This is a genomic window from Anabaena sp. FACHB-1391 (genome assembly GCF_014696755.1).
Classification (GTDB): Bacteria; Cyanobacteriota; Cyanobacteriia; order Cyanobacteriales; family Nostocaceae; genus Dolichospermum; species Dolichospermum planctonicum.
Map to the genome: position 1 here is coordinate 1 of NZ_JACJQS010000013.1, position 111,594 is coordinate 111,594.

General features: G+C 38.2%; 104 protein-coding genes and 1 tRNA gene. 41 read left to right on the forward strand and 64 right to left on the reverse strand.

Annotated elements, in window-relative coordinates:
* Positions 1-592 precede the first annotated feature (592 nt).
* The gene (locus H6F62_RS08130) at positions 593-1,585 is read left to right on the forward strand and encodes a folate-binding protein YgfZ (RefSeq protein ID WP_137906939.1); all 993 of its coding nucleotides are present in this window, start codon (positions 593-595) and stop codon (positions 1,583-1,585) included.
* A gap of 79 nt (positions 1,586-1,664) precedes the next feature.
* On the opposite strand, the gene H6F62_RS08135 is transcribed toward H6F62_RS08130, so the two are convergent.
* From H6F62_RS08135 to speY, 8 genes are all read right to left on the reverse strand, one after another.
* Positions 1,665-2,249: a DUF5331 domain-containing protein gene (locus tag H6F62_RS08135; RefSeq protein ID WP_190371782.1), complete on the reverse strand. Its 585-nt coding sequence runs from the start codon at positions 2,247-2,249 to the stop codon at positions 1,665-1,667.
* Between the two features lie 318 nt (positions 2,250-2,567).
* The gene (locus H6F62_RS08140; RefSeq protein WP_137906941.1) at positions 2,568-3,542 is read right to left on the reverse strand and encodes a cysteine synthase A; all 975 of its coding nucleotides are present in this window, start codon (positions 3,540-3,542) and stop codon (positions 2,568-2,570) included.
* 253 nt (positions 3,543-3,795) lie between these two features.
* Positions 3,796-4,383 (reverse strand): Crp/Fnr family transcriptional regulator, encoded by a 588-nt coding sequence (locus tag H6F62_RS08145; protein ID WP_137906942.1) that lies wholly within the window; start codon positions 4,381-4,383, stop codon positions 3,796-3,798.
* 107 nt (positions 4,384-4,490) lie between these two features.
* Positions 4,491-6,347, reverse strand: a complete 1,857-nt coding sequence (locus H6F62_RS08150) for an ABC transporter ATP-binding protein (protein ID WP_190371783.1) — start codon at positions 6,345-6,347, stop codon at positions 4,491-4,493.
* 20 nt (positions 6,348-6,367) lie between these two features.
* Entirely contained in the window at positions 6,368-8,548 is a 2,181-nt protein-coding gene (locus H6F62_RS08155; RefSeq protein ID WP_137906944.1) for a tetratricopeptide repeat protein, read from the reverse strand.
* Between the two features lie 477 nt (positions 8,549-9,025).
* Complete coding sequence (locus H6F62_RS08160) at positions 9,026-9,205, reverse strand: ssl1498 family light-harvesting-like protein (protein WP_137906945.1); 180 nt, start codon at positions 9,203-9,205, stop codon at positions 9,026-9,028.
* 98 nt (positions 9,206-9,303) lie between these two features.
* Positions 9,304-10,500 (reverse strand): RNA-guided endonuclease TnpB family protein, encoded by a 1,197-nt coding sequence (locus H6F62_RS08165; protein WP_190371784.1) that lies wholly within the window; start codon positions 10,498-10,500, stop codon positions 9,304-9,306.
* 454 nt (positions 10,501-10,954) lie between these two features.
* On the reverse strand, positions 10,955-12,103 hold the full coding sequence (gene speY / locus H6F62_RS08170) for a deoxyhypusine synthase (protein WP_190371785.1): 1,149 nt from the start codon (positions 12,101-12,103) through the stop codon (positions 10,955-10,957).
* A gap of 182 nt (positions 12,104-12,285) precedes the next feature.
* Here speY and H6F62_RS08175 point away from each other — a divergent pair, with 182 nt between their 5' ends.
* The 3 genes from H6F62_RS08175 (at position 12,286) to cobO (ending at position 13,781) form a co-directional block, all read left to right on the forward strand.
* Complete coding sequence (locus H6F62_RS08175) at positions 12,286-12,645, forward strand: DUF433 domain-containing protein (protein WP_190371786.1); 360 nt, start codon at positions 12,286-12,288, stop codon at positions 12,643-12,645.
* On the forward strand, positions 12,639-12,995 hold the full coding sequence (locus H6F62_RS08180; RefSeq protein WP_236097062.1) for a DUF433 domain-containing protein: 357 nt from the start codon (positions 12,639-12,641) through the stop codon (positions 12,993-12,995). Before H6F62_RS08175 ends, H6F62_RS08180 begins: the two co-directional genes overlap by 7 nt.
* A gap of 108 nt (positions 12,996-13,103) precedes the next feature.
* A complete protein-coding gene (gene cobO / locus H6F62_RS08185) occupies positions 13,104-13,781 on the forward strand; it encodes a cob(I)yrinic acid a,c-diamide adenosyltransferase (RefSeq protein WP_137906948.1) in 678 nt (225 codons plus the stop codon).
* 83 nt (positions 13,782-13,864) lie between these two features.
* On the opposite strand, the gene H6F62_RS08190 is transcribed toward cobO, so the two are convergent.
* The 4 genes from H6F62_RS08190 to H6F62_RS08205 all read right to left on the reverse strand — a co-directional run bounded on the left by H6F62_RS08190 (position 13,865) and on the right by H6F62_RS08205 (position 19,223).
* Complete coding sequence (locus H6F62_RS08190) at positions 13,865-14,572, reverse strand: hypothetical protein (RefSeq protein WP_190371787.1); 708 nt, start codon at positions 14,570-14,572, stop codon at positions 13,865-13,867.
* A gap of 487 nt (positions 14,573-15,059) precedes the next feature.
* A complete protein-coding gene (locus H6F62_RS08195) occupies positions 15,060-16,043 on the reverse strand; it encodes an RNA polymerase sigma factor, RpoD/SigA family (RefSeq protein ID WP_137906950.1) in 984 nt (327 codons plus the stop codon).
* A gap of 574 nt (positions 16,044-16,617) precedes the next feature.
* Complete coding sequence (locus tag H6F62_RS08200) at positions 16,618-18,348, reverse strand: ATP-binding protein (protein WP_190371813.1); 1,731 nt, start codon at positions 18,346-18,348, stop codon at positions 16,618-16,620.
* An 80-nt stretch (positions 18,349-18,428) separates the two neighbouring features.
* Positions 18,429-19,223 carry a glutathione S-transferase family protein gene (locus tag H6F62_RS08205; protein WP_137906951.1) on the reverse strand — a complete coding sequence of 265 codons (795 nt, stop codon included), beginning with the start codon at positions 19,221-19,223 and terminating at the stop codon, positions 18,429-18,431.
* A gap of 494 nt (positions 19,224-19,717) precedes the next feature.
* Between H6F62_RS08205 and H6F62_RS08210 the strand changes: the two genes are divergently transcribed.
* Positions 19,718-20,377, forward strand: a complete 660-nt coding sequence (locus tag H6F62_RS08210) for a fasciclin domain-containing protein (protein WP_228036507.1) — start codon at positions 19,718-19,720, stop codon at positions 20,375-20,377.
* A 271-nt stretch (positions 20,378-20,648) separates the two neighbouring features.
* On the opposite strand, the gene H6F62_RS08215 is transcribed toward H6F62_RS08210, so the two are convergent.
* Positions 20,649-21,200 (reverse strand): DUF892 family protein, encoded by a 552-nt coding sequence (locus H6F62_RS08215; RefSeq protein ID WP_137906953.1) that lies wholly within the window; start codon positions 21,198-21,200, stop codon positions 20,649-20,651.
* A 353-nt stretch (positions 21,201-21,553) separates the two neighbouring features.
* Between H6F62_RS08215 and H6F62_RS08220 the strand changes: the two genes are divergently transcribed.
* A complete protein-coding gene (locus H6F62_RS08220; RefSeq protein WP_137906954.1) occupies positions 21,554-22,234 on the forward strand; it encodes a HEAT repeat domain-containing protein in 681 nt (226 codons plus the stop codon).
* Between the two features lie 71 nt (positions 22,235-22,305).
* Positions 22,306-22,872 carry a phycobiliprotein lyase gene (locus H6F62_RS08225; RefSeq protein ID WP_137906955.1) on the forward strand — a complete coding sequence of 189 codons (567 nt, stop codon included), beginning with the start codon at positions 22,306-22,308 and terminating at the stop codon, positions 22,870-22,872.
* Positions 22,873-23,009: 137 nt separating this feature from the next.
* Here the strand turns inward: H6F62_RS08225 and H6F62_RS08230 are convergent, their stop codons facing one another.
* Together H6F62_RS08230 and ctpA are read right to left on the reverse strand one after the other, a co-directional pair.
* Complete coding sequence (locus tag H6F62_RS08230) at positions 23,010-24,521, reverse strand: site-2 protease family protein (RefSeq protein WP_190371789.1); 1,512 nt, start codon at positions 24,519-24,521, stop codon at positions 23,010-23,012.
* 624 nt (positions 24,522-25,145) lie between these two features.
* Positions 25,146-26,378 carry a carboxyl-terminal processing protease CtpA gene (gene ctpA / locus H6F62_RS08235; protein WP_137907033.1) on the reverse strand — a complete coding sequence of 411 codons (1,233 nt, stop codon included), beginning with the start codon at positions 26,376-26,378 and terminating at the stop codon, positions 25,146-25,148.
* Between the two features lie 128 nt (positions 26,379-26,506).
* Between ctpA and H6F62_RS08240 the strand changes: the two genes are divergently transcribed.
* The 5 genes from H6F62_RS08240 (at position 26,507) to H6F62_RS08260 (ending at position 29,329) form a co-directional block, all read left to right on the forward strand.
* Positions 26,507-26,662, forward strand: a complete 156-nt coding sequence (locus H6F62_RS08240; RefSeq protein ID WP_162501171.1) for a hypothetical protein — start codon at positions 26,507-26,509, stop codon at positions 26,660-26,662.
* A 109-nt stretch (positions 26,663-26,771) separates the two neighbouring features.
* The gene (gene petB / locus H6F62_RS08245; RefSeq protein WP_028083689.1) at positions 26,772-27,419 is read left to right on the forward strand and encodes a cytochrome b6; all 648 of its coding nucleotides are present in this window, start codon (positions 26,772-26,774) and stop codon (positions 27,417-27,419) included.
* 173 nt (positions 27,420-27,592) lie between these two features.
* On the forward strand, positions 27,593-28,075 hold the full coding sequence (gene petD, locus H6F62_RS08250; protein ID WP_028083690.1) for a cytochrome b6-f complex subunit IV: 483 nt from the start codon (positions 27,593-27,595) through the stop codon (positions 28,073-28,075).
* A gap of 300 nt (positions 28,076-28,375) precedes the next feature.
* Positions 28,376-28,819, forward strand: coding sequence for an anti-sigma regulatory factor (locus H6F62_RS08255; protein ID WP_137906957.1), 444 nt, complete (start codon positions 28,376-28,378; stop codon positions 28,817-28,819).
* Positions 28,820-28,957: 138 nt separating this feature from the next.
* Positions 28,958-29,329 (forward strand): hypothetical protein, encoded by a 372-nt coding sequence (locus tag H6F62_RS08260; RefSeq protein ID WP_137906958.1) that lies wholly within the window; start codon positions 28,958-28,960, stop codon positions 29,327-29,329.
* 25 nt (positions 29,330-29,354) lie between these two features.
* Here H6F62_RS08260 and rimI read toward each other — a convergent pair whose 3' ends face one another.
* Positions 29,355-29,876 carry a ribosomal protein S18-alanine N-acetyltransferase gene (gene rimI, locus H6F62_RS08265; RefSeq protein ID WP_137906959.1) on the reverse strand — a complete coding sequence of 174 codons (522 nt, stop codon included), beginning with the start codon at positions 29,874-29,876 and terminating at the stop codon, positions 29,355-29,357.
* A gap of 139 nt (positions 29,877-30,015) precedes the next feature.
* Here rimI and lysA point away from each other — a divergent pair, with 139 nt between their 5' ends.
* The 3 genes from lysA to H6F62_RS08280 all read left to right on the forward strand — a co-directional run bounded on the left by lysA (position 30,016) and on the right by H6F62_RS08280 (position 33,257).
* A complete protein-coding gene (gene lysA, locus H6F62_RS08270; protein ID WP_137906960.1) occupies positions 30,016-31,428 on the forward strand; it encodes a diaminopimelate decarboxylase in 1,413 nt (470 codons plus the stop codon).
* Positions 31,429-31,521: 93 nt separating this feature from the next.
* A complete protein-coding gene (cdaA, locus tag H6F62_RS08275) occupies positions 31,522-32,511 on the forward strand; it encodes a diadenylate cyclase CdaA (protein WP_168359988.1) in 990 nt (329 codons plus the stop codon).
* Complete coding sequence (locus tag H6F62_RS08280; protein ID WP_137906961.1) at positions 32,508-33,257, forward strand: isoprenyl transferase; 750 nt, start codon at positions 32,508-32,510, stop codon at positions 33,255-33,257. The genes cdaA and H6F62_RS08280 overlap by 4 nt, the downstream gene beginning before the upstream one ends.
* Before the next feature lie 178 nt (positions 33,258-33,435).
* On the opposite strand, the gene H6F62_RS08285 is transcribed toward H6F62_RS08280, so the two are convergent.
* From H6F62_RS08285 to dnaK, 9 genes are all read right to left on the reverse strand, one after another.
* Positions 33,436-33,708 carry a DUF3143 domain-containing protein gene (locus H6F62_RS08285; RefSeq protein ID WP_174782793.1) on the reverse strand — a complete coding sequence of 91 codons (273 nt, stop codon included), beginning with the start codon at positions 33,706-33,708 and terminating at the stop codon, positions 33,436-33,438.
* A gap of 51 nt (positions 33,709-33,759) precedes the next feature.
* Positions 33,760-34,206, reverse strand: coding sequence for a J domain-containing protein (locus tag H6F62_RS08290; protein WP_137906963.1), 447 nt, complete (start codon positions 34,204-34,206; stop codon positions 33,760-33,762).
* A gap of 133 nt (positions 34,207-34,339) precedes the next feature.
* Positions 34,340-34,975, reverse strand: a complete 636-nt coding sequence (locus tag H6F62_RS08295) for a flagellar motor protein (RefSeq protein ID WP_190371790.1) — start codon at positions 34,973-34,975, stop codon at positions 34,340-34,342.
* A gap of 92 nt (positions 34,976-35,067) precedes the next feature.
* Positions 35,068-36,903 carry a hypothetical protein gene (locus H6F62_RS08300; RefSeq protein WP_190371791.1) on the reverse strand — a complete coding sequence of 612 codons (1,836 nt, stop codon included), beginning with the start codon at positions 36,901-36,903 and terminating at the stop codon, positions 35,068-35,070.
* A 143-nt stretch (positions 36,904-37,046) separates the two neighbouring features.
* Positions 37,047-40,121: a tubulin-like doman-containing protein gene (locus H6F62_RS08305; protein ID WP_137906966.1), complete on the reverse strand. Its 3,075-nt coding sequence runs from the start codon at positions 40,119-40,121 to the stop codon at positions 37,047-37,049.
* 17 nt (positions 40,122-40,138) lie between these two features.
* Positions 40,139-41,287, reverse strand: a complete 1,149-nt coding sequence (locus tag H6F62_RS08310) for a VWA domain-containing protein (protein ID WP_190371792.1) — start codon at positions 41,285-41,287, stop codon at positions 40,139-40,141.
* Between the two features lie 360 nt (positions 41,288-41,647).
* The gene (locus H6F62_RS08315) at positions 41,648-42,472 is read right to left on the reverse strand and encodes a Uma2 family endonuclease (RefSeq protein ID WP_137906968.1); all 825 of its coding nucleotides are present in this window, start codon (positions 42,470-42,472) and stop codon (positions 41,648-41,650) included.
* A gap of 138 nt (positions 42,473-42,610) precedes the next feature.
* The gene (locus tag H6F62_RS08320) at positions 42,611-43,603 is read right to left on the reverse strand and encodes a J domain-containing protein (protein WP_137906969.1); all 993 of its coding nucleotides are present in this window, start codon (positions 43,601-43,603) and stop codon (positions 42,611-42,613) included.
* A gap of 134 nt (positions 43,604-43,737) precedes the next feature.
* On the reverse strand, positions 43,738-45,798 hold the full coding sequence (dnaK, locus tag H6F62_RS08325; protein ID WP_190371793.1) for a molecular chaperone DnaK: 2,061 nt from the start codon (positions 45,796-45,798) through the stop codon (positions 43,738-43,740).
* Positions 45,799-46,147: 349 nt separating this feature from the next.
* Between dnaK and H6F62_RS08330 the strand changes: the two genes are divergently transcribed.
* Positions 46,148-46,525, forward strand: coding sequence for a hypothetical protein (locus tag H6F62_RS08330; protein ID WP_190371794.1), 378 nt, complete (start codon positions 46,148-46,150; stop codon positions 46,523-46,525).
* Between the two features lie 626 nt (positions 46,526-47,151).
* Here the strand turns inward: H6F62_RS08330 and H6F62_RS08335 are convergent.
* The 9 genes from H6F62_RS08335 to recQ all read right to left on the reverse strand — a co-directional run bounded on the left by H6F62_RS08335 (position 47,152) and on the right by recQ (position 58,527).
* The gene (locus tag H6F62_RS08335; protein WP_137906972.1) at positions 47,152-47,376 is read right to left on the reverse strand and encodes a type II toxin-antitoxin system HicA family toxin; all 225 of its coding nucleotides are present in this window, start codon (positions 47,374-47,376) and stop codon (positions 47,152-47,154) included.
* A 2-nt stretch (positions 47,377-47,378) separates the two neighbouring features.
* Positions 47,379-47,585, reverse strand: a complete 207-nt coding sequence (locus H6F62_RS08340; protein ID WP_137906973.1) for a type II toxin-antitoxin system HicB family antitoxin — start codon at positions 47,583-47,585, stop codon at positions 47,379-47,381.
* A 347-nt stretch (positions 47,586-47,932) separates the two neighbouring features.
* Positions 47,933-48,250 (reverse strand): thioredoxin, encoded by a 318-nt coding sequence (gene trxA / locus H6F62_RS08345; RefSeq protein WP_137906974.1) that lies wholly within the window; start codon positions 48,248-48,250, stop codon positions 47,933-47,935.
* A 170-nt stretch (positions 48,251-48,420) separates the two neighbouring features.
* Complete coding sequence (locus tag H6F62_RS08350) at positions 48,421-49,719, reverse strand: dihydrolipoamide acetyltransferase family protein (RefSeq protein WP_190371795.1); 1,299 nt, start codon at positions 49,717-49,719, stop codon at positions 48,421-48,423.
* 237 nt (positions 49,720-49,956) lie between these two features.
* Positions 49,957-51,540, reverse strand: a complete 1,584-nt coding sequence (locus tag H6F62_RS08355; protein ID WP_162501172.1) for a cyanoexosortase A system-associated protein — start codon at positions 51,538-51,540, stop codon at positions 49,957-49,959.
* Positions 51,541-51,550: 10 nt separating this feature from the next.
* On the reverse strand, positions 51,551-52,321 hold the full coding sequence (locus H6F62_RS08360) for an HpsJ family protein (protein WP_190371796.1): 771 nt from the start codon (positions 52,319-52,321) through the stop codon (positions 51,551-51,553).
* Between the two features lie 561 nt (positions 52,322-52,882).
* Positions 52,883-53,332: a YlqD family protein gene (locus H6F62_RS08365; protein WP_137906978.1), complete on the reverse strand. Its 450-nt coding sequence runs from the start codon at positions 53,330-53,332 to the stop codon at positions 52,883-52,885.
* Positions 53,333-53,499: 167 nt separating this feature from the next.
* Complete coding sequence (locus H6F62_RS08370) at positions 53,500-55,485, reverse strand: AMP-binding protein (protein WP_190371797.1); 1,986 nt, start codon at positions 55,483-55,485, stop codon at positions 53,500-53,502.
* 852 nt (positions 55,486-56,337) lie between these two features.
* Entirely contained in the window at positions 56,338-58,527 is a 2,190-nt protein-coding gene (recQ, locus tag H6F62_RS08375) for a DNA helicase RecQ (RefSeq protein ID WP_137906980.1), read from the reverse strand.
* A gap of 271 nt (positions 58,528-58,798) precedes the next feature.
* Here recQ and H6F62_RS08380 point away from each other — a divergent pair, with 271 nt between their 5' ends.
* A complete protein-coding gene (locus H6F62_RS08380; RefSeq protein ID WP_190371798.1) occupies positions 58,799-59,308 on the forward strand; it encodes a DUF29 family protein in 510 nt (169 codons plus the stop codon).
* Between the two features lie 30 nt (positions 59,309-59,338).
* On the opposite strand, the gene H6F62_RS08385 is transcribed toward H6F62_RS08380, so the two are convergent.
* Positions 59,339-62,047, reverse strand: a complete 2,709-nt coding sequence (locus tag H6F62_RS08385; protein WP_242025935.1) for a HEAT repeat domain-containing protein — start codon at positions 62,045-62,047, stop codon at positions 59,339-59,341.
* A 135-nt stretch (positions 62,048-62,182) separates the two neighbouring features.
* The gene (locus H6F62_RS08390; protein WP_190371799.1) at positions 62,183-62,635 is read right to left on the reverse strand and encodes a hypothetical protein; all 453 of its coding nucleotides are present in this window, start codon (positions 62,633-62,635) and stop codon (positions 62,183-62,185) included.
* Positions 62,636-62,788: 153 nt separating this feature from the next.
* Between H6F62_RS08390 and H6F62_RS08395 the strand changes: the two genes are divergently transcribed.
* The gene (locus tag H6F62_RS08395) at positions 62,789-63,073 is read left to right on the forward strand and encodes a DUF427 domain-containing protein (protein ID WP_137906983.1); all 285 of its coding nucleotides are present in this window, start codon (positions 62,789-62,791) and stop codon (positions 63,071-63,073) included.
* Between the two features lie 62 nt (positions 63,074-63,135).
* Here the strand turns inward: H6F62_RS08395 and H6F62_RS08400 are convergent, their stop codons facing one another.
* A complete protein-coding gene (locus H6F62_RS08400; RefSeq protein WP_137906984.1) occupies positions 63,136-63,567 on the reverse strand; it encodes a molybdopterin-binding protein in 432 nt (143 codons plus the stop codon).
* 110 nt (positions 63,568-63,677) lie between these two features.
* Positions 63,678-64,451 (reverse strand): 1-(5-phosphoribosyl)-5-[(5-phosphoribosylamino)methylideneamino]imidazole-4-carboxamide isomerase, encoded by a 774-nt coding sequence (gene hisA, locus H6F62_RS08405; RefSeq protein ID WP_137906985.1) that lies wholly within the window; start codon positions 64,449-64,451, stop codon positions 63,678-63,680.
* A gap of 3 nt (positions 64,452-64,454) precedes the next feature.
* Between hisA and H6F62_RS08410 the strand changes: the two genes are divergently transcribed.
* Positions 64,455-64,796, forward strand: coding sequence for a hypothetical protein (locus H6F62_RS08410; RefSeq protein WP_190371800.1), 342 nt, complete (start codon positions 64,455-64,457; stop codon positions 64,794-64,796).
* Here H6F62_RS08410 and H6F62_RS08415 read toward each other — a convergent pair.
* Positions 64,782-65,072 carry a DUF3593 domain-containing protein gene (locus H6F62_RS08415; RefSeq protein WP_137906986.1) on the reverse strand — a complete coding sequence of 97 codons (291 nt, stop codon included), beginning with the start codon at positions 65,070-65,072 and terminating at the stop codon, positions 64,782-64,784. The genes H6F62_RS08410 and H6F62_RS08415 overlap by 15 nt on opposite strands.
* Positions 65,069-65,404 carry a DUF2499 domain-containing protein gene (locus H6F62_RS08420; protein WP_137906987.1) on the reverse strand — a complete coding sequence of 112 codons (336 nt, stop codon included), beginning with the start codon at positions 65,402-65,404 and terminating at the stop codon, positions 65,069-65,071. The genes H6F62_RS08415 and H6F62_RS08420 overlap by 4 nt, the downstream gene beginning before the upstream one ends.
* Before the next feature lie 26 nt (positions 65,405-65,430).
* Here H6F62_RS08420 and csaB point away from each other — a divergent pair, with 26 nt between their 5' ends.
* Entirely contained in the window at positions 65,431-66,477 is a 1,047-nt protein-coding gene (csaB, locus tag H6F62_RS08425) for a polysaccharide pyruvyl transferase CsaB (RefSeq protein WP_137906988.1), read from the forward strand.
* A 52-nt stretch (positions 66,478-66,529) separates the two neighbouring features.
* Positions 66,530-67,108 carry a Uma2 family endonuclease gene (locus H6F62_RS08430; protein ID WP_137906989.1) on the forward strand — a complete coding sequence of 193 codons (579 nt, stop codon included), beginning with the start codon at positions 66,530-66,532 and terminating at the stop codon, positions 67,106-67,108.
* Here H6F62_RS08430 and H6F62_RS08435 read toward each other — a convergent pair.
* Both H6F62_RS08435 and H6F62_RS08440 read right to left on the reverse strand, forming a co-directional pair.
* Positions 67,082-67,240 (reverse strand): hypothetical protein, encoded by a 159-nt coding sequence (locus H6F62_RS08435; RefSeq protein WP_162501173.1) that lies wholly within the window; start codon positions 67,238-67,240, stop codon positions 67,082-67,084. The genes H6F62_RS08430 and H6F62_RS08435 overlap by 27 nt on opposite strands.
* 15 nt (positions 67,241-67,255) lie before the next feature.
* Complete coding sequence (locus H6F62_RS08440) at positions 67,256-67,465, reverse strand: hypothetical protein (protein ID WP_137906990.1); 210 nt, start codon at positions 67,463-67,465, stop codon at positions 67,256-67,258.
* Positions 67,466-67,617: 152 nt separating this feature from the next.
* Here H6F62_RS08440 and H6F62_RS08445 point away from each other — a divergent pair, with 152 nt between their 5' ends.
* On the forward strand, positions 67,618-67,851 hold the full coding sequence (locus H6F62_RS08445) for a hypothetical protein (RefSeq protein WP_137906991.1): 234 nt from the start codon (positions 67,618-67,620) through the stop codon (positions 67,849-67,851).
* 219 nt (positions 67,852-68,070) lie between these two features.
* On the opposite strand, the gene H6F62_RS08450 is transcribed toward H6F62_RS08445, so the two are convergent.
* The 9 genes from H6F62_RS08450 to purC all read right to left on the reverse strand — a co-directional run bounded on the left by H6F62_RS08450 (position 68,071) and on the right by purC (position 77,674).
* Complete coding sequence (locus tag H6F62_RS08450) at positions 68,071-68,532, reverse strand: hypothetical protein (protein ID WP_242025937.1); 462 nt, start codon at positions 68,530-68,532, stop codon at positions 68,071-68,073.
* A gap of 98 nt (positions 68,533-68,630) precedes the next feature.
* Positions 68,631-69,422, reverse strand: a complete 792-nt coding sequence (locus H6F62_RS08455; protein WP_190371801.1) for an endonuclease — start codon at positions 69,420-69,422, stop codon at positions 68,631-68,633.
* Positions 69,423-69,473: 51 nt separating this feature from the next.
* Positions 69,474-70,721, reverse strand: coding sequence for a DNA cytosine methyltransferase (locus H6F62_RS08460; RefSeq protein WP_190371802.1), 1,248 nt, complete (start codon positions 70,719-70,721; stop codon positions 69,474-69,476).
* Positions 70,722-70,733: 12 nt separating this feature from the next.
* Complete coding sequence (lpxB, locus tag H6F62_RS08465) at positions 70,734-71,891, reverse strand: lipid-A-disaccharide synthase (RefSeq protein WP_190371803.1); 1,158 nt, start codon at positions 71,889-71,891, stop codon at positions 70,734-70,736.
* A gap of 180 nt (positions 71,892-72,071) precedes the next feature.
* Entirely contained in the window at positions 72,072-72,887 is an 816-nt protein-coding gene (gene lpxA / locus H6F62_RS08470; protein WP_137906994.1) for an acyl-ACP--UDP-N-acetylglucosamine O-acyltransferase, read from the reverse strand.
* A 194-nt stretch (positions 72,888-73,081) separates the two neighbouring features.
* Complete coding sequence (gene fabZ, locus H6F62_RS08475; protein WP_137906995.1) at positions 73,082-73,567, reverse strand: 3-hydroxyacyl-ACP dehydratase FabZ; 486 nt, start codon at positions 73,565-73,567, stop codon at positions 73,082-73,084.
* A 61-nt stretch (positions 73,568-73,628) separates the two neighbouring features.
* Entirely contained in the window at positions 73,629-74,477 is an 849-nt protein-coding gene (gene lpxC, locus H6F62_RS08480; RefSeq protein WP_137906996.1) for a UDP-3-O-acyl-N-acetylglucosamine deacetylase, read from the reverse strand.
* Positions 74,478-74,572: 95 nt separating this feature from the next.
* Positions 74,573-76,888 carry a BamA/TamA family outer membrane protein gene (locus H6F62_RS08485; RefSeq protein ID WP_137906997.1) on the reverse strand — a complete coding sequence of 772 codons (2,316 nt, stop codon included), beginning with the start codon at positions 76,886-76,888 and terminating at the stop codon, positions 74,573-74,575.
* A gap of 60 nt (positions 76,889-76,948) precedes the next feature.
* Complete coding sequence (purC, locus tag H6F62_RS08490) at positions 76,949-77,674, reverse strand: phosphoribosylaminoimidazolesuccinocarboxamide synthase (protein WP_137906998.1); 726 nt, start codon at positions 77,672-77,674, stop codon at positions 76,949-76,951.
* 713 nt (positions 77,675-78,387) lie between these two features.
* On the opposite strand from purC, the gene H6F62_RS08495 reads away from it, so the two are divergent.
* Positions 78,388-78,648 carry a hypothetical protein gene (locus H6F62_RS08495; protein ID WP_137907037.1) on the forward strand — a complete coding sequence of 87 codons (261 nt, stop codon included), beginning with the start codon at positions 78,388-78,390 and terminating at the stop codon, positions 78,646-78,648.
* Between the two features lie 85 nt (positions 78,649-78,733).
* Here H6F62_RS08495 and H6F62_RS08500 read toward each other — a convergent pair whose 3' ends face one another.
* From H6F62_RS08500 to H6F62_RS08510, 3 genes are all read right to left on the reverse strand, one after another.
* Positions 78,734-79,867: a glycosyltransferase family 1 protein gene (locus H6F62_RS08500; protein ID WP_190371804.1), complete on the reverse strand. Its 1,134-nt coding sequence runs from the start codon at positions 79,865-79,867 to the stop codon at positions 78,734-78,736.
* Between the two features lie 192 nt (positions 79,868-80,059).
* Entirely contained in the window at positions 80,060-81,214 is a 1,155-nt protein-coding gene (locus H6F62_RS08505) for an NAD-dependent epimerase/dehydratase family protein (protein WP_190371805.1), read from the reverse strand.
* Positions 81,215-81,378: 164 nt separating this feature from the next.
* Positions 81,379-81,879 carry a hypothetical protein gene (locus H6F62_RS08510; protein WP_242025939.1) on the reverse strand — a complete coding sequence of 167 codons (501 nt, stop codon included), beginning with the start codon at positions 81,877-81,879 and terminating at the stop codon, positions 81,379-81,381.
* A gap of 416 nt (positions 81,880-82,295) precedes the next feature.
* Here H6F62_RS08510 and H6F62_RS08515 point away from each other — a divergent pair, with 416 nt between their 5' ends.
* The 5 genes from H6F62_RS08515 (at position 82,296) to H6F62_RS08535 (ending at position 85,347) form a co-directional block, all read left to right on the forward strand.
* A complete protein-coding gene (locus H6F62_RS08515; protein WP_137907001.1) occupies positions 82,296-82,643 on the forward strand; it encodes a hypothetical protein in 348 nt (115 codons plus the stop codon).
* 93 nt (positions 82,644-82,736) lie between these two features.
* Positions 82,737-84,248: an AAA family ATPase gene (locus H6F62_RS08520; RefSeq protein ID WP_137907002.1), complete on the forward strand. Its 1,512-nt coding sequence runs from the start codon at positions 82,737-82,739 to the stop codon at positions 84,246-84,248.
* Between the two features lie 145 nt (positions 84,249-84,393).
* Complete coding sequence (locus tag H6F62_RS08525) at positions 84,394-84,744, forward strand: DUF1257 domain-containing protein (protein WP_015081375.1); 351 nt, start codon at positions 84,394-84,396, stop codon at positions 84,742-84,744.
* A gap of 136 nt (positions 84,745-84,880) precedes the next feature.
* A complete protein-coding gene (locus H6F62_RS08530; RefSeq protein WP_137907003.1) occupies positions 84,881-85,120 on the forward strand; it encodes a type II toxin-antitoxin system HicA family toxin in 240 nt (79 codons plus the stop codon).
* Positions 85,117-85,347: a type II toxin-antitoxin system HicB family antitoxin gene (locus H6F62_RS08535; RefSeq protein ID WP_028091050.1), complete on the forward strand. Its 231-nt coding sequence runs from the start codon at positions 85,117-85,119 to the stop codon at positions 85,345-85,347. The genes H6F62_RS08530 and H6F62_RS08535 overlap by 4 nt, the downstream gene beginning before the upstream one ends.
* 15 nt (positions 85,348-85,362) lie before the next feature.
* On the opposite strand, the gene H6F62_RS08540 is transcribed toward H6F62_RS08535, so the two are convergent.
* The gene (locus H6F62_RS08540) at positions 85,363-85,551 is read right to left on the reverse strand and encodes a hypothetical protein (RefSeq protein WP_228036633.1); all 189 of its coding nucleotides are present in this window, start codon (positions 85,549-85,551) and stop codon (positions 85,363-85,365) included.
* 434 nt (positions 85,552-85,985) lie between these two features.
* On the opposite strand from H6F62_RS08540, the gene H6F62_RS08545 reads away from it, so the two are divergent.
* Complete coding sequence (locus H6F62_RS08545; protein WP_137907004.1) at positions 85,986-86,591, forward strand: hypothetical protein; 606 nt, start codon at positions 85,986-85,988, stop codon at positions 86,589-86,591.
* A gap of 151 nt (positions 86,592-86,742) precedes the next feature.
* Here the strand turns inward: H6F62_RS08545 and H6F62_RS08550 are convergent, their stop codons facing one another.
* Entirely contained in the window at positions 86,743-87,789 is a 1,047-nt protein-coding gene (locus H6F62_RS08550) for an ABC transporter permease (protein ID WP_190371806.1), read from the reverse strand.
* A gap of 50 nt (positions 87,790-87,839) precedes the next feature.
* Positions 87,840-88,358, reverse strand: coding sequence for an adenine phosphoribosyltransferase (locus tag H6F62_RS08555; RefSeq protein ID WP_137907006.1), 519 nt, complete (start codon positions 88,356-88,358; stop codon positions 87,840-87,842).
* A gap of 228 nt (positions 88,359-88,586) precedes the next feature.
* Here H6F62_RS08555 and H6F62_RS08560 point away from each other — a divergent pair, with 228 nt between their 5' ends.
* Positions 88,587-89,222, forward strand: a complete 636-nt coding sequence (locus tag H6F62_RS08560; protein WP_137907007.1) for a DUF3038 domain-containing protein — start codon at positions 88,587-88,589, stop codon at positions 89,220-89,222.
* A 202-nt stretch (positions 89,223-89,424) separates the two neighbouring features.
* Positions 89,425-90,891 (forward strand): DUF4335 domain-containing protein, encoded by a 1,467-nt coding sequence (locus tag H6F62_RS08565; protein ID WP_137907008.1) that lies wholly within the window; start codon positions 89,425-89,427, stop codon positions 90,889-90,891.
* A gap of 308 nt (positions 90,892-91,199) precedes the next feature.
* Here the strand turns inward: H6F62_RS08565 and H6F62_RS08570 are convergent, their stop codons facing one another.
* From H6F62_RS08570 to H6F62_RS08580, 3 genes are all read right to left on the reverse strand, one after another.
* Positions 91,200-93,470: a transglycosylase domain-containing protein gene (locus H6F62_RS08570; protein ID WP_137907009.1), complete on the reverse strand. Its 2,271-nt coding sequence runs from the start codon at positions 93,468-93,470 to the stop codon at positions 91,200-91,202.
* A gap of 8 nt (positions 93,471-93,478) precedes the next feature.
* A complete protein-coding gene (lspA, locus tag H6F62_RS08575) occupies positions 93,479-93,940 on the reverse strand; it encodes a signal peptidase II (RefSeq protein ID WP_137907010.1) in 462 nt (153 codons plus the stop codon).
* A 76-nt stretch (positions 93,941-94,016) separates the two neighbouring features.
* Positions 94,017-94,604, reverse strand: a complete 588-nt coding sequence (locus tag H6F62_RS08580; protein WP_137907011.1) for a biotin transporter BioY — start codon at positions 94,602-94,604, stop codon at positions 94,017-94,019.
* A gap of 125 nt (positions 94,605-94,729) precedes the next feature.
* Between H6F62_RS08580 and pstS the strand changes: the two genes are divergently transcribed.
* The 4 genes from pstS to pstB all read left to right on the forward strand — a co-directional run bounded on the left by pstS (position 94,730) and on the right by pstB (position 98,781).
* On the forward strand, positions 94,730-95,869 hold the full coding sequence (gene pstS, locus H6F62_RS08585) for a phosphate ABC transporter substrate-binding protein PstS (RefSeq protein ID WP_190371807.1): 1,140 nt from the start codon (positions 94,730-94,732) through the stop codon (positions 95,867-95,869).
* Between the two features lie 147 nt (positions 95,870-96,016).
* Positions 96,017-96,967 (forward strand): phosphate ABC transporter permease subunit PstC, encoded by a 951-nt coding sequence (pstC, locus tag H6F62_RS08590; protein ID WP_137907013.1) that lies wholly within the window; start codon positions 96,017-96,019, stop codon positions 96,965-96,967.
* 92 nt (positions 96,968-97,059) lie between these two features.
* The gene (pstA, locus tag H6F62_RS08595) at positions 97,060-97,941 is read left to right on the forward strand and encodes a phosphate ABC transporter permease PstA (protein WP_190371808.1); all 882 of its coding nucleotides are present in this window, start codon (positions 97,060-97,062) and stop codon (positions 97,939-97,941) included.
* Between the two features lie 33 nt (positions 97,942-97,974).
* Positions 97,975-98,781, forward strand: a complete 807-nt coding sequence (gene pstB, locus H6F62_RS08600) for a phosphate ABC transporter ATP-binding protein PstB (RefSeq protein ID WP_137907015.1) — start codon at positions 97,975-97,977, stop codon at positions 98,779-98,781.
* A gap of 95 nt (positions 98,782-98,876) precedes the next feature.
* Here the strand turns inward: pstB and H6F62_RS08605 are convergent.
* The 3 genes from H6F62_RS08605 to H6F62_RS08615 form a co-directional block, all read right to left on the reverse strand.
* A tRNA-Lys gene (locus tag H6F62_RS08605) sits at positions 98,877-98,948 on the reverse strand.
* Between the two features lie 139 nt (positions 98,949-99,087).
* Positions 99,088-99,600 carry a L,D-transpeptidase gene (locus H6F62_RS08610; protein WP_190371809.1) on the reverse strand — a complete coding sequence of 171 codons (513 nt, stop codon included), beginning with the start codon at positions 99,598-99,600 and terminating at the stop codon, positions 99,088-99,090.
* Positions 99,601-99,687: 87 nt separating this feature from the next.
* Entirely contained in the window at positions 99,688-100,326 is a 639-nt protein-coding gene (locus tag H6F62_RS08615) for a bifunctional 4-hydroxy-2-oxoglutarate aldolase/2-dehydro-3-deoxy-phosphogluconate aldolase (protein ID WP_137907017.1), read from the reverse strand.
* A gap of 139 nt (positions 100,327-100,465) precedes the next feature.
* On the opposite strand from H6F62_RS08615, the gene H6F62_RS08620 reads away from it, so the two are divergent.
* From H6F62_RS08620 to panD, 5 genes are all read left to right on the forward strand, one after another.
* Positions 100,466-101,644, forward strand: coding sequence for an MFS transporter (locus H6F62_RS08620; RefSeq protein WP_190371810.1), 1,179 nt, complete (start codon positions 100,466-100,468; stop codon positions 101,642-101,644).
* 287 nt (positions 101,645-101,931) lie between these two features.
* A complete protein-coding gene (locus H6F62_RS08625) occupies positions 101,932-102,714 on the forward strand; it encodes a DUF4231 domain-containing protein (RefSeq protein ID WP_137907019.1) in 783 nt (260 codons plus the stop codon).
* Between the two features lie 153 nt (positions 102,715-102,867).
* Positions 102,868-103,056 carry a hypothetical protein gene (locus H6F62_RS08630; protein WP_137907020.1) on the forward strand — a complete coding sequence of 63 codons (189 nt, stop codon included), beginning with the start codon at positions 102,868-102,870 and terminating at the stop codon, positions 103,054-103,056.
* A gap of 195 nt (positions 103,057-103,251) precedes the next feature.
* Positions 103,252-103,764 carry an inorganic diphosphatase gene (locus H6F62_RS08635; RefSeq protein ID WP_168359066.1) on the forward strand — a complete coding sequence of 171 codons (513 nt, stop codon included), beginning with the start codon at positions 103,252-103,254 and terminating at the stop codon, positions 103,762-103,764.
* Between the two features lie 168 nt (positions 103,765-103,932).
* On the forward strand, positions 103,933-104,322 hold the full coding sequence (gene panD, locus H6F62_RS08640; protein WP_168359065.1) for an aspartate 1-decarboxylase: 390 nt from the start codon (positions 103,933-103,935) through the stop codon (positions 104,320-104,322).
* Between the two features lie 9 nt (positions 104,323-104,331).
* Here panD and H6F62_RS08645 read toward each other — a convergent pair whose 3' ends face one another.
* The gene (locus H6F62_RS08645) at positions 104,332-105,000 is read right to left on the reverse strand and encodes a dienelactone hydrolase family protein (RefSeq protein ID WP_190371811.1); all 669 of its coding nucleotides are present in this window, start codon (positions 104,998-105,000) and stop codon (positions 104,332-104,334) included.
* A 1,684-nt stretch (positions 105,001-106,684) separates the two neighbouring features.
* Here H6F62_RS08645 and H6F62_RS08650 point away from each other — a divergent pair.
* The coding region (locus H6F62_RS08650) for a DUF4347 domain-containing protein (RefSeq protein WP_190371812.1) at positions 106,685-111,594 on the forward strand (4,910 nt) is incomplete at its 3' end.

Here is a 111,594-nt window from a genome sequence, read left to right on the forward strand (position 1 = left end):
TAATATCTAATTGCCATTCTGGAAGTTCTTGAAGGCGATAATCTAAATAATGTTGAGAAAATAAGGGTTTATTTGTGTTTTTTGTATTTGTCATGATTGGAAATCGAAAAAATATATAGATGGGGATATTTTATCCTAGATATAACCCGCCCAAAAATAAACTTCCGGGCTAATAACCAAAGTCCGTTAAAAAGGACTAGAAATTTCTTTTATTCGTCTAAATACGACTATCGCTATTAGAGTCAGAATTAAATTAATTTTGATAGCGCAGTTATTTTAATTAAGTCCTATACTCAATTATATCGCCTCCAATTCTAACACAAATTAACACAAATTAACACAAATTAACACAAATCCATGCTGGGCAACAAACAGGAAAAAAATCAAAGATATTTACAGCAATTTTCATTTATTTATGCCACAATCTAAATTAATCTACTTATTTGCGCCTTTGTGTCTTAGCGCGAAATTTTGATTAAAACGTGGTTCATTAACCTAAAAATGGCCGTAACTGCAACTTCTCTTGTTTGCGTCTGGATCATCTCTGGCTGAGACCAATTCATTTTTTTAACCAAACTAGACTGAGAAAATTATGTTAACATCTGCAATTAACAATCAAAATGCAAATCCTATCCAATTAATCAAAGAAGGTGTAGCTATAAGCGATCGCTCTCACTGGGGTCGTATCCGTGTTTCTGATGATGACAGATTACGCTTTTTACACAATCAAAGCACAAATAATTTTCAAGTCCTCAAACCCGGTCAGGGCTGCGATACTGTCATGGTGACATCTACAGCCCGGACGATTGATTTAGTCACTAGTTATGTATTAGATGATGCTGTTTTGCTCCTAGTTTCCCCTAACCGTCGTCAGCTAATCATGCAATGGTTAGATCGTTATATCTTCTTTGCAGATCAGGTCAAATTAACTGATATTACCGCAGAAACGGCAACTTTTACCCTGATGGGACCCCAAAGCCATGGTATTGTCGAAAAATTGGGAGCTGGTGATTTAATTGGTCAACCAGATGGTAATTTCATATCAATAGATGGAGTAATAGTTGCTGTTGGTAGCGGCTTGGCTACACCGGGATATACTCTAATTTTACCAGTCACAAAAAAAGAAATATTGTGGAATAAAATCCTGAGTTATGGTGCTGGAGAAGTAAGCGATCGCGCATGGGAAATGTTACGAATAGTACAAGGTCGTCCCGCTCCAGATGCCGAACTTACGGATGATTATAACCCCTTAGAAGTTGGTTTATGGCAGACAATTTCCTTTAACAAAGGTTGTTATATCGGCCAAGAAACCATTGCCAGATTGAATACATACAAAGGTGTAAAACAATACCTTTGGGGTATTCATCTCCATGGTGCGGCTGAACCAGAAACAATCATCACCATTGGTGATGAAAAAGTAGGTAAACTCACCAGCTATACAACCACCCCGGATGGTCATTTTGGACTAGGTTACATCAGAAGTAAAGCTGGTGGAGTCGGTTTAAAAGTGCAAATTGGGGAAACAGAGGGAGAAATAGTGGCTATTCCCTTTGTTTCTCACGAATATCCCTTGAATAACGGGTAATTAACCAACTTAATCCTAAATTCTCCATAGCAAGCTACACAGAATCATCAATGAATTAATCCTGATATTTTATACAGCTTCATCCATTTCCTCTACCCCGACAAAATTCATCTATCCAAGAAGGTAAACTACTGCTAGGATGAGACGTAGTAAAGAGAATATTTTGGCTGGGAATTTTGGAGATTTCAGTAGCTATTTGTTCCCTTTCCACGGGAACAGGTAGCCTAACTAAAGAATGATCATAAACTGGCGTGGCCACTGCAACCACTGAAACACCCGTATTCATTTTCAATAACACTTGTTTGCGTTCTTTAGCTACAGATAAATCTGTCAATGGGATACGAATAGGAGAGGTACTAACAATCTCATTTTTCGCTGTAGAACGCTGAGATTTCAAGCTATTTAATTCCTGTTCAGGATTGAAGTGTAAACCTAAAGCCGCAATTATTTGATCAGGATTATTATTTAAATCCAAAATAAAAGGCAGGATTTTTTTTAACTCTGATTCTAAAATAGATAAAGTGGCGATTATGTAACCCGAAGAAGGACGACGTATACCATCATAATCTTTCCAAATTCGCATTTTAACTAGCCAAGAACGATTTTGTTCATAATAACTCAGCCACTTAATTTTTAATGATTGACGTAGATGCTCAATATCCATTTATTCCCTCCTTTCTAATTTGCACCTGACAGAATTTATATATTTTCAGTAATTTTTATCCGTTCTATAAAACTTACCCAAAATTACCAGAGTCTATAGGACTTAGCCCTGAAGAATGTTCCCATAGCCTCTCAAACATAAGACTAAAATCCTGACTACGATCTCATATATTAAGCTGTTATGCAGCTAAATTGTACAATCCTAATCTGGCTAAATCTTCTGGTGCGGGCATCCTGCCCGCTATAATTATACAAGTTAAATGCAGTACAGATGATGCCAGTTGCGTAGTAATTCCGCCATTATGCAGCGCTAAAAATCTTAATTAATCATCAGTCCTTTACTTGCTAACCATTCACTATTAAATATGCGTGATTGATAGCGAGAACCACTATCACACAAGATAGTAACAATAGTATGTCCAGGTCCTAATTGTTTGGCTAAAGCCACAGCCGCAGCCACATTAATCCCTGTTGAACCACCCATTAATAAACCATCTTTTTTTAATAGTTGATAAACGACACGCAAGGCCTCTAAATCATCAATTTGGATAGCATCATCAATAGGCGCGCCTTCCATATTAGCTGTAATTCTGCTATTACCAATACCTTCAGTAATGGAATTACCTTCTATTTTGATTTCCCCGGTTTTGATATAACTGTATAGTCCACTACCCAAAGGGTCAGCAACCACACATTTAACGCCGGGATTTTGCTCTTTTAAGTACATAGCCACACCTGCATAAGTACCACCCGTACCAGTCGCCGCTACCCAGCCGTCTATTTTACCATCTGTCTGTTGCCAAATCTCTCTACCTGTGGTTTGATAATGGGCAAGACGATTAGCTAAATTGTCAAACTGATTAGCCCATAAGGCGTTTTCCATTTCTGCTGCAATTCTCCCAGATAGTTTGACGTAATTATGAGGATCTTTGTAAGGTACAGCAGGAACAGGACGAACTTCCGCACCCAAGGTAGTTAAAGCATCTATTTTTTCTTGAGATTGGGTGTTGGGAATAATAATCAAACATTTGTAACCCTTGACATTGCAGATATGCGCCAGTCCAATTCCCGTATTTCCCGCAGTCCCTTCGACTACTGTACCACCAGGTTTGAGCAGTCCTTTTTTTTCCGCATCTTCGATGATGTAAAGCGCAGCCCGATCTTTTACAGAACCACCAGGGTTTAGAAATTCCGCTTTGGCTAAGATATCACAACCTGTTTCTTCACTAAAACTGTTTAAGCGAATTAGTGGTGTGTTCCCAATTGTACCGACAAATCCATTTTTGGTATCCATATTGAATTTACTTGATTTCTTCCCAATTAAATTTTGACATTGATTGAGTGAGAGTTGGGGAAATAGAGTTTTTGATTTTATATAGGACTTCAGCAGGTGTCACAAAAAACTATATTTTTATATTTTTTTGTCTGTAGTCCGGGCTTTAACCCTGAGCATATTCCCCAAGTTACCCGCAAACACTTAGGAGATCATCCTATTTGTGTAAGTCCTTTCATACTGCAATCTCTAGTATTTGGGTAGATTCATCATTTTATATTTCATAATACCAAATATCTTCTTGTTTCACTATAATCCGGTGCTGAGAAAGTCTATTAATTAGTCCTTCCTGTTCTAATTGTCCTAATATACGAGTGATGGTTACACGAGTGGAATTGATCAGTATTGCTAAGTCTTCATGAGTTAAAGGCATATCAATTAATCTTCCTGCTTGTACTTCTGAACCAAATTTTTTTGATAACCATGCTAATAATCGTATCAACATGGTTTCTACTTTTTTGTGACTGCGAATTACCATTAATTCTTCCGCTTTTTGAATGTGATTAAGCAAAGTATTTGTCAGTTGCGTCCAATCCTCTACAGGTATAATAATCGCTTCTACCTTGCTTAAACACTCTATCTGATAAGGTTTCATTGTTGATAGCATTTCCCCAACTAGATCCCCCGGCCCCCATAATCCTAAAGCTACTGTCGTTCCATCTTCTAAATAAGTATAAGTTATGACAAATCCTGCTTCTATTTGCCATAAAGCATTCTTTTTACTCGGCAATAAAGATCGCCTGGTAAAATGTTGTTGGCTATTGTGAGTAGCTGTTTGCGCTAGACTTGTGTATAATGACATCAGTATCTATATTACTTTTCTCCGATACAGTAACCGTATTATAGATAGATCTGGTAATAAAAAGCTATTGTCTAGAAATTTCTATAATTTCTATTTAATTGTTCCATTTAATTGTGCCGGTTTCTCACCCGTGCAGGACTACCTGTAGGAATTGCAGCAATTAATTTTTGCGTGTATTCTTCTTTTGGTTCAAGATAAATACTTTCAGATGTACCTGATTCTACAATTTTCCCTTGATTCATGACTAAAATGCGATCGCTCAAAAATTTCACTACACTTAAATCATGGGAAATAAAGATATAAGTGAGTTGAAAATCTTCTTGTAATTCTTTCAATAAGTTTAAAACCTGCGCTTGTACAGAAACGTCTAAAGCTGAAACTGACTCATCACAAATAATAAACTTAGGATTCAAAGCTAAAGCGCGGGCAATACAAACCCGTTGACGTTGACCACCGGAAAATTGATGAGGATATTTTTTCATATCATCCGCACTTAAACCCACCCTTACCAAAAGTTCCACTACCCTAGCTTGTTGCTGTTGTTTTGACTTACCCACACCATGAATTAACAGCGGTTCTATAATCGCTTCCCCAATTTTTATCCGGGGGTTGAGGGAACTAAAAGGATTTTGGAAAATAATTTGCATTTCCCGTCGTAAGTGCTGCAAAGTTTTCCCAGTTGAATGGGTAATATCTTGTCCATCAAATAATATTTTACCGCTCATGGGTTCGATTAGTCGCAGCAAGGTTCTACCCAAAGTAGTTTTACCACAACCCGATTCTCCCACCAATCCCAAGGTTTCTCCAGGAAAAACATCAAAGGAAACCCCATTTACAGCTTTATGGTAGCGTTTTGTTTCTCCAAATACTCCCCGCACAGGGAAACCTACCTCTAAGTTCCGCACGGTTAATAGCGGTTGTTTGGCACTAATATTTGCCAGTCTTTCCTGAAATTCTTTCTTAGTAATTTCCGCTGGTTTAACTGGTTCTTTAGCCTTAATTGTGACTTCTCCCCACTCATTTTTGACTACACTCATGTAGTCAGAAACAGTTAGGAGTTTGCGGGGACGATGGTTAAGGCTGGGACGACAAGCTACAAGTCCTTTAGTATAAGGATGTTGGGGGTGATTAAAAATTTGTGCGGCTGCTCCATATTCGACTATTTTACCTTGATACATTACCGCTACTTGGTCAGTAATTTCCGAAATTAATCCCAAGTCATGACTAATAAAAATCATAGCCATATTGCGACTTTTTTGTAATTCAGACAACAATTCTAAAATTGTTGCTTGTACAGTCACATCTAAAGCTGTAGTTGGTTCATCCGCAACTAACACAGAAGGATTACAAGAAATTGCCATAGCAATCATAACCCGTTGTAACTGCCCCCCTGACAATTGATGAGGGTAGCGATCTAGCATTGCTTCTTTATGCTGCTTTATTAATTGTGCTAATTTAAAACTGTCCAGTGCAGATAAATCATAATTAAGATACTGTTGTTGAATTTGCTCATCACTAGGTAAGAGTTTAACCTCTTGTAAACCAGCGATCGCAATTGCTTTGGCTTGAATTGCATTCACATTTTGATGACGCATAATTGCCTCTTGCAATTGAAACCCAATAGTATAAACTGGATTTAAAGAACTCATTGGTTCTTGAAAAATCATAGCAATATCACCACCTCGATAAAGCTGCATTTCTTGAGGTGGTAAAGCTAATAAATCCAGCGGTTGGCCATTGGTTGGAGAAAACCAAATTTCCCCCCCACTAGCTTTACCCGGATATGACAACAAACCCATAATTGCTAAAGCTGTCACTGACTTTCCACTTCCCGACTCTCCCACTATACCTAGAGTCTCACCCTGATGTAACCGAAAGCTAATACCATCTACGGCTTTAACCTTCCTGCTATCACTAATAAATTCAACTTGTAGATTACGAACCTCTAGCACTATTTCTTTCATATTATCAATTACCAAAAAATTTACAATTTACCTAAAATATCAGCTAATAAATATCCCGGAAGTTTAGACAAAGCTAAATTTTGTCCTTGAATGCCTAACTCATTATGGAAAGTCCGAATTATTTTAATAATGTGGTTGATGGTTATTTGATAATTTTCTGTTTGTTTACTAAATCCATTTAGGGCTTGTAAATGATTTTCTAAAGCAACTTCTAAATGTCGAGAAAGCATTTTTTTATCTCCATTAAAACCCACATTGGTAACTAAATAATAATTAGCTATTCCCAAAGTATTATGTGTCAACCACAAATCAAAACTTAAATTTATATTAGTTAATGAGTGAGCAGTATTCACAGCTTCTTCATAAGAATTAATACATAACTTAATAAATTTTTGTTGATCTTCCTTTGTTGTTGTCCGCTGATTTGCTAGATGCCAGTAAGCGATACCGAGATTATTTTGAGTAGCAGCATAAGCATGGGGTGAATTTGTTGATGTTCGATATTTTAGCACTTCAGTGTAAATCTGAATCGCTAATTGGAGATTTTCCGTTGGTTGTTCATATTGAGAAAGATTCCAATAAGCCGTACCAATGTTATTTTGAATCATCCCATATTTTAGGGGTTCATCTGTCGGTTGATAGTGAACAACGGCTAATTTATAAGCAGCGATCGCTTTTTTAATATGTTCTACAGGCCGATTATACTGCCCTAAATGCCAGTAAGCTGTACCTAAGTTATTCTGACAAGCAGCATATTTTAAAGGTTCTATTTCCTCCTGTCGGTAACGAAGTGCTTCATGGTAAGCCATAACCGCCAAATTCCAGTTTTCCACTGGTTCAGAAAACCTGGCCAAATCACCATAAGCCGCTCCCAAGTTATTTTGGATACGAGCATAAGTTTCTGGTTGAGTATCACCCGTAATTAGCTTCAGTGCTAATTTATAAAAATCTATACCTTGCTGAATATAAATTTTCGCTTCTTCTGAATTATCACGGATGCGGTGCAACATCCAATAAAGTGTCCCCAAATCATTCAAAATATCTGGAATTTGTGGAGAACTTTCATCATAGGTAACCGCTTCCTGATAAGCGAGAATTGCTATCATTAAGTTTTGGAGAGTTGCTTGTCCTTGCTCAATGCGCGAGCGATATAAATTACCCAAACTTTGATAAGCAATAGCGAAGCACTCACCAGGAATTGCTAACTCATTTCCCCTGGCATTTTCAATGTGTAATTGCTCAATTTCCCATAATATTTGTTGTGTTTGTCCGCTATCATCAGTATTTAGTGTTTCTTTGATTAATCCATGTAATTCCTGATTAATATGAGATAAAGAAGCAAAACTTTGCTCAGTGGTTATTTCAGAAGCTTGAGCAGGAGATTTTTCAGGTATTTGTGTTAGTAAATTTTCGTTTTTAGTTGCAGATAAATCTGGTTGATTTGTTTGTCTGATGTCTTTATAAATTTCCTCTTCATCAACAAATAAATCCTGCAAATTTTCCCCATCTAAACGGACAGAATCTGCGAAATCCTCTGCATAAACTCTATTATCTACAGTTGGTGTCGGTTCTCCGGCAAATATAAATACACCAGTTCGACAATGCCAAAATTTGGGTGCTGATTGCTGAATTGCCGATAACCAAGGACGAGAAACCCAAAATAACAAACTGGATTCTAAAAAACTACTCGATTCCTGACCCGATAGATATGCTTCACTTAGTCTGAGATAATTCAAGAATAACCGTTGTACTGCTACTGGTTCTTTAGTCAGCATTTCTACCCCCACAATCTGAAATCCTGGGGTTGGTAAAGGACGGCCAGAATTATTTTTTGAACCTCCCACAATGGGGGGTGGATAATTAACTAACCATTGATTTATTTGCGCTATGGGATTGGGATCACTGACATTTAATCGCCAAGTGACTAATCTTGGATAAGCTTGAGTGCTAAACTCTTCTCTATTCTCTTGCTGATAGAGGATATTTCCCACTGGATAAGCTAAGAGTGAGTGTAAACGCGCTGCTATGCGATTTCTTAACTTTAAATCGTCACATATAGCAAATAGAATTTGTCTACGCAAACCCAGGCTCAGGGACAGCTTTAGGCGTTGATAGACTTGCTGATTCTTAATATTTTTTGTGTGTAGAGTTTCATTCACGCTTCTATGTATTTGGCTTTGAGCCCTTTTTTCTGTATACATCCTGACTGAATAAATTCATTGAATATTAATGTCACATCTGACGATGTTGATTTTCACCAAGGACAGCAAGTATCTTCTTGCGGGTAATGTTAGCTAATGCCTCCGGCACGCTACCGGGAATGTCAATGTTTAAGATCCGTAAATATGCAAAGGATACCGATTTAACCCTAACAAGCCTGTCTAATCGTCTGGTTCTAGAGTAGAGAACCAGCTTCTTATCCTACTCCCTCGTAGGTCTTTAACTCTGGTCTTTAACCTAGTCAGTCAATCAGATGTGGGCGATTTTCCCCGCCTTTAGGTCTGGGGTTTCTAACTGAGATATTTTCTTTTTCAGGATTAATTAAGGTTTTCCGGCTAGATCGAAGTTTAAAAAATATAACTATACTTGCTATCGTTCCATCTTAACAAAAAATCAGGCTCTTTGTGAAAGCAAGAACCTGAGATCAAGAAAAGTTAAAATTTATAAAAGTTCTACAATCAACCGACATTGGAAACAGTAAAGGCCACAAAAACTACTCCCCCAACTAAAAGCGCCGCCGCAATTCCTAAGATAATATAATTACGCTTTTGAGCGTTCGTTGGCGGTTCCGCTTGATAAACCTTGGGTTCTTTGGGGAAATTATTAAGACGGCCGCCTTCTTCCGTTGTATAGGGCATAAAGTTATTCCTTGTTATCTTCTTTTACTTAATGTTACACAAATTTGACATTACTCTCTTGACGCTCCCTGCCCTATAGAGGGACGGGGATTCTTGTTTCAACGAGCAACCTTACCCAAACTTGTTACCAAGTCTGGGTAGAGGGTCGTCTCTCCACAAGCGTTAAAAGTTCCGGTGCGCCCCACCGTACTTAGATCATAGCCAGTTTGTTTTAGTGCTTTTGCTAGTATATTTATTGCAGCATTGTGGTCACGGTCAAGAATACACCCACATTTACAAACATGAGTTCTAACTGAAAGTGATTTTTTAACTATTTCTCCACAACTAGAACAATTTTGAGAAGTATATTGAGGTGCAACTGGTACAACCACACGCCCATAAACTTTACCAAAATATTCTAACCATTGAGTAAACAATGACCAACCAGCATCACTAATTGACTTGGCTAATTTGCTATTTTTAACCATATTTTTCACTTGCAGTTTTTCAAACGCCACTAAATCGTTAGATCTAACTACGCACAATGCTGTTTTCACAGCAAAGTCTTGACGTTGACGTGATACTTGCAAGTGTTTTCTACCAAGACGGTTAATAGCTTTTTTACGATTATTAGAACCTTTATTTTTACGACTAACTTTTTTTTGTAATCGTTTTAAAGATTTTTCTGATTTCCGCAAATATCTAGGATTATCAATTTTATCCCCTTGAGAATCAGTGTAGAAACTGTTAAGACCAACATCTAAACCAACGATTTTACCTGTGGCATTGATGTCAATATTCCGTTCTGCATCTACACAAAACTGGATATAGTAACCGTCAGAACGTTTAACTATTCTGATTCTTTTGATTTGCTTAATCTGGTAAAAATGTAAATCCCAAGTTCCAATTAATTTCAACTGACCAATACCACATTTGTCTATGAAAGTAATGTGCTTACAGTCATCTAAAAGTTTCCATCCACCGGTTTTATATTCAACTGAACGGTTATTTTTTTGAAATCTGGGATAACCCTTTTTACCTGGAACTTTTGCCTTACAATTATCAAAAAATCTTTTAATTGCAAAAGCAGTTCTCTCGGCTGCACTCTGTCTAGCCATTGAGTTTAATTTATCAGCAAAATCAAATTCATTAGCTAGTACCGCAGTGTATTTATTTAGGTCGTAGGGTTTAACATTTTGATTGTCCATCCAAAAGCGCAAACACTTATTACGGATGAACTGAGTTATCCGTATAGCCTCATCAATTTTTTGATATTGCTGCTTTGTGCCTTTGGCTTTAAATTCAAAAACAATCATCTTTTATTCCCAATCCCGACCTATTTTGAGTATAATATACTTTAGGGAATTAGTCAATACCTAATGGTAAAAATGAAACTACCCTCTCTCACGATTAAGCTGCGATATCCCTTGGAGGGTGTTTAATTTTTACCCGCCTTACATCCCCACCCTGTAGAGGGATGGGGTATTACGGCGTTTTCTGATAAAAGTAGATAAATAGTTAAATAAGTTAAATGATTTAAAATTTCTGTCTCAGGACTTACGCAAAAAGAACTGAAAGTAGGGGTAATTCATGAATTACCCCTACGCAAGAATAAGGTGTTCAGCCACATCTTACGTAAGTTCTATGTCTATGATTTTCGATATTTGACCCACTAATAGACATCTGGAGGTAAAGGGACAATTCATAAATTTCCCCCGCCGGGTTTTTATGTCCCGGACATTTAATTTTCCCCAGATGTCTAGTAAAACTTTAACCTTTAATTAGTGTACCGCACGGATAAGTAGCCGTTTTTTGCTGACTAATCTCACTCACAGGCTGATCCTTAGCCGCTAAATAATCTTTTTGCAATGTATCTAATAAAGTTTGACGTTCATCATACAACCGCTTCAAGGAACGAGGTAGACATTGATTTAAGACATAAGCTGTCACCAAAGGTAAAGCAATTGTACTATCAGTATAACAAACAATGGCACTAGGTAATTCATCGGGATCAATTTTACCCCAACTCACAGCTTCAGCAGGAGTCGCCCCAGATAAACCACCAGTATCAGGACGTGCATCAGTAAACTGAACAAAGAAATCATGTCCCCGTTCTTCCAAACCTAACACCTCGTGTATTTGCGGTTGTGTTTGTAATAAAAAGTTTTTAGGACTACCACCACCAATAATTACCGCCGCACTTGTACCATCATTTTCTCGCGCTCCATAAACAATTGCTGCGGTTTCATTGACATCAATAGCCGGATCTATTACTAGCTTTGAACCTTCTAAAGCCAAAGCGGCCACATTCATACCGATAGAACTATCACCGGGAGAAGAAGTATAAATAGGTACACTATACTCATAAGCCGTCGCCAATAAACAGGAATTTTTCACCCCCAATTGCTGTTCTATTTCCCACACGCACTTACCCAGTAAATAATGAAATTCCGCCGTTCCCATCCGCTTTTGGAAAGGTTCGGCTTGGAGAACTTTACGGATAAAAGCGTCAGTTTCTAGCAGTACATCGTAACCAAAAATTATATCATAAATTCTGATTGTCCCTTCTTCCCGCAATTTGACATCATCTAAAAAAGGACTACCAGCAAATAGTTCAAAACCCAAACCATAATGCATATCATGATAAAGATTCGCACCCGTGCAAATCATCCAGTCAATAAAACCATTGCGAATTAAGGGCGCAAGAGCAGAAACCCCAAAACCTGCCGGTGTCATAGCCCCAGACAGGCTAACTCCTACGGTGACACCCTCTTGAAACACTTCCTTAGTCAGCAGTTGACAGGCTTCCCGCAACCGGGCTGAGTTGTAGGCGGTAAAATAGGTATCAATCAAGTCAACCACGCTAACATTGTTAGATATGGGAGTAGGTGCAATTTTCTTACCTTGTTTTTGTGACATTTTTGAGGAATCCTGAATACTAAATATGCCGAATATAATGTTATCGTATTTGTACGGAAGTTCCTAAAATGTTATTTAGCGATATGAGTTAGGGACAATCCTTAATGGTATACCGAAGGATTAATGCAGTTTTGTATTTCTATTATTTGCTATTATTAAAGACAACTAACTGGTTATTAATTATGGCACAAGCTTTAGTGAGTCTCTCTGAGGAAATTCCATCCCAACCCCCACCATTGGAATTTACCACTGATGGTGTGATTAGGATAGGTAAAACTCGTATAACACTCGATACGGTAATTGCTGTTTTTAAACAAGGAACAACAGCAGAAGAAATTGCTTATCGTTATCCATCCCTTAAACTTGCTGATATTTATGCTACCATTGCCTTCTATCTCAATCATCAACAAGAAGTGGAAGTCTATTTACAACAAAGACAGCAACAAGCACAGGAAATTCGTAAAATAAATGAGGCCAGATTTGACCCCCAAGGGTTGCGTGATAGATTGCTGACGCGGAAAGCAGAACAAGAAGTATGTTGAAACTGCTTGCTGATGAGAATTTTGATAATACTATTGTGAGCGGATTGTTACGACGTAACCCAAATATTGATATTTCTACTTTAATTGTTAGCACACCAGATACTTGTGGTGGTTGTCCGCGAATTGCTGATACTCGCATTACTGTTCAGTATATTGTCAATGAAATTAAATCTGGTATGACCCCAGAAGAAATTATTGAAGATAAGCCTTATTTGACAATTGCAGGTATTTACACGGCGTTGGCTTATTATTATGCTAATAAGGAATCACTAAATATTGAATTTACTCAATATCAAGAAGAATGTCAACGACTCGAAGCAGAATATAAAACAAATTATTTCAGATCGTAGCTAACAGAATTTATGTGATTTCTAGTCTATCATAACTAATGAATTTGTCAAAACACAAAAATTATACTTCATGCTCTTAGTCTTAACAGTTATTTATCAACAGGGTTTATGAAAAGCGACACACCAGAAGAATTAAATCCAGATCCAGAAATTTCCCGTTTAATTGATGAGGTAATATCATCCTCACAAACTGATGAAAAATACCGTCAAAAAATGCAGCGACGGAAAGAAATTCAAGACCAAAGAATAGCTAAAGCCATACCCGAAAAAGGCTTAATTATCGTCAATACTGGTCATGGAAAAGGTAAAACTACAGCGGCTTTAGGAATGGTTTTGAGATCCCTTGGTCATGGACATAAAGTAGCCATAGTTCAATTTATTAAAGGGGCGTGGGAACCAGCAGAAAAACGCGCTTTTAGCCATTGGGAAAACCAACTAGAATTTCATGCAATGGGAGAAGGCTTTACATGGGAAACTCAAGATCGTGATCGGGATTTGGATAAAGCGGCTGCTGCTTGGGAAAAATCCTTAGAATTTATCAAAAATCCCGATTTTAAATTAGTGCTTTTAGATGAAATTAATATTGCTTTGAAAATGGGTTATTTACAAGTTGAACAAGTATTAGCAGGTTTAGCTCAAAAACCACCGGAAAAGCACGTAATTCTCACGGGAAGAGGCGCACCACCCGCATTAATTGAAAAGGCTGACTTAGTCACTGAAATGACATTAATTAAACATCCTTTTAAGGATCAAGGTGTAAAGGCACAAGCAGGAATTGAGTATTAAGAATTAATACCGTAATTTGTATTGGTGATAGATATTTGATGATATTAAATAATTAAATAATATATCTATCACCGATTTATTAATTACCTAAAACCATCGCTTCCCTGTTGACATATCTGTAAAATTTCCCTATCATTAGAACTTACATAACTCAACCGATGATAGTCTTTTAAAGTTACTGAATAAGGATAAGTTGTGAACTCATTTTCATTAATTTTAGGGATTGTACCTGTTGTCGCTACCCCTATTGTCCCGACTTCCCCAGGTAAAGTTCTCACCATCATAGCTAATTTTCCTGACTTAGCCAAACTACCCTGAAAACAAGTAAATTCAGATTGGGGAACATACAAAGCACCAATGATTTGATTTTGGCGTTTTTGAAAAACAATGTAACCCTCTTCTGATTTTCCATACAGATAAATACCATCTTGTTCTGGAAATTGGAGTTTTTCTTTTCTCCCTGATTTTATTGTATTTGTGGATAATTTTGTCGTATTTTTCCTGAATTTATTAGCAGATAATTGATAGGAATTAGCAGAATTATAAACTTGAGATTTTTCGGCTTTCTCCTGTTTTATTTCCCCAAGTCGTGATCTAATCAAATGTCCAGAATTAATCTCATTTTGATGATTATGTGATATATAATTAGTAGACAAAGTTACTGATGATAGTAGTTTTTGATGTTGTTGACTAGAATAAACAATACCTAAAACACCAACGGAAATAATCAAGCCAGTCAGGGGAAATTTTAGTTGGCTGGAAGTAATGAGTTTGGAAATATGATTAAGCATACGATTTCTCCTGTAACAAACTTAACCGTTGTTTTTTCGCCTCTTGGAATAATAACTAAATACTAATGATTAAAGATTCCCTCGAAAGTTTCATCTATATATTTTGACTTTAAATCATCAAAAAATCGCTATTTATAGAATTTTCGGGGATAATCTCAAATAATCATTATTTAATGAATTTACGCTTACTTTCATTAATTCATCCACTAGGGGGATGTAAAATTGAGCGAGATTTGAGACCTTTTTACTTTGTCATTGTCATTGTCTGTTTTTCAGTGATCAATAATACGTTTTATTTTTTTTATGACCATTTGAGAACAAATTATCCAAACATCTTGTGATCAAACCTTCTTCATTCCTTAACTTCTCAATAAATACAAGGACTAATTCACATATTGCCCGCAATACAAAAAAAATTACCCCCTGAGTTCAGGAGGCATATATCCAATTAGGATGATTGAAAACACGCTCTTGCGCGTTCATATTTCTAACTAGCAACGTATTCCTTAACATTAGCGCGGCGACGACGTAAATGTGCGAGGGCTTGATGCTCCAATTGACGCACTCGTTCCCGACTGAGGTTTAACCGTTCTCCAACTTTCGCTAAAGACATTTCATTTCCGTCTTCTAAACCAAAGCGTAAAGCTACAACTTGACGCTGTTGGAGTGTGAGTTCAGCCAGCAGGTTATTCAAGTCCTGACGGAGAAATTCCTGGGTGGTATAATACTCAGGGGAAGGACCATCATCTTCCAACATTTCTTGTAACTCAGTATCTTGGTTATCACCAACACGCACATCTAAAGAAACTGGTTGACGCGCCATATTCAGATATTCACGAATTTGAGCGGGTTCTAACTCCAATTCTTGAGCAATTTCGACTGGTGTTGGCGACCTTCCTAGTTTTTGCGCCAATTCCCGCTGAACTTTTTTAATTTTGTTCAATTTCTCAGTAATATGAATTGGTAAACGGATAGTCCGACCTTGTTGGGCGATCGCCCTGGTAATTGCTTGACGAATCCACCAGTAAGCATAGGTTGAGAACTTATAACCTCGTGTAGGATCAAATTTTTCTACACCTCGTTCTAACCCCAAAGTCCCTTCCTGAATTAAATCCAGAAATTCCATATTTCGCTTTTGATATTTTTTCGCAATAGCTACAACCAAGCGCAAATTGGCTTCAATCATTTTTTGCTTGGCTCGTCTACCTTGTACCATGAGATGATTTAATTCTGTTTCTGAATGGTTAACATGGGCAGCCCATTCTGCTAAACTGGGTTCATGATCAATTTCCTTGCGTAAAGCTTCCTTAGCTTCTAGTATTACCATCATTTGCTGTACTTGCTTACCGTAAACAATTTCCTGTTCACGGCTTAACAAAGGTACACGGCCAATTTCCCGTAGATAAGTCCGCACCATATCAGCCGTAAATTTAGCATTGATATTTTCTGTATGATTTTTAACGGTAGACATTGTTGTTTTTATCCTCTACTTTTTAAACATAATCAATATTTTTTTCAACCAAGGTAATTCCGGTAATTTTTAAGCTGACAACCTCACAATCTGATAATATATTCTGACAATATATATTACTGCTGATGGCAAGTTACCATTATTCATTACATTGATCAAGATATTACCAGGGCGTTACTATTGCAAGTAAGATTACAGATATTCCCACCTCCCCTTAATTTTGGACTCTTAGCAAGACATTTGTTTGGTCAGTTTCAAAAATTCTTCTTTTTTTATCTAGTATTTGTCTGAAAAAACAGAATCACTATGTGTCTACTTTCGTATCATATTCCCACCAAGAGCGTCAATGGTAAAGTTCACGAATAATAAATTTTGCAGTTACTCTAAGTCAAAATGTTGATGACAATTTTACCTTAACTTTCAAAAATTATGTGGCATATCCATGGTGACGCAAAAACCTCCCTTCAAGTTGCTTTCAAGTGGCCGGATAACCGAACTTGATTTATTTAGATTATGCAGGGATTTTATGAAGTTATCCGTTGTCCGTTGTCCGTTGTCCGCTGTTAATTTAACACTAAAAGCCTAAATCTGCTTTAGCTAATTCAGCAGCAGTGAATACTTCTTCATCTGACTTTTCTTCCCAAGCCATATCCCCAATTTCAGCGTAAAATGTGGTATCATAGGGACGGGTACGCACAACCACCGGCATAGGAACAGCGTGACCTAAAATCAAAGCCTGTTGTTTAGAGTCTAACTTAGCTAAGACCGAACGTAAACCCCCCCCACCGGATACACCCGTAAAAATAGCATCAATATCTTTCTCATCATTGAGCAAAGCCGTAATGCGAGTACCTATCTGGGACATAACTTCATTATCTATCCCTGATGGACGTTGATCAACTACCAAAAGTGTGACAAAATACTTCCGCAGTTCTCTAGCAATAGTTCCAAAAATCGTACTTTGGACAACTCCTGGGTCAAGAAAGCGGTGTGCTTCCTCTATTGTAATCATTAATGGTGTCGGCCGATCTAAAGGATTTTTACTTTGGAGAAATTTATCAGCTTTTCTGACATAATGCTCATGTATCCGTCTAGTGATCATATTTGTCACTAACATATATGAAAGCATATTTGACTGCGAACCAAATTCAATAACTACGTTTTTTCCCGCTTCTAAAGATTGAACTATATTTTTAACATAATTTTGCGGACAAGCACTACGCATATATTTTAAACTATCTAAACGTAATAGTTTACGCTGTAACGCCATAATTGAGCCTTTGTGTCCTCTTTTTTCTTCACAAAACATCTCAATATCTTCATTACTCATATTCAGCAATTGAATAATCCAAGATTTACCCAACTCGCTAAATAGAATATTAGCATTATCCAATGCCGCTTCTGAAAGTCCTAACTCACGATTACATAATTTAATATCTTCAACTTCTACCTGTTCATAACTAAGGTAGAGTTCTTGAGCGTCCCTAACACCTCGGCGTTTAGTCGAGTCTGGATCAAGGGTGTAAACTTCCACTTTTCCAGGAAATAACTGTTTTAAACCCTTCACAGTATTAACGTTTTTCCCTTCTGCGACTGCTTCCCAACCATATTCCGAGTGCATATCAAAAATCAAATTAACAGCCGCATTTTTACGAATCACACCAGCTAAAATTAAACGAGTGAGAAAAGATTTACCAGTACCAGATTTACCAAAAATACCATTACTCCGTTCCACAAAGCGATTCAAATCAATACAAATCGGCACATCCATATCTAATGGTTTACCGATAGAAAAGTTTTTACGTTGAGGATCATCTTCCCAACCAAAGACCTTACGAAAGTCGTCTTCGGTTGCTTCGTAAACTTGGCTAAAGTGACTAGGAATAGTTTTAACAGGTAATAATTCCATCGTCGTACTGGTTTGAGGTTGAAAGGATGCTAAACCCGTAAGCGATGGTATAAAAGAATTAGGGGATTTACCATTGGTGGAAAAAAAAGGTTCTTGAGATTCGGGGGTAAACATCAACATTGGTGCTAAGTTGATCATTCCATAAGTACCGCTACCGGCTAATACCTCGCGCAAAAAACTATCTTCCCAATTGGGAGGACTAGCAATAATGCGGTCATTTGCAGTTCCTAAAGATACATCTGTTAGGAGACAGAAAAAACGAGAGCGCACCCCCTCTACCACGAGAAATTTACCTACCCGCATATCTTCTACGGAAATATCTGGGTGTAATCTTACTTCTAACCCTCCGGTCAGAGAACCTTCAATAACTGAACCTAATGGCTGTCCCCAATTCATGTTAATTTTATTACTTATCCGTTTTGACATACCTCCTCTTCCTTTCATGAGAGAGGATTCCCTAACGCTTTACCAATTCCTTAATCAATGTTAATGTTTGTAGGTGCATTTCCCCCCGGTGGTGTAATTCCTGGTAATGGCTTTCTAAATTGTGAGTAAATGCGATCGCGCCAGGCGAAAAATGCTTCATAATCGGGATTATCAGCTATACTAGACAATCCTTTCCCTCTGAGAGATACTGGTAAATCTAAGTAAGCACCTTCAGGAAACTTTAAAAGCATTGACAAACTAGCTACTGCTAAATCTGCTAAAGTTGGCTCATCACCTGTTAAATAGGGACTATCTGCCAATAATTGGGTAATAATTTCCAAATCTTGTTTTAACCCAATAATAGCCGCATTTACCGCATCCGTTGTCAAACCCACCCCAAAACCTAGTACAGATAGAAAATCACCAGGAACACCTTCGACCAAATTTCTGAGAATATCTGGGGTTGAAACTGGTAACAAGGCCTTACGGAAATTTTGGTCTTGACTAATAGCTGCAAAAAATGCCTTTCTCCCCTTAACACCTATTGACTCATCTGCCCAATCCTCCAATAATAAAGTCAAAGCCCGTTTTTTGGGTTCTGTTGGTATCAGCGGACTATCTGGGTATGTTGAGTCTAAATACTTAGCGATTTCCGTAGAATCGAAAATATATCTATTGCCATCTTTTAACACTGGTAATTGTTTTTGTCCAGTCAGTCTAAATAATTCCAGTTGTCCAATTCCCGGTGCAACTTCGATTTTGCGGTACTCTAACCCCTTATAATCAAGGATGAGACGGACTTTTTCGGAAAATTGAGATAGTTCCCACTGATATAGTTCTAGCATACCGTATATTTTCCAACTCGTTTGGTTATCAACTTGATAATTATATCTTGAGTTTTGAGAATTTTTCCTATTAATTAATATTTTTTTGCTTGATTCGCTGTCACTAAAGTTGAAAAATATTCAGCTTTTTCTGTGAACAGCTACCGCTAATTATATCATATCTTCTTGATTAATGAGATATTTTTCAGAAAAATACCCTTCAATTACAAATACAGGACTTATCTCTACATCTTGATAAGTCCCAAAATATTCAGAAATTGACTATGATCAATCCCAAAGGCTGGGTTTTTTTTATAACATAAGTTGATCGAATTTTTTAAAATCACATTTGCAGATAAATTGTATTTTCTAGTTGGCAAAACATTATAAGTCTTGATATAACTTGTAAGCAGTCAAGACAAAAAAAATTTATGAAGAGCAATTACGGCAAATTCGGCAAATTCAGCAAATTCAGCAAATTCAAATTATTAGCATTAGCCAAAATCCTTGGTATCATGGGATTAACCAGCACTAGTCTTTTGATGAGTATAGCATCTGAAGCAAAAGAAGTGCGTAATACCAAACCAAGTATTTTCAATGAACCGCTTTATAACCGTGGTAAACAACCAAGTGTTACCATACCTGTCACAAAACCCACCCAGCCAGCAACTGAAATTCCCACTGTTAAACCCACCCAGCCAGCAACTGAAATTCCCACTGTTAAACCCACCCCAACAACACCCATAACAGAAATCAAAGAAACCAGGAACTTAATAGTGTTAGCGAACGCCAATGGCTCATTTAAAACCCTCATTAAAGCCTTAACAGCAGCGGGACTCACTGACACTTTACAAGGAGATGGTCCTTTTACTATTTTTGCTCCTACAGATGCAGCATTTGCGAAACTACCACAAGATGCAGTACGAGATTTGTTAAAGCCAGAAAATAAAGAAATATTGCTACAGGTTTTAACCTATCACGTAGTATCCGGTAAAGTACTCTCCAGTGATTTGAAATCTGGAGAATTGAAGAGCTTACAAGGAGATCCTATTACTGTTAAAGTTGATACTAATGGAGTACAGGTAAATGACGCAAAGGTAACTAAAGCAGATATCCAAGGTAGCAACGGCGTTATTCATCAAATTGATACTTTGATTCTCCCTCCCAGTATATAGATTTTTGGATTTTTGGCGTTGCTGATTTGATGTATGAAAATGATTTTTGATCATACCTAAACCCTTGCAGAAACGTTCCATGGAACATATCTACACTTAAATTCATACTTGCTTTGAGAAACGCCAGATTTTTGTTATTTAATTTGTGAAAATCTCAAGGTTAAAATTCCCAATTGATCTAAAAAAAAGAGGATTTTACTTAACAGCAAAACCCAGGTTAAATATTATATATAATATCTAACCTGGGTTGTTTCAAAACCTAGTAATCAGACTAACGAGCTTTAGCGTTAGACTTTACTTCCGGTGTTTTTACTTCTTGAAGTAACTGCATTATCAATTGATCAAGCTTTTGCGCTACCTGTTCCTCTTGGTGTAAGTTTTGCTCTAACAATTCGACAACTTGATTTTGTCCCATTTGTTCCGCAACTTTAATCAAACGACGATAACAAGAAATTTCCATTTGTTCAATCTTGCTATGCCATTCTGCCAGTCCTAAGTCTACAATTTTGGGATTATCGGCTGCTAAAAGTGTAAATTTCTGACATTCACTAATTAAACCAGACGCAACATCACAGGTAATTCGTTGTGGTTTTTCTCCTAAAATATTTAACACCTGTTCTAAGTTTTTAATGTGCTGTTCAGTTTCTTGAATATGTGGCTCAATTACCGTCTTCAACTTATTATTTTGACAACATTGCCACATCATTTGCTGGGCTTCTAAGAAGCGATTTTCAGCATCAAACATGGTGTTTATCTCATAGATAAACTTCTGTTGCAAATTGGTGATTTTATTTGTAATTGGACGCTCGCTAAGTTGAACCATGATTATTCTCCTGATGAGATGAAACTAAACTGCATTTACCAGCCGTTTGATTAACTCTACTTCTACTTTCATTTATTCTCTTCTAACTAAAGACACAGTATAGGTCTGAAATATAATTTGGTTATTTAAATTATTTAAACTATCAGATCAAACTTGGGGAATAGGTCTATAATTTGTGTGATTAATTTGATCATTATTAATCAAGTTTTGCAAATATTTCCATATTTTAAAATACAAAGTAGAGTGCAAAAAGTAAGTGTAATCACTAAAATCACCAAAATCACCAAAATCACGGTTTAAACTTCCCCAATTGCGTTAAAGTAAAGATAAATTAAGAAAATGCTGTCAAAAAAATGGCTACTCTAAGTTTAGAATTAATTTCGACTCAGTTAGAAAGTCCCAATTTGCGCGATCGCATGATAGCTCTCGCTAGTTTACGTCATGTATCCGCTGATGATGCTGTACCTTTGATTAAAAAGGTTTTAGATGATGATTCCCTGCAAATGCGTTCCATGGCCATTTTTGCTCTAGGTATCAAAAAAACACCAGAGTGTTATTCTATTCTGGTGAAAATCCTGGAAACAGATCCAGATTATGGTATCCGTGCTGATGCGGCTGGAGCTTTAGGATATCTTGAAGATAACAGAGCCGTGGAGGTCTTATCACGAGCATTTTATGAAGATACAGATTGGTTAGTTAGGTTTAGTGCGGCTGTAGCTTTAGGTAATATTAAAGACCCCCGCGCCCATGATATTCTCATCCAGGCTCTAAATAGTACAGAAATAGTCATTCAACAAGCTGCTATTTCTGCTTTGGGAGAAATCCGAGATGTAGATTCTGTAACACATATTCTCCGTTTTGCTCAATCAGAAGATTGGTTAGTGCGTCAACGTCTCGCTGAAGCTTTAGGAAATTTACCCACACCTCAAAGTGTCTCAGCTTTAAAATATCTAGCAAAAGATAGTCATCACAACGTTGCTGAAGCGGCCAGGATTTCTCTGCAACAACTTGAGAAAACCAACAACCTGAGTTGAAATTAAAGTCTCTTCCTAGTTTTTAATAATAAAAGAGATTGTTAAAATTATGATGCGGGGTAACTTTATTTATGAACGTTGAAGAATTTTTTGAATTAAGTGCTGGAAAATGGTTTTCTCACCGCACTAGTCACCATTTAGCGTTTAAACAGTCAGAAGACGGTAAATCAGACATCCTCATTGAGATGTTAGCCGCTGATCATCCTGAAGTGATTAAACTGTGTCAACAGTATGAAATTGAGCCGCATACAGCCTCCTGTGGAGCCCGTGTCACCTGGAATGGGACAATGGAATGGGACGAGGAAAAACACGAGGGTTCGACGGTTTTAGCCACGGTTCCCAATGCAGATAACCCAAATGAAGGTAAATTACTGCGAGAAATGGGTTATGCGGAAAAAGCCCCCGTTGCTGGTAGCTATAAAATCGGTGATGATGGTGCTTTGACGCTGATTACTGAGTATGAAACTATGTGGTCTGAAGAGAGACTATGGTTTGCTAGTCCTAATTTGCGGATGCGAGTAAGTGTATTAAAGCGTTTTGGTGGTTTCAGTATGGCTTCCTTTACTTCTGAAATCCGTATGGGTAGTACAGATGCTTCTAAAAAGGCTACAGAAGCCGCTAATTCGCTAAAATCCTAAACTACAATATTGAGGCTGGTAATTGGTAATTGGTAATTGGTAATTGGTAATTGGTAATTGGTAATTGGTAATTGGTAATTGGTAATTGCCTTTTGCCTTTTGCTTTTTACCTTTTGATACTTTAAGTTTAATTTTTGTTAAATCTGCAATAAATTAGCCAAGAATTGGGGTAATGGTAACACAATCAACAACAATAAAACCATTGACATTAATCCCATAAAATCCCGTTTATTATCTAATTCAGTAACATCATTTAAAGCAGGTTCATCAGTTAAGGGAATGAATAATAAAATAATTGCCCACAATAAAAATTCCTCTCTAAGGAGCGAAAGTATTAGTAATGATAATCTGGCAACTTGGCCAATAATAACAGCAGTACGTTGTCCAAACATGGCATGAACAATGTGACCTCCATCTAATTGTCCGACCGGCATTAAATTTAAAGCCGTGACAATTAATCCTAAAAAACCTGCTACTGCAACTGGATGTAAATCAATAGCTGATTTTACAGTTAACTCACTTCCTAAAGCTAATTTGGAGAGTAAAGCTAATAAAATCGAATATTTAGGATTAAGTGCATTGGGGTTTAACATTCCGGTTTTTTCCGGTAAATCTACTATTTCTGAATTAGCTAAACCCCAGATTAATAAAGGTATAGTTACAATAAATCCTGCCAAAGGTCCAGCAATACTCACATCAAATAAAGCCTTACGGTGAGGTATGGGACTTCGCATTGTGATAAAAGCACCGAATGTTCCCAAGAAAAAAGGTACAGGAATAAAATAAGGTAATGTAGCGCGAATTTTATAGAATCTCGCTGTTAAATAATGTCCTAATTCATGAGTAGCTAAAATAGTCATTAAACCTAAAGCATAAGGTAAACCCTGAAAAAATAATGTGAAATCAGATTCTATTTGTGTGACTTGAAAACCCGCAATTTTCAAACCGACAAAAGTAGTACTAACTAAGGTTGCTATTAACAATACCAATGCTAACCCCGGTTGAGTAATATTTTCTGAATCTCGTTGGTTATTTTGTTTAGCTGCTTGAGAATTAGGAACTAAAACAAAGAAGGGTTTACCATTCATTCCTTCTTGAAATATAACTAAAAAGCGATCGCCAAATTCCTTTTCAATATTAGCCTTAATTTGTGCGTAAGCTGCACTAGCCATAGTTCGCAACTGTCCTCGACAAATAATTGCTTGGGGACGATATTCGATTTTTTGGATAAAATATACAGACCAGGGAAAACAAGTTCGCAATTGCGCTTCTTCTGCTAAGTCAATAGGACGAACTGGTGGTTTTTCTATTGTAGAATTAGGATAATTATTAGGATAATTATTAAGATAATTATTATTTGCTTGTTCTTGATTTTCTTGAGATTGATTTTCTCGATTTATAGGTAATTGTCTCCCTGAATTAAACAATACCCAGTACAACAATAAACAAATCACTGAGACCGAAATAATTAGGGCTGAGGGAGGTGCTTGTTTGACACCATATATCAGAGTCCAAGCAGTAGATATAAATGCTGGTGTCATTAAAACCAGCCACAATAACCACACAGGGGTTCTTGTAGCCCGTGCGACACTGTGTTGCATTAATAGATAAGTTAACAACCCCAGAACGAGGAAAAACCAGAATGTCATATTATGTTCACTATGTTTGATAGAATACCTTACCTGTAATTTCTATTAAAGATTCTGATGCTTAATTCCAGAACAAAAAGCTTATTTATTCCCCTTAACCGTCACCAATCTTACTGATAGATTCACTCTCAATGTCACAACACAAATAATTTAAACACTGGACTATTCTCCAGGGTCTTCTTATTTATACTATCGTAAATTTGACAGTATTTTATTTTTTGGATTATTTTTTGGATTATTTTTTGGAGAGGATTTATTTGCTAACCAATAAGACAAACCTTTATCAGCAAGCACTTCTAAAACTTTTCATTTTTTTATGCGAGACTGTACAGAATCATCAAATCCATTAATTCACATTAATTCATTAGTATTTATTTGTGTTCATCTGCGTTCATCTGCGTTCAATTATTCTTGAAGACTTATCTGATCGAGTTTCATCATAATTTAGTATGACGTGAATTAACAGATGAGGACTAAAGTCTGATCAGTATTCAGAACCTTAGTCCTCTCTTGCAGAAGCTACCCGAATAAAATATCGCCTCTCATCCCAACCATAAACAAAAAAGGATAATAAGGATAATAAGGATAATTTTGCGTCACATTTGGGTAAGTTTTGGAAAAATATCAATTACTTAAAAGTGCCATAGCTGCTTGATATTGAGCGTCTTTCACTGTACCAATTTGTTCGCGGTTGATAGGTTCTTGGGGAATAATTTGATCAGGCTTAATTCCCAATTTGTTAATATCTCGATGGTTAGGAGTTTCATATTTAGCAATTGTCACCGCTAAACCAGAACCGTCGGATAATTCAAACAGAGATTGAATTAAACCCTTACCAAAAGTCCTTTCCCCGACCAATTGAGCGCGATGATTGTCTTGTAATGCACCAGCTAAAATTTCGCTGGCGCTGGCCGTTCCCTGATTGACTAGAATGACTAAAGGATCTTCTGTCAAGGCCGGACCCCAGGCTTCATAACTTCCTTGAATGCCTTGGCGGTTGGCAGTATAAACGATTGTACCAGAATCCAACCATAAACGAGCGACTTCAATTCCAGCCTGTAAAAGTCCACCGGGATTATTTCTTAAATCAAGAATATAGGCGGAGGCGCCTTTTTCTTCTAAAATAGAAATAGCCTGTGCCAACTCCCTAACAGCATTAGCACTAAATTGACTTAAACGGACATAGCCAATCTTGCTTCCTGTAGGGGAAAATCGTAAATCAAATATAACAGGATTAAGAGCAATGCGATCGCGTACCAATACAACTTCCTGATCCCTTTCTCCTTCTCTACCAATTAAAAGCGTGATAACGCTTCCCAATGGTCCACGCATTCGCGCTGCCGCTTCATCAAGAGAGAGATTCTCTGTAGATAAACCTTCAATTTTCAAAATGCGATCGCGCGGTCTTAAACCTGCTTTATCGGCTGGAGAATTTTCAATAGGTGTAATAACTTCCAAAATACCAGTTTGGGGATTGAGAGCGATTTGTAATCCCACACCTGTAAGCTCTCCAGAAGTGCTAACCTTTAAACTGCGATACTTTTCAGGTTCAAGAAAACGGGTAAAAGGATCATCCAGACTTTGGAGCATATCCTGAATTGTGGCATAAGCGGCTTCATGGTTGAAAAAATGATTTTTTAGTGCTTTTTGTCGGACATCGAGCCAGCTTTGATGATTAAAAGTGCCATCTAAATAAGAGCGGTTAACAATTCGCCATACTTCATAAACTAACTTCTGTTCTGGAGTCAAAGCCGAAGCCGGGGGAATATAGCCACCAAACACCAAAGCAAAAAGCAATAATAGTAAACATCCTAGCCGCCAAACCCGTTTGTGAATGAATCCTAATTTCAGTTCCATGTCAGACTCAAATTCCCTAAAACTTTCTGTAATGCTCACTTGTTGATGAAATCTATCTCTCGACTATGTTACTTTTTTTATAGAAGAAGTGCATTATTCTCATAAAGTTGCTAGTCCAACTGAATGAGATGTCCATTCTTCCTGAACTAACGATAAAATCTTTTTTGGGGTCAACATTGTCATTGTCAGCCCATAAAGACGAGAGACAGGAAGAAACACTCAAACATAGGGTGAGTTACACCCTTGACGCTCGTGGACAAGTAGAAGCCAATTCTCTTGAGTAAAACGAGAAGCGAACCCTCTAACTCAGGTTAGTTGAATAGTCGCTCATGACTAAGCTTCGCATAACAAAACTTATCAACCGCAATCTATTTTTTAGGAACTTAGGATTGTATGGCCAACGTTTATGACTGGTTTGAGGAACGCTTGGATCTCCAAGAGATTGCTGATGATATTACCACCAAATACGTTCCTCCCCACGTTAACATTTTTTACTGTTTAGGTGGAATTACCTTAGTTTGTTTCCTGATCCAGTTTGCGACTGGATTTGCGATGACATTCTACTACAAACCTACAGTTACCGAAGCTTTTTCCTCTGTAGAGTACATCATGAATGAAGTCAACTTCGGTTGGTTAATTCGCTCCATTCACCGCTGGTCAGCCAGTATGATGGTATTGATGATGATTCTCCACACATTCCGCGTTTATTTAACCGGTGGCTTCAAAAAGCCCCGGGAATTGACCTGGGTAAGTGGTGTCATTCTTGCAGTTATCACCGTTTCCTTCGGTGTAACAGGCTACTCTTTACCTTGGGATCAAGTTGGTTACTGGGCTGTAAAAATTGTTAGCGGTGTACCAGAAGCAATTCCCGTAGTCGGCGTTTTTATCTCCGATTTATTACGTGGTGGTTCTAGTGTTGGTCAAGCTACACTCACCCGCTACTATAGCGCCCACACCTTCATTCTTCCTTGGCTAATTGCTGTCTTCATGTTGTTCCACTTCTTGATGATTCGCAAACAAGGTATTTCAGGACCATTGTAATCACTTTGTCATCAAAGTTATTAGCCAACAGCTATAACTTGTGTTTCCAGATCATCGGAGTTTGTTTTAAACTAAAAGAAAACAACTTGATATCGGAAATCACAAGCTAGTTCTATAGCTAATAGCTTTCGCTAATGCTTTAACTTCACTTCAGCCGGAGAGCGCATTTAAAAATGTCAACGCAAAAAAAACCGGATCTGAGCGATCCTAAATTGAGAGCCAAACTTGCCCAAGGCATGGGTCATAATTATTATGGTGAACCCGCTTGGCCTAATGATCTGCTGTATATATTTCCTGTCGTCATTATGGGTTCTTTTGCCTGTATTGTCTCTTTAGCTGTTTTAGATCCAGCTATGACGGGTGAACCAGCTAATCCTTTTGCTACTCCTTTGGAAATTTTACCAGAGTGGTACTTATATCCTGTATTCCAAATTTTACGCTCATTACCTAGTAAACTATTAGGTGTATTAGCAATGGCTTCTGTACCCTTGGGACTAATTCTTGTTCCTTTCTTGGAAAATGTGAACAAGTTCCAAAACCCCTTCCGTCGTCCTGTAGCAACAACTGTATTTCTGTTTGGTACTCTTGTGACTCTGTGGCTAGGTATTGGCGCTGCACTCCCATTAGATAAATCCTTAACTTTAGGATTGTTCTAAGGTAGTTACAGTCAAACATAAACCTGATCACGTCTGTGGTTTTCAAGGGTGTATAAAAGACAATATCTGAAAAACAAATAACAATAGGTCATCAAAGACCTAGTGTTATTGTTATTGATATTTCAAAATATATGCTCTTGAAGACCAACAGGCGTTAACTAATATAGAATTGGAGCGGGGGAATCTTGAGATTAGTGATCACGAGGGAGTCAAAACCAAAATATCCCCAATCTCAAATCACCCGCCAATTTTCCCCAGTCTAAAGTATTATCCACTTATTTTTTATTCAAATTAGGGTCAATGCTTGGCATAGTGCAGCAGGACCATCGGACTGTGAGGAGCGATCTTAAACTCCTAAACGAAGTGCAACAATGGTTTGAAGAATTTTGTCACCAATATTTACCGAAATATGGCTGGTCAGACAGTCAAATTTATCGTCTTAACCTAGCTTTAGCAGAAGGTTTTACCAACGCTGTTCGTCATGCTCATCATTCTTTACCACCGGAAACAGCTATAGAAATTCAAGTCAGTCTATGGATTAATAGACTGGAAATGAGAATTTGGGATTATGGAAAACCATTTAATCCTGATGTGATCACTGAACCAGTACCGGGTACTCTACAAGTAGGTGGGTATGGATGGTTTTTACTCCGACGTTTGGCTGATAAAGTCGTCTATGAGCGTGATAAAGATACAAGAAATTGTTTGTTAATTGTCAAATATTGTTTGGATGAATCACACTAATATGGTCTGATCGGAATTAAAAAGTTAAAATGAACGGGTACACTAAGTATTTAGTTTATGAATAAATCCTATTTTTGCCATTTTCCATCAGCAAAAAATAAACTCGCTATCCTAGAGTCAGCAGCACAAATTTGAGACATGAGCTTTAAAAACTTGCAATTCAACTTTGAAAAAATCCGCCCCTGGCTGACCCTGTTAGCAATTACCTGGTTATTAGCATCATTGGGTTTGGGCTGGTTAGTTAATTCTTTAGTAATTATTTTTGGCTTATTGTTATTTTTACCCGTAGCAGCATTTTTCGGATTTCGCTGGTGGTTACAAAAGAATCTAGTTAGTGGTCAGTGTCCTGTATGTGGACATGAATTAACAGGTTTAAATAATAGTCAAACACAGTGTACTAACTGTGGAGAGCGATTATCAGTTAAAAACAGTCAATTTCAACGTTTTACACCAGAAGGGACAATTGATGTGACAGCGGTGGAAGTCCAAGCCCAATCATTGGAAGATTAGTCAGTGGTCAGTGGTCTGGTGGCATCTAAAACGGTGAATTAATTAGACTGGTCCATTGATCCAGCCTTTTGAGAAAATGTGGCTGCTGTAGTTCAGAAAGCCAAAGAATTAAAGCATCTTCATTGTTGTCCTTGTAATAACCCCGTCGTCGTCCCGCAGTTTTGAACCCAAACTTTTGATACATGGAAATAGCGACGTGGTTAGAATCACGAACTTCGAGGGTGGCTCGCTCTAAACCAAGATCAGCAGCAGTCCGCAGTAGAGAATATAATATAGCTTTTCCCAGCCCTTGACCATGATACAGGGGATGAACCGCCAAAATTGTAATGTGTGCTTCCTCTAAAATTGACCAAAAACAGCCCATTCCCAAGAGTTCAGAGTCATTAAAAGGTGAAAATAAACCCAGAAAATGACTGTTAGGACTTTCTAATTCGCGCAGGTAGCCTTCCATAGTCCACAAACCTTGGAAACAGGCTTGATCCAGTTCTAGTAACGCAGTTAAATTGTCTCTAGTCAAAGGTTGAATTTTTAAGTCTGATGAAATCACGATTTTTGAGGATTAAGGAAGTTTAATTACCAATTATCAATGATCAATTACCTATTAACCATTGCCAAGGAGAGGGTAAACTGGGAAGGAGAACTTATGCTCATTCTCTGAATTTTCACAAACACGATTTTAATTAATTATGGTATTGACTTACCCCGTCGAGGTTCAACTTTCTGGCCGTCAATATTTACAGCCAATAAGTAGCAATGGTGCTGACATTTCCCCTAACCAACAACTTTTACCCTTGACAGCCAGAGTTAATCATGATGATAACCTGGAAATCGGTGGCTGTGACGTAACAACCCTAGTGGAGCAATATGGTTCACCTTTATATATTTTAGATGAGGAAACTCTGCGGACGGCTTGTAGACAATATCGGAATACCTTTAAAGAATACTATAAAGGAGAATCTCAGGTACTTTATGCTTCTAAGGCCTGGAATTGTTTAGCGGTTTGTGCCATTGTGGCCTCAGAAGGGTTAGGAATTGATGTAGTATCCGGTGGGGAACTTTATACTGCGCTGAATGCGGGTATGAATCCCGATAAAATATACTTACATGGCAATAATAAGTCTGATGATGAGTTAGTTTTAGCAATTGAGTCTGGTTGTACTATTGTTGCAGATAACTGGCATGAATTATATAGGTTGGTGAAGATAGGAGGGGAGCAAACAGAAAATTCTACCGCCGCGCCGATTCGGATTATGCTACGCTTGACTCCGGGGATAGAATGCCATACTCACGAATATATTCGTACCGGACACTTAGATAGTAAATTTGGTTTTGATCCCAGTGATTTACAGGAAGTGTTTGCTTTTGTGAGTAAACAAGCTAGTTTAAACTGTGTTGGTTTACACGCTCATATTGGTTCACAAATCTTTGAACGTCAACCACATAGAGATTTAGCGGCTGTGATGGTGCAGTGGTTAAGGGATGCAGCTAAACACGGCTTGACAATTACAGAATTAAATGTTGGTGGTGGTTTAGGGATTAAATATATAGAATCTGATGATCCACCAAGCATTGAAGAATGGTCAAAAGCGATTTGTGAGGTAGTGCAAACGGCTTGTATATCGGAAAATCTGCCTTTGCCAAAATTACTCTGTGAACCTGGGCGATCGCTTATTGCCACGGCTTGTGTTACTGCTTATACTGTTGGGTCTAGTAAGATTATTCCCGAAATTCGCACTTATGTAGCGATTGATGGCGGAATGTCAGATAATCCTCGTCCTATCACCTATCAATCAGTTTATCGGGCGGTAGTTGCCAATAAAATGTCTGTTCCCTGCACCGAAACAGTCACATTAGCGGGTAAACATTGCGAATCAGGGGATATTCTGATTAAAAATGCCCAACTGCCAAAAACTGAAGCAAATGATATTCTGGTCGTTATGGGAACAGGTGCATACAATTACAGTATGGCATCTAATTACAATCGTCTTCCCCGACCGGCAGCGGTGGTGGTGGCCAATGGCGAAGCAAATTTAATTTTGCAGCGCGAAACTTATCAAGACTTGATTCGACAAGATTGCCTACCAGAACGACTGAAATAGCCCGTAGTCAGTGGTCAGTGGTCAGTGGTTTAAAAATCACAACTGATAACTGACTACGGACAAATGACAAATGACTATAAGAATCCAGATGTCATGAGAGATTGGTGGAAGCAATGGCTGATAAACCTGGGAGATTGGTCACAGTCCTTGCTCCTTGGGACTCTGGATATGATGTTAGTGCTGGCACTGACATACATGATCCTAGTGATTATTAGTGAACGGCGCACGTTATGGATGGTACGAGGATTTATAATTTTAATGCTCTGTTCGGCACTGAGTAGTAAATTAGGATTACCCCTGCTAAATTTTGTCCTAGAAAAATTGGTGATTGGCTGTGCTGTGGCTATGGCTGTAGCGCTACAATCAGAGTTTCGCCGTTTTTTAGAACAATTGGGACGTGGTGAATTTTGGCAGTGTTTTGTGAATAACACCAGTGCAATTCCTAAGTCAGATAGTGTAATTGATGAAATTGTGGATGCGGTTAAAGAATTGTCGAAAAATCGAATTGGCGCCTTACTAATTTTAGAAACTACAGGACCTATTGAAGAACAAGATTTTTCTGTTCCGGGAGTAAAGCTAAATGCTGAGGTTTCTAAAGAACTGATCCAAACTATTTTCCAACCCAAAACCCTGCTACACGATGGAGCGACGTTAATTCGTGGTTCACGTATTGTATCATCAGGAATAATTTTACCACTTTCAGGACGCACCGCCTCGCGCCAGTTGGGAACACGCCACCGGGCAGCAATGGGAATTACCGAAAGAGTTGAAAACTGTATTTGTGTCGTTGTATCTGAAGAAACGGGTTCTATTTCCTTAGCGGAAAGAGGAACTCTATATAGACCACTAACTATTAAAAAGCTCAAAGAGTCTTTAGAGGCTCGATTTTCCCCAACTGTAGATCGGGAAGCTCATGCACCTGGTATTTTAAGTTTAGTTCGTCAGCTTGGTGGTCAGTCACTACAATTAATTTCTCGATTAGTTAGATTACCTTGTCTGATCTATGAGGGGCTACACCAACGACACGCTACGCGTAGTTCACTTCCCGGCAGGGATACGACCGCTTCTGAAGATAAAAAATGATAACACAACAAACTGAATTGCAATATTTACCCCCTGATTTAAAACAAGAATTACTACCCCGGCACGTTGCGGTAATTATGGATGGTAATGGACGATGGGCAAAACGCCAAGGTTTACCCCGAATTGTCGGTCATAAAGCTGGTGTCAATGCTCTTAAGGATTTGCTGCACTGTTGTAAGGATTGGGGGATTAAAGCACTAACGGCCTATGCTTTTTCGACGGAGAACTGGAAAAGACCACAGGAAGAGGTGGAATTTTTAATGACTCTATTCCAGCGGGTTTTACGTCAAGAATTGCGGGAAATGGTAGAGGAAAATGTGCAAATTCAGTTTGTGGGTGATTTATCGGCTTTACCAAAGGCACTTCAGATGGAAATTTCCCGTTCTATGGCAGAAACTAAGGATAATCGTAGTATTCTGTTGACAATAGCTACTAATTATGGCGGTAGACAGGAAATTTTACAAGCTTGTGTGGCGATCGCTCAAAAGGTGAAAGAAGGTTTATTAAAGCCTGAAGAAATTTCTGAAGAAGTATTTGAAAGTCACTTATATACAGCAGGAATAGGAGATCCAGATTTATTAATTCGTACCAGTGGGGAAATGCGACTGTCAAATTTCTTACTTTGGCAAATGGCTTATGGAGAAATTTATATTAGTGATGCTCTCTGGCCGGATTTTAACCGCAGTGAGTTTCATCGGGCTTTATCTGCTTACCAACAGCGGGAGCGACGGTTTGGGAAAGTCTGACAATTTTGGATTGTAAATTGGTGATTTTAGATTGACAATAAATCCTCAAATCCCGAAATCCCAAAATCCTCAAATCCTCAAATCCCGAAATCCCAAAATCCCGAAATCCCGAAATCCCGAAATCCCAAAATCCTAAAATCTAAAATCTAAAATCTAAAATCTAAAATCTAAAATTAGATTACGGACCAGAAAAAACCGCTGCTTCGATATCTTCCCGACTCAGAGAATACTTAAAGGAACGTTGAATATCTTGATTATTTTCTCCAGATTGGAGATACCGGACTGTAATTTGTTCAGTGTCTAACCAAATTTCCGCTTCCCAACTAGATCGTTGTATATGCCAACAATGTAGCTGAGTTTCATCTTGATGACAACCTTGGTTTTTTAACCACTGTTCAATTTGTGGTAAAGGATGACTATATAAGGGTGTATTGGAGGGAAGCATAAGCAATTTAAAATTATGGAAAAATTATTGTTTAGTCGAGGAGCGGGAGGTGGTTGTTCAGAGGATTACTTCTCCACGAAGAACAGCAATAGCGATCGCTAATAGCATACAACCAACAATGGTCAATCCCAAAATAAATAATACAAATATTTCCCCAGAAGACAGGGGACGATCTGTGGCATCTAAATAACCTGATTTTGACCAATCATAGCCACGAGACACAGGACGGTTTAAATCAGTTGGGGTTTGAATGACACCAAAACGCGAATAGCCAATTTTTAAATCATAGCTTAAGCGTCGTTCGGGATTACTGAGGGTAGCGTAGGCCTCATTAATTTGCTGAAATTTAGTAGTAGCAAGATTAGCAGGTAATTCCGTCGTATCAGGGTGATAAATTTTGCTTAATTCTCTATAAGCGCGACGAATATCAATTACTGATGCTGAGGGATGTAGCCCTAGCAGGGAGTAATAAGTAGTATTGCTAAAAAAGTGGGACTTCCCCATTTTGGTTTACGGTTTTTTGAGTCAGTTTGCTCAAATTCAGTTTTTTATATTCTAAATCTTTTGTCAATTGAGGAAGACAGAGGAAGAAAGAATAATATATAACAAAACTAGTATTTGTTATGTATCATCTAAATTATCTAACCTCTTGTACTTCTCCCAAGCGGGTAAAACGGATTTCAATTCGTCGTCGGGTAACATCATCTTGACGCGCTATTGCTGCAAATTGTCCATTTGGTAATATTAATTGTGCCGCAGAATAGGCCCGAAACGATAATCCAGATAGTCTATTTTCTTTTGTTTGGATATCACGCAGCGCCTTGACAACCGATAAAGCCCGCATTAATCCTAAATCAGCATTAGAACCTGCTCGTAAGTTTCCTACCGGTATATTACCACTAACTACATTTTCTAAATTGACATCCAAATTACTAGTTATTTGAGCATTAGCTTGTCCGTCTGTGTGTCCGATTATTTCTACTACATTAATCCCATATTCTTTAGTTCTAGCTTCTATTTCTGGTACTATTTGCTTCAAGATATAATTCGACATTTGTTGAGAAATTTCAGCGCTACCAGAAGCAAATCTATAAGCACCTTCATCTTTTATAACTATGATTGGTGGTGTATCTATATTATTAATTTCTGATATGATAATGGTTAAAAACAAAAATAAAACCAATATCATAAACGCATTAGACATTAAATCAGTAAATGCTGTCCAAACGTTTAGGTCTTCATTATATTCTGTGTAGCGTGAACGACGAGCCATAATTGCAATGTTTTTTTTGTAAATTTGTTAGTCAACTTAAACAGTAGGGTGTGTTAGCGCCAGCGTAACGCACCTCATGTATCAGTATTTGTCTAATCAAGTTTTTGTTGATATTCCTCAAGATTCCTGATTAATAGTTCCAAACCTTTAATATTAGCCTCAAAACCCTTCTTGTTGATATTAGTTTGTCTGTCAATTCCTTCAATAATGGTATTACTGACATTTTGATATTCAGAAATTAGTTGATAATTATTATTCTCTAATAATTTCATCAGTTTTTGATTATTAGCATCTATTTGATTAGATGCTACACTAATAGTAGTATTTACATTATTTGTATATGTTTTCACACTTTTTAATAACTGAGTCATAGCTGTGATTAATTGATCAAAATTATTGAATTTATCGCTCACTCTTTGATCTAAATCATCCAGTTTACTAACCGCTTTTTCATAACTATTAGCTCCTTGCTGAAGTCCGGGAATAATTTCAGTTAAAAGATTTTGGTTATTTTGATGTAAATCTAATACCTGAATTGAAGTTTGGTTCATAGCTTTTATCTCTTCAGCTAAACTAATTAAACTCTGACTAGAATTTTCAGTTTCCGTTGCAACTTTGCTAATTAATTCCGTTGTATAGGTTTTCACATTTTCTAATAACTGAGTCATAGCTGTGATTAATTGATCAAAATTATTGAATTTATCTCCCACTCTTTGATCTAAATCATCTAATTTACTAGTTGCTTTTTCGTAACTATTAGCTCCTGCATGAAGTTGGGGGATAATTTCACTAAGAAGATTTTGGTTATTTTGATGTAAATCTAATACCTCAATTGAAGTTTGGTTCATAGATTTTATTTCTTCTCCTAAATTAATTAAACTCTGACTAGAATTTTCTATTTCAATTAAGGCATTTATAATCAATTCCGTTGTTGCTGCTAAACTTGTAGCTGACTCAGAAAATTTTTGTTGTGTATTACTCAAATCTACAACAGCTAATGATAATTTGAGAGGAAACTCACTTTTATTAAAAGTTTCAGCAGACTGTTTAAATATTTGAGATGTTGTATTTAATTCTGTCATGGAATGTTTAAATTCATTAGCAGCACTAGATATAGTTCCAGCAGCAGCATCAAATTTTTCATAAACTTGTGTAGCTAACTCCATAGTTTTTTGATTCCCGTCAGCAATTTGTTTTGCGACTTTTCCCATAGATTGTTCTACAGCTTCGCGGACTATTTTACCAAAATTTGTTAAAAATTCATCCTGCTGGGATACCATTCTATTAACTATTTTATCAAGACGGGTATCACCCTGTACCTCAGGAAAATATACATTATCTAGATAATCTTCTAAAGAACTAATTAAGCGATATTTAGCAAGTCCACTATTAAAGATGAAATTGACTATTGTTAACAAAGCACTAAAAAATAGTCCTGTTAAACTCGTAGTAAACGCAATACTCATTCCCTCCAATGGTTTTTGTAATTCAGAGACTAAATTATTAATATCACTAGGATTAGTTTGATTAATTGTTTGACTGAGAGTAGATAAATTAATAGTGATACCTAAAAAAGTTCCCAGTAACCCAAAAGCTAAGAGTAAATTTGGCAAAATGCGACATAAATAATCTATTTGTTCACAGGTAAATCTAAATCCCTTAATTGTTTCCTGACTATAAATCTGGTCTATTAATGCTGCTGTATTTACCTGTTCTAATTGTTTACTAGCTTCTTCAAATCTAGCTTCTAATGTTTGGATAATTTTCGGTTGTCCTTCCGCTGATCCTGTTTTGATTAATCTTTGAACTTTGTTCGTCAAATCTATTAAATAGCGGTAAAGATATCTGCGAAGAATAATAGTAACCACAGATGGAATAACAACCAGAAAAACAGTGATGACAATTAAGTAAAGTGGTATTGGTGGCATAAAAATGACCCTTGGTAGTTGTAGAAAGATTGTTAAAACTGGTATAATAATCCAGACTTCTAATATTAATTTATCACTGATTGAACTCATCAAAAAAGAAGTCCGGGATCTGGCTTATTTAGCTGAATACTTACATATAAATCTTATTCTCGTCTCACAATTTTTGTAATTTTGCTAATGCTGAGTTTTTGTTCTATTCTCTTCCAAAAACGATTTATGACTCCCTCTCTGACTTTAGGCTGCTTATTGTCTGGTGAGGTATATACAGTTTGAATATAGGGAAAATTGGGAGCATTTTCGGGAATTTTTTTCAGCTTCTCAGGAAATTGGCGCAGTTTGGGTAAATATTCATTTTCCCATAAGTTTGGATTATTTTCCATTTCTAAAATTGTATTATCTAAAATTTGCTCCAAGGTATCAGTCATGTTGTGGTTATTGGCTAAATCTTCCAAAGCTTCCATCCAATTTGTACTCAAAATAGCAGTATAATAAATATCTTGGAAAGAGTCATAATATTGAAACTCTAACTTTTGAGTATTATGATTTTCTGCTAATAATTCCATCGCTAGACAAGGATAAAAAATATCTTCTATTTTTTCAATTGTTTTAGCATCAGGTGGAATAATATCAGGAAAGGGTATGTGAGAATCATTATGCAAAAAGGATGTACCAGAATTTTGTTCTCGCAAATATGGGTTTCTCATTTTTTCTAAAGTAATAATTAATCTCAAGGGAAACCCAGCATACTCATTCACAATTAGGATTTCATCATCTGCTTGTATTGCTTTTAAAACATTTGTGGTAACTCCTAAATCCTGTATTAATAACTCTTTAAAATCTCTCACTTCTGATTCATCTGTATCTTTATATCCTATTAATTTGCTACTCTTAGCATCTTCGTCTCGGAAATAAGGATCATTCAAATTCAAACGCAAAAGTGGTTGAGCTTCCTGTATAATTTGCGCTAAACGAGTTGAACGCGCACCTAATGAGTATTTTTGCATGAAGCGTTTAATTACGGAATTGACGATATTTCTACCACGAAAAGCAAATAAACTATCAACTTTCAAGTCAATTTCTTGTTTTAGTTGAGAGTGGGTAGTCCGTTCCATATTTAGGAAAAATGCTAAAGATTCTCCTTTACCTGTTGTTTCAGTGAGTGTTGAACTTGCTAATACTAATTGGGGACGACTATCATTTTCTGGTATCATTATTTGATAGCAAAGTTCTATATCTTCAGTATCAAAAATTGCCTCTCCACTCATTTCATCAAAATTTAACTGTTTTAATTCTCTTTCCTCTTTTTCATAAGCACTTTGTAAATCTTCTACCAAACTACTGAAAGCTGCGACTTGTTTTTCTTTTTCTTGAACTTGCTTTTGTAATTGACTGACAATTTTCAAAGTTTCTTGCAACACGGTTAAGTCAAAATTATGTCTGAAAATTTTGCAAACTTCTTGTATAAATTTTTTACATTCGTCTTGAAACTGTATGTTTTTGAAATTAAGAAAGGGAATAGCTAGTTTATTTTGTAATTCTTCAATTGTTTGTTCTGCATTATCCCATTTTTTTTCTACATCTTCTAATCGCTTCATTCCTCCAAAATCAGTAATTGATTCTTGTAAATCTCGTTGATATTTATGTAATTCATGTCGCAGAGAATCTAACCAATTGTGTGTATTTTTAATAGAGAAATTAGGATCTACTGGTGTGAGTAATTGCATCACATAATCATCAATATTCCCATTAAGTTCTTTGGTAATCTTGGGAGTAGTTTGCATTAATTTTGTCAACCAATAACCGCGACTGCTTTCTGTTTCTCCTGGTTGCACTGTGCGAAATTGTTTATAAAATTCTGTTGCTAATTGCTGACGGATATTAGTGCGGTCATCTTTGTTTTTACATTCATCAATTAACCGGGATAATTTATTTTGCCAAGTTTTGAGACTATTACTAAAGGTCTTATTAGATTCTTCTACAGACTCCGCTAATTTATTAGTTAAACCATCTCGTTTGCCTAAGTCATTATGCCAATTATATTGAATCAAAAATTGCTCAAGTAAGTTAATAGGATCTGGACTTTGACCCTTGCCATTTAACCAAAATTTGACCAAATTTGAACTAACTTTTGTTAAGGCAATCTGGATAATAGTATCACGAGGAAAATAAATGGCAGAAAGTCCAAATGTTAAGTATCTTTGGCTATTAGGACGTGGATGTATATCAGACTTAATCATTTGTTGAAGAAAATTATCTCGATTACCTTTAATGGCTGAAGATAATTCACCAGAAAATTCTAGACCAATTTTATGGGCAATTACATTACATAACTTACCTTGAGTAAGAATTTCATATTCACTCCCTGTTTTATGAGATAGCAAATAAGTATAATCAAAAGGTGGACGTTTTTCTCGAATTATTGATAAATTTTCAGTATCATAACAAGCAGTAAATTCCGTACCAGGGTTGCTATAATAATTTAATTCTTTTAATGCAGCATAAGTATTAGCACTCATGCTAGGAGTATTGCCATACAATTCTGGACTAATCACTAAATAACCCAAAATTTGAGCACCGTCTTCACCATAAAGACTTCTAAGACTATAAGCAACATCTAAAAACATCCCGCTTCCCGTGCCACCACAAAGAGAACCGACAACGAAAATACTTACTCCTGGCTCTATTTTTAAACCTGATTTCAACATTTTTGATTCATATCCTCTCGTCCGTCTCTCTGCGGTTTCAATGGCTGTTTTAATTGTTTGGTAGTTGTGGAAAAAAGCCAATCTTCCCACAGGTCTAATCCCTTTTGCCCCTTCTTCCACTGCTTTAATATTTCGCAATAGTTGGGGAGGAAACCAGATCCCAATATGGTCATAAGGTCCGTAATTACTATATTCCGAACGCCGTTCTAGTCCTTCTACAAACATGGTGACATCTCTTGATGACATGGTAGCACTGACTTTTTCAGATTGTTTAAAACTTAAGTCAACACCATGATAGGTACTCCCTGTTCTAATCCCTGTGACTTGGGTGGCTGCTTTATCTGTGTCAATGTGAACAAAACTGACAACTGGTAAATTATTTAAGTCTCCATAACGGTCAACAATTAACCGTCTAATTCGCATTAATACATCTCTACCAGTTCCCCCTAAACCGATGCAAATTGTGCGATTAATGCCTCTATATTGGGTTTCTTTTGCAGATGCTTGAGTCATAGTTTTTCCCCTGAATACTATTTTTCAATTTTAACATTTATTTGGTAATCACGCTGGCGTGAATCTGGACAATTTAGCGTAAATCTAGAATTAGTTATGAGAGTCTTTGATGTAATTTTTTTGTTGTTTAGTTGAATGTTTCCCTCTGGTGTTGGGACTACATATAGTTTTTCTCCTTGACGTTGTAAATGGCCTCTAATTTCTCCTCCTGGACAGTCAATGGAATCGTCACAGCTAGGATCATCTTCACCTATGGCGATTTTTTTCTTATTTGGTAGTATACATAATTTTTCTTCATCTTCTGTATTATCTTCAAAGGTGATTCGCAATTTCCATTTTTTTTGTAATCTGGCAAATTTGCATAGACTCCAAACACTAGCAGCTATTAATAATAATAAAATTAAACTGGGAAACCATAGCTGTTTGAGTAAATAAGGATTAACTAAACAGGTTTCTTGACCTCCGGGGGCTGGTGTACAAAATTCTTGAATTGTCGGGTTAATGTCTACTACAGATAGTTGATAATCTTTACTGGATTGTGTTACAATTGTGAGCGATCGCTGTTTTAAAGGTAAAGTCTCAATCCATTTTTGTCTTTCTTGGCTTTCCGGTGATGTTGCTATTCTCAAAGGACTATCAGCAGGGGTTTCTGTCCAAATCTGAGAATTAATTCCCGGTTGAGTAAACAAAGGTGCGTCAGTAATCCAAACAACGGACTGGGGTTTAATTAATTGATTTTTAGAAACTCGATTTTGATTAATTTGTGCGATACCTTGATAAATAGTTAATTCTGCTTTTTGAATATCTGTACCATAGCGGTTAGGGTCGGAACTAAAAGGTATTTTTGCTAATACTTTATCAATATTTTCTGTATTTTTCTGTCCAAAATATATAGGTGTTCCCAAGGGATTTTCTACAGATATGACATCATCAAAAACCAAATTTTGAGCGAAGGGAACAACATAAACAGAATCACCGGTTTTCAGACTGTCTGTAATTATTTGACGTAAACGAATCCGGCCTTGATCATTAAAACCGACACTTTCAGTGACATCAATAGCTAAAATAACATCACGTTTACCCCCAGTCAACAGGGATACCAACTGTAAGCCATTTTTCTGTATATCAGTCAGTGGTTGTCCGGGGCTAATTTTTGTCAAAGTCACAAACCCTATAGCCTATTTAAATAGTGTATATGTCAATATTATTGCACAACTAGTCAAGAAGTTTAGTCAACTATATAAAAGGATGTTTTAAAAATTGTCAGTATTTAAGTTGTTTTTGATTTTGTTATCAATAGACCTATTGCACAATTGTTTCTGTGGTAGGATAGGAGGCTTTAGGTTTTATGTATCTTTGGTGTTCTTTGCGATCGTAAAGAACACTATAGCCGTGTAACTCTAACTTTTATCTAAAATTAACACAAACCTCAATCGTAACATAAAATTAATTTTGCACTCTTGTCTAATATGTGTTGAAATGTTGGGTTTCCTTGGGTCAACCCAACCTACACAAACTGTATTATCTCATAAAATGTCAGGGTCAATATTCAATTCTCTGAGTTTGGCTGCTAAACGTTCTGCACGTTGAGTTTGTTGTTCTGCGAGTTGGCTTGCTTGTTCTGCGAGTTGAGTTTGTTGTTCTGCGAGTTGAGTTTGTTGTTCTGCGAGTTGAGTTTGTTGTTCTGCGAGTTGGGTTGCTTCTTCTGCGAGTTGAGTTTGTTGTTCTGCGAGTTGAGTTTGTTGTACTCCATACTCTTCGGGTGTTAGCATTAACTCTCCTTCTGGCATAAAATAACGCAATTTACCGTCATGGACACCCAAATATAAATTTAGCTGCTGACTCCATAATAAACCTTGAGGATTGGGTTCTATAGGTTGATATGTTCCACCAAACAAGATAAAACCAGCAAATTCTAAACTTTGCGGATTAAACCAAAAATATTCAGGTGTGCGGAAAATATCTTGATAAATTTGTTTTTTTAACCCTTTATCAGTGGAAGCAGTAGAGGGAGAAAGCAATTCTATAATTAGATTAGGATATTTACCACCTTCCTCCCAGACTACCCAACTATTGCGATCGCAGTTTTCTGTGTCCAGCACTAGGAAAAAATCTGGACCACGAAAATCTTTGGTTTTAATTTGCCGAGGACTGTAATAAATAGTCATGTTCCCGGCAACAAAATAATTATTAATTTTATTAATATCTCGCCACCACCAATTGAGACATTGGATTAGCAGTAGCATTTGTTGTAGATGTAAAGATGATTCCAATGGGGGTTCGTCACTTTCTAGATTACTGGGAGGAAATATTACATCTAAACCGGGTTCAATCTTTTGGGTGACGGTCATAGCTGCAAGTTAGTTAGGAATGGGATCTATATCCAGGATAACAGATCCAGGAGTCTAACATTCTCTACCCACTCTGCATCTGAGCCATTTGTGGAGAAATTGATTTCTTTTGTTTTGTGGTAGTTTGTTTTGTTTTATTTAAATTAAATCAGCGCGAGGTTTAAAAGTTTCTATTTCTCTTAATTTCTCATACAGTTCCCGTTCTTGAGGACTAATATTTTTGGGAGTTAATATCTGAATTTCCACTAATTGATCACCACGTTGTCCATTTTCAACAGGGTAGCCTTTATTACCAAGACGGAATCTTTGTCCAGACCTCACACCTGGGGGAATAGTCATTTTCACTGGACCATCAAGGGTAGGTGCTTCAACTTGTCCGCCCAATGTCGCCTCACTGGGAGTTACAGGTACTTGGCAGAAGATATTAGCACCTTCTAGCTTAAACAAAGGATGAGGATCTACGGTAATTTTTAAGTATAAATCACCACCACTAATTCCTTGATTTCGCAAGCGGATAGTTTGACCCGTCACCATAGCTGGGGGCATAGTCACTTCGAGCGATCGCCCATCTTCTAAACGTATTCTTTCATTACCACCTTGATAAGCTTTTTCCAGAGGTAAGGTTAATCTAGCTTCAATATCTCGACGGTTAGCACGAGGGGGAGTATTAACCGTATATGCAACTTTAGTTCTAGGACTGCGAAAGGGGTCGCTAGTGGTGGTATTTTCCGAACTGCTTTTCGGTTCTTTACGGTTGCTAACACCAATTACCTGATTCACAAAACTTTCAAAATCGCTAAATTGGCTGGGGTCTACATCTTGACTAGAACGGTCATTAGTGCGGTTATTCCAACCTTTGGACTTGGGAGTTTGTTTATTACCAGCAAAACCGTTTTGTTGCCAATAGCGGCTAAATTGATCATATTGCGATCGCCTGCTAGAATCGGAAAGGATTTCATAAGCCTCACCAATGGTTTTAAATTTTTCCTCTGCTTCCTTATTGCCAGGATTGAGGTCGGGGTGATATTGTCTAGCTAAACGACGATAAACCTTTTTAATTTCTTCGCTGGAAGCATCTTTAGAAACTCCTAAAATCTCGTAATAATCCCGAAAATTTTGCAAATTTTGCATAATCTGTTATTTAAATGTTAGTTGTCAGTGGTCAGTGGTCAGTGGTCAGATGTGCTTATACTTGTTACTGTCCCTACAAATATGAAAAATTAGATTTTAGATCAAAGATACCGAGTCCAAAATCCAAAATCAGCTTATAGCCAATCATCATCATCATCCCAATTATCTTGGTAACTGGGGCGTTTAGTGCGGGTGGGACGACTTTCATAATTGGGAGAACGATTTTCTCTCCCATTATCTCTGTTAACACCTCGGTTAGATGAATTTCTTTCCCGATAATTATCTCTATAATTATCTCTGTAAACATCTCGTTCCGGTTCTTTTTCACCAGCAAAGATGTCACGGATAGCACCGAATAGATCATCATCTTCATCTTCAGCATAATACTGACGGACTTCTCTATTCAGTTCATAAAGAGCATCTTGTAAATCAGCATAAGCCTGATCAATACCCCGATCTTCATCAGCTTGTAAACTTTCCCGTAAATTGCGACAAATATTATCAATGCGTTGACGACGGTTACGAGCGAATTGCATTCCCATTTCTAACGCTAGTTCGCGTAATTGCCGTTCTGCTTGTAATATTAAAGCTTCAGACCGGGTACGTTTTTCAACTCGTTCTTTCCGTTGTCTATCAACATTGGCGTATTTTTGAGCATCCTGAATCATTCTATTAACTTCGGACTCGCTTAAAGTAGAAGCGCCTTGAATGGTGATGCTTTGTTCCCTGCCCGTAGTACGATCTAAGGCTGTTACCTGCAAAATACCATTAGCATCAATATCAAAAGATACTTGAACTTGGGGAATACCTCTTGGTGCTGGGGGGATACCATAAAGTTTAAACCGTCCCAAAGACTTGTTATCTGTGGCCATGTCCCTTTCACCCTGAACCACGTTAATTTCTACGCTGTTTTGATTATTTTCCGAAGTAGAAAAGATGTCAGAACGACGAACTGGGATCGTTGTATTCCTCGGTATAAGTTTTTTCATCACACCGCCAATGGTTTCCAAACCCAAAGATAGGGGTGTAACATCTAACAGCAAAACATCCTTAGTTTCACCAGCGAGAATACTGCCCTGAATAGCCGCACCGACAGCGACAACTTCATCAGGATTGACGTTTTCGCTCGGTTCGATGCCAATTAAGTCTTGAACTAGCTGTTTTACCATAGGCATCCTAGTAGAACCACCGACCAAAACAACTTCCTCAATATCTACCGGAGAGAGTCCGGCATCCTTTAATGCCCGCTTTACTGGTGTTCTTAATCTACCTAACAAGTCTACACATAAACCCTCAAATTGCGATCGCGTCAAGCGGCTTTCTAGGTGTTTTGGACCATCCTCCGTGGCAGTAATAAAAGGTAAATTAATATCAGTGACGCTGACTGCGGAAAGTTCTATTTTAGCCTTTTCTGCGGCTTCCATTAGTCTTTGCAACGCTTGGCGATCGCGTCTTAGGTCTACCCCTTCTGCTTCTAAAAACTGTTCCGCCAACCAATCAACCACTTTTCTATCAAAATCATTACCACCGAGTTGAGTATCTCCACTAGTAGCCTTAACCTCAAATACGCCGTCTCCCACTTCCAGAATGGATACATCAAAAGTTCCCCCACCCAAATCAAAAACGAGGATAGTTTCCATATCACCTCGATCTAATCCGTAAGCCAAAGCTGCGGCTGTGGGTTCATTGAGAATGCGTAAAACATCTAAACCTGCAATTCTACCCGCGTCACGGGTAGCTTGACGCTGAGAATCATTAAAATAAGCAGGAACAGTAATCACAGCCCCAGTAACAGGTTCACCCAAATAACGACTAGCATCATCAGCTAATTTTTTCAACACCATGGCCGAAATTTCTTCCGGGGAAAATTCCTTATTCAGCCGAGGACAAGCAACTTTAATATTGCCAATTTCATCTTTACGGATAGTGTAAGGAACACGCTTAGAATCCGGGTTTAATTCCCCATATTTGCGCCCAATAAAGCGTTTTACCGCAAAAAAGGTATTTTGGGGATTAAGGACGGTTTGCCGTCTAGCCATTTGCCCTACAACCCTTTCACCTTCTTTACTAAAGCCAACGACGGAGGGGGTTGTTCGCATTCCTTCTGCATTGGCAATCACCACCGGCTTGCCACCCTCCATGACGGCGACTACTGAGTTGGTTGTCCCCAAGTCGATGCCAACTACCTTGCCCATGCGTTACTCGTCTCCCGTTGCGTGTTTTGTAGATTTATTATGATATAATAAGGCTGATTTTGGTTTAGTGCTAAATCAAGTCAACAATCCAATAATATAATAGTCATCATTAAATCAGGAATTAGAGGCATTTTAGCAACAGCATTGCTACTTGCTAAACTAGGATAGCATTTAGAAAGAGGCAAGAGGTAAGAGGCAAGAGGTAATTACACTTATTGCGATTACGATTATGGCTTATGATGGACTGGTATCTCGTAATTATCTCGCAAACTGTCATTGATTTTCACCCAAGTTCCGTCTGTGCGCCCGCAAAAACTATGAATAATAAATAGTTAAAATATGGGTGCATGTGTGTGATATAAAATTAGTAGTAGAAGATTTCATCATAGATAGTTGTATGGGAAAATTTACTCTATCTCGTCTTTTGCCTTTAGTTGTTGGTAGTGCTGCTGCTGGTGTCCTTGCTTTAATGTCTCCTGCTAAGGCGGTGGTATTAACTGTAAATGGAACTCCATACGATGTGACAACCATTCAAGGAACTTATCTTGACAATCAAGACAGGATCAAGAGTACTCCTTGGTGGGACGATCAAAACGCAGCCTACCAGGTTGTTACTGATTACTTATATTTGTTTCTACCACAACCAGAGTTCCCCACACAACAACTACCTGTTTCTACCAAATTCGCCTATTCCGCCTTCTATGACGACTATAACTATTCAAACTAACCCTATTATCCTTTTCCTTAGGGGCGTACTGGGCGTACGTTTATTTTATGATCTTAGACCTAAGATGCGCCCCCCCACCCCCGTCCCTCCGTCCCTTTTGACTTCAACGGGGGTAGTATCATTCCCGCAGTGGCACTTTCGTCTTGGCCGCAAGATGGAAAGCTAGAAAAAGCATAGCATCAAAAACCCGCACTGCCAACCCTGATGTAGCGGTTCCCTAGGATAAATTTTTCCACATCCTCGGACAGCGATTTTGGATACCTGGCACTCCACCAAAAACGGCAGGGACAATTGTTGAGGTGACGTTTTGTGTTTAGTCCCGACCTTGGGCGTTGCTAATTGTTGATGCCTAAACTCGTCAAAAACCGACTCCCCTGTTGCTACATTTTTCTTGTTTATTTTTTGGTGGTTTATATCGCTGGCAAAAACCTTTGTAGCGTTTGGCACAATCATCTAAAGAGTTACCTAACTCCAAAAAAGCTGTATAAATTAAACTCACGATTATTACAACGAGTCGTAACGTGGTAACAAAAACCATCCACTAATTGACGAAGAGAACGAGACAACATATAAATTAATTCCCATAAAATCAATAGTCAATGCTACAAGCAATCTATACCATATATTTAAACAGCGGCAATAAATTCTTCTACTGTTAACCCAGCAGTTCGTATCAGTCCACGTAAAGTCCCTTTTGCCACCTCATGATGATCAGGAACAGACAAAGTTACCATTTCACCTTCTTTGACCAAAATTATATGACTTGCACTTTGGCGTGCAAATCGCCAGCCCAGCTTTTCAAAAGTACGAACTACTTCTTGTCCACTCAGAACAGGTAATTTTGATGCCATAACTATACTAAGACTTCTACTTGTTTAGTTTCAATAGTCAATGGCAAGCCAATCTCTGCCCTAACCTGTAAGCAAGCAGAAATCGCATCTTGAATATTCTCTAAAGCCTCTTCTTTTGTTGCTCCCTGACTAATGCAACCAGGAATACTAGGACATTCAATAATCCAGACACCATCTTCATCTCGATCAATCGTGACATTGAATTTCATACTAAGTTGTAGTTAAGTAATACCTGTATTTTAGCTTTGAAAATTTCGATCGATTATTAGTCTTAATGGAAGATTACCGCATTAGGTCAACAATTCAAAATCAGGAATTATAACTATCTAAATTAGAATAGCATTTGCAAGGAGGCAAGATGCTTCGCACCAAGAGGCAAAGGAAGAAATAGAGTGAAAACTGCTGTAATAAGCTGTTACGCAGCTAAATTGATTGTACAATTATAATCTGGCTAAATCTTGTGGTGCGGGCATCTTGCCCGCTATAACTATACAAATTAAATGCAGTACAGCTTAGAGAGACGCAGAATTTCCCATCTCTAATTTGGGAAACTATACTAAAGCCGTGATTTCAGGTGTTCTACTAGCTGTTGTGCTTCCATAACACCTTCAATTCTGCCCACGGGTTGACCTTGTTTAAATAGTACCAAGGTTGGTAAAGCTGAAATTTGATACTGACTTGCTAGATTTCCATACTTTTCTGTGTCAATCTTGACAATCCGTAATCTGTCTTTTAATTGGTTGTTGACCTGTTCTAAAATTGGTACCATCATTTGACAAGGGCCACACCATTCAGCATAAAAGTCTACTAAGACGGGTAAATCTGAACCGGATAGCATTTCTTCAAAGCTATTGAATTGTTTTTTGGTTGTCATAACACACGCTAATTTTTAATTAATAGTTTGTTTTTATGTTAGTTCTTAGAATCTGGAATTTGTATATGTTTATATTTTTTATAGATCCCCGGTGTAGTCACGAAAACCCAGCCCTAGCCCCTCCCCGCAAAGGAAGGGAACTGGATTACCAATAATACCAATAATAAGTATTACATCGTCAAAGATTGGGGATTGGTTTCAATCAACTTCGCTAAGTCTTGCAAGAATCCAGCAGCATCAGCACCGTAAATAATGCGATGATCACAGGTAATAGTAACTTGCATTTGTTGACGCACAGCAAATAACCCGTCGGCTGTGGCTACTACTTGGGGACGTGATGCACCAATGGCTAAAATAGAACCTTGTCCAGGAGGTAAAATCGCATCAAAGGTATCTACACCAAACATTCCCAAGTTAGAAAGGGTGAAAGTACCGCTGTTATATTCTGCTGGTTGTAACTGTTTTGTTCTCGCGCGTTCCACTAAAGATTTCCAATTGCGAGATAAAGAATAGATGTCAATTGCATCTGCATTCTGTAAAACCGGTGTAATTAATCCGCCGTCATCCATGGCGACTGCTACGGAAATATTAATATGAGAGTGATTAACAACGCCCTGGTCTGAATAACTGGCATTAAGAATGGGGTGTTTTTGTAATGTTACGGCTACAGCTTTGGCTAGTAGTGCCGTCATTGTCACACCTTTGGATTTAATTTGCTTGTAAAGTTTATCTAATCCATCGGTGCTGATTGTGTAACTAACACGGAATACAGGTACAGATAGACTGGCTACCATGCCGCGAACTACGGCATTTTGCAAGGTAGTGAATGGTACTACTTGACCAGGAACAGAACTAGTAACCACCTGTGTGGGTACAGGTGTGACTACTGGGGCTGGGGCAGTTACAGGGGCAGGGGTGACAACGGGGGGAGTAACAACAAGGGTGGTAGCGGGCTGCACTTTACCGACAACAACCTCTATATCTTCAGCGACAATGCGACCGTAAGGACCACTACCTTTAAGGGTATTTAAATCAACTTTCAGTTCTTTGGCTAGTTTACGGGCGCGAGGTGAAACTACTACCCGACCTGGTTGATGGTTAGAACCATTTTGAGATGTGGTGACAGGAGTGGCAATTGCAGCAGCGGCTACAGGTGTGGGGGCGGGTGCGGAAGATGCAGCAGCGCCGCCTGCGTTAGCTAAGGACTTGGCTGTAGGTATTTCTGCTTCTGTTTCGGCAATATAAGCGATCGCTGCGCCCACTGGGGCGGTTTCACCAGCGGCAACGATGATATGGGCTAGATATCCTTCATAAAAGGTTTCTACGTCCATATCAGCCTTATCTGACTCGACAACCACCACCGTTTCGCCTTTTTCCACTTTATCCCCCGGCGATTTGACCCAGGAGACAATTTTGCCCTCGGTCATGGTGGAACTCAGCGCCGGCATAAATACTTCGTTAATGCTCATAATGGTGGTTTCAGAATCAATAAATAATATATGGACTTTAATTTATGGATTCTAACAGTTTTGTGGTCAAGTTGGTGATTTTTTGCCAAAGATAAAAATCCGTTTTTTACATCAAACTTAACCAACTATGTCATAGTCAGCGATTCTGAAATCCTTAATTTTTTATGATAGTTCTTCCTTGTCTTTTCTACTCTAACATATTTAAAATCAATTGTCAACCCCCTCCCATCTTTTGGTCTAGGTTTTCAACTTAGGGAAATTATCCTGCCAATAGGATAATAAAGCCTGCCAAACAGCCTCCAATTCAGCCCCACTACCATCAGATTTAGCCAAGGAAAGTTGCCCCCAGACACAGCGTCTGTCACGGGGAGTCTGTTTACCGTTGAGGAGATTCAACCATTGAGAGGGATTGAGGTAAGGACGATAAAAATAGGCAGTGAATTGAGATATTGTGACTGTACTTTTTCCCATGGAATTAATGCAGGCTGTTAAATAGTGGTTTTCCCCAGAGGAGAACTGTAAATGATGTCCCTTAGGGTTAACCTTTTCCAGAGGCTTTATTAGCTTAGGTAAATCAGGTAGATAACTAAATTGCTCATAGTAGGATTGGATATCCCCTAAACTAGAAGGTATGTAGTATAAATTGACAGTTAAACTCTGTCCAGAGCTTTGGTAATGATAAATTTGTCCTGATAATATTTCTTGCTTGTTATCAGCTTCAATACCTGTAGTCTGTTGCGGGAGATTATTCTGTTTTTGAGATCCAGAAACAGGTTCACTAGTGGTTAATTGCCAACCGGGGAGAGGAATTTGCTGGGGAAAATGATAGACAGTGGCTTTACTCAAGCCAGCACTGGTATGGAGAGAAAAATTAGATAAAATGATGCTCAAACTAATACCTATGATTAAATTTGAATAAGATAATGGTTGGGATTTATGAGATGTAACTTTTGACAGTGATGATGGAATTTGATGATTAGGTGATAGCAAGAGAATAATAAGCCCAAACAATAGGAACGAGAGTAAAGCAAAGATATCACCACCTTGAGAACCATGCCAATAATTAAATGCAGGTTTATCTGTAACTACAAGGGCGATAATAGCCAACCGGATAACGGAACAAACCCCACTAATAACCACTGAGAGGATAAAGGGCAAATAAATATTTTTCAGGAAAGAGGGAAAAAGAATGATTAACAGAAAAGAAGCTTTTAATAGCAAGATTAGAAGTGGTATTGCTGTACATTCTGACAAAACATCAATTGTCCCATTATTAACAGAAACAAGAGCGCCTTGAGTAGTGGAATCAAAGCCCAAGTACCATAAAAGAAAAGAGGTGAATTTAGCAGAAATGACTGTAATCTTAATTAGCATTCCCAATAATTTTACCAAGATTTCAACCAAGGGAAATATGGCAGTAATTACTAAATATCGGCGAAATTGTTTAATTCCCTGAAATCCCGATGCCAATAAAGCGAAACCTACGGAAGTGATTAACGGCAGAAAATACCAGAAAATAGAGATTTCTTGGACTGAAAAATTTGCATTGAGGTAGGGAATGATGATCAAACAACAACCAATAAAATTAGCTGGAAATACACTAACCAAGGTGAGATCATAGCGTTTCTGGTAAAGATGCCATAGGATACTTCCATATAGTGTTAGTTCCAAGAACCATTGATTGAAATTTTGTTCAACTCGCCAATAAAGTGTGAGGTTAATTGCAGAAATCAATCCAAAGATGAATAGGAGTAGGAAAGTATGATTTGATAAGTTAACTTTCCTGAATCTTTCTATTTTACGTTTGATTGTTAACATCATCTGTAACATTTTAAAAAACCTGTCCTATTTTGAACCAAACAATCACAAAGGTAAAACTAAGAATGAGAAGAGCAATAATTGTTCTAGAACTATTTTTCCATCTGCTCCTAAATTGTTGTCTCTTGGCTTCATTTGCCGCTTCGGTAATTCTTGTTTTACCAATGAGTAAGTTTCGTTTAATTGAATCTTTGATCTGAGGCTCTGGTAACTTTAATTCCTCTGGGGTCAGGTTGATATTCCTACCAAGAATTTGGATTTGTGCTTTGGTAAGACCAGAATTGAGACCCTTTTCGATTTGAGCTATTTGTTCAAGATTGCCCTTTTGCTGTTCAATTATTTGCTCATTTACTGATTTTAATAAACGTCCTGTATTTACAAAAACCAGGGGAATTGCTATGAAAAATGCGACTCCCATCAATAGGATTACCCAGCGAATAATTCTTTGAAAAATAATTTCTGGATAGCGGATATCATATTGATTTTCGCTAAAATAGCGAGTAAAAATCAACCCCAAACCAATCAGAAAAATCCAACTGTGTTCAGTGAACGCGCTAATGGAATTAAGTTCACTTTCAAAGTTTTGCAGTTTAAGCTCCGCAGCAACAGAGATAAAGTCTATGAATGACATAATTACAAGACCATAACCGATGATTGGTAATAGACCAGTTACATCACTGCTATTTAAGGATTTCCCACTCAACTTAACTCGACTGAAAAATTTGATAAAATTTCTGACTAAAGAGAAAAAGAAGAAATTAATACTTTCTCTGATATTATTCATTTAGGTTAATGTTCCTTTTCTAGAATAGGTTAGTTACAGGTGTTGATCTGGTGTAAAAAAGGTGATAACCCATGGGATTGCTGAGAAGGTGTTTGAAAAGTCATGATTGATGTATCAAATATTTTTGACACCTCCCTAACCCCCCTTAACGGGCAGTAAAAATGTGATTAAAATTACAGGATACGACTTTTAAAACATCCTCTTACGCAAGTGTTACACCAAAAATGTATTGTAGGGTGCATCAGACTGCAAAAATCTGGCAAATAAACGGATTGTTGATATCTGATGCACTTTACCAATGTGCCAGTTACATAAGTTCTGGTATTGTTTACTCACTGATAATAACTATATAGTTATGTACCGCTGATGAACATTCCAAAATTACCACTTTTTCGTATCTAAAAAAAAGCCATTATTGGTGGTATAATTAAGTTTCTCTGCTTTATACCCACTCAAACTACATCTCACGTTAAATTACTCAGCATTAATCCCCTAATCTATCATCCTCTTGAACAAAAATACCCTACTTCTTAGGGAGGTGGGGTATTTTTAGTATCATGTTTAGATGTCTCCGCGAATTTCTTCGACAATGCCGTCACGAAGGACAACTTCAACCTGCATTTTACTAATTAAGTTATCACCAATTTCAATGCGGAAAAAGCTTTCCAATTGAAATTGATTGACTTCTTCATCTAATTCCAACAATTGTACTTGCTGGAGGTTTTGCAGCATTTGATTTTTCTGTTCTAGAAGTTCACTTTTCTTTTGATTAACTTGGAGTTGAACGTTGTCAATTTGTTGGAGTGTCTGAGGTCCTGGTGGTTGAAGACTCTGTTTTTGAATAGCGGTAATTGCTCTTTGCCCTTCAATATCTAATTGTTGCAGTTGTTGGTCAATTTGATTAATTTGAACTTGTAATTGCTGGTGTACTTCCTCTTTCCAGAGAGGGGTAACTATCGCTTTCACATTAATCGGGCGTTTTAAAAGCAATTGAGGGTTGGAAACATCCATAAAAATTGTCCGTTCACTCTTCAATAGTTTGTAGTATGGAGATGAGTTCAGTTAGGAGACTGATACTATGTTTTCAGGAATGGAAAAAATATTTTTTTTCTGTTTCCTGTTTCTCCAATGGTTTCTGAAATCTGAAAGTTGGTAAAAACAATTTGCGATTTCGGGAATTATTTGGCAAACATTCCGTTAATAGTATCGCCATATCGTTCCATCACAATGTGACGACGAATTTTCAAAGTTTGTGTCATCATGCCATTTTCAATTGAAAACTGTTCCGAAATTAGTTTAAATGGTCCAATACGATCATCGGTTCGATAACCGGGACGGTTTTGAACTTCACGATTTAATTCTTGACGAAACAGATCCTGAACTATTTTACTCTCTAAGTCAATTTTTTGACTATCATTTATTTGATTTTGGATCTGATTTTGAGTTTCTGCCCATTTTGCTAAGGCTTCTGAGTTAGGGACAATTAAGGCACCAATACTTTTTTGATCTTGTCCTACTAACATAATTTGGTCAATATAGGGCGATCGCAAACAAGCGTCTTCTATGGGCTGAGGTTCGATATTTTCGCCGTTGCTTAAAACAATCGTGTCTTTTGCCCTCCCTGTTAATACTAGGTCATTTTGGGGCGTTACCCAGCCTAAATCACCGCTATCAAACCAACCTTGGGGGTCTATGGCTTTATTGGTGGCTTGAGGATTTTGATAATAGCCTTGCATGATTTGTGGTCCTTTGAGAAGGACTAAACCCCGTTCCCCTGCTGGTAGAGGTTGACGAGTTTCCGGGTTGACAATTTTCACTTCTGTACCAGCAATTGGTTGTCCCGAAGAACCACGTAAATTACGCCAAGGACGACGAGCATTAGTTACTGGTGATGTTTCTGTTAACCCATAACCCTGTAATATCTCAACACCAACAATTTCAAAGAAGTTATCTATATGTTTGGGAAGCGCCCCACCTCCACTAATAACGTGCTTGATTTTACCGCCTGTTGCTTCTCGTACTTTGTGATAAACTAATTTTTCCCCTAGTATATGAATCGCTAATAATGCCAATTCGACTATTTTGGCTTGAAAACGCTCTATCATTCCAGCATTAATGTGATTTAAACTCAATCCCTGGGAAATACGCCGTGATTCAATATATTTCTGGCTGATTTCTAGCAAAAACTTCACCAAGCTTTGTTTTTTGGCTGGTTGTTCTCGGAATTGCTTTTGCACGCCTTCATAAATTGATTCCCATAGTCTTGGGACAGCAATCATATAATTGGGTTTAAATTTCTTTAAATCTCCTTTAACAGAACGCAAATTAGTGTAAATTTGGCTACAACCTTGAGAAAGCAAGAAATATTCACCGCTGCGTTCATAACTATGCCATGTGGGCAAAATACTCAGGACTGTATCCCCTTTTTCTGGTTGCACAATCGTTCCCAAGGTTGTAACTTGATGTAGTAAATTTTTATGGGAGAGCATTACACCTTTGGGTTTTCCCGTAGTACCAGAAGTGTAAATTAATGTTGCTAAGGTTTCTGCACTATACTTATTTGCTACTAATGTATGATTGCTACCAATTTCTAGTAACTGGGAAAAGTTGACTACTGGAAATTTTAGTTCTGCGGGTGGTATTTCGTCAGAAAGTATAACTACCAGTTTAATCGCTAATTCGTTCAGGCGTTCCCCTAATTTATTTAAAGTTTTGAGATCCTCAACTACTAAAGATGTACTGCCACTATGGGAAATAATATAAAGTAACTCTTCTCGTTCCGCTTGAGAACTACGAACTGCATTTACAGCCCCAGCAGTCATGATACCTTGGTCCGCAATAAACCAACGCGGACTATTATCCGCAATCAAGGAAACTCGTTCTCCGTAGGGAAGATTTTCGCTATTATTTGTATTTACGCCTAATGCTTGTAAACCCGCTGCAAATTGGTTAATTTGTTCTGTAAGCTGACTATAAGTAATTTTTACTTCTGGTTGAGAATGGGGGTTATACAAGGCGATAATATCACCAAATCGCTTGGCAGCCAAAGGCCAAATTTCCGGTAATAACTCTACATTTGTGTAATCTACTAAACTCTGTAATGCAAGACGTTCTCGTTCAGAAATGTTGGTTAAGAAAGAAGTTGCAGGTTGATTATTTGTCATAAATGCTATTGTTAAATGCAATTAATCATGGTAGTTCAGATTCAGTTTACATATTAATTGATAAAAGTTTCTGTTGGTTTCTATCTACAAAATTCTATGCTAAACTGATTTTATATAGACTAAATACTATGGTTAAGTCTTCGTGCATTGCCTAATGTTGCCATATATTTTAGTATTTTTAACTAAAACGTTCTGATGTCGTTTCGCCTGGGGGTGATTCCCTATAGATGTGATGGATGTATTATTGCTGACAATCATTAACGCTGGGGCTTGTTTAACTTTGCCTAAGCTATTATCTATGGTTTCGGTTCGTAAACCTAAACAGTCTCAACCATTGTCCGTCGCCTCCACTTGTAAACCCGCCAAAGAAATAACTAGTTTCCCTTATTGTACAACCTACACCTTAACGGGTAGTCAGTTCTGTAAGTTCAGACCGCGTTTTTGTTCTCAGTGTTCTCTTAGCTAAAGGGAATATTGGTGAGTAGTAGCAGTCCTTGTGTTATTTGTGAATATCTTTCTTTTTTCTCTGCGCTCTTCATAATTTTAGATCAAAACATAAACTTTCACAAATTATACAGGATTGCTATTCATAAGCAACAAGGGAATGGGGAACTTGCGGGTAAAAAGTATTTGATTTACTTATGTAATATAAAAGATATTTAAAAACTAGAAGTTGCTCAAAGCTAGTGTTTGTAAGGCAAAATAGAGATGTAGTTATCAAAGATAGTTATAAGGGAAGGTTATCTATGACTTTAATTCAGGGTATATTGCTCACGTTAATGAATGCTGCTATTTGTTTGTTTTTGCCTAAACTGCTATCTCTAGTTTTCTCTACAAGAAATAGCGGAGAAACTAAAAGTCAATATCATCTTGAGTAGATTTATGTTTTTCTCGTCGCCACTTCGCCCTAACTAAACGAATTTCGTCAAAACTGTAGCTTGCTCCTAAATTTTCTCGAAGGGGTGTGAGGGAAATATCACCAACAATTTCTAAAATTTGCCAGATTTTTTTCTGACGTTCTAAAGGTACTAATTGACTGATATCTAAAGATTGTTTTTTCTCAATTAAATTGGAGAGATGATTGATAATTGTACCAGTTTTAACATTGCGTTTTTGGGCGATTTCTTCAATACTAAAACCCTGATTATATAACTCTAATGTAGTTAATTCTGTATCAGATGGTGAGTCAGAATAGAATGAAGAATTAACTCGATTAATGGGATTTTGTTGTAAGCCTTGTTCTTGACGATAGGCCTGAATTTCTGCTAAGAATTTTTCGCCATATTGAGATAGTTTATAACTAACAACACCGGAAATTTTACCAAATTCATCTAATGTTTTAGGTTGAATTTGTGCCATTAATTTGAGGGTAGAATCTTGAAAGATCATGTAGGGTGGGATAGCTTGTTCATCTGCGAGTTGTTTACGAAGCGATCGCAATTTTTGAGTTAAAATTTCCACATCTACAGGTTTATTATTTCCATCTTCCCAAGTCATTTTTTGCGCTATGGGAACAGCAATAGAAACTGGTCGTTGTTTTCGCATCACTTCCCAACTTAAAGCATTGAGTTTTAAAATTGAATAACCGTCGCTAGTTTGTTCTAATAAACCTTGATGTAATAGTGATCTTCCTAGCATTCTCCATTCGTCTAATGTTCTATCTTTACCAATTCCATAGGTAGAAAGTTGATCATGTTTATTAACGACAATTTTCTGATTTTTCGCACCTCTTAATACATCAATGATATGTAACATTCCAAATCTTTCCTTACATCTAGCTACACAAGATAAAAATTTCATGGCTTCAATTGTCCAATCTTGTACAGGTTTAGGATAACGACAATTATCACAATTACCACAATTTCCCGGAAATCTTTCCCCAAAATAACTTAATTGAATTGTGCGTCTACAGTCTGTCCCCTCTGCATAATCTATAACTTGTCTTAATTGCTGTTTAGCTATTAATTGTTCTTGAGGATCGGTTTTTTGATTAATACTCCATTCTATAGTTTTAATATCACCATAATTAAAAAATAATGTACATTTAGAAGGTTCATTATCTCTACCAGCGCGGCCAGATTCTTGATAGTAACTTTCTAAATTTCGAGGTAAATCCGAATGAATCACAAACCGGACATCAGGCTTATTAATACCCATTCCAAAAGCAATTGTCGCTACCATGACCCGCACATCATCCCGAATAAATCGAGTTTGATTTTTCGTTCTTTCTTCATCACTTAAACCAGCATGATAAGGTAAAACTGAAACTTGATCATTTTGTAATTTTAAAGTTAGTTCATCAACTTTTTTGCGAGTTAAACAATAGATAATTCCTGAACCTTCATTTTCTTTAACAATTTCTAATATTTCAGCGTAAGCACGGTTACTTTTAGAACGGACTTCATAATAAAGATTTTGGCGGTTAAAACTGGCAATATGAATACTTGGTTGTTTTAATCCTAATTGTTCAATAATATCGGCTTTAACCCTATCTGTAGCGGTAGCAGTTAGTGCAACCGTCGGTACATCTGGATAACGTTTTCTCAGTAGTCTTAATTGCCGATATTCTGGACGGAAATCATGCCCCCATTCTGACACACAATGGGCTTCATCTATGGCAAAGGTAGAAATTCCCACTTTTTCCTTAACTACGTCTAAAAGCGGCAAAAATCGCTCGCTAATCAAACGTTCAGGAGCAACATAAAGTAATTTTATTTTACCATTCATGATCGCTTCTTCACGAGAGCGAACCTTATAAGCATTCAGGCTACTATTGAGAAATGTGGCAGAAATGTTATTAGTTCTCAGTGCTTCTACTTGATCTTGCATTAAGGCTATTAATGGTGACACTACCACTGTTAAACCTGGTTTTAAAAGTGCAGGTAGTTGAAAGCACAGAGATTTACCCCCACCGGTGGGCATAATTACCATTAAATCACGATTTTGTAGGGCATCTTCAATAATTTGCCTTTGTCCAGGACGAAATTGATCGTAACCAAAATGATGTTTTAGGGCTTGTTCTAAGTGGGGGTACTGAAGCATGGTAGATGGTTGTCGCGTGTCTGAGTTGTGATGAAGATATTAAAATTTTAACGCACCTTGGGGAATGGGGAACGCTAGAATTTATAGATAGGAAAATGTCAGAATCAGGATATCCAGGATAAAAGGATTAACAGGATGAAAATAGGGATTTGATAACCAATTACTGATTACCCATTAGCAGCCTTAACTAGATATGTACCAATATGGGTTATTATAGAACATCAAAAGTACAAAATCAACTAATAACTGCTACCAAGTAAGGTCAATAAACATGACGCAAGAATTAATGGAATTAAGACAAAGTATCTTAGAAGGGCGTTATGATGATGCCTTGGAAATTATTGATGATTTGGAGGATATGAGCAAACAGGGAACTTTGCGAAAAATAGAAGCTTTTTTAGTGAGGTTGGTTATTCATCTGATTAAAAATCAAATTGAACAGCGTTTAACTAATTCTTGGATTGCTTCAATTTCTGATTCTGTGATTCAAATTGCCAAATTGAATATTAAAGATCATCAAAAATCCTATTATATTAAATCTGATCAATGGGGTGAATATTTAGCAGAAGCTCTAGAAATGGCAATTCGTCCCGCTAGTGCGGAGATTTTTGGTGGGACTTTAAAACCGAGTCAAGTTTCTCAAAGATTACAAGAAAAAGAATTAATTGATTTTGCAGAAAATCTTTTGTTGTTAACTTATGAACATCAACCTAAAGAGTTAGCAAAGATGATTGATAATTATTTAGCACAATTACCAGGAGGTGAAGATTGGTTTGAGTAATTTTGGTAAAACTAAGAAGTTTTTCTATCTCTAGAAAATACTATAGAAAATGTAGAAAATGTTTTTGACAGTGCGGAATAAACGAGTAAAAGAGGAAGGTTGATGCCAAGTCTGATAAAATTCTGGATAAAGCATATTTTGAGCGATTTTCCCAATGAGTTGATAATGTTCATCAGTTAGCTGATAAGCACTCATGGCTTTAATTACCATAGGTTGATCACCAACGCCTATTTTCCCTAAGCTATCAGCCGCCCGCCTACGGGTATATTTATCCTGTGATGTGTTGATTAATTTTACCAAAGCTGCGATCGCATCTGCATTACCAACGCCTATTTCCCCTAAGCTATCAGCCGCCCGCCTACGGGTATATTCATCCTGTGATGTGTTGATTAATTCTACCAAAGCTGCGATCTCATCTGCATTACCAACGCCTATTTTCCCTAAGCTATCAGCCGCCTGCCAACGGGTAGATTCATCCTCTGATGTCTTGATTAATTCTACCAAAGCTGCGATCGCATCTGCATTACCAACGCCTATTTCCCCTAAGCTATTAGCCGCCCGCCTACGGGTATATTCATCCTCTGATGTGTTGATTAATTCTACCAAAGCTGCGATCTCATCTGCATTACCAACGCCTATTTCCCCTAAGCTATCAGCCGCCCGCCTACGGGTATATTCATCCTGTGATGTGTTGATTAATTCTACCAAAGCTGCGATCTCATCTGCATTACCAACGCCTATTTCCCCTAAGCTATCAGCCGCCTGCCAACGGGTAGATTCATCCTCTGATGTCTTGATTAATTCTACCAAAGCTGCGATCTCATCTGCATTACCAACGCCTATTTCCCCTAAGCTATCAGCCGCCTGCCAACGGGTAGATTCATCCTCTGATGTCTTGATTAATTCTACCAAAGCTGCGATCTCATCTGCATTACCAACGCCTATTTCCCCTAAGCTATCAGCCGCCTGCCAACGGGTAGATTCATCCTCTGATGTCTTGATTAATTCTACCAAAGCTGCGATCTCATCTGCATTACCAACGCCTATTTCCCCTAAGCTATCAGCCGCCTGCCAACGGGTAGATTCATCCTCTGATGTCTTGATTAATTCTACCAAAGCTGCGATCGCATCTGCATTACCAGGGTCTATTTTCCCTAAGCTTTCAGCCGCCGACCTACGGGTATCTTCATACTGTGATGTGTTGATTAATTTTACCAAAGCTGCGATCGCTTTTTGCCGGTCTGTTTCTTGTAGGGCTACATCTGCTTGATCATGAATATTACTAACACTCTTATCGAATTTCCAATTAATAATCTGCTTGACTATTTTATCTGCTTGAGAACAATGTTTAAATTCGGCTATGCCCCCAGCAGCTAAAAAATAGGCTCGATATCCATAAAAACCTTTACCCTGATATTTTACACAGCCATCTTGAAAATTTATCAAAGCTTGAATAAACGACTCTTTTTCACTTTCATCTACATCTTCACGGCCCAGCCATAACAATATGGTTTGTTTCCACTGAGGTTCAAAAATGCGGTATTTTTGTGCCTCTATGGGTTTATTTTTATGGGTTTTCGGTAAGAAGAAATCCCAATCATTAATTGCTGTTGCTGCCAAATATTCTTGAAATGAGGTATGGAAAAAAGCATAAACAGGTTTTTCTTTTATATCTGTGCCAATCCGATTAAGCCAACCTAATTTTAGGGCTAATGTTAGTTTATCATCACCTAAAAACTTTTTAACGAACCCATCCAGCAAGCGGAAACGAGAGGTTGCTTGATCTATTGCTTCCCTTGCTAATTTACCTAAATCAGTAATCAGTTTTTGACGTTGTGTTTCGCTTATTTGCGCGAATTCATCTTGTTTCCATCCGTTAAAATTATCAACTAATTGCTGATAAAATTCTGCTTGTGTATCTGGTAACTTTGCCTCTCTTCCTTGCCAATTTAAACAAAGTAGTGTTAACCGCAGAGGATTTTTAACTAAATCTTGAATCCGTTCTCTACCAGCTTCTTTTAAAGTCTTACATAACATTCCACCCGCTTCTTGTTGAGAAGTAAACCAGTTATTAATAAACTGTTCTACCTGTTCAGGATAAGAAAAATCTAAAGTTCTATAGGTATCAAAATCATAAAGTTTATTGTTACCACCATCCCATAAATTTAACCGACAAGTTAAAACTATTCGCGCTTGATTAATATATCCACCGTCCTGAATTTGTCCAGCAATATCTGTTAAGATATTACCGGAAACAGATTTTGTAGACATTTCATCTAAACCATCTAATAATAACCATACTTTGTCTTGATTAAATTGGGCAATAAAATCATCTTTAATGTCTTTTGTAATTTCTGATATTTTACTTCTCTCAACAGCATTCCGTAACCAAATTTTATCTAAATAATCTCTTAGTTTTCCATTTTCTAACTCTGCTAAAGATACCCAAATAATAATTGATTCTGAACTTTCCCGAGATAAATAATCAGCAATTTTTTGTAGTAATGTAGTTTTACCTGCTCCCGGTTCACCAATAATCGTAATGCGTTTACCTTGACTTTTTTTAGTATCTTTCTTGTGAAAAACTTGGGTTAAAAATTCATTATGTTCATATTTTTGAGTTATTTCTGTCTCTTGATAAAGTGCTGAACCTTGTTCTGGAGGAATATTTTGATTATGATCGTGTTTGGGTTGTTTTTTCCGTTCTACTAAACCCATTTCTATATAAATATCTGGCAATTTAAAAGTTACCCCCTCAGCGCAAGTAAGGGGATTTGTGGTTAATTTTTGCCGTTCTTGCAACTTTTCGCGGCAGATTTTTTTCCAGTCAATGGGGGGTAACTTTGTCCGACCTTCCCCTTCAGACGAGTTTAGTCAATTGTAATGATTATGTTGGTTAGTAATATTAACGTTTTGGGCAACAGTTGATCCTTTTTCTGCGTTTATTATTTCTGCCAATTTTGTATTATTATTAATAACTGAAGGGTGATTTTTAATTTCTTCTGCTTTCTTTTTAATTTCTTCAGCAGTCTTTGAGGTATCAGTATTCACTGAACTTTCCAAATCTAAAACCGCTTGTTTAATTTCCTCGTCCTGCATAGCTTCTGTTAATTCTTTTACAGCTTGATCATAATGTAATTCCTGGACTTTATTTTCGTCCACAGCCGCAGTTAATTGTGGTGCTAACTTCTTCTGACGTAACTTATTGATTAATTGATTTACTCTTCCCCAGATCATATCACCAGTATTTTCACCTATCTTTTCCAGAGATTTCATGCCTATTGTAGCAATAGCAGTTGCAATAGCTGTAGTTATTATCAATTCCATAAATTTAATTTAAAGTAAGTTGGATACTAAAAATCAAGGTTGTTTTGGCTGTGGAAAGGCTGTTTTTAGCTGCTATCCTCAGTTTCTCGCCAATACTAACACAATTCCCCTAAAAAATGTCAGAATATAAATTGTTAACTTTTTTCAACTCAAATCATGAAAGCAATTTGGAATGGTGCTATTCTAGCCGAAAGCGATAATACCGTAGTTGTGGAAGGAAACCATTATTTCCCTGCTGACTCTATCAAGAAGGAATATTTTCAAGACAGCAGCACCCACAGCACTTGTTCTTGGAAAGGAGTTGCTAATTATTATAGTATTCAAGTTGATGGTCAAGTTAATAAAGATGCTGCTTGGTACTATCCTAGCACCAAAGAGAAAGCTAAAAATATCGAAGGTTATATTGCTTTCTGGAAAGGTGTAAAAGTAGAAGTTTAGTACACAAAAATATCCCGGACTTCTCCAAGAAGTCCAATATCTGAATTTTGAAACCAGTCTTTCTAATCCTTTGCAATGACAATATCATTAGATTTAATCACAGCATAGGCTTCCGTCCCTTCAGATAATTCTAACTCCTCTGCGGAAACTCTAGTAATCATTGAAGTTAATTCAACTCGGTGAACAATTTCTAAGGTTATTTCCGTATTTATAGTTCCTGTGGTGACTCGTTTCACAACTCCCTTGAGAACATTACGGGAACTGACTTTTAATGGTTTCTTAGCACTAACAATTTCAAATTCAGAGTTGTTAATTTCTGGTTTTTCCTGGATATTTGATAATGATAATGGTGATGAATATTTCCTAAGTCCCCGGACTAATTCCCGTAAAATTTCTGTTTTCGTACGTTGGGAATTTTGACAAAATTCTTCTAAAATCTGGCGTTCTTCTTCAGATATTTGAAATGTTACCCAACCTTGGCTTTTTCTTGGCATAAAACTACTAACTTATTGACTAATTATAACTAATTTAATTGCCAGGTTTAGACCCCTGACTTCTCAGAGAATTTAGGGATCTGGGGTGAAACTCTTAATATAGTGTGATACTAAGCAAAGCTAGAAATACCAAAATCTGGTGGTATATCTTGTATTCTCCCCGGTCCAATGGCCTGTAATCCTTCTTTGAGGATAATATTACCAGTATACAAGGCTTTACCCACTATCACACCTGTTACACCTTGGGGTTCTAAAGCTGATAAACTTAATAAGTCAGTAACAGAACTTACACCACCAGAAGCAATTACGGGTATGGAAATGGCCGCAGCCAGTTCTCGTAATGCGTCTAAATTTGGTCCTTGTAATGTTCCGTCTCTGTTTATATCAGTATAAATTATCGCTGCTGCCCCTAATTCCTGCATTTGTACTGCTAGTTGGGTGGCTAATACTGATGAGGTTTCTAACCAACCACGAGTAGCAACTAAGCCGTTACGGGCATCTATACCAATAATAATCTTTTCAGGAAATTCTTGACAGAGTTCCTGGACTAGTTGGGGTTGTTCAACCGCGACAGTTCCCAGAATTGCCCAATCTACTCCCAGATTGAATAATTCTACCACACTGGAGCGATCGCGCAATCCGCCCCCAACTTCAATGGGTATGGAAAGATTATTTCTAATGGCTGCAATGGCGGCCAAGTTAACTATTTTACCAGCTTTTGCGCCATCTAAATCAACTAAGTGTAATCTGGTCGCGCCTTGGTCAGCCCACATTTTCGCAACTTCTACGGGATTTTCGCTAAATACTTGGGATTGTGCATAGTCTCCTTTATATAGTCGCACACAGCGACCTGCTAGTAAATCAATTGCGGGTATTACTTCCATAATTTGTCCGTTCTCCGTTGTCCGTTAACTGTCACCTGTTCCCTGTTCCCTGTCACCTGTTCCCGTGGCGTAGCACCTGTTCCCTGTCCCCGTGGCGTAGCACCTGTTCCCTGTCCCCGTGGCGTAGCACCTGTTCCCTGTTCCCGTGGCGTAGCACCTGTTCCCTGTCCCCGTGGCGTAGCACCTATTCCCTGTCCCCGTGGCGTAGCACCTGTTCCCTGTCCCCGTGGCGTAGCACCTGTTCCCTGTCCCCGTGGCGTAGCACCTGTTCCCTGTCCCCGTGGCGTAGCACCTGTTCCCTGTCACCTGTTCCCTGTCACCTGTCACCTGTCACCTGTTCCCTAATTCCTGTACTGCTTGGCGGAAGCCTAAGACTAGTAAGATGTTAGCCAGGGTTAAAAAGGCTTCTGCGCTGCCATGTAACCAGTCTACATTGGCTAATTGTTCTCCATACTGCACTTTGGCGTAAATACCAGCGGGAATAGTGACGGCGACAAATACCAATGTGCCGTAAAATCCATATAGGGCTAACCGTGGCATTTGTGGACTGCGGCTGATAAACCACAGGAAACCCAAATAGGGAAAAAGAGAAAGGGCAAAGAGGGTTTCTTTTGATATCATTGTTGTGATTTGATGGTTTGTGTCTTCATGGGGCTTGTAGGTTTGGTAGAACGCCAAATTATATAAGCTGCCGCCCAAAGGGTAAAGTTACCAACTAATGTCATGGTAGCTTGTAAGGTGACTAACCATTCTAGGGTTTGGGAATTGTCGAAATAATGCCAAGTACAAGCACACATTGCGCTAATTAAAGCTGGTAACATAGCAAAGGACAATCCCCACCAACTCCGATTTTTTGTCAGTTCACCATATATCCAAATTAGCCATATTGCGGTTATCCACTCAATGACGCTGGAAATATGAATTATCCAGGTGGGAATTGAAAGTACGTGCATAATTAATCTAAAATCTAGAATCTAAAATGGCGAAAATGCGGGTTTTATTGTCTGGGTATTACGGTAAGGGTAATGGTGGTGATGAAGCTTTGTTAGCCACACTCCTGCAAATGTTACCACTAGATGTTACTCCTGTGGTGCTTTCTGGAAATCCTGAAGAAACCCATCGTCATTACGGTGTGGAATGTTACAATCGTATGGCATTTTTCTCCGTCTTCAAGGCTTTGCGTTCTTGTGATGCTTTTGTTTGGGGTGGTGGTAGTTTAATGCAAGATGCTACTAGCACTATTAGCCCTTTTTATTATGGCGGATTGATGGCTTTAGCTCAAGTTATGGGTTTGAAAACTGTGGCTTGGGGACAGGGTATAGGTCCTTTGTTGCGTTCCCAAACTCGATTTTTAGCCCAGCAGAATTTTGCGGGTTGTACTCAAATCAGTGTGCGCGACGTTGCTAGTTCTCGGTTATTATCAGATTGGAGTATACCCCATATCCTTGCCCCTGACCCGGTTTGGGCGTTAAAATCAAAGCCAGTACCGGAACTAGCAGAGTTACCAAAACCGAGAATTGCGGTGACTTTAAGAAATCATCCTCAATTAACAGAAAATCGGTTAACAAATTTAACTCAAGCCTTAGTTAATTTGCAAAAAGAAACTCAAGCCTTTATTTTACTATTGCCATTTCAAAAAAGTGAAGATCTAGGAATTGCGGAAAAAATTCATACTCAATTACAAGATGTGAGTAGAGTTATTTGTTCCGAAGATCCACAAATTTTAAAAGGTGTATTTCGCGGTGTAGAAATGTCCATAGGAATGCGTTTACATAGTTTAATTATGGCAGCTAGTGAAGGTTCTCGTTGTTTTGCATTGAGTTATGATCCTAAAGTCAATCATTTAATGGAAGATCTAAAAATACCTGGTTGGGATTTAAAAGATTTACCAGAGGATGTAGAGTTAATTAGTAAAACTTGGATTGATTATTATCATCATGGTGAATCCTTGTCAGATACGAAAATTCAATCTTTAGTAAATGGAGCTTTTTTACATCGGGATTTGTTAAGTAAAGTGTTAAAATGAAATTGATTCTATAATTTAGTTAAGGTTGATATCATCCTCAAGGAGATTGATTATGACAGCTATCACAGTCAACTTAAACCCCATTATCCAACTTACCGAAAACCAATTTTATCAACTCTGTCGAGAAAATCCTGAAGTCAAATTTGAACGCAATACCAAAGGAGAAATATTGATTATGTCACCAACAGGAGGAGAAACAGGAAAACGTAATGTGGAAGTTGCAGCAGATTTTGTGTTTTGGAATCGTCAAACTAAATTAGGAGTTTGTTTCGATTCTTCCACTTGTTTTAAACTTCCCAATGGTGCAAATCGTTCTCCTGATGTTGCTTGGATAAAAAAAGATAGATGGGATACACTGACACTAGAAGAACAGGAAAAATTTCCACCAATTGCTCCAGATTTTGTTTTAGAATTAATGTCACCCAGTGATAGTTTGCCAGAAACACGGGCAAAAATGCAGGAATATATGAATAATGGAGTTAAATTAGGTTGGTTAATTAATCGGAAAATGGGTCAAGTTGAAATTTATCGTCTTGGTAAACCAGTAGAAATATTAGACTTTCCTCAAGAATTATCAGGTGAAAATATTTTACCAGGATTTATTTTAAATATGGAAATTATTTGGGGATAGAAAGGTTTTCCCTAAAACGGCTAAGGTGCGTAAACCTTCAGGTGTTTCATGAAGCCTTGTCAAATCATCAGCATATTTATCTAGTTGTTCCGGTGGGATACCTGTACGGACAATTACAATTTCGCTGCTCATATTATTATTGAATCTTTATAAAAGATGAAAGTGTTCAAAAGCTTCTCTAATTAATGGCAATCTATCTGGAGGACAAGGATAAACTCTTGGTTTTCCTTGAGAACTGCGTTGAGATGCTTTAATTGCAAGTCCTAACTGTTCTTTAGCATGAGCAATCCAACAGGTTTTAACTGTTACCTGATGTTTAGTTTTGATGTAATCCTGGAGTTGCTTGTAAGTAGTCATACTTGAGAATTGATATTACCTAAGATGAAGATATTAAAGAAGATATTAAGATTTTAACGCACCTTGGGGAATTGGCAGAGGGATAGTAGTTATAATTGCAGAAGGGGCTATTTCATCGAAATCAGTCGGGTAAGCTTACTACAGCTTTAAGTATGAGTATAAACACACAATTTCAAGCTAAGGTAAACAACGGCAAAATTGAAATTCCCGTTGAGTATCAAGAACAAATATGCAGCGCCGAAATAGTGCAAATCGTGATTTTGCAACCTGCACCAACACAGAAACACTTTCCACCAACGGGTATTATCGCCCAGTTAACAGCAAATCCCATGCAAATATCAGGGTTCAAGCCACTCACCAGAGAGGAAGCAAATGAGCGCTGGTGAAATGATGCGATGTTTTATTGATTCCAATATTTGGCTATATCGCTTTATATTAAATTCCACTGATTCCAGTGCAATACAAAAGCAGAAAATAGCTACAAGGGTAACAAGTCAAGAAAACTTAATTATTACAGGACTTACGCAAAAAGAACCGAAAGTAGGGGTAATTCATGAATTACCCCTACACAAGAATAAGGTGTTCAGCCACATCTTATGTAAGTCCTATATTAGTACGCAAGTTATTAATGAGGTTTGTGCGAATTTAATTCGTAAAGCAGGTTGTGAACATGACTTAATTATTGAAAATACTTTAAATGAAACGTTTAAATTTGGCTGATAATTATCTTGAGGATATATCCAATTTTGAAAAAGATACTGAAATATATTACCAGTTATTGTCTCACGAGGTAAATAACTTTTAATCGTTGGTTGTACAGCGATTCCCATAACTATAGCCATAAAGAAATAGCAATAACTTATATCTAAACTATTTTTTTCTTTTTCTATTGCATCAAATACTGTGATTAAAGAATCTTCTAAACTTATTCCCTGAATGTTTTTCTCTTCATATAATTCTGCATAGGAATATGACTGAATTATCTCTATGACTAAACGTAAAGAATCAGGAATTTCAGCAGATAAAATGAGAGGAGACTTTTCAACTTCACATAATATGAATGTCATAGTTAATTGCTACGGATAAGGATGTGTCCAGTAGATAGTTACTATCTATTCTTTTGATTGTGAAATTCAACAAATTTAAGATTGAATATAAATCTTGATCATGTATAATTCCTATAATTTTGTAAATCGGTTTCAGAAATTTGATCTGCTGGAACAAACTTGTAATGTTTTTCCTGTACGATTCTTACCTCACCTTCATATATCGTCAATTCAAACATAGCAATAAGAGCGTTTTTCATAAACTGTGCTGATATGGAACGACAAATTAAATTGGGAAATTTTTCAAAACAGTAACTAATATCTTGTTTTGTTTGTACTATAGAAATTTGATCATTACCTGCTTTCGCTTGAACAGGTACTATAAATTGCATACCATTACTATTAACACCTACATAAACTTCATCTATTTCTATTTGTCCAATACCTTTAACATGAGTTCTCAGGTGATTTTGCAAAGAGTATGCTGTTACACTCAGAAATATATCTATTAGGCGATTATAACGGATTTTAGTTAAAAGAGCTTGTTCATCACCTGACATATATTGATTAATAATTTCAGGTGTAGCATCAGGTATTTTAATTGGTATTAAATTTAGGTTGGGAATAATGCGATTAATTTTCACAAGTCTAAAACAATAATTACCCGTACCATTTAATTCAATTATCCACTCTAAACCTATAGGAGCAGTATCTGTAATAACTTTAGGTAGTGGTTTTCTAAATCTAAAAGCATAAAGAATATCTCCTAAATTCTTTGCAGATTGAATACCCAAATCTTTCGCTATCTCTGGAAGTTCATTACGATTAAATTCAAAATAATCTAATCCTACTTGGTAATAGCGTTGAAAAATTCCAATAATAACTGAGTTATATAAACCTTCTTTCATCATGGTGATTCCTTGGTACTAAATAATTAGCTGTATTAGCTAAATGCTAAATCTTCATTTTTTCCTAGTTCTCGGTTCTATAACATGAGGGTTTACTCCAAAATATTTCGCTGCTGCTGACATATCAAATCTTAATAAATTAATATCCCCTAAATCTTTAATACCTTGAGGTTGAGACGATTTGATATCTAAAACTTGAATAATTTCCTCTGCGACTGCTTGCGCTAAAAGCGGAGGAACAGAATTACCAATTTGTCGAAAACCATGCCATTTTGTGGGATGAAATCTAAACCAATCAGGATAAGAATGTAAACGCGCAGCTTCCCTAACCGTAATACATCTGGGAATAAAAGGATGTATGGGACGAGGAGAAGTAAATGCACCTTTATTACTAGGTGTTCCCGCTCTTAAAGTATTACATAAACCATGAGGATCAAGTTTATGAAAACGACTGATTGATTCAATTTTACCATGGGGTGTAGAGGCAAATCTTTCCATAGATTCGGGTGAGTGTTTACTTCTTAAACTTGATGTGAGTAAATTATGATCATACTGACGTTGATAGGAATAGTTATTTTTGACAATTTCCAGATTACGCAGTTTTTTAGCATAATTACTAGGGTTACTAAATTCAGTAATTATCCAATCTTGTTGATATAATTCTGGATAGTTTTCTATGACTGGTAAATCTTGTAAAGCGTCCCAAACTGTCGGAGATTTTTGACCAGGGAATGTAATTTTTTCTGGATATTTGGGTAATTCTATATTTTGACGTGAACCGAGTAAAAATAACCTTTCTCGATTTTGTGGGACTCCATAATTAGCTGCATTTAAAACTTGATAATTTGCATTAACTTGATAACCACTTTCGGAAAATTGATTAATGATTTCTGCAATAAATTCTTTATGTTTCCCGACTGTCATTCCTTTGACATTTTCCAATACAAAAAACTTAGGTTGTAATTCTCTAACCAACCTAATAAAATGGAAAACTAAAGAGTTTCGGGGATCATCAAAAGAACGTTTTCCCATTAATGAGAAACCTTGACAGGGTGGACCACCAAATACTACATCAATTTCTTGATTAGCAATTTGAGAACTATTCCTAATTTCTTCCCCTGTTGTCTCTTCCACGCTTTTACATAATACAGTCCAAAAAGGAAAATTAAATTGATGAATTGCACAATGAATTGGGTCTATTTCCACAGAAGCAAGGACATCAAACCCAGCTTGTTCAAAGCCTAATGTCATCCCTCCTGCACCCGCAAATAAATCAACTGCTATTGGTCGTTTTTTGGTCATTTTAACTATTATCTACTTTTTCATTGCTAATATTTCCTTTGCAGTGCGATCGCACACTCCCAATTCTCCCAAAGAATAGCGCATTTCTTGATAATCTGTCAAGGTTTTTTGTCTTTTTTGACAATTTAATAATAATTCCATAGCAGCTTGAGTAATATTCTCTGTTGTGGCTTTTTCCTGTAAAAATTCTGGAACAATTTCCCGCATGACAACTAAATTTACTGGAGAAGCAAAGGGAATTGAACCTTTAAGAATATGACGTGCAATCCAAGCTGTAAGGGGGTGTAGACGATAAACTACAACTTGGGGAACATTTAATAATGCTAATTCTAAATTCACAGTTCCCGATTTAGTAATTGCAAAATCAGCCGCTGCAAAAACTTCTCTTTCTTTACCTAATACTACCGTAGCTTGCAAACTATAATCTTTAATTGCTGCTGTAATTGTATTTCTAAATGTTTCCAAAGATAGAGGAATTAAAAAATGGACATTTGGTAAATTAGATTGAATATTTTTAGCCGCTGCAAAAATAATTGGTAACAGATATTTTAATTCTTGATGACGGGAAGCTGGTAACAAAGCAATGGTAATTTCTTCCTCTTTAATTCCTAATTTTTCCCTAGCAATTTCTCGACTGGGTGCATTTGCCATTCTATCAATTAAAGGATGTCCTACCCAACAGACATTTGCCCCATTTTGTTGATAATACCGCGCTTCTTCTGGGAAAATTGCTAATAGTTTATCTGTAAAACCAACAATGCGGTTGGTATTTTGAAAACTCATTGACCATACCCACTCTTGAGGAGCAATATAATAAGCAACAGGAACATCAGGTAAATTTTCCTTCATGTAAGTCCCAATTCCCAAATTAGGACCCATATAATCAATTAGTACCACCAAATCAGGGGGATTTTCTTTTAAATAAGCGATCGCACTCCGTTGTACTCTTAATGTAGGAATAACATAAGGCAAAGATTCAATCAAACCCATTGAACCAATACCACTGGTATTACCTAAAATTTTCGCCCCAGCTTGGGCCATTTTCTCCCCACCCAAAGCTACAATTTCTAAGGTCAACCCAACAGCCACAGCTTGACGCTGAAGCGCTGCAATTAATAGCGAACCCTGTAAATCTCCAGAAACTTCACCAGTACTAATAAATATCCGCATTTTAGATTTTAGATTTTAGATTTTTACTTACTTTTCTATTTTTTTTATTATTCTTCTTTTCTTCCTTCGTGTCCTTTGCGTCTTTGTGGTTTTTTAAAACTTTATTCTTTCCACCAAAACAGAGTCACTAATCAATTTTGAGGACGGGAAAACCCCGCCCCAGATTTGATTTCCTATTCATTATTCATCAATGACTGTTTTTTTGCCTTTTCCGGGAATTAACCCTCGTCTTCCCGGCATTTGGGAAAGTAGCAAAAAACGGCGAAGATGTTTTAATTCTTCCGTATCTCCCAAATTTTCCAACTCTTGTAAAGCATCTTTAAACAGCAAATCAGAATGATAAAGCAGACGGAAAGCCTTTTTAATTAATTGAAAATCGCTAACAGCCATCCCTGAACGTTTTAATCCTACCAAATTGAGCGATCGCACTCTTGCAGGATTTCCCTCCACTAACATATAAGGAGGTACATCCCTATCAATACGTGCCATACCGCCTATCATTGACATTCCCCCAATATGGACAAATTGATGCACACCTAAAACACCGCTCAACCTAGCTCGTGATTCAATATGTACATGACCTGCCAATGCTACAGAGTTAGCAATAATCACAGAATCTGAAATCTCACAATTATGACCTACATGAACATAGGCCATTAATAAATTGCCATTACCGATAATTGTCGCTTCTCCACGTCCAGTAGCGCGGTTAATCGTTACGTACTCCCGGATAGAATTATTGTTACCAATTCTTACCCAAGTCGGTTCTCCCAGGTATTTGAGGTCTTGCGGCTGCATACCGATAACGGCGCCGGAAAAAATCTGATTTCCTGTACCAATTTCACAAAGTCCCTCTAGGACAACGTGAGAGCCAATTACAGTATCTGCACCAACTTTAACATTCTCTCCTATCACAGCATAAGCACCGACTTGCACTGTTGGGTGGAGTTTTGCGTTAGCATGAATGACAGCAGTTGGATGAATAAGTGTTTTCAAAGGTGAATCTCCCAAATTAAGTGCTTTTTTATATCCAGTATTTCAGTGAAGAAACTTGTCGGGTAAAGTAAGTTATGTGTGAGGGCGAAAATTGAAAATTAGGGGTATAGTAGTGTTTAATTTATTCAAACTTTCTCAAAGCTACAACGTATCTAAACATTAGCCATTGAGATTTCTTTAATTGCAATTAATGATTAACTAATCAAAGAAAACATCAATTCCCCTTCAGCAGCTAATTGTCCATTAACTTCCGCTTTTCCTTGCATTTTTCCAAAACGACGCTGCTTTACCCACAACAGTTCCACCGTCATGACTAATTGATCTCCGGGAACAACTTGACGACGAAAACGAACTTTATCAATACCGGCAAATACAAATAGTCCTCCTTGTGAATCTGGCATTTGCGTCATGACCACACCCCCAACCTGTGCCATTGCCTCAATAATTAGCACACCGGGCATCAGCGATCGCCCTGGAAAATGCCCTTGAAATTGGGGTTCATTAAAGCTAACATTTTTAATACCCACGGCTTTTTTTCCAGGAACATAGTCAATAATCCGATCTACCAGTAAAAATGGATAACGATGGGGTAATAGTTCCTGAATTTCCTCAATACTAAAGGTAGTTTTAATAGTCTGTGGATTGCTTGACGGAGAATTAGATTCAGTAATAGTGGACATTAGTGGTACTTTACGTAAGTTATTAGACACCAAAATAAGTAAATTGGTAAATTGGGGAATTTTAGATCAATTCTAAAATCCTGTTTGCTAGTTTAATGTGTAAATTATGACTAGCCTTGTAAGCCAAAAAATGAGCTATAGGGAAATTTCCCAGCAAACTCAAATCTCCTACTAGATCCAAGATTTTATGACGAACTGGTTCATTTGCAAATCGTAATGGTGGATTTAACCAACCTTGGGGACCACAAACTAGAGCATTATCTAAACTCCCACCTTTAATTAATCCCGATTTTTGTAAATGTTCAATTTGATGCTGTAACCCAAAAGTTCGCGCAGGTGCAATTTCTGAAACAAAGTCAGCAGAAGACTTTTCTAAATCTGTACTCATTAAAAAACTGTACCATTGATTACCAATTGCCGGCAAATTAAAATCTATACCATAGCTAAAACGAGTTTCTGGAGCGGGTAAAGCGCAAACAAAAGCATCACCCTCATAAATCCAAATAGGTTCAGTAATAATTAAAGGTGTAGTTATTTTCACTAGTTGTTGGGAAACTAAACCGACTTCCGCAATTTTCTGACACCAAATTTCAGCCGAACCGTCTAAAAGGGGTATTTCCGGTCCATCAATTTCAATTTTGACATTATCAACCCCCATAGCTGCCAAAGCCGCCAATAAATGCTCTACAGTGCGAACACAGACTTGATTCTTACCCAATTGAGTAGAAAGCACAGTCTGACTCACAGCCGCAATTTGCGCGGGGATAATTGGTGAACCAGGTAAATCTACCCGGACAAAAAAGCGACCACTTCCCGCTGGTGCTGCTAATATTCGCACTTGAGTTTTAACACCACTATGCAGCCCCACACCAGTCTGAGTAATTTCCCCAGCTAAAGTATGTTGCTGCATAGTCTCACCATCTGTAATATTGTAACTAATATTGCCCATCTTCCATCTTGAGTAGAAACCCTGATTAATATTGTCCTGATTATTGACCAAACAAATTAAAATCTTTCCCCGATCCCAAAATTAATCCGACTTTCATTATTATCAGTGATCCCGTAATCTATCCGAATAGGTCCTAGTGGTGATTGTATCCGCAAACCTAAACCATAGCCATAACCGTCGCCACTTTTATTTAACAATTGTGCGGCTTTGGTACTAGTTCCCAAGTCACTACCATAATCAAAAAATAGTGCGCCACTGACAACAGAGAAAACAGGAAACCGATACTCAGCCGCAGCTTGGATATAACTGCTACCAGATCCTAATCTACCTTCACCATAACCCCGCACCGAGTTACTACCACCGAGAGTAAAAGCTTCATAGGGAGGTAAATCTCCTAAAATCGTCCCCCCTTGGGCGTTAAATGCTAAAGTTTCTGGTTTTTTACTAAAGCCAATCAATTTAATCGGTAGATACTGACTATAGTTACCCCGGAACCTAGTCATAAAAATACCACCTGAACCTACAGGTACAGATTGATCAAGTCCAAAGCTGAGGTAAGAACCTTTTGTGGGTTGGTTCGGATTATTACGGAGATCCCTTTGCGCTCCTAACTTGAGTAGAAATAAATCGTCTTCTCCTGAAGGGGAAACAGTTAAGGGAATTTTAGCACTAATGTTGCTACCATCAAATAGCGCCCCTTCTGTCCTCAAATTACCATCAGCATCACGACCAGAAACCCGTTGATATTGTAGTCCAGCAGAAGCCACCCATGCTGCATTTTTGTAGGGATTGGTCGTCAATGGACGAGTAAATGTGATACCACCACCCAGCCGAGTAATCCGGGGGCTAACCTGGGCATCTGTATTCGTAATATTATTGGGATCGAAAGTCTCTATGTTTTTATCTTTACCTTCAAAAATCAAGGAAATAGAACGACGACGGAAAATATTAGTTGTATAAGAAGTGCGATAAGGATCACCCGCAATCCAAGGATCAGTAAATCGCAAGTCAAATAGTAGTTCCCGTTCCCCTAACTGTACCTCTGTTCCCAATTTTTGGTTTCTTCCCCCCAGGTTTTGCTGCTGATAGCTGATAGTTCCAAACAAACCACTGGCGGAACTAATCCCCGCCCCTGCGGCAATAGAGCCGCTACTGCGTTCTGCTACATTTATTACTACAGTAACTTTACTCGGATCAGTTCCAGGATCAAGGGAAACATTGACATCTTCAAACAACGCTAACCCAAAAACCCTTTGTAAGTCTCTTTGAACAATGTTACGGTTAAATACCTGCCCAGGTTTTAACTCTACTTCCCTAGTAATTATATAATCTTTTGTCCGTCCCCGAATTGGTTCTCCCTTCTCGTTGACCTCTTGTCCTTCTTTATCGCGGAATTTAACTTTCACGTTTTCCACCACCCCTTCTGCTATCTGTAGGGTGACAACTCCATTTTCTGATATCTTAGGTACTCCAATTAAGTTGGCTAATACATAACCTTGGTCTTGATAACGTTTGGTTAATTGTTTGATTCCCTCTTGTAATTCCCGCAAGTTGAGAATTTTTCCATATTGACTACTAAATATTTCTTGTGCAGTTTCCCCAGGAAGTACGGAAGCTACACCCGTTCCAGGATTTGCTTCTAATTCTACTTTACTGAGAATAGGATTAGGGGTGACAATAAAACTCACCCGTACGCCCAGGGGTGTATCTTCTGGAAGCGCTTGCACGTTGGAGAAAAGCCCAATTCTCACAATCGCATTAATATCTTCTTGCAGTTGAGAACGGGTTGCTGTCTGTCCCGCTTGGGTACGAATGACTTTGTAAATTTCCGCTTCTAATTCGGGCGTGATTTTTCCCGTCTCCGTTTTCACAACTACTTCTGACACCAACACCCGCGCTTCCGTTGTTTCTGGATTAGGAGATGATGTCGGTGGTGTTGTCGGGAGATTCTGATTTTCTTGATTAGATTCAGTCTCGGAGGGTTGGGTGGGCTTTGGTTGTGGAACTTGTGCTGTGATTGGAGTTGTTGTAGTGTTTGGCACAATCACAGCAGCATTATTTACTAGTGCTGAATTGGTTGTTAAAACTTTAACAATAGAAGAATCTTGGTGAGATGCTTTTTCTATAATCCTTGGGGCAACCACGGCGGGATTACACTGGGCAACCACGGGGGGATTATTGCCCCTACATTCGTTTTTGTCAATTTTACCAGGATTGTGCTTGTCTAGTTGATTTGTATCTACTGTCAAAATTTCTGTTGTCCCTGCAAGACTATTAACAGCTTGGGCATTTGCCTTGACGGAAGAACCAACAATGGGAACTGTAATGGCTACCATTGCCATTAATCCCCGTGTTAAACTTGTTTTAATCATTTTTCTCTCTACTACCACACACCATTAATCGTCAAAAGTTATTTACCCTGTTTAAGTAGTTTATACTACTTTTAATACTCTTTGTAAAACCTGCTGGTAAGCATTCTCTATATTTCCTAAGTCACGACGAAAACGATCTTTATCCATAATTCGGTTCTCAGGATCGGTTTGGTTCATGTCCCATAAACGACAGGTATCAGGACTAATTTCGTCGGCTAATAGTATTTGCTGTTGGTGGTCTACACCAAATTCAAGTTTAAAGTCTACCAAGGTAATCTGGCATTTTTCCCAAAACTCCTGGAGAAATTTGTTGATTTCTAATGCTAGATGGGTAATTTGATCAACTTGTTCCGGTCTCGCTAATTCTAAAAGCAATAAGCGATCGCGCGTCAGTAAAGGATCACCTAAATCATCATTTTTGTAATAAAATTCCACTAAAGGCTTTGATAAAACTGTACCTGGTATTAACCCAGTTTCCTTGCACAGACTACCAGCCGCAATGTTCCTCACCACTACCTCCACAGGGATGATTTTTACAGCTTTTACTCGCATTAAATGCGGGGCTGGACTATCAATAAAATGAGTTTTAATACCCTGTTTAGCCAATTGTTGAAATAGTTGGCTAGAAATACTACAGTTGATCATCCCCTTATTCTCAATGCTGCCGCGTTTTTGAGCATTAAAAGCTGTAGCATCATCTTTAAAATCAGCCAACAAAATTTCCGGATCTTCTGTAGCGTAGAGAATTTTAGCTTTGCCTTCGTAGAGTTTAGAATTAACAGACATGATAAGATATTAAAAACTGTTTTTGGTAGTGGACGGCTTTGATGAAATCAGCTTCACCATTTTATCTTTAGTTATTAGTCATTGGTGAACAGGACTTTTCGGCATATTTCACCAACTAATTTAAGTTAACTAATTTAAGTTCTTCCGATCTATTCTAGACCGGTAATGTAAAATTATTACTCTTATCTGTTCCCTGTCACTTGATTAATTAAGCTAAACCCACTAAAAAAATATGTATAAATCATTAGGTTACCTCATATTTCATATATTTAAATATACTTAATTTTCCTGATAGATGGCAGTAGTCATGTATCTAATCTGAATCTGTTTTGAATGTGTCTGATCTTCTGCCAAAATTTGATTTGCAAAATATTGTAGAATATATCAATCTATTTTCAGGAATATAGTCATAACTTACAGAAGATTATATAATCTGTTGTTAATAAATAAGGGGATAATCAGACATGACCAATTACTCTAAAGCTCCACCTATAGCCTGTGAAACCCCGCACTATCAGATGAATGCTAAAAAACTCCTCAAGTGCCTGACTGATAAATACATATCCAGGCATAGGATTTAGCAAAAGCCCGCAGGGTAAGCATTCTGTTACATTTTATTTTCCATCTACTTATAAGTAGATATGATGTCGAAAAGGCTGGTAACGGTATATGTTTTATAGAGTATTTGAGTAAATGGAGAAAAAATAGTGAGTATCAGTAAAGACGATTTTCTCTATCCCCGTAGTCGCTACTATGGTCATGTAAAACCAGAAAACTTGGTATTCAACGCTAATTTACAGGAGTTTGCTCAAAAAGTTGGCTATATCTGTAACCTAGAAACAGGTGGGAAAATTCCCACTGAGGAAGCGTATAAACAAATAAAGTTACTTTGGAAGCAGTTGAAGCAATCAAAAAAACAACTGAAAATAGGCGAACAACCTTCCCAAAATAACAGTTTTGAAGAGGGTAGTTAACTAGTTAATTATCATGTTTTAGCCAAAGATACCGCAGGGTGGAAAAGTCCCTGTGGTTTATGTCACAGGTCACGGAAAACGGTAATTAAGAATTGAATTTTTTATGGTTGAAGACTATTTTTTGATAATAATCTTGAAGTTGTTGTGTAGCAGATGACCATCCCCATTTCTCCGCTTCTGCACGGGCATTTTTACGGATAATATTTATTTCCTGTTTTTCTTTTAACAGACCTATAGTAGCATTAATCGCTTCTTGAATATCAGCTTGGGGATCAAAAAGATATCCATTTACACCATCTGTGACAATATCAGGTATACCTCCAGAACGGGCTGCTACAACTGGACAACCGGAAGCCATGGCTTCTAGCAGCACTAATCCTAATGTTTCTGTGCGGGAAGGAAAAATAAAAGCATCAGCGCTGGCAAAGGCAGAGCCTAATTCTTTACCTATGAGATAACCGACAAAATAAGTATTTGTGCCAGCAAAGTGTTTTTCTAAAGCTTGGCGGTGGGGACCATCTCCCACTAATGCTAATCTGGCATCAGGAATAGCTTCTAAAATCGGTTTAATGCGTTCGATTTCCTTTTCCGCAGAAAGACGACCAACATACAATAATAACGGGCTATCTGGATGATTTTGGGAAAGATGCGATCGCATTTTGTCACTGGCCAACTCAGGATGAAATAACTCTGTATCTACCCCCCGTTGCCACAAATCCACTCTTTCAATTCCATGTGCTGAAAGTTCCTTGACCATTGCCGTAGAGGTACAAAGGTTTAATGCTGCTTGATTATGACCAGCTTTCAGCAACTCCCATAGTAGTCCTTCTAACATCCCTAAACCGTAATGTTGTAGATATTGTGGCAAGTGAGTATGATAAGAAGCCACCAAAGGAATTTTGAGAACTTTACTATAAAAAATCCCTGATAGTCCCAAAACAGCGGGATTAACAACATGAATAATATCTGGTTTAAATTCTGCTAAAGCGTGACCAATGGCAGGGCGAGGTAGTGACATTTTTAACTCTGGATAGAGCGGTAAAGGAAAGCCACTAACTCCGTAAACTTTCGCACCTTTATGTTCAGTGATGCCACCGTCGGGGGCAAATACCAAAACTTGATTTCCATGACGTTGTAAATGGTCAACAGTATGACGGAGGCGTGTCACAATGCCGTCAACTTTCGGTAAAAAGGTTTCTGTAAATAGGGCAATTCGCATAAAAAACCAGAAAGCAGGAGTCAGGAGTTAAGAGTCAGGAGTCAGGAGTCAGGAATTTAGGAGAAAGAACCATAGAAATTTCTCTCCCTGTCAACGGTCAACGGTCAACGGTCAACGGTCAACTGTCAACGGTCAACTGTCAACTGTCAACTGTCAACGGTCAACTGTCAACTGTCACCCGTCAACTGTCACCTATTTTCTATGCCAAGAAACCTTGGGAAGAATTTGTTTGTGATCAACTCGGTTCTGATACTTGACAGCAAAGTTTAAAAGCGAATCAAGTAAAGAATCTGAAAGCAGGTGAGGTTGTAAACCCAAATCCAAGAGTTTAGTATTTTTCGCATTGAAATAGTGTTCTTCCTTCTCCACTCTAGGATTATCTATGTGGTTAATATCCACATTTAACCCCATAGCGTTACCGGCTTTTTTCACCATCATTGCCAAATCACCGACACTAAATAGTTCAGTAAATTGGTTAAACACACGAAATTCTCCCGGTTCAGCAGGATTAGCGATCGCTAATTCAATACATCGTACCGTATCCCGAATATCCAAGAATCCGCGAGTTTGTCCACCTTTACCGTAGACGGTGAGGGGATGTCCTACGCTGGCTTGAATACAGAAACGGTTAAGTGCTGTACCAAATACACCATCATAATCCAAGCGGTTAATTAACAGTTCGTCCATCCCCGTTTCATCAGTTAAGACACCGTAAACTATCCCTTGATTTAAGTCTGTAGCCCTTAACCCCCAAATCCGACAAGCAAAATGGATATTATGGCTATCATGGACTTTGCTCAAGTGATACATTGAACCGGGCTGCTTAGGATAGGGCAAAGTATCCTTACGTCCGTTGTGTTCAATCGTGATGTATCCTTCTTCAATGTCAATATTAGGAGTTCCATACTCACCCATAGTTCCCAATTTCACCAAATGGCAATCTGGGAAATCTTCCCGCATGATATACAGCAAGTTCAACGTACCCACCACATTATTGACCTGGGTAAGAACAGCGTGTTCACGGTCAATCATGGAAAATGGGGCTGAACGCTGTTCACCAAAATGCACGATTGCTGTCGGCTGAAATTGATGTAAGGCCTTATGCAGAAACTCGTAATTAGTAATATCGCCAATAAACAGATCAATAGACTTACTAGTCAAATCTTGCCATCGCTGGAGACGCTGCTGAATTGGTGCGATTGGGGTCAGGGTTTCTACACCCAGTTCATTATCCCAGTGTCGTCGCACCAAACTATCTAAAATGCCAACTTCATAACCTCGATTAGAAAGGTAAAGCGCGGTTGCCCAACCACAATACCCATCACCACCAATAACCAGGACTTTCATCTTTACCAGTTTTTACTCGCTGATAGCTAAATCTATCAGGTTTATGTCCCCTCTTCATCATTAAATTCTTACTAAGACAGTAATCAGTTAAAAATCAAAAATAAAAAGTAAAAAATAATTCCTACTGCTTACCTAACTACGGACAACTGACTACTGACAACTGACTACTGACTAATTTTATACTCTTGAGCAATATAGTAAAACAAGCGATAATAATTTTGAAAGTCTTGACTGTCGCTTTGTCCTTGCCAGTAATATTCCAATTCTGCTTGAGTAATGGTCAACTTAATTATAGTCACCTTTTCCTTAACTTCTACCGTCAGGACGCTAAAAACCCCTTGATTTGTCCGAAAATTATATCCTTGTTCTTGATGTTCTTGAGTTTTGGGTGAGAATTTTAATACGGGCTTACTGGCATAAGAGCGAATTTCTAGGTTTTCCTTGTTTGGTAAAACTAACACAACTCCATCACTGTTGTCTGGGTTTCTTAATTCCTGCCAAGTATGGGGGTAGGGAAACTCAAAACCATAACGATCATTTTTATATGTCTTCCATGTCACATCTTTAACCTGGAAATCATTAGCATTACACCCCCAAACCATCAAGCATGAGCCAAGACTTAAAGTAGTAGCATATAGTATCTTTTGGACATAAGTTACACCCATAACAAAATAACTTGTCGAAAAGGAGAACAGGAAAGAGACAGGGTAAATAATTTTGCCTATAAACCTAAATTACCATGTTAATGTCAGGATTTATGCAAAATATCTCTCAAAACCTCTTTCCTTCGTGATCTTCGCCCCTATCCCTGACGGGACGCTCCGCGAACGTGGTTCATTAGTTCGTAACTTGTGGGTAAGTTCTAGATTTTTTTTGGAAATAATTTTTGATCTAATTAAAGATTTAGCAATCAAACTATAGAGTATTTATTATTACCTTAATTTACTATGTAAATCCTGAACAATGACTATTTATTAAGAAATGTAACAAAATAGGCATTAAAACGGCTTACCATCTTGACAACCAAGAAAAGAACAGATAGAGTGATATACATACCCGGGTAAGACCACTAGAAAGTGATATGCAAACTAAGCAAAAGGTTACGCTATATTTGTCGCCAGAATTGCACAGAAGACTGAAAATTCGTTCTGCTGTTGACTCAGAACCGATGTCAGACATGGCAGAACGAGCGCTTAATTTCTACCTGACGAACTCAGAAGTAGTAGAAGAATTAGAAGCGTCTTCTTATGGGCGAACCCATCGGCTTTATTCCTGTCCTACTTGTGAAACTTCACTGGTGTTACGGAATGGAGAACTAGTGGATTTGGGTAATCCAGCGGGAATAATAGGTGAAGAATGTTTACCTATTGACAACAGAGAAAAAGATCAAACCCATCCTAAGAGTGAGGAAGAATTAGTCCCTTGCTAGATAGGAATTGTTAATGATTAATTCATAGTATGGCTTCAGGCCAGGCTACCGTTATTAGTGCTGTCTCTATAAGGTCTCAAGTAGGTCGATAGTATGAAAGAAGAGCTCAATATTTTAATTCAAGCTCAATACCCTTTAATCTACCTTGTGACCTCCGAGGAAGAACGGGCAGAGCAGGCAATTTTTAAAGTCTCTCAAGAGTTAAAGCCCCAAAGGCGAGTATATGTGTGGACAGTAACTCACGGTATCGTGGAGTACGGTCAACCTCGCAGTACAACCCAACACAATACTGTTTCTCCCGAAGCAGCAATTGATTGGATAATTCGTCAAAAAGAACCCAGTATATTTATTCTTAAAGATTTACATCCCTTTATTGATGCGCCAGCAACAACTAGATCGCTCCGGGACGCGATCGCTAGTTTTAAAGGAACGCAAAAGAACATTATCTTAATGTCCCCTGTGCAACAAGTTCCCATCGAACTAGAAAAAGAAGTTGTTGTTTTAGATTTTCAATTGCCTGACATGGCTGAGTTAAATAAAGTTTTAACCGCCCATCAAGAGCAAAATCGGGGGCGACGGCTGACAACCGAGGCGCGAGAAAGGCTTCTGCGAGCCGCTTTGGGTCTAACCAAAGATGAAGCTGAGAAAGTATACCGCAAAGCACAGGTAACAACGGGGCAATTGACAGAAAATGAAGTTAATATAGTCCTGTCCGAGAAAAAACAACTCATCCGCCGTAACGGTATCTTGGAGTACCTCGAAGAAGATGAAACCATTGATGCTGTGGGTGGTTTGGAAGAGTTGAAAACCTGGCTCACCCAACGCTCCAACGCCTTTACAGAAAGAGCGAGAGAATATGGTTTGCCCCAACCTAAAGGAATGTTAATTCTCGGTGTTCCCGGTTGTGGTAAGTCACTAATTGCTAAAACTACCTCCCGTTTATGGGGTTTACCAATTCTGAGATTAGATATGGGGCGGGTCTACGACGGCTCAATGGTGGGTCGCAGTGAAGCTAACCTGCGGAACGCCCTGAAAACGGCAGAATCAATTTCCCCCACGATTCTGTTTATTGACGAATTGGATAAATCCTTTGCGGGTAGCGGTGGTTCTGGCGATTCCGATGGGGGGACATCAAACAGAATTTTTGGCTCTTTCCTCACCTGGATGCAAGAAAAGAAATCTCCAGTTTTCGTAATGGCCACTGCTAACCGTGTAGAACGCCTACCTGGAGAGTTTTTGAGGAAAGGTCGTTTTGATGAAATTTTCTTTGTGGATCTGCCCACACCGGAAGAACGTCAGGATATCTTCGGTATTCACCTGACCAAACGCCGGGAAGATATTGCTAGATTTGATTTAGGACAACTAGCAAAAATGTCCGATGGCTTTTCGGGGGCAGAAATTGAACAAGCGGTCGTGGCGGCTATGTATGAAGCCTTCGCCCAAGATCGGGAGTTCACCCAATTAGATATTATTGCTGCATTGAAGTCTACTTTGCCGCTGTCACGAACGATGCAAGAACAGGTCACAGCTTTAAGAGACTGGGCCAGACAGCGTGCTAGACCCGCAGCCTCCTCTGTTGCTGAATATCAGCGCATGGAGTTTTAAAAGCTTTCCTCTGCTATATCAGGGGGAAAGGTTAGTCACAAGACTAACAGTTAGAAAAAAGCCGTTCCCAAATCATGCGGCTTCGCTGAAAAAAAAAGAACCGTTGTCGTTTTTCTCATCAATCTTCTTATTGGAGGAAACCCAAATGTCTCACTTTAGCACTCTGCGTACCAAGATCACCGATGCCGAAATTCTCAAATCTTCTTTGCGCGACTTGGGTATCAGTGTCAAAACTGAAGCTGATGTTCGCGGTTATAATGGTCAACGTCTCCGCTCCGACATCGTTGCTGTATTGGAAGGCGAGTACGATTTAGGTTGGTCTCGTAACAGTGACGGTTCTTTTGACCTCATTGCTGACCTTTGGGGTGTTGCTAAGAAGCACAACCAGACTGAGTTAATCAACTCTATTAATCAAAAATATGCCGTTAACAAGACTTTGGCTGAAGTAAAACAGCGCGGTCTGCAAAACGCTAACGTTAAGTTGGTATTGCAGTAACAATTTCTCTAGCGCGTTCCCAAAGTGAAACGGGTTAACCTTCTAATCAGCGGTTAGCCCGCTTTTTTTTGTCTGAATCAGGATTATGTTGTAAATAAATAGCATAAAATATAAACTAGGGGTGTGGTAATGAGAAATGCCGAAGAAAATAAAAGAACTGAAGGGAATAGTAGCAAAAGTTGGGTATCTCCTTCAAGCAGGTAGAGGTAAAGGAAGTCATACTTACTGGAAGCATCCTTTATTACCGGAAGAACCATTAACCATACCGGGAAAAGATGGAGATGATGCTCCGTTATATTTAGAAAAAAACATTCAACGGGTGCTGAAAAAACTTGAAGAATTGAACAAGCAAGAAAATCAAGAAGGTGAAGAATGACTTATCATTACAGTATGGTGATTCAATGGTCTCAAGAGGATCAACTTTTTTTAGTTCACTTACCTGAATTTCCCTGGCAGGAGTTTCATACTCATGGTAGAACTTATGAAGAAGCTGCGAGAAATGGTCAGGAAGTGATTGAAACTTTTGTGGAGATGCTGACTCAAGAGAATAAAGCATTACCAGAACCTAGAATGCTTCCTACACAACCGTTGCAAGTTGCCTAGTTTAAGTTTCGGCAATTATAGCAAATCTTTGGCTTTACATCCGCGTAATATCGGTTCTCCATCTTTTATGGGAATACTGCTTGATTTAATAGTAGAGGCAGTTATTTTGGTTTTGAGATATTCAAGATAGTCGAGGGTTTTTTCCAGAATAGGTTCTGGTGCGTTTTCAATTGACGCAATGAGTTTTTCTTTAATGGTGGTCATGGGGGGTACTAGGGAAGTATAGAAATAAAAACTTTCTGGCAGTAAAATGTAGTAATTATTAAAACTTAATTCAAACCTAATTTACTGTTAAAACTGTCAATAATTATATTATATTATCTGATCTAGATTTACTCCAAATATACTCAAATATGGGTAACTAACAGTATAATATGTCTAATATTCGACTCATGAGACTTAGGTAACAAAGACTACTTTATGAAAATTGATACAGAAGCGATCGCTACGGTAGACAAAGTTGAATGTGAGATGATTGAAAATTAACATCCTGTAAACCCTAAAATCCTGGATATCCTGATTCAGACAAATGATTGATTATGAATGCACGTTTTCACGCCATGTAAAAATCTAAATTCTAATAGGCTTTAATTGCTCTTTTTACTTCTTTACCTGTAAATTCTAATTCAGATAAATTTATGACTCGTAAAAAAATATTATCAGAAAATCAATCCTACACATTTCGATCTTACTTTGAAATGCCCTATGAACCTGATGAAATACTAGCAGAATTGGGCTATTCGTTAATAAGAAAACATCTTACTTTACCACGAAGCGATCGCCATTTACAAAGACTAGAAGAATTAAAACAACGAATTGAAGAATCTTTACCTTTAGTAAGTTTGAGTAGTGAAACAGCAAGACGAGAAACCCTAGTAGCACCAACATTATTAGAAGTTGCTCGCTATTGTCAATGTCAAGTGAGAATTGAATACCCATTGTCTGTAAATAACTGGTTAAAGGGTAATTTAGATTATTTTCTCAAACATAATCCTAGTTTATTGGTAGTTGAAGCTAAAAATGATGATTTAACACGAGGTTTTACACAACTTGCTGTAGAATTAATTGCTATTTCTCAAGTAGAAGAAGGAGATGTTTTTTATGGATGTGTTACCATTGGTGATGCTTGGCGTTTTGGAATATTAGAAAAAATCAATCAGCAAATTTTTCAGGACATTTCCTTATATCGCATTCCTGATGATTTAGAAGATCTAATGAGAATTTTGGTAGGAATTTTGGCATAAACTAAATTTTCTAAGTTTACCCAATGAATTTGTTAAGACTTACATTAGCTGTTGTTTATGGTGGTCATTAAATGTTTAAGTCCCATTAGGGGTTGAGTATTAGTTTCATGCAGGAAAGAGAGTTTAAGAGATATTTTGTGTAAGTCCGGTTCTAATTCAAATCTTCTAATTTAATTCTCGGATCAGCAGCTTTTAAAATTAAGTCAGCGATTAAATTACCAATAATTAACAATACTGCACTCATGACCAAACTGGCCATGACTAAATATTGATCTTTGGCTAAAACTGCTTGTAGGGTTAATTTTCCTAAACCTGGCCAATTGAAGAAATATTCTGTAATAAATGCACCACTTAACAAACCCGCTAATTCAAAGCCCAGTAACGTAATTAATGGGTTAATAGCATTTCGCAAAGCATGGACATAAATAACGCGATTTTCTGGAAGTCCTTTAGCGCGAGCAGTTTGAATATAGTCTTGACGTAAAACATCCAATAATTGACCACGCATAATGCGTTGTAAACCAGCAAAACTGGTAACACTCAAAGCGATTAATGGTAAAATAGAATGCCAAGCAATATCCAAAATTTTACCTAACCATGTTAGTTCCGCATGATCAATACTAGTCATATTACCCACAGGAAAAAGCGGGGTAGTCAGTTGAGCAAAAAAGAGCAAAAATAAGACAGTGATAAAACTGGGAATACCTTGACCAGCATAACTGAGTACCTGCAAAACCTGGTCAGTAAGACGATTTTGTTTGACAGCAGCGAGAATACCCAAAGGAATTGCGATCGCCCAGGTTATAATCAGGGAAGCGATCGCTAAAAATAAAGTTGCTGGTACTCGTTCCCATAACAGCGATGATACAGAACGTTGATAAACAAAACTCGTGCCAAAATCGCCTTTAGTCACAATTTGCTTTAACCAAAACCCAAACTGTTCTGGCCAAGACTTATCTAAACCAAATTGTCTTGTAATTTCCTCAATCCTTTCCGGTGAAATTTTCGGATTTTGCCGCAGAGTATCTACATAATTTCCCGGAGATAACTTCATAATAAAAAACGACAAAGCCGACGCTAAAAAAACCGTTAATAGTGCTTGTAAAAGCCGTTTGATTATATAAATAAAAGTCTCACTAGTAACTAGCTTAACCAGCCAGTCTCGACTCGTTTCCAGGGAAATTTTTGTATTAGTCATTGGTCATGAGTCAGTTGTCAACTGTTAATTATGTTTTGTTAATATTTTTGTTAATATTCAACTAGTGAGATAATCGGGACATCAGGTAAGTTTTTCCGACCTTGTAAATCCCGTAGTTCGATAATAAACCCAAAGCCGACAAGTTCGCAGTCAATTTTTTGTACTAATTTTGCCGTTGCACTTGCAGTTCCTCCAGTAGCAATCAAATCATCCACAATCAAAACCTTGCTACCCGGCTGTAAAGCATCCTGATGTACTTCCAGGGTATCTGTACCATACTCTAATTGATATTCAATAGCGTGAACTGCTGCTGGTAACTTGCCTTTTTTGCGAACGGGAACAAAACCAGCACCCAATTTATAGGCCACAGGCGCGCCGAAAATAAATCCCCGCGACTCCATACCGATAATGTAGTCTACCTGAATTTCAATTTCTGAGCATTTTTGTGCTAAAAAGTCAATAGTATAACGCAATCCCTCTGGATCGCTTAATAGAGTAGTGACATCTCGAAATAAAATCCCCGGCTTAGGAAAATCTGGTATATCACGAATTAGCGATTTTAAATCCATATTTGAGAACACTCTTTTGTGAGAGAAAAATTTTCCTGAAGATCAAGAAATATCTTACCCTATAATGTCATACCCTGGATACTAGTAAAGCCGTGAAGTCAAAAGTCAAGAGTCAAGAGTCAAGAGTCAAGAGTCAAGAGTCAAGAGTCAAGAGTCAAGAGTCAAGAGTCAAGAGTCAAGAGTCAAGAGTCAATAACTTGATTGGAAACCCATAAGGTATTTTATAGAATGAATGTCGCAGCTAATCTTAAACCTGTAAACATAAATAGCCCCCAAAATTCCCAGGGAATACATGAGATTTTGGATACTTTACCAGATCCAGCCATCCATGGACAGGTATGTCCACGGAAAACTAGAACAGAAATAGATCTAATGTTACTAGCAATTGAAGCCTTAGAACTGGGCGGTTCGGAAGCGATTTTGTCTTTAGCTGAAGAATTAGACCTGAAAGGAATTATCAAAAATCGGGTAAACTTATGGCGGATGAGAGCTTCTAACCCCATGCGGAAAGCGCATAGTCGCCGCCCTTTAGATATTTTAGAGGCTAAAGCCTTAGTAGTGATTGCTTGCTACATTGCTAGGCGGTTAACAGTTACCATCCGTCAACTACTAACTATATACCAACAATTAGACCAAAAGCAGATTCCCCTAGAACAAAATTTAAGATTAGCTAATTACCTAGAAAGGTTTAGAGCGCATTTTAAAAGTCGGATGAATTACCGTCGTTCCGGTGTAATAGCATTAAATTCTGATGATAAATTAGATGAACTAGCTATAAACCTATTAGGAAAATTACTATTTTGCACAGGTACAGCGGGAATGCAGCGGTACTGGATTTCTCTTTTTGATGGTGAAGTAGAGTAAAGAAAAGTCAATAACCCTACCCTAAAAAGGTAGTTAACTAGTTAATTATTTGCTAACTTTCGCCAACTAACGCTATGATTCTCTCATGGCATACATACCACTCGGAAAATGTTTAATTTAACGACATTGAGTCATTAAATTAAACGCGCTATCCCTCCCCTGGTTGCTTCGCACCAACCAGGAGTATCTCGCAGAAAACAAGATGAATATCCAACGTAAATATAGTTTGCCTAATTGTACCCTGCTCCTAGAAGGGTTAAGCGACATAACACGGACGGCTAACTTTCAAGAACTGCGTCCAGAACTATCTATACTGGTAAATGCAGAATGCTATTTATCCAGTCACACTCAACCCATAGTTGGGGGCAGGGAATTTTTTGAAAGTTTAGTTACAGCCGTCAGTAATTACGTCCAAGAGGTTTTAGCCCAAGAAGTTTTAAGTAAAATACCAGGATACCATAGTCAAAAATTTGACAATCAAAATCAGGAATCAGAGTTAGTAGAATTACAAAAAATAGACGGTAACAGTCACAGATTAATTGTGCATTCGGAAATCACACAAGACAACCTTGGAGGGAACACTAACGAAGGAAAACCCATTGAAATTATCCTGAACACAGTCCAATTATTTGATTTAGTTGAAGCTGTAGATCAGTTTTTTGCTGATAGCCAAACTTTACCAGAATTATGCTTAGAATTGCACCCAGTTACCCACAGCTATGGTGGTTCAAGTCAAATTTTCCGCAAACAAGCAATTCCAGCGACAGTAGGCATATCCAGTCTAGCCTTGGCCGCATTAGCCTGTTTCTTGATTCCTATCCCTCAAGTCCGTCCACCGGAAGTCAAACCGGAGGAACAGTCCAGCGCTACAATACCCACAACTGCACCTCAAGCATCAACCTCTGCCCCCCTTAATCCCCCCTTGCCAAAGGGGGAGGCAGCAACCCCCATAGCCACAGAAACGACTGCTCCTATTGTAGCTAAAGATTTAGAAGCACTTTTAAAGACTGTACCAGAGATCACAGATTCATCCCAATTACGGGCATTAAATCGCCAAGTTTATAATCAAATTAATCCAGCTTGGACAAATCGCTCAGAATTACCAGAGGATTTAGTTTATCGTTTAGGTGTCGCTGCTGATGGTAGTATTATTGGTTACAAATCTGTTAATCGGGCGGCCAGTGATGCAATAGAAAAAACACCACTGCCTAAACTGCTGTATAATCCTGCCAATGCAAAAGCCAATGAATCCATTGCTCAATTCAAAGTCGTCTTTACTCAAACAGGTATTTTACAAATTAGTCCTTGGGGAGGATACGCTAAAACACCCGAAGTAGTTGGCGAGAAAATTACTGAAACCAGTCAAATCAAAGATCTAAATCAAAAGTTGTATAGTACAATTCGTCAAAATTGGAGTAATCGTCCCACCTTCACCAGTGAATTAAAATATCGAGTCGCTGTGAATAAAGAAGGTGTTATCGCTGACTATGAACCACTTAATCAAGTTGCTTTTGACCATTTTCGAGAAACACCTCTTCCCCAGCTATTTCAATCGGTTTATGGATCGAATGTAGCCGCACCGAACAACAAAGAACCTCTTGCTCATTTTAAAGTAGTATTTACACCTAAAGGTGAATTAGAAGTAACTCCTTTCTCAGGATACAGATAAGTAGTCGTGCAAAATAAATTTCATATTCAGGAGAGGTGACAGGTGACAGGTGAGAGGTGAGAGGTGACAGGTTAGAGGTGACAGGTGACAGGTGACAGGTGACAGGTGACAGGTTAGAGGTGAGAGGTGACAGGTGACAGGTTAGAGGTGACAGGTTAGAAGTGACAGGTGCTACGCCACGGGGACAGACGAGAGATACAGAGATTTCTTTCTATCGTTTTCGCAAATGTGCAATTAATTTTGCCCAGGTACTTAATTGTCGGTTGGGTTGTCTGTGGGGAAACAATCATCCCCCTGTTACCTAAACTCTACTTAGTAATTTTACCCATATAATTACCCCAAAGTTGTGCGGCTTGGGCGCTGCTACCAGATGTCGGGGAATTATTATCGTTTCCTAGCCAAATACCGGTAACAAGTTGACGACTGGGAATAAAGCCAATAAACCAGAGATCAACATTATCATTTGTTGTCCCGGTTTTACCTGCTTCCCCTAAACCAATAGCCGCGCTACGTCCTGTCCCATTACTAATTACCCCCTGCATTAAAGTAGTCATTTGATTGGCAACTGCTGGTTTTAGCACTTGTTTATTACCATCTGGATTTTGATCAAAAGAGTAAATAACACGACAGGTTTCTCTATCTTTGAGATTCTGACAGTCACTACTGTCCAAAATTCTACTAATAGCATGAGGAGGATTCCAGACCCCACGATTACCAATTGCCCCAAAAGCACCGGTCATTTCTAAAACATTAACTACACTTTGACCTAAGACCAAACCGGGTACTTGTTCAAGATTAGACCTCACACCCAAACGCTGGGCCATGTCCACCACTTTATTCAAGCCAATTTCCTTCGCTACCCGTAAAGCTATAGGATTTTCTGAAAGTGCCAAACCAGTAGCTATGTCTAAACTACCACCAGCGCCAGCCCGGCAGGGTTTATAGGTAAAGCCTTGCCAACGTAAGGGATTACAGGAATAACTTGTATAAGGAGAAATACCTTTTTCTAGGGCCGCAGCGTAGGCAAAAATTTTAAAAGTAGAACCGGGTTGTCGTTGGGCTTGTACAGCGCGATTAAACTGGCTTTTTCTGTAATCAGTCCCCCCCACCATAGCCACAATACTGCCAGTTTTCGAGTTCAGAGTTACCAACCCCCCTTGAGAAAAACCCAAATTTGAGCCGGCTTGAGAAATGGACTTTTTTAACTCGATTTCAGCCTGAGCTTGAATACCCGGATCTAATTGGGTTTCAATGATATAGTTACCTTCTCTGGCCGCAGCCGGACCGAGTTTTGATATCAGTTCTTGAAAGACATAATCATAAAAATATGGTGCAATGGTTTTAGCTTGTGTTTCGCAGACTTTAGGACTGATTTGCACCGTCGAACGGCGGGCCCGGTTAGCTTCTGCTTGGGTAATTTTACCCATTTCCAGCATTCGTTTCACGACTCGATTTCGATAATCAGCAGCTCCGAGTTTGCGCGGACCTGTTCCACAAAAATCAAAGGCATTGGGAGCGGGCAAAATTCCTACTAAAGTCGCTGCTTCTGCTAGAGTTAATTCCTTGGCTGATTTACTGAAATAATATTTAGCAGCATCCTCAAAACCTGAGGTATCTGCACCTAAAAATACCCGGTTTAAGTAAGTTAGTAAAATATCATCTTTGCTGTAAAACGTTTCTAATTTGAGGGAGACAACAACTTCTTTTAATTTGCGTTCTAAGGAATCTTGACTACCGACATATTCACGGAATAAACTGCGAGCTACTTGTTGGGTAACTGTACTCGCTCCTTGTTGAAAATCACCGCTACGACTGTTAATGAATACGGCTCGCAACACACCCAAAGGATCTACACCAAAGTGCCAATAATAACGACTATCCTCGGAAGCGACCACAGCAGCAGCCAAATAGGGTCCAAAGTCGGATAACTTTTTTAAATCTACGTGAGCGATATTCCGAGGTTCACGGAGTGGGGTTGAGCCATCACGAGCATAGACAACCACGGGAGCCCGTGTGGCTGTAGGTAAGGGTCTAACGGAAAATTTTAGCCATTCCGCACCTATAGCTAAAGCTGTCAACGCAGTGACACCAACAACACCATAAGCTGTCCACGTAGCAGCTTGCTGATGCCAAGGGGGTGGATCAATGTATTCCAGACGTACAGAAGCGGCTAGTTCGGGGGGACCCAAGGTAATTACATCACCATGGCGCATTTCCAGGGCATTTATCCGTCTTTTGCCAAGATATATGCCATTGGTGGAGTTTTCATCCTTGATGGTGAAAATGGGAGAGTTTTGGGTAGAATCCCGCGACAGTGAGAGATGAATTTGGCTGACAACTTGGTTACGGACGACGATATCACAGGATTTAGAACTACGTCCCAGAAGATAGCGATCGCCTAATAACGGATATTCTAAGGTTTGATTGACTCCGGCATCATAGACCAATAGTTTCGGTACTTTGGCATTGGGTTTGAGTGCCAACTTGGAAAAATCAACTCTAGCTTGAATGGTATTTACTGCTTGAGTCAGTTGACCAAGTAGAGTTTTTGGCTTTTGAGGAGATTGGGGTGAACTCATAAACAATTTTAGTGGCTTGGTGTTTTTTGCCATGAGGCAATTAACAGGCAGACAATTCCTACACTAATAAAAGAATCAGCCATATTAAATACGGCAAAATTAATTAACCGAAAATCGAGGAAGTCAACGACGTACCCCAATCTAAATCTATCAATACCATTGCCTATTGCTCCTCCTAAAATCAAACCATAACCCACTTGATCCCAAAAACTTAACAATGGTCCGCACAATGCAATGGTGATCAATATTAAACTTACACCTAAAGATAGCCAGCGTAACCACTCTACTTTGCCACTTAACAAACTAAAAGCTGCTCCTGTATTGGTAACATAAGTGAAATGAAATATATTCCGCAGTAATGGCAGTGTTTGTCCTAATTTAAAGGTTTGCACTACCCAGTATTTTGTTAGTTGATCTAATGAGAATGCCATAGAAGCAGCAATCCAGAAGTAGCGGTTTTTTATACCCATGATAAATTTTTCGGTTGTCTGTTGTCCGTTGTCCGTTGTTTTTCTTGATTGATGACTAATGACCAATAACCACTGACTAATAAAACATTATATGTCGTAGCACATAGGCTACTATGGTGACAGCACAAACAACTACTAGTTGTCCTGGTAGTGCAAAGCAAGAGTATTTAAGAATAGCCTGCATCAGAGATAGATTTTCTGTTGCTTTCCAGGGCAAAATATAACTGATAGTTAAATAAGCAATACCGCATAAGTGAACAGTTAATAAGCCACAAATACAACTAAAAGCTAGAGTTTCCAGTCGGGGTCTAGCTTTAAAAGCTAAATAACCACAAATCCAAGCTCCAGGAATAAAACCCAATAAATACCCAAACTGAGATAGTTTAACATAACCGATACCGCCTCCTTCTGCAAATACAGGTAATAAGGTTAATCCCATGACTAAATAGGCAATTTGTGAGAGCGCCCCAGAATTTTGACCTCCTAAACAACCTACCAGCAGCACTGCACCAATTTGATAGCTGACACCTAATGAAAGGGTTTGAATTCCGTGCTGACTCCAGTTCCAAGGAGAGGTAAGACCATAAGCTTCTAGGAAAGTACCACCCATTGTCAGGAGCAAGCCTATCATAGACCATAGTAGTTGATTCGATGCAGCAAACATTTATTCGGTGATAGGGTTGATTGACATGAGGGGAATAAATAGATTTTTTCGTTTCTTAACCGCTGGTTTACCTTTTATTGGTATGTTGGTAACGTTTATCTCAAACTTAACAAAAATTAACACTAATGCTATTACGTTCTGATGCAATCAAAAATCATCGCTTTACAGCTTCAATATCCATATTAGCACTAGCGTTCAGTCTATCTGCTTGCGGCCAAAACTCGTCAGAAAATAATAAAACCTCTAGTTCTGATAAACTAGACTTAGGGGGTAATGTGGAGTTAACGGGTGCTGGTGCTTCTTTTCCTTCACCACTGTATCAAACTTGGTTTGCGGAATTAAATAAAAAATATCCCAATTTAAAAGTTAACTATCAGTCGGTTGGTAGTGGCGCTGGTGTTGAACAGTTTACTAAAGGAACAGTAGATTTTGGTGCCAGTGATGTGGCCATGAAGGATGAAGAAATTCAGGAGATACCCGCAGATAAAGGTGTAATATTATTACCTGTTACTGCCGGGAGTATTGTCCTCGCTTATAATTTACCAGATGTTCCTCAACTCAAACTACCACGAACAGTTTATACTGATATTTTACTAGGTAAAATCAAATCTTGGGATGATCCGGCGATCGCCAAAGCCAATCCTGGTGCTAAATTACCAAAAGAGGCAATTAAAGTCATTTATCGTGCTGACGGTAGCGGTACTACAGGTGTTTTTACCAAACATCTTAGCGCCATTAGTCCAGAATGGAAAACTCAAGTAGGTGACGGGAAAAGTGTAAAATGGCCTGTAGGCATTGGCGCGAAAGGAAATGAAGGTGTTACCGCTCAAATTCTCCAAACTCCTGCTTCCATTGGTTATATTGAATATAGCTACGCTAAACAAAGTAATCTCAAATTTGCATCTTTAGAAAATAAAGCCAAACAGTTTGTTTCCCCTTCTGAAGAGTCAGCATCAAAAACCTTAGCATCTGTGACTTTACCAGAGAATCTTCGCGTTTTTATTTCTGACCCAGAAGGTGCAGATTCTTACCCAATTGTTACTTACACTTGGATTCTGGCATATAAAAAATATACTGATGCTAACAAAGCTAAAGCCGTAGAAGCAACTATTGAGTATGCTTTAACAGATGGACAAAAGTTAGCGGCTGAGTTAGGGTATGTTCCTTTACCAGTAAATGTAATTGCCAAAGTGGCGGCAGCAGCTGATAAAATTAGTTCTGACTATAAAATTTCTGTTGGTGCTAATTCTCAACCTGGCAAGTAAGCAAAAATTTAATTTTAGCATACTTGATTTTCGGCATTATTCCTCATTTAAGTCTTACAATCCTGATTTTTTAACTAAACCGTGTTGGTTTTTAGGAGACTTAATTTTTTGGTATTATTCCCGATTTAACTCTTACAATCCGTATTCATGGCTACAAATTTTTTAGAAACTGCCTTGGCAGCAAAAAAGCGCTCTGAAATGGACAGAAATCTAGATCGGAGCTTTATTTGGTTAACTCGGATTTTTGCTCTGGCAATTGCTGCTACTTTATTATGGATTGCTTTACAAGTTGCCATTGCTGCTTGGCCTGCTATCCAAAAATTCGGGATTAATTTCCTAATGGGCAGTAGTTGGAATCCTGTTAATAATGAGTATGGGGTACTACCTGCTATTTACGGAACTCTGATGAGTTCTTTGATTGGACTAATTTTAGCAGTTCCTATTGGTGTGGGAACGGCGATTTTATTGAGTGAGGATTTTCTTCCTTCTCAAGTAAGATTGGTACTAGTATTTTTAGTAGAACTGCTGGCCGCTATTCCTAGTGTTGTTTATGGAGTCTGGGGAATTTTTGTTTTAATCCCAATTTTAACTAATTTGGGTAAATGGCTGCATCATTATCTCGGTTGGCTACCAATTTTTAGCTCCTCTCCCACAGGTCCTGGAATGCTACCCGCCGGGGTAATCTTAGCAATTATGACTTTACCAATCATTACTGCTATTTCTCGTGATGCTTTAATTTCTGTACCTTCTAGTTTACGTCAAGCGGCGCTAGGAATTGGTGCAACCCGTTGGGAAACCATTTTTCAAGTTATTATCCCTGCGGCTTTTTCTGGTATTGTCAGTGCGGTAATGTTGGCTCTGGGTAGAGCTATGGGTGAAACCATGGCTGTAACAATGTTAATCGGCAATGCCAATAATATCAATATCTCTTTTTTAGCACCATCTAATACCATTTCTTCTCTACTAGCAAATCAGTTTGCTGAAGCTAGTGGCTTACAAGTTTCTGCTTTAATGTATGCAGCTTTAGTTCTATTTATATTGACGCTAATAGTCAATATTCTAGCAGAGTTTATTGTGACGCGCGTACAAAGACTATAAATTTAATATTCAATATTCGGCTCTCCGACTTCTTAAAGAAGTTGGGTATATATCTGGAATCTGTCTTGTACAATACAGTAATAGGTTAGATTATGACTTCTTCTTTTCCGCAAAGAAGCCTGACTCGTTCCCCTTTGTCTTCTCGGACATTATTTAATACGGTGATGACTGTATTAGCTTTTATATGTGGAATATTGGCACTTATTCCTTTGTTAGCAGTGCTTTATTATGTGATAATTAGAGGATTTAGTAGCTTAAATTTAAGTGTTTTCACTCAACTACCACCAGCCCCTTTTGCCAAAAATGGCGGGTTTGGTAATGCTATTTTGGGAACACTTTTAATGGTAGGTATTGGGGCTATAATTAGTGTTCCTTTTGGTGTATTGGCGGCAATTTATTTAACTGAGTTTAGTTCCCCAAAATTTGCTAGATGGATACGTTTTGCTACTAATGTCCTCAGTGGTGTTCCCTCGATTATTGCTGGGGTGTTTGCCTATGGAATTGTTGTTTTAACGTTGGTTAAGCTGAATTTAGGCTCTTACTCAGCTTTGGGAGGTGGATTTGCCTTAGCAATTTTGATGCTACCTATTATCGTCAGAACTACTGATGAAGCTTTGCAGTTAGTACCTCAAGATCTACGCCAAGCGTCCGTAGGACTAGGTGCAACTAATTTCCAAACTGTGTCACAGGTGGTATTACCTACTGCTTTACCTGCTATTATGACTGGTTGTACATTGTCTATAGCTCGCGCTGCTGGAGAAACAGCACCATTGATATTTACGGCTCTTTTCTCTTCTTTTTGGCCAGATAGCATTCTCAAACCTACAGCTTCTCTAGCAGTTCTAGTGTACAACTTTGCTACTTCTCCTTACCAAAGTTGGCAATCTTTAGCTTGGGCGGCTTCTTTAATACTAGTATTAATGGTGTTAATTACTAGTATTATTGCTCGTTGGGTGACTAGAAACAAGATCTAAACTCATCTCGAACCATTCCCTAATCAAGTATTTATGGTAACAAAAATTAGCACAATGAATAGAGCTAAAACGGTTTTAAGCACAGAAAACCTGAATATTTATTATGGCAACTTCTTGGCTGTACAAAATGTTTGGCTAGATATTCCTAAAAATCGGGTAACGGCTTTTATTGGACCTTCCGGTTGTGGTAAAAGTACATTATTGCGATGTTATAATCGTCTGAATGATTTAATTGAATCATTTCGAGCTGAAGGTAAGATTTATTTCTATGATCAAAACCTCTATGCACCAAATATTGACCCTGTAGAGGTACGGAGACGCATTGGTATGGTGTTTCAAAGACCAAATCCATTTCCAAAGTCAATTTACGAAAATATTGCCTTTGGTGCGAGAATTAATGGCTATAGGGGTGATATGAATGAGTTGGTGGAACGGAGTTTGCGACAAGCGGCTTTATGGGATGAAGTTAAGGACAAATTGCGACAAAATGGTTTATCTTTATCTGGTGGACAACAACAACGTTTATGTATTGCCAGAGCGATCGCAGTGCAACCAGAAGTTATACTTATGGATGAACCATGTTCTGCACTTGACCCTATTTCTACTGCACGGGTTGAAGAACTGATTCACGAACTCAAGGAACAATATACCATCGTTATTGTTACCCACAATATGCAGCAAGCAGCACGAGTTTCCGATAAGACAGCATTTTTTAACGTTAAAGCTTCTGAAAAAGGTGGTCGCACAGGTTATTTAGTGGAATATGAAGCTACAGAATTAATTTTCAATCATCCACAACAAGAAGATACGAAAGCCTACATTAGTGGTAGATTTGGTTAGTGCTAGATTTGGCGTTACTGAGTGAAAGTATAAATTATGTTTTCTTCTGTTGTTTCCTTCAATCTCCAATTCAGCAATGTTCTAGATTTGATTAGTGGGTGAGGAGGGAATCGAACCCGCAACCAATTGATTAAGAGTCAACTGCTCTACCGTTGAGCTACTCACCCGCTGATAAAACCATGATATCAGACTTTTGAGTTTCGCGCTAGTGTTGCAGCTAAAAAACTGGCAGCAACTGAAAACAGCGGAAATTGGATGATCAAAGCGGTTTGATCTATTTGGAATTTAAAATTCAGGATTTTTGATCTATTCTTGAATTACTACTGGTGTTCCTAGATTAGCCCAATTAAATAACCGTTTAGCCTGATTAAGTGCAAGATTAACACAACCATGGCTTACCGGTGTACCAAACTTATTGTGCCAATATGCTCCATGAATAGCATAGCCATTTTGATAATACATAGTATAGGGAACATTGGCAATATCATATCCCCTACCACGCATCCGAGTTTTTTTAAACTTGCTTTGAATCTTAAATATACCAGTACGAGTAGGTGTAGATTGTTTTCCCGAAGAAATAGTTGCTTTATATACAGGTTTATCCCCTTCCCACGCAATCAGACGTTGTTGGGAAAGATTAATTTGAATCCAACGCTGATGAGATTTTTTCAGTTTTTGAACAATTGTAGGAACTTTCTGTGGTGGAGATTTTGCCCACATTTCGTCAGCAGTATAATCAAATATAGTAGTATAAGCTACTGTACCCACCAATAATATTTTTAATAGATGTATCCTGTGAAAATAAATCAAACCTTTCATAGTGAATACCCTGATAGACAATTGGCTAAAATTCGTTCAAGAACTTTGATTCTAATTCAGTCTATTTGTACTGATTTTACCACTAATTTAACTTCTGGATAACTTCTGGATGAGTGCTTTTGCTTGTTCGGTAATCTCATGCCAATTTTCCTCTAATATCCATTTTTTTGGGAATAATTCCCCACTTAAGCCTACAGCTATTGCCCCAACCTTTAAAAAATCTTCAGCATTTTCTAAGGTTACACCTCCGGTAGGAATTAAGGGAATATGTCCCAGGGGTCCTTGTAAACTTTTGATGTAATTACTTCCCCCCACTGCTTGGACGGGAAACACTTTCACACAAGTAGCGCCATAATTCCAAGCGGTAATAATTTCCGTCGGTGTCAATGCACCGGGAATTATCGGTATATTTGCCGCTACTGCGGTTTTAATCATCACGGGATCAGTATGGGGACTAAAGAGAAATTGACACCCACAAGCGATCGCCTCTTGTAATTGCTGGACGTTAAATAAAGTACCAGTACCAATCAGACAGCCCGGTAATTCAGTGCGGAGTTGGGAAATTAACTCAGGTGCGCGATCGCTATTCCAGGTAATTTCAATTAGTCTCATACCCCCAGATGCTACCGCTAAAGCCATTTTTTTACCCCAGTCCATTTTTGGGGCGCGAACTACAGCGATCGCTCGGTGTATCTTTAATTGTGATAACCAAATTTGATTAAGCATTTTCACTATATATATAGTAGTAAATAGAGATGTTCTTCTTTCTGTAATTTACACTTCATGAATTTCAGGAGCAGTAAGTAAAAAGTCTCATTAATGGTAAAATAACTAAAGTAGCATTAATAAATAAGTTTAATTGACAATGAATCGCATTTTTTGGATTACTGCTTTAATTGCCTTTATTAACTCCTTGAGTTTTACAATTTTAATCCCCATTATTTATCTTTATGGTAAACAATTTGGTTTAAATGATTTCCAAACTAGTTTATTGTTTTCTACCTACTCTATTGCTCAATTTTTTGCCACTCCTGTAATTGGTAAACTCTCTGATAGATTTGGACGTAAACCATTATTAATAATTAGTTTAGCAGGAACAGTAATTGCTAACACCATAGCCGGTACTGCCACAACAGCAATCTTACTATTTTTCGCCAGATTTTTAGATGGGATTACCGGGGGAAATGTTGCCGTTGCCCAAGCAGTGATTTCTGATGTCACCATGCAAAAAAATCGCGCTCAAGCCTTTGGAATTTATGGTGCAGCCATGGGCTTAGGCTTTATTATCGGTCCAGTTATGAGTTTATTAGCACAACAAATTTCTTTAGGAACAGCATTTTTAGTCTCTGGTGCAGTTGCTATGATAGCCATGTTAATGACCATATTCTTGTTACCAGAAACCTTAGAAAACAAATCTCCAAAGTTTAGTAATATTTTGGATTTAGGATTGGAAAATTTAATTAAAGGGTTTGCTATGCCAGGAGTGGGCATTTTACTATTAATTAACTTTTTGACTGGGATAACATTTACCATGTTTACCTATGCCTTTCAACCCTATTTTATTCAAGTTCTACATCAAAATAATCAATCTTTAACCCTCCTATTTCTAGTATTTGGCACTTTAGCAGTCATTATGCAAACTTGGGGAATATCGGTTCTCCGTCCTAAATTTAATGTGGTTAAGATATTATTTTTAGGTTTATTCGTTCGCAGTTTATCATTTCTCTTAATGCCCCTTTGGCCTAGTATCACCTATTTTGTCATAATTAGCATATTATTTGCCTTGTTTAATGCCCTCGTCCAACCTATGATTAGTACATTAATTTCTCTTAATGCTAAACCACAAGATCAGGGAACTGTTTTAGGGTTAAACGCATCTTATTTAAGTATTTCTAATGGTATTGGTCCAGTGATAGCCGGTATGATGGTTAAACAATCCCAACCAGTGACCTATGGCTATCCTTTATACATAGCAGGTATTTTGACCTTTGTGGTTTTAGCCTTAGCAATAGCTACACGCAAAAGATACAGCACTGCTATTTAATGGGTGAAATATAACTGTTTAACTCAGATTAAAGCAGGATTTAATCAAAACAAATGTTAAATAAACTTAAATAATTGTCAACCAAAATTTATTCATATCCTTGAAAACAATTGTCAAGTCAAGGTTTTTACTTATATTCTGGAAAATGTTACTGCTTACAGCATCTTGTCAAGAATACTACCTTTGTGTAATATGAATTATTGGTTGTAAAAATACTTTTTACAACGAGTTTCCTCACTCGTCAACTCAACATTACCACAATAACTACAACTACACCGGGTAAAAATATGCTGTTTTTTTTGAAGTTGATTGATTATTTATTAGTCGCAGTTGCGATCGCATCATTTGCTATTATTTATTTTGATTCTAGCAATCAAGAATATGTAATCGCTGCCTCCGTTGCTTTAACTCTTGCTATTGGTTTGTTTATCTTCAATAGACAATCAGTAAATAGCGCCAAAAAGAAAGCAGAAAAAAATCAAATGTCAAAAAAAGCTAAACTTTATACATCTTTGTTAAGCAAAGATACTCAATTAGACCATAACACAGTTTTGCCAGCACGAGCTAAAGCTTTAGAATATAGTCAAGAATTGATTGACGATTATAAAAGTTCTAGGGATCTTAACAGAACTTTATACTACGTTTTGCAAATTTCTACCGTAATTCTCTCAGGTGTGACACCAATTTTAGTTCTAGTTGATAAATTAGAAGCAGGACAGCCGTGGTTAAAATGGCTACCTGTTATCTGTCCAGCAGTTGCTTCCATTGTGGCTAGTGTCGTCACATCATTTCCCTTTGAAAAAAATTGGATGGCGGCTAACACAGCGGTGGAATTGTTAGAATCTGAACAGGAAAAGTTTATTTTAGGAATCACTCCAGCCTATCGTTGTTATGATATTCCAGAAGAGGATAAACAACAACAAAAAATTAGTCAGGCTGTAGAACTATTTATTAATCAAGTCAATAGCATTCACTTGCCGCAAGTACAACAAAAAACTGATTCAGACCCCGCAAATACAGAAAAACAAGACGCACCAAAACCAGAAGAAGCAACTACAGAAAAAAAGTAGCCCCATAGTCGGGACTAATTGGGTGCAGAATCTGCACCCAAATGTCAGATATTCCTGACATTGCGGTTTATAGTCAAAAAATAGGTAGAATGGTGATACATACTCTCCAAAAGAGAGCCAACCTACCAGTGATCTGATTAACTGCAACTTTGTATGAATTTAAATAGCCAGTCTGCCAATTCTTGTGATACATCTTCCCAGCGCTTGGCAGACATTGTGGGAACAATGATCGCTCTGATAACTCTGATTTTACCAGTATTTATCATTGCCCACTACTCTTCACCCAATGTTGAAAACAATCAGCCCTCTTTAACTTATAACCTATCTAACACCGGAGATTAAATACAAATAATAGACATCTGTTAAGTAATAATACTTATGATTAGCACCGAAAAAACTTAACAAGAATTAACGTTTCACAGAATTTACAACAGTTAACCAGGAATTTTGAGGAAAAGATCCACAATGCCTTAAAATTTGACACTGGGAGCAAAAATATCTGCTGCCCCTGTTCACTGTTAATATAGGAGTTTTATTGTGGATTTATCTCTTATTCCTGCCCAACCCAAACCAGGTGTACTTAACGTCTTAATTGAAATTGCTGGTGGGAGTAAAAATAAATATGAATACGATAAGGATTTACAAGCATTTGCCTTAGATCGCGTTCTCTATTCTTCGGTAAAGTATCCTTATGACTATGGTTTTATCCCTAACACCTTGGCAGACGATGGCGATCCTTTAGATGGTATGGTGATCATGGATGAGCCAACTTTCCCCGGTTGCATCATTGCTGCTAGACCAATTGGTTTTTTAGAAATGATTGATGGTGGTGATCGTGATGAAAAAATTCTTTGTGTTCCCGTCAAAGATCCACGCTATGCTCATGTAAAGTCCCTCAAAGATGTATCCCCCCACAAATTAGAGGAAATTGCGGAATTTTTCCGTAGTTACAAGAATTTGGAAAAAAAGGTAACACAAATTCTCGGTTGGCAAGATGTGGAAAAAGTAGCCCCCTTAGTAGAAAAGTTTATTCAGGCTGCTCAAGGATAATCTAGTATTTCCCATGCAAGTGAGGTACAAGAAGTCATAATTAAACGCAAGTACCTCATGAGACAAGGATTCGCTATATAATGGGTAATGGTAATATCAATTACTAATTACCCCCTAAATCAATAATTGTGGAATCATTCTGGTTGCAAAAAAAAATTTTTAATCCCAATGCAGCGTACTTTCTTGTTAGCAAAAATTCATAACTGTACCCTCACAGGAGCAAATATTAATTATGTGGGTAGTATCAGCATTGACGAAATTCTCTTAGAAAAAGCTGGTATCTTTCCCTATGAGCAAGTACAAGTAGTGAATATTGCTAATGGTGAGCGTTTTACTACTTATGCTATACCTGCGGTAGCTAATTCAGGAGCTATAGAATTAAATGGAGCAGCAGCACGTTTAGGTGTAGTAGGCGATCGCTTGATTATTATGACTTACGGCCAGTTTACCATAGAAGAGTTAAAATGTCACTCTCCTACTGTTGTGATTGTGGATGCAAAAAACCAGTTATTAGAAGTGCGAAATTATGCTGCTGGGGAAGCGAGGGAAGAGGTGTAAGTCCTGTTGTTATTTGAGGTAGTGTGTAAACCATTCCCTTGCTAAATGTGCTACAGCCGCCAATTTACCTGGTTCTGCAAATAAATGTGTGGCTCCAGGAACAATCTCCAACCGTTTGATTGAGTGTAACTGTGCCATTGCATCCTCATTAATCGCTATTACAGGCAGATCATCACCACCAACAATCAACAATGTTGGCGCTTTGACTTGAGGTAATGCTGAACCACCTAGGTCAGGTCGTCCACCACGAGAAACAATAGCCTTCACAACTTCTCCCCGTTTTGCAGCAGCCACAAGAGCCGCACCCGCACCCGTACTAGCACCAAAGTAACCTATCTTGAGTTGTTGGGTATCTGGGTTCTGTAGCAGCCAGTCCGTAGCTCCAACTAAGCGAGATGCTAACAAACCAATATCAAAGCGTAAATGTCTTGTCCGCAGGTCAATTTCTTCCTCTTCCAGAGTCAGCAAATCAAGTAATAAAGTTGCCAGTCCTGCTTGTTGTAATACCTCAGCAACATAACGATTACGGGGACTGTAACGACTGCTACCACTACCATGGGCAAATAAAACTATCCCGATAGCGCCATGGGGGATCACCAAATTACCCTCTAGGTTCACATCACCTGTGATCACTGATACCAGTTGTTCCTGGGGGTCCTGTATGAATGTTCTATCCATAACCAATAAATCAAGAATTACTTGTGCTATTAACCCGATAATTCCTTTTTAATAATTCCCATAATTTTATACATCCATCTTTAATCAGTTGACAGGGAACAGGGAACAGGGAACAGGGAACAGGGAACAAAACGCAAAAAATTTGCTTTTCAAGTATTGACAAAGGATTTTAAAAATGTTATCCTTATATTGATAAGGAAGAACTATCGTAAATTATTTATAGTAGGGTGTGTTAGCGACAGCGTAACGCACCATTAGTATAGACTTTGGGTGTAGGATAGCGATAGCGAAGCGCTGCTGCAAGCAGTTCGCTATATAATATAGTAGGGTGTGTTAGCGACAGCGTAACGCACCATTAGTATAGACTTTGGGTATAGCATAGCGATAGCGAAGCGCTGCTGCAAGCAGTTCGCTATATAATATAGTAGGGTGTGTTAGCGACAGCGTAACGCACCATTAGTAAAGACTTTGGGTATAGCATAGCGATAGCGAAGCGCTGCTGCAAGCAGTTCGCTATATAATATAGTAGGGTGTGTTAGCGACAGCGTAACGCACCATTGGTGAAGACTTTGGGTGTAGCATAGCGATAGCGAAGCGCTGCTGCAAGCAGTTCGCTATATAATATAGTAGGGTGTGTTAGCGACAGCGTAACGCACCATTGGTAAAGACTTTGGGTGTAGCATAGCGATAGCGAAGCGCTGCTGCAAGCATTTCGCTATATAATATAGTAGGGTGTGTTAGCGACAGCGTAACGCACCATTGGTGAAGACTTTGGGTGTAGCATAGCGATAGCGAAGCGCTGCTGCAAGCAGTTCGCTACATTATAGTTATATAATGCTACATTATAGTTATATAATATAGTAACGCACCATTTTAAATCATTATCCTGTAAATCCTTTCATCCTGGATATCCTGATTCTGACAAATGTAAAAGCATAAATGTTACCAGAGTATATAGTAACCCACCATCTTTAATCATCATCAGAAAATCCCCCTCCTCATCCTGTAAATCCTTTCATCCTGGATATCCTGATTCTGACAAATGTAAAAGCATAAATGTTACCAGAGTATATAGTAACCCACCATCTTTAATCATCATCAAAAAATCCCCATCTTCATCCTGTAAATCCTTTCATCCTGGATATCCTGATTCTGACAAATGTAAAAGCATAAATGTTACCAGAGTATATAGTAACCCACCATCTTTAATCATCATCAAAAAATCCCCATCTTCATCCTGTAAATCCTTTCATCCTGGATATCCTGATTCTGACAAATGTAAAAGCATAAATGTTACCAGAGTATATAGTAACCCACCATCTTTAATCATCATCAGAAAATCCCCATCTTCATCCTGTACATCCTTTCATCCTGGATATCCTGATTCTGACAAATGTAAAAGCATAAATGTTACCAGAGTATATAGTAACGCACCATATTAAATCATTATCCTGTACATCCTTTCATCCTGGATATCCTGATTCTGACAAATGTAAAAGCATAAATGTTACCAGAGTATTATGTATATGACACTAATTAACACATATTAAATCTAAAAAAATACGGTTGTACTTCTGACTTTAATCAATTACAATCATATTGTGACAAGGTTTTATTACGTGAAGTTGCTCATTTTCTACCTTATATAACAAAAACCTACAGTACCAGGTGCAAAGGAAAAAATATGTTTAACAACTCTTTCCTCCGTCAAACCGCAACAACAATTGTTTTTATAGATGCCTCCCTTTCCGACTATCACACCCTCCAAACAGGAATTATCGAGGGCGTAAAAACAGTTATTATTTCTCCAAATCAAGACGGAATTGAGCAAATTAGCCAAATTTTACAACAACATCCCCACATCACCACCATTCACATCCTTTCCCACGGTGCGCCTGGATGCTTATATTTAGGCAATAGTCAATTAAACTTAACCAATATTCATAATTACACCCAACAATTACAACAGTGGCAACCTCAGAATATTTTACTATATGGTTGTAACGTCGCTGCCGGAGACGCTGGGGCAGAATTTATTCACAAATTACATCAAATTACCAACGCCACCATTAGCGCCTCCACCACAAAAACCGGCAATGCAGCATTAGGGGGAAATTGGCAGTTAGAGGTGAATATTCCCGTTACAGAGACGTTCCATGGAACGTCTCTACATTTGTCAGATATTGTTGCAGACACCCTCACCAGCTACCAGGGAGTATTTGCACCCACATTAGTGGGAGAGTGGGATTTTCTCAGCTATGCCTATGCTGTGACAGTGGTAGGTAACTATGCCTACGCTGTGGGGGATACACTAGACATCATTGATATTACTGACCGAGCCAAACCCGTTGTCAAGGGAAGTTACAATATTTATTCTGGTCAAGGTGTGCAAGTAGTCGGTAACTATGCTTACGTAGCTGATGGGTATTCAGGACTACAAATCATTGATATCAGCAACCCCACTACCCCCACCCTCAAGGGCAATTATAATACATCTGGCTATGCTTATGGTGTGCAAGTAGTCGGTAACTACGCTTACGTAGCTGATGATGGTGGACTACAAATCATAGATATTAGCAACCCCACTACCCCCACCCTCAAGGGCAATACATCTGGCTATGCTAGTGATGTGCAAGTAGTCGGTAACTATGCTTACGTAACTGGTTTTAATTCAGGACTACAAATCATAGATATTAGCAACCCCACTACCCCCACCCTCAAGGGCAATTATGATACATCTGGCTATGCTTGGGGTGTGCAAGTAGTCGGTAACTATGCTTACGTAGCTGATAGTTGGTCAGGACTACAAATCATAGACATCAGCAACCCCACTACCCCCACCCTCAAGGGCAATTATAATACATCTGGCAATGCTGAAGGTGTGCAAGTAGTCGGTAACTATGCTTACGTAGCTGATGGTTGGTCAGGACTACAAATCATAGACATCAGCAACCCCTCTAACCCCACCCTCAAGGGCAATTATGATACATCTGGCTATGCTTTTGGTGTGCAAGTAGTCGGTAACTATGCTTACGTAGCTGATGATTGGTCAGGACTACAAATAATAGACATCAGCAACCCCACAACCCCCACACTCAAAGGCAATTATTATACATCTGGTGCTGCTATAGGTGTGCAAGTAGTCGGTAACTATGCTTACGTAGCTGATGGTGATTCAGGACTACAAATCATAGACATCAGCAACCCCACTACCCCCACCCTCAAGGGCAATTATGATACATCTGGCTATGCTTATGGTGTGCAAGTAGTGGGTAACTACGCTTATGTAGCTGATTATGGTTCAGGACTACAAATCATAGACATCAGCAACCCCACAACCCCCACACTCAAAGGCAATTATTATACATCTGGCTATGCTTATGGTGTGCAAGTAGTGGGTAACTACGCTTATGTAGCTGATTATGGTTCAGGACTACAAATCATAGACATCAGCAACCCCACAACCCCCACACTCAAAGGCAATTATTATACATCTGGTGCTGCTATAGGTGTGCAAGTAGTCGGTAACTATGCTTACGTAGCTGATGGTGATTCAGGACTACAAATCATTGACATCAGCAACCCCACAACCCCCACCCTCAAAGGCAATTATGATACATCTGGCAATGCTTTAGGTGTGCAAGTAGTCGGTAACTATGCTTATGTAGCTGATCATGAAGGTGGCTTAAAGATTATTAATGTCAGTGAGTTTACTGGTAACGCCAACCAAGCACCCACTAACCTCACACTCTCCACCAGCACAATTGCAGAAAACCAAATTATTGGTACAGTAGTGGGTAATCTCACCACCACAGACCCAGATACAGCAAACACCTTTACCTATAGTTTAGTCACCGGGGACGGTGCAACAGATAACAGTTTATTTACCATTACCAATAATCAACTTACCACCAACGCTGTATTTGACTTTGAAACCAAAAACAGTTACAGCATTAGAGTCAAAACCACAGACCAAGATGGGTTATCCTTCGAGAAACAATTAACCATTGGTGTCAGTAACGTTAACGAAACTCCTACTAACCTAACCCTCTCTAATAACACCGTTGCGGAAAATCAAATTATTGGTACAGTAGTGGGTAATCTCACCACCACCGACCCAGACACAGAAAACACCTTTACCTATAGTTTAGTTACAGGAGATATTGCAACAGATAATAGTTTATTTACCATTAGCAATAATCAACTTACCACCAACGCTGTATTTGACTTTGAAACCAAAAACAGTTATATCATTAGAGTACAAACCACCGACCAAGATGGGTTATCCTTCGAGCAACAATTAACCATTGAAATAACTGACCTTAACGAAGACGAAAGCTTTACCATCACACCCCAACAAGATATCATAGATGCTCAAGATGGAAACGACACCATCACCAGCATATTCGCCAATTTACAACAACAAGACACCATTGATGGTGGTAATGGCACAGATACCTTAATTATCACCCAAGGAACAGATAATGATTTTATCTCCATAGATACCAATAACATCACCAATCAATTAGATATTCCTGACACAACAGTATTCGGATTTGAAAACTTTGATTTAAGCAGCTTTACAGGTACAGTCAGCTTTTTAGGGACCGCCGCTAATGATTGGATTAAAAGTGGTACAGGAAACGATGATTTAACTGGTGGAGATGGTGATGATTATCTCAACGGGGGAACAGGTACAGACCTTTTAATCGGTGGTCAAGGAAATGATACCTATGTCGTAGACAATATTGGCGATATCATTTCTGAAGGTTTAAATCGTGGTATTGATACCGTAGAATCTTCCATCACTTGGACCTTAAACACTTGGACATTAAGAAACCTAGAAAACCTAACATTACAGGGAACAACCGCCATTAACGGTACAGGTAACACCCTCAATAATATCATTACAGGTAACGCAGCAGCTAACGTTCTGGCTGGTGGTGCAGGTGCTGATACCCTCATTGGTGGCGCTGGTAATGATACCTACTATGTAGACAATACAGCAGATACCATCACAGAAAACCTGAATGAAGGAACAGATATTGTTTTCAGCATTATTGATTACACATTGGGGGATAACCTAGAAAACCTAACATTACAGGGAACAACTGCGATTAATGGTACAGGTAATGACCTCGATAATATCATTACAGGTAACACTGGTAATAACGTTCTGACTGGTGGTGCTGGTACTGATACCCTCCTTGGTGGTGCTGGTAACGATTCCTACTATGTAGACAATACAGCAGATATCATCACAGAAAATGCTAATGAAGGAACAGATAGCGTTTTCAGCACTGTAACTTACACTCTCAGCACCAACTTAAAAAACTTAACGTTACAGGGAACAACTGCGATTAATGGTACAGGTAATGACCTCGATAATATCATTACAGGTAACACTGGTAATAACGTTCTGACTGGTGGTGCTGGTACTGATACCCTCATTGGTGGTGCTGGTAATGATTCCTACTATATGGACTCCACAGCAGATACCATCACAGAAAACCTGAATGAAGGAACAGATAGCGTTTTCAGCACTGTAACTTATACTTTAACCACCAACTTAGAAAACCTAACGTTACAGGGAACAACTGCGATTAACGGTACAGGTAACACCCTCAATAATATCATTACAGGTAACGAAGCCGATAACGTTATTACCGGTGGTACGGGTGCTGATACCCTCCTTGGTGGTGCTGGTAATGACTCCTATTATGTGGACTCCACAGCAGATATCATCACAGAAAATGCTAATGAAGGAACTGATATTGTTTTCACAACTGTAACCTATACCTTAACCTCCAATACCGAAAACCTAACGTTACAGGGAACAACCGCTATTAACGGTACAGGTAACACCCTCAGTAATATCATTACAGGTAACGCAGCAGCTAACGTTCTTACTGGTGGTACGGGTGCTGATACCCTCATTGGTGGTGCTGGTAATGATACCTACTATGTGGACTCCACAGCAGATACCATCACAGAAAACCTGAATCAAGGAACAGATAGCGTTTTCACAACTGTAACCTATACCCTAACCACCAACTTAGAAAACCTAACGTTACAGGGAACAACCGCTATTAACGGTACAGGTAACACCCTCAATAATATCATTACAGGTAACACTGGTAATAACGTTATTACTGGTGGTGCGGGTACTGATACCCTCCTTGGTGGTGCTGGTAATGATACCTACTATGTGGACTCCACAGCAGATATCATCACAGAATTAGGAGGACAAGGAACAGATAGCGTTTTCAGCAGCGCAGCAACTTACACTCTCAGCACCAACTTAGAAAACCTAACGTTACAGGGAGCAGACCCTATTAACGGTACAGGTAACACCCTCAATAATATCATTACAGGTAACACTGGTAATAACGTTCTTACCGGTGGTACGGGTGCTGATACCCTCCTTGGTGGTGCTGGTAATGATACTTACTATGTGGACAATACAGCAGATAGCATCACGGAATTAGGAGGACAAGGAACAGATAGCGTTTTCAGCACTGTAACTTATACTCTCACCACCAACGTAGAAAACCTGGTTTTACAAGGAACAACCTCTATTAACGGTACAGGTAA

Coding starts and splice junctions, on each gene's coding strand:
- pstA (WP_190371808.1), top strand. CDS start 97,060: ATGACTTCTTCTTTTCCGCAAAGAAGCCTGACTCGTTCCCCTTTGTCT.
- H6F62_RS08180 (WP_236097062.1), top strand. CDS start 12,639: ATGTTGAAACTGCTTGCTGATGAGAATTTTGATAATACTATTGTGAGC.
- dnaK (WP_190371793.1), bottom strand. CDS start 45,798: ATGGGCAAGGTAGTTGGCATCGACTTGGGGACAACCAACTCAGTAGTC.
- H6F62_RS08615 (WP_137907017.1), bottom strand. CDS start 100,326: ATGCTTAATCAAATTTGGTTATCACAATTAAAGATACACCGAGCGATC.
- H6F62_RS08320 (WP_137906969.1), bottom strand. CDS start 43,603: ATGCAAAATTTGCAAAATTTTCGGGATTATTACGAGATTTTAGGAGTT.
- H6F62_RS08435 (WP_162501173.1), bottom strand. CDS start 67,240: ATGAGCAGCGAAATTGTAATTGTCCGTACAGGTATCCCACCGGAACAA.
- H6F62_RS08220 (WP_137906954.1), top strand. CDS start 21,554: ATGGCTACTCTAAGTTTAGAATTAATTTCGACTCAGTTAGAAAGTCCC.
- H6F62_RS08570 (WP_137907009.1), bottom strand. CDS start 93,470: ATGAGTTCACCCCAATCTCCTCAAAAGCCAAAAACTCTACTTGGTCAA.
- H6F62_RS08555 (WP_137907006.1), bottom strand. CDS start 88,358: ATGGATTTAAAATCGCTAATTCGTGATATACCAGATTTTCCTAAGCCG.
- H6F62_RS08530 (WP_137907003.1), top strand. CDS start 84,881: ATGCCGAAGAAAATAAAAGAACTGAAGGGAATAGTAGCAAAAGTTGGG.
- pstS (WP_190371807.1), top strand. CDS start 94,730: ATGCTATTACGTTCTGATGCAATCAAAAATCATCGCTTTACAGCTTCA.
- trxA (WP_137906974.1), bottom strand. CDS start 48,250: ATGACAACCAAAAAACAATTCAATAGCTTTGAAGAAATGCTATCCGGT.
- csaB (WP_137906988.1), top strand. CDS start 65,431: ATGGCGAAAATGCGGGTTTTATTGTCTGGGTATTACGGTAAGGGTAAT.
- H6F62_RS08455 (WP_190371801.1), bottom strand. CDS start 69,422: ATGATGAAAGAAGGTTTATATAACTCAGTTATTATTGGAATTTTTCAA.
- H6F62_RS08415 (WP_137906986.1), bottom strand. CDS start 65,072: ATGATATCAAAAGAAACCCTCTTTGCCCTTTCTCTTTTTCCCTATTTG.
- cobO (WP_137906948.1), top strand. CDS start 13,104: ATGAAAAGCGACACACCAGAAGAATTAAATCCAGATCCAGAAATTTCC.
- petD (WP_028083690.1), top strand. CDS start 27,593: ATGTCAACGCAAAAAAAACCGGATCTGAGCGATCCTAAATTGAGAGCC.
- H6F62_RS08485 (WP_137906997.1), bottom strand. CDS start 76,888: ATGATTAAAACAAGTTTAACACGGGGATTAATGGCAATGGTAGCCATT.
- H6F62_RS08525 (WP_015081375.1), top strand. CDS start 84,394: ATGTCTCACTTTAGCACTCTGCGTACCAAGATCACCGATGCCGAAATT.
- H6F62_RS08440 (WP_137906990.1), bottom strand. CDS start 67,465: ATGACTACTTACAAGCAACTCCAGGATTACATCAAAACTAAACATCAG.
- H6F62_RS08150 (WP_190371783.1), bottom strand. CDS start 6,347: ATGAAAGAAATAGTGCTAGAGGTTCGTAATCTACAAGTTGAATTTATT.
- H6F62_RS08240 (WP_162501171.1), top strand. CDS start 26,507: ATGTCCATTCTTCCTGAACTAACGATAAAATCTTTTTTGGGGTCAACA.
- H6F62_RS08335 (WP_137906972.1), bottom strand. CDS start 47,376: ATGGCATCAAAATTACCTGTTCTGAGTGGACAAGAAGTAGTTCGTACT.
- H6F62_RS08550 (WP_190371806.1), bottom strand. CDS start 87,789: ATGACTAATACAAAAATTTCCCTGGAAACGAGTCGAGACTGGCTGGTT.
- pstB (WP_137907015.1), top strand. CDS start 97,975: ATGGTAACAAAAATTAGCACAATGAATAGAGCTAAAACGGTTTTAAGC.
- H6F62_RS08175 (WP_190371786.1), top strand. CDS start 12,286: ATGGCACAAGCTTTAGTGAGTCTCTCTGAGGAAATTCCATCCCAACCC.
- H6F62_RS08390 (WP_190371799.1), bottom strand. CDS start 62,635: ATGGAATTGATAATAACTACAGCTATTGCAACTGCTATTGCTACAATA.
- H6F62_RS08135 (WP_190371782.1), bottom strand. CDS start 2,249: ATGGATATTGAGCATCTACGTCAATCATTAAAAATTAAGTGGCTGAGT.
- H6F62_RS08280 (WP_137906961.1), top strand. CDS start 32,508: ATGATAACACAACAAACTGAATTGCAATATTTACCCCCTGATTTAAAA.
- H6F62_RS08315 (WP_137906968.1), bottom strand. CDS start 42,472: ATGACCGTCACCCAAAAGATTGAACCCGGTTTAGATGTAATATTTCCT.
- cdaA (WP_168359988.1), top strand. CDS start 31,522: ATGAGAGATTGGTGGAAGCAATGGCTGATAAACCTGGGAGATTGGTCA.
- H6F62_RS08195 (WP_137906950.1), bottom strand. CDS start 16,043: ATGTCTACCGTTAAAAATCATACAGAAAATATCAATGCTAAATTTACG.
- H6F62_RS08160 (WP_137906945.1), bottom strand. CDS start 9,205: ATGCCCTATACAACGGAAGAAGGCGGCCGTCTTAATAATTTCCCCAAA.
- H6F62_RS08290 (WP_137906963.1), bottom strand. CDS start 34,206: ATGGGGAAGTCCCACTTTTTTAGCAATACTACTTATTACTCCCTGCTA.
- H6F62_RS08420 (WP_137906987.1), bottom strand. CDS start 65,404: ATGCACGTACTTTCAATTCCCACCTGGATAATTCATATTTCCAGCGTC.
- H6F62_RS08630 (WP_137907020.1), top strand. CDS start 102,868: ATGAATTTAAATAGCCAGTCTGCCAATTCTTGTGATACATCTTCCCAG.
- H6F62_RS08360 (WP_190371796.1), bottom strand. CDS start 52,321: ATGAATAATATCAGAGAAAGTATTAATTTCTTCTTTTTCTCTTTAGTC.
- H6F62_RS08505 (WP_190371805.1), bottom strand. CDS start 81,214: ATGAAAGTCCTGGTTATTGGTGGTGATGGGTATTGTGGTTGGGCAACC.
- H6F62_RS08145 (WP_137906942.1), bottom strand. CDS start 4,383: ATGTCATTATACACAAGTCTAGCGCAAACAGCTACTCACAATAGCCAA.
- H6F62_RS08355 (WP_162501172.1), bottom strand. CDS start 51,540: ATGATGTTAACAATCAAACGTAAAATAGAAAGATTCAGGAAAGTTAAC.
- lysA (WP_137906960.1), top strand. CDS start 30,016: ATGGTATTGACTTACCCCGTCGAGGTTCAACTTTCTGGCCGTCAATAT.
- H6F62_RS08515 (WP_137907001.1), top strand. CDS start 82,296: ATGCAAACTAAGCAAAAGGTTACGCTATATTTGTCGCCAGAATTGCAC.
- H6F62_RS08230 (WP_190371789.1), bottom strand. CDS start 24,521: ATGACATTCTGGTTTTTCCTCGTTCTGGGGTTGTTAACTTATCTATTA.
- speY (WP_190371785.1), bottom strand. CDS start 12,103: ATGTCACAAAAACAAGGTAAGAAAATTGCACCTACTCCCATATCTAAC.
- H6F62_RS08370 (WP_190371797.1), bottom strand. CDS start 55,485: ATGACAAATAATCAACCTGCAACTTCTTTCTTAACCAACATTTCTGAA.
- lpxB (WP_190371803.1), bottom strand. CDS start 71,891: ATGCGGATATTTATTAGTACTGGTGAAGTTTCTGGAGATTTACAGGGT.
- H6F62_RS08610 (WP_190371809.1), bottom strand. CDS start 99,600: ATGAAAGGTTTGATTTATTTTCACAGGATACATCTATTAAAAATATTA.
- pstC (WP_137907013.1), top strand. CDS start 96,017: ATGGCTACAAATTTTTTAGAAACTGCCTTGGCAGCAAAAAAGCGCTCT.
- purC (WP_137906998.1), bottom strand. CDS start 77,674: ATGTCTGTTAATTCTAAACTCTACGAAGGCAAAGCTAAAATTCTCTAC.
- H6F62_RS08445 (WP_137906991.1), top strand. CDS start 67,618: ATGAGTATAAACACACAATTTCAAGCTAAGGTAAACAACGGCAAAATT.
- H6F62_RS08365 (WP_137906978.1), bottom strand. CDS start 53,332: ATGGATGTTTCCAACCCTCAATTGCTTTTAAAACGCCCGATTAATGTG.
- H6F62_RS08535 (WP_028091050.1), top strand. CDS start 85,117: ATGACTTATCATTACAGTATGGTGATTCAATGGTCTCAAGAGGATCAA.
- H6F62_RS08620 (WP_190371810.1), top strand. CDS start 100,466: ATGAATCGCATTTTTTGGATTACTGCTTTAATTGCCTTTATTAACTCC.
- H6F62_RS08400 (WP_137906984.1), bottom strand. CDS start 63,567: ATGCCAAGAAAAAGCCAAGGTTGGGTAACATTTCAAATATCTGAAGAA.
- H6F62_RS08380 (WP_190371798.1), top strand. CDS start 58,799: ATGACGCAAGAATTAATGGAATTAAGACAAAGTATCTTAGAAGGGCGT.
- H6F62_RS08340 (WP_137906973.1), bottom strand. CDS start 47,585: ATGAAATTCAATGTCACGATTGATCGAGATGAAGATGGTGTCTGGATT.
- H6F62_RS08560 (WP_137907007.1), top strand. CDS start 88,587: ATGAATGTCGCAGCTAATCTTAAACCTGTAAACATAAATAGCCCCCAA.
- H6F62_RS08520 (WP_137907002.1), top strand. CDS start 82,737: ATGAAAGAAGAGCTCAATATTTTAATTCAAGCTCAATACCCTTTAATC.
- panD (WP_168359065.1), top strand. CDS start 103,933: ATGCAGCGTACTTTCTTGTTAGCAAAAATTCATAACTGTACCCTCACA.
- H6F62_RS08210 (WP_228036507.1), top strand. CDS start 19,718: ATGGGATTAACCAGCACTAGTCTTTTGATGAGTATAGCATCTGAAGCA.
- petB (WP_028083689.1), top strand. CDS start 26,772: ATGGCCAACGTTTATGACTGGTTTGAGGAACGCTTGGATCTCCAAGAG.
- ctpA (WP_137907033.1), bottom strand. CDS start 26,378: ATGGAACTGAAATTAGGATTCATTCACAAACGGGTTTGGCGGCTAGGA.
- lpxC (WP_137906996.1), bottom strand. CDS start 74,477: ATGCAGCAACATACTTTAGCTGGGGAAATTACTCAGACTGGTGTGGGG.
- hisA (WP_137906985.1), bottom strand. CDS start 64,451: ATGGAAGTAATACCCGCAATTGATTTACTAGCAGGTCGCTGTGTGCGA.
- H6F62_RS08165 (WP_190371784.1), bottom strand. CDS start 10,500: ATGATTGTTTTTGAATTTAAAGCCAAAGGCACAAAGCAGCAATATCAA.
- H6F62_RS08200 (WP_190371813.1), bottom strand. CDS start 18,348: ATGAATTGGGGACAGCCATTAGGTTCAGTTATTGAAGGTTCTCTGACC.
- H6F62_RS08545 (WP_137907004.1), top strand. CDS start 85,986: ATGACTCGTAAAAAAATATTATCAGAAAATCAATCCTACACATTTCGA.
- H6F62_RS08500 (WP_190371804.1), bottom strand. CDS start 79,867: ATGCGAATTGCCCTATTTACAGAAACCTTTTTACCGAAAGTTGACGGC.
- H6F62_RS08460 (WP_190371802.1), bottom strand. CDS start 70,721: ATGACCAAAAAACGACCAATAGCAGTTGATTTATTTGCGGGTGCAGGA.
- H6F62_RS08255 (WP_137906957.1), top strand. CDS start 28,376: ATGCTTGGCATAGTGCAGCAGGACCATCGGACTGTGAGGAGCGATCTT.
- H6F62_RS08450 (WP_242025937.1), bottom strand. CDS start 68,532: ATGACATTCATATTATGTGAAGTTGAAAAGTCTCCTCTCATTTTATCT.
- recQ (WP_137906980.1), bottom strand. CDS start 58,527: ATGCTTCAGTACCCCCACTTAGAACAAGCCCTAAAACATCATTTTGGT.
- H6F62_RS08580 (WP_137907011.1), bottom strand. CDS start 94,604: ATGTTTGCTGCATCGAATCAACTACTATGGTCTATGATAGGCTTGCTC.
- H6F62_RS08300 (WP_190371791.1), bottom strand. CDS start 36,903: ATGCCACCAATACCACTTTACTTAATTGTCATCACTGTTTTTCTGGTT.
- H6F62_RS08140 (WP_137906941.1), bottom strand. CDS start 3,542: ATGGATACCAAAAATGGATTTGTCGGTACAATTGGGAACACACCACTA.
- H6F62_RS08565 (WP_137907008.1), top strand. CDS start 89,425: ATGAATATCCAACGTAAATATAGTTTGCCTAATTGTACCCTGCTCCTA.
- fabZ (WP_137906995.1), bottom strand. CDS start 73,567: ATGTCCACTATTACTGAATCTAATTCTCCGTCAAGCAATCCACAGACT.
- H6F62_RS08510 (WP_242025939.1), bottom strand. CDS start 81,879: ATGGGTGTAACTTATGTCCAAAAGATACTATATGCTACTACTTTAAGT.
- H6F62_RS08430 (WP_137906989.1), top strand. CDS start 66,530: ATGACAGCTATCACAGTCAACTTAAACCCCATTATCCAACTTACCGAA.
- H6F62_RS08305 (WP_137906966.1), bottom strand. CDS start 40,121: ATGACTCAAGCATCTGCAAAAGAAACCCAATATAGAGGCATTAATCGC.
- H6F62_RS08205 (WP_137906951.1), bottom strand. CDS start 19,223: ATGCTAGAACTATATCAGTGGGAACTATCTCAATTTTCCGAAAAAGTC.
- H6F62_RS08645 (WP_190371811.1), bottom strand. CDS start 105,000: ATGGATAGAACATTCATACAGGACCCCCAGGAACAACTGGTATCAGTG.
- lspA (WP_137907010.1), bottom strand. CDS start 93,940: ATGGGTATAAAAAACCGCTACTTCTGGATTGCTGCTTCTATGGCATTC.
- H6F62_RS08225 (WP_137906955.1), top strand. CDS start 22,306: ATGAACGTTGAAGAATTTTTTGAATTAAGTGCTGGAAAATGGTTTTCT.
- H6F62_RS08130 (WP_137906939.1), top strand. CDS start 593: ATGTTAACATCTGCAATTAACAATCAAAATGCAAATCCTATCCAATTA.
- H6F62_RS08540 (WP_228036633.1), bottom strand. CDS start 85,551: ATGACCACCATTAAAGAAAAACTCATTGCGTCAATTGAAAACGCACCA.
- H6F62_RS08190 (WP_190371787.1), bottom strand. CDS start 14,572: ATGCTTAATCATATTTCCAAACTCATTACTTCCAGCCAACTAAAATTT.
- H6F62_RS08260 (WP_137906958.1), top strand. CDS start 28,958: ATGAGCTTTAAAAACTTGCAATTCAACTTTGAAAAAATCCGCCCCTGG.
- H6F62_RS08350 (WP_190371795.1), bottom strand. CDS start 49,719: ATGAGCATTAACGAAGTATTTATGCCGGCGCTGAGTTCCACCATGACC.
- H6F62_RS08215 (WP_137906953.1), bottom strand. CDS start 21,200: ATGGTTCAACTTAGCGAGCGTCCAATTACAAATAAAATCACCAATTTG.
- H6F62_RS08625 (WP_137907019.1), top strand. CDS start 101,932: ATGCTGTTTTTTTTGAAGTTGATTGATTATTTATTAGTCGCAGTTGCG.
- H6F62_RS08295 (WP_190371790.1), bottom strand. CDS start 34,975: ATGGCTCGTCGTTCACGCTACACAGAATATAATGAAGACCTAAACGTT.
- H6F62_RS08155 (WP_137906944.1), bottom strand. CDS start 8,548: ATGTATACAGAAAAAAGGGCTCAAAGCCAAATACATAGAAGCGTGAAT.